Below are 115,343 nucleotides of genomic sequence, written 5' to 3'. Positions count from 1 at the left end.
TCAATCCGGCCTTCGGCAAAGCGCACTTGGGCTAGGCCCGCTTTTTTGAGGGTGATCGCGTGGGCGTTGGCCGGGTTTAGACCAACAGCCGCTTGTACCCACAGGCTCAGATCCGGCTGGTGACCGACCAGAGCCAAAGACGCCAGAGGTTCCCGCTCTGCTTGCCAGCGCACCAGGTCAGCAAAACTGCCCCCCGGAGCCAGCGGCTCAAACACCTCCACAGCTTCGGCCAGGTTCTCGTCCAAAAAGATCTCAGCGGTCTGTCGAGCCCTCACCAAGGGACTGGTGAGCAGGAGATCCCACCTCCAGCCCATGTTCTTGAGCTGGCGGGCAACCTTGCGGCAACGCTTGCGACCTTCGTCTGTAAGGGCCCGAAAGGCATCCTCGACTTCTGGCCGGGGTTCCTCGGCTATGCCATGGCGAATAAAATCCACGGCCAATTCCTGTCGGGCAGTCTGCTTTTCTGCCGCCCCCTGATGGTGCTCCGCGCTGCTAACGCAAACGCCCTCCTGTTGTTCAAACCCAGAGACCATAGAACTCCAAAACTCTGTCCTGCCGGCGCGAACGGCACTGTTAAGTAAACCTTGGAATCACTGTAACTCTCACAGAATACTGTGCTCTGTCGGGGGAAAAGCCCGCTCCCTCTACGGCAGCACTCCCGCGACAAAACCGGAAGTCATGAAGAAGACGAGGGGTTATGCAGTCGCTGGCTGACCAGAGTGCGCCCCTCCTGGGTGTAGAGCTGCCAGTAGTTCCAGTAGTTGCCAAACACGGACTTCACATAGCCCCGGGTTTCGGGGAAGGGGATCTGCTCCACAAACACGTCCGGATCCTCGAAGCCAAAGCGGTTCAGCCATCTGGCCACGTTGCCGGGGCCACCGTTGTAGCTGGCCAGGGCCAGCAAGGTGTTGTCTTGGTAAGTGCGGTGGGTGTAGTCGAAGTACCAGGATCCCAGGTAGAGATTGTCGGCGGGGTTGGTGAGGCTGTACTGGGCCAGGCCGATCTGCTGGGCAATCCAGCGGCCAGTAGCGGGCATCACCTGCATCAAGCCCAAAGCCCCCGAGGCCGAGACGATCTCTGGCTCAAAGCGGGATTCCTGCCGGATCAAAGCCGCCACCATCAAGGGATTGAGGTTAAATTGCCGTGACCAGTGGGCCAAGCCGGGTTGGGCGTAGGGATCCCCGCTCCAGGAATTGTCGGGGCCCGCATAGTAGTGCAGCGGATAGATGGCCTGCCAGAAATCTTGGCGCTGCCTCAACGTCTCCAGCAGGGGATCCGGCTCTTCGCTGAAGCGCAAAGCAGCCACCTGGTTAATGCCCCGCAGGTGATCTCCGGCGCTGTTGCGCAAAATGCCCGTGACAAAGCGCTCGGCAACGCTCATCTGGCCGGGATCCCGCTGCACGGGAGTTTCGCCCTGCCAGCGTTCCCAGGCCAGTTGGCTGGCTCCCATCAAATGCAGGGTTTGCGTAACTGCAGAGACCCCCGGCAACGGTTGGCGCACCGGCTGAAAATCCACCTCAACCCTTTTGCGCCCGCTGTAGAAATCCCCCACCGGCCAGCCCAGTTGCACTGCCGACCGCCAGCCGTAGTAGGTGTGGGGAAACTGACGCAGTACCTGCCGATAGGTCTGCCGAGCTGCAGCGACATCCCCCTGCTGTTCCCGCCATTTGCCCGCCCAGTAGAGCAGTTGTGCCCCCATTTCCGTGTCCCGCTGAGCAGATCCGATCTGTTGGGCCAGGGCGATGGCTTGGCTGAGATTGCCTGCTTGTGCTTGGCTCCAGGCCACCGTCCAGGCGGCGTTGGCCGCAGCTTCGCTGGCCGGAAAGCGATCCCAAAGGGCTTGCCGAGTAGCCTGGGCCGATTGGGGGCTGGCGTTGCGATCATAGAGCTGGCTGAGGCTAAGCAACGCCTCTGGAGCTTCTTTATCTGAGCCGGATCCCACCTGTCGAAGCAAGTCGATCGCCGTCGGCAGGTCGCTCAGTTCCGCCAAACGGCGGCGGGTGAGAGAAGCCTCTGGCCCATCGGGAAACTGTGCCAGCAGCGCTTGGTAAGCCGCTTTGGCCTGGGGAAACTCCCGCGAGATCTGGTGGCTGCGGCCCCAGCGGTAGAGGTTCTGAGAGGTGGCGGGGGCACGTCCATAGGCCCGGGCAGCTTTGCCGTACTCCCGTTGCTCCCAGTAGGCATCGGCGAGGATCTGCCAGTCGGAAGCCGTGAGGGATCCCTCCTGAGCCTGCCGCCAGCGATCCAGCAACGGCGTTAGCCCAGGGGTTTGCGGGTGATGTTGGGCCAAATCCCGCAGCAGGTCATAGCGGTCGGGGTTCAGCTCTAGCAAATGCTTGAGGGCACGTCCGGTCAGCGGGTGGGTGGGAAATTGCTGCCGCAGCCGATCCACCTGGCCCATCCCCCAGAGGGCGTAGGCGGCCACAGGACTGTGGGGATATTCCTGCAAAATCTGGGGCCACCAGATCCCTTGGGCTGTTTCCTTATCCTGCAACTGTTCATAGGCTTGGGCCCTGAGCTTCCAAATCTCTTCCCTCAAAACCGGCAGGCTCTCTTCCAGCCCTTGCAAATCCTTCAAGGCAGATTGCGCTTGGCCGGCTTGCAGCGCTGCGTAGGCCCGCAGAAAGGCCGTTGTGGAAGTTTGGGGCAGTTGCGTCGGATCCCTGCCTTCTCGTGCAGAGGCCACTTCTACGGTTTCTGCCCAGGATGAGGTGTAGAAGCCCCAGACAGCTCCACCCAGAGCCGCTCCTGCTGCCAGCACACCGGCAGCCCATCTTGTCCAGCGTCGTTGGCTGCTTGTCAGAATCCCCATGCTTTACCTCCCCACCACCTCTGACCTACGATACTCAACCTGACTGCGTTGAGTCACCAGACAACTCGATACTTGCGAAACGGCTGGAAAGCTCACCTGGCAAGCGGTCACCGAGCATTGGGGCCAGACGATAAGCAGGGAGAGGAGCAGTTCTTTCCTCAAATCTTCAAATTTCAGACAGCAGTGAAACAGCTCATTTCCCCAATTGCGGGATCCCTGTCGGGCTTTCGCTGCGGTACACCTTGGCCCCGACACTGCGCAGCTTTTCATCAATGGCTTCGTAGCCCCGGTCGATGTAGTGCAATCCGTGGATCGTGGAGCAGCCTTCAGCCGCCAGACCGGCCAACACCAGGGCCGCACCCGCCCGCAGGTCGGTAGCCACCACCGGAGCGCCGGAAAGGGACGGCACCCCTCGGATCAGGGCCACTCGGTTCTTCAGGCGAATATCGGCTCCCATGCGATTCAGCTCGGGAATGTGGTGCATGCGGTTTTCAAACACTGTCTCCTCAATGGTGCAACTGCCCTCGCTCAAGGCGGCCAAAGCCATGATCGGCGCCTGCACATCGGTGGGGAAACCGGGATAGGGCAGCGTTTGAATATCGGTTGCCTGACAGAGCCAGCCTGAGCTCAGTTGAGCTGGGGCAATGCGCAACCGGTTTGGGCCCTCTTCTTCCACCCGCAGACCCATGGCTTGCAACTTGGCGATCACCGCCCGCAGATGATCGGGAATAACAGGGCCAACCGTGAGGTGAGAGCGGGTAATGGCCCCGGCAATGAGATAGGTGCTGGCCTCGATGCGGTCGGGAATGACCGTGTACTCTGTTCCATGCAAGCGGGGCACCCCTACCACCACAACCGTATTGGTGCCGACACCGCGAATGCGGGCCCCCATGGCTTGACAAAAACGGGCTAGATCCGCCACCTCCGGCTCTTGGGCGGCGTTCTCGATCACCGTTTCTCCATCCGCCAGCGTAGCGGCCATCATCAAGGTCTCGGTGGCACCGACGCTGGGATAGTCCAGGTAAATACGGGTTCCCAACAGTTTACGGGCATAGGCATGAACCACCCCATGCTCGATTTGGACCGTTGCCCCCAAGGCTTGTAGACCCCGCACATGCAGATCCACAGGACGAGACCCGATCGCACAGCCACCGGGCAGGGGAACTCTGGCCACCCCCAGCCGCGCCAACAGAGGCCCTATGATGAAAAAGCTGGCCCGCAACTGGCTGACCAATTCATAAGGGGCTTGAGAGGTTTTGAGGGAGCTGGCATCCAGGTCCAGGGTATTGCCAACATGGGAAACCTTAACTCCCAGCGTGGCCAGGATCTGCCCCATGCGTTCAATGTCCAGCAGACGCGGCACGTTGTGAATTCGACAGGCCTCAGGAGCCAAGATGGCCCCGGCCATCAGCGCCAAGGCAGAGTTTTTTGCCCCGCCAATAGGGATGTGGCCACTCAGGGTCTGCTTGCCAATGATTTTCAGCACTGGCCCCATCATCTCTGGCGCGGTTGCCATGCCGGTCTGGGGCGGCGTCAGGCCAGGCTCTAGGGGATCCGCCCCGCTGACGCGATTGTCAAAACCTTTCAATCTCCCTCCTCACCCACAAAAAATAGGCGAACCCTTCTCAGAGAATACTCTGGGGATCACAGCAGCGGCTAAACTCGCAAGCCAAATTGGGTGTGAGGAAGAAGTTCCCATGGCTGTGCTTCTATCCTGCAGCAGCGGACAGGGGAGCGGCTAGGCCAGTTCACCAGATGCAGGCTCTCAGCGAAGGCAACTGGGGGGCAGCCCAACAGCAGGGGGCGGTATGATGGATGCTCAGGGGAAGTGCTTGCAAGGAAAACAGGAAGGAGACAGCCGATGATCGCCACTCAAGTCTCTGCCCAAGAGTTGTTTCGGGCCGCCTATGAAAACCGCTACACCTGGGATCCCGCTTTCCCGGGCTACAGCGCCGAGGTCACCTATTGGGATGGGGAGCGCACATTCGTTGGGCAGGTGCGAGTGGGGGCAGACCTAAAGGCCACCGTTACGGGCGTAGAAGATGAGGAAGCTCGAAAAGCCATTCACAACCAACTCTGGGAGATTGCCATTCACCGGGTGCGCCGCAGCTTCGACGAGACCCATGGGAACAACACCTTCCGTTACGGCCAAACCCTGCCCGATGGCACAGTAGAGATCCTGGTGGGGGGCAAAGCCGAAGGGGATCGCTACCACGTGCGCGATAACCAGGTTACCATGGTGCATCGGCATATCCACGGAGTGGTGGTTACCATCCACACCTTCAGCAGCCACGATACCGGCGAAGGCTATCTTTCCCACCGCTACGATTCCGTCTATCACGATCCCCAAACGGGCGAGCAAAAAGGCGGGCGCAGCCAATTCGAGGATCTGTATACAAAAGTGGGCAAGTATTACATCCTCTCGGAGCGGCGTATCCAGACGGAGACGGAAACCGGCCCTGTGGAGAAGCGCTTCACCTTCAGCAACTTGACCTTGCTGGACACTGGGGCGTGAGCGACCCGGCATTGACCCCAGCAGGGTAGGGGGCCAGCTCTCCCGTTCGTCACTGTTGGGCAGCTACCGGGAGGCTGAGTTCACGCCCTTCTTGGCGGCCAAGCCTTTCTCGATAACGGGAAAGCCAGTCTGTAGGCTTTCAAGCTTTGTTGCAGAACGATCCTCCCGGTTAGAAAAAGCAAGAGAGCCTGAGCTATGCTTTGAATATTCTCCCGCCTGCGATTGGCATGGACAACACCACAGCAAAACCTGACCCGGATGCCGAAGCCCCCATTGGTGCCCCTGACCTGATCATTCGCCCCGCCCAACTGGGGGATCTGGAGGCTGTGGAAGAGATTTTGGCGCAAGCCTTTGATGAAGAGTACAGCAGCCGCTCGGTGGATATTCGTCGCCAAGTGCGGCGGTTGCGCCAGTGGTATGGGCCCCTGAAAACCCTGACCCTGTTTCCCAATCGCTTTCAGCACATGTTTACAGTGCATGTGGCGGAGCTGGAGGGCAAGATTCAGGGAGTGATTCAGGTTTCTCCCTTCAACCATTCCCGCAGCACCTGGCGGGTCGATCATATCGCAGTGGCGCCCTCTGCCCAGCGACAGGGGGTGGGATCCCGGCTGCTCAAGCACTGCATGGAGCACTTTCGGGAAGCTCGCACCTGGATCCTGGAGGTGAACATCCACAACAAAGGGGCAATGGCGCTCTACCGGCGCAACGGCTTCCAACCCTTGGCTCAGATCACCTACTGGTCGATTCCAGCCGATATTCTGGCAGCTCTCAGCCAGCACGAGCCCAAATTGCCCAACCTGGTGCCGGTGACCAACCGGGATGCCTATGCCATCTACCAACTGGATACGGGATCCATGCCGGCCACTGTGCGCCAGGTGTACGACCGTGAGGTGAACGATTTTCGCACTAGCCCACTGGATTGGCTTTTGGAGCAGGCCAAATGCGCCATTAGCCAGACGGAGCGGGTGGAAGTGTGTGTTTACGAGCCCGAACGCAAAACCGCCATCGGCTACTTCAACTTGAAGTTGGATCGCACCGGGCAGCAACCTCATGTGGCCAAGCTTACGGTTCACCCTGCCTACACTTGGCTTTACCCCGAACTCATGGCCAAGATGGCCCAGCTTACTCAGGCTCATCCGCCGCAATCTCTGGCCTTGGCCTCCACCGATTACCAGCCGGAACGGGAGGAGTTCTTGCTGAAGCTGGGAGCCCAGGATGTAGAGCGGACGTTGCTGATGTCGCGTTCGGTGTGGCACAAAATCCGCGAAAGCCGCCTCTTTACCTGGGATAGTGCTTATCTCAACGCGATGCTGCGGGGATTACAGGTGAAGCAGCCAGTGCCGGAGCGGTTTGAGGGGCCGCCGGAGGGCTGGGTAGAGCACCACTTTCATCCCATCAGCCCAACCGAGCCGGATCCCAGCTCTGGTCGCATCAGCGGTGTGGAGTCTTCACCAGGGCTCTCCAGAGACTCCCAATCTGAGGCTTCTCCACCCCCTAGCTGATCGCGTCAGGGAGAGAAAACCCCAATCCCGGCTTGCTTGCACCTTGCGAAAAACGGATGAAAGACCCGAAGGGCAATTCTACTGCGGATCCCTCTTGGCGGGCGCTGATTCAGGCGGCACTGCACCGTAACCGTAGCGATCCCAGTGTGCGGTATTTGCAATTGGCCACGGTGGATCCCCAGGGGCATCCGCGCAACCGCACGGTCGTTTTCCGGGGGTTTTTGGGCGATACCGACCGCATTCAATTGGCGGTGGATAGTCGCAGCGAGAAGATCCGACAAATTGCCCACTGCCCCCAAGCCCAGATCTGCTGGTATTTCTGCAAAACCCGCGAGCAATTCCGCATCGCTGGCACCCTTGAGGCCATCGCCGCGGATCATCCGGATCCCCAAGCCCAGCGCCAGCGGCAGCAGTTGTGGCAACAGATATCGGAAAAAGGACGGCTCCTCTGGTTTTGGCCGGAACCCAAAGGGCCGCTCGCCCCGCCAGAGGCTTTTATCCAGGAGTTGCCCAAAGAGAAAGATCTGCTGCCTCCGCAGACCTTTGTGGCTTTACTGCTGGAGCCAACGGAGGTGGATCACCTACAGCTTAAGGGGGATCAGATCTATCCCCAATTGCGGACGGTGTACGAGCGCACTTCCAAAGGGTGGCAGCGTCGGGCCGTGAATCCCTGAAGGCGATCCAAACTTGCTTAGCCTGGTCTGGAGTGGGGGATCCCTTATTCCTTGTTCCTCCAAAGCACAGGGAATAGAGGAATGGACGTGTTAACGTAGCTGAACGATCGTGTTCTGCACGGTGGGGGCGTTATCCTCTGATGGAACTCTGTACGCGTATGGCTGGTCTATCAGGGGTAGGGCAGCAGTTGATGCCTTTTGTCTAACTCGACACGTATCACTTTGGCTTGCAGTGGTCTCGATGTGCGTCTTGATCTGCTCATTCGCTCAGGCTGTTGCCTCTTTTTTCGCCGGCGGCCCATTGCTGAACAGAGCTTTGAGGGGCAAGGGATCCCTAGTGTTGTCTGTCGCTTTGGTTGGGGTAGGGGTTCTTGTGCAGGGATTGAGAGCACAAACTCTGGAGAAACCGATGCTGGAAGCCTTGGAAGATTCTGTTGAGGGGAATGTTGTCCCTGTTCTGCACTCAGAACCTGCCTTGCCCCCCCAGGCTGTCCCCACCTCCGCCCGTACGGGACCCTTTCGGGTCGGCAATCGCACGCCCCATCCGGTTCGGCTGGTGATCTTGATGCGCAGCGGCGAACGGATGATCAATCCGGAAACGGCCCACTGGGACTTTGCCCCTGGAGAGGGGGGGAGCGAGGGATTGCTGCTGAGCTTGGGAGAGGAACCGCTGCAAATCGGCCCCGGAGACATTGTGGTGGCTTTCGCCCTGGATGGAACCCGCCGCTATTGGGGGCCCAATGTGGTGGGAGAGTCTCTGGCCCCGTTTTGGGATGGGGAGAGCGGCTCCTGGTCGATGATCTTGCAGCCTTAGGGTGCTCCCCCTTTGGCCCAGAAGAGTGAGGAATGGAGAAGTTGCCCCAGAGGAGTTTGAGGTGACCGCTGCAAATGTCCAAGCTGCGCGCGGAGCATGACTCTAGTCAATAATAAGCTCAACTATACTGAAAATAATGTATAATATGTTCAGTACGGATTACTACCAGTTGATCTTTCTGTTTACTTTCGAGTCTGCCAACATGGTAGCCAAAGCAAAGCAGAAAATTGGTAGTAAGACGACACGGAAACTGCGCTTTGGGTATTCTACTCAAAGCTTTGCGGGATACCGCCATTCTGTTTGGAAACAAACAGAATGCTATCGCTGCATAGTTGAACAGTGATGTTCAGCAGTGTTCAGCGTAAATGTATCAGGATCCAAGCAACAGAACATTTTGAGAACAGTCTCCAAACCATAGTCATTTCAAGCTAGATTGAGACACTCCCCAAGCGCTCTGTGCCGCTGCCGCGACCAACCCCAGCTCTTCTCCCAGAGAGAGAGGGAAGTTAGGGAACAATGCAACAGAAATGTTTCATTCCTGTTTAATAATGACTACACAAGTGGCTGCGCAGTTTATAGCTCTGTAGGGTGTTGGCCAGCAGCATCGTTACCGTCATCGGCCCTACGCCTCCCGGTACGGGCGTGATGGCAGCGGCCAACTCTTTGACCGCTTCATAGTCCACATCTCCCACCAATTGCTCGGCTCCGGTGGGGGTCTCGATGCGGTTGATGCCAACGTCGATGACCACCGCGCCGGGTTTCACCATGTCTGCCCTCAATAGGCGGGGGCGGCCCACGGCCATCACCACAATGTCGGCGGCGCGGGTCACTTCTGCCAAGTCGGGGGTGCGGGAGTGGGCTAGGGTGACCGTCGCATCGGCGGCCAACAACATCAAGCTCAAGGGCTTGCCCACCAAGATGCTGCGACCAACCACCACTGCCTTTCGGCCTGCAATCGGGATCCCTTCTGCTTGCAACAGGCGCATCACGCCCAAGGGGGTACAACTGCGTAGGCCGGGCTCGCCGCGCAACAGCCGGCCCAGGTTGAGGGGATGGAGTCCATCCACATCTTTGTCGGGATTGATGGCCAGAAGGGGGGGGATGGGATCCCAGCCGGGGGGCAGGGGCAGTTGGACGAGGATGCCATCCACCCGCTCGTCCTGATTGAGTTGGTCGATGGTGTCGAGCAAATGGGCAGGGGAGTCTTGGGCGGAAAAATGTCGGCCAAAAGAAGCAATGCCCAACCGCTCACAGGCCCGCTCTTTGCCACGCACGTAAGCCGCACTGGCGGGATCCTCTCCAACCCGCAGCACTGCCAATCCCGGTGGCCGCCCCACCTGGGGTATCCAAGCTTGCACTTGGGCGGCCATCTCCGCTTGCAAGCGGGCGGCTAAGGCTTTGCCATCGAGGATCTTTGCGGGCATGGGGGCGCAAGGATAAAGACAACCATCCAACGACCATCCATAGTGAAGCAGAATGGCGACAGCAGTGCAGGGGGAATGATCAGGTGGGATCCCTATGATTCGGGCAGGTCTTCTTCCTCTTGGCCCAATTGCTCGATGATGATCTCCACCTGCTGCCGCTTTTGCTCTAAAAAGTCCGCGCAGGTTTTCAGGGTTTGGGCGGCCTGTTGAAAGCGCTCCACCACTTCTGCCAGATCCAGTTCCCCCGATTCAATCTGGGCAATCAAAGTTTCCACCTCGGCAATGGCTGCTTCATAGCGCCACGGCTCCTCACGTTTGCGGCGGCTCATGGCTCTCCTCTACTCGTACCCATAGGCTTCCCGAGGCCAGTTGTATCATCAGGCGGGTTTGGGGAGGCAGGCGATGGGTGCGGATCAGGGATCCCTCTTCATCTCGCACCAAGGCATAGCCCCGTTTCAGAATGGCTTCGGGATCGAGCGCTTGGAGGCGATCTTGCAGGGCCTGTTGGTGCTGTTGGCGTTGCTGGAAGCGATGGCGCACGGCTTGGAGCAGGCGATGTTGGTGTTGGGTCAAGCGATCCTGAGCCTGTTGCAACAGCCGCTCTGGATGCACGTAAGCCAGGTGGTGTTGGGCCTGCTGCAAACGCTGCTGGGCCCTTTCCAAAGCTTGGCGAGTGCGTTCGATCAACTTCTGGCGCAACTGGGATCCCTGACGCTGCAATTCCCCCAGATCCGGCACGATCCGCTCGGCAGCTGCCGTTGGGGTATGGGCGGCGTAGTCGGCAGCGTAGTCAGCCAGGGTTTCATCCCGCTGGTGGCCAATCCCGGTGACCACCGGGATCCGACATTCGGCAATGGCTCGCACCACCCGCTCATCGTTAAAACAGGCCAAATCTTCGCTGGCTCCACCGCCCCGCGCCAAAAGAAGCACTTCCGCCCGCCCATCCTGTTCCACCCGGCGAATGGCCCGCACAATTGATTCCGGGGCCGCCTCCCCTTGCACTTGAGCTGGGGAGAACAGCACCCGTAGCCCGGGGTAGCGCTGGTTGAGGGTGCGCCGAATATCTCCCCAGCCGGCAGCGTGGGGGGAACTGACGACGGCAATGCACTGGGGATGAACAGGCAGAGGTCGTTGGTTGTCGAACAAGCCCTCGGCACTGAGGCGGGCCTTGAGCTGTTGAAATCGCAACGCCAACAGCCCTTCCCCGGCAGGCAGCAATTGCCAGATGACGAGGCGATAATGGCTGCCGCCGCTATAGATGCCAAGTTGCCCAAGGGCAAGCACCTGTTGCCCCACTTCCGGCCAGAAACTGAGCCGGGAAGTTTGGCTCTGCCAGACCACCCCCTTGAGAACGTCGCCGGTTTCCGGATCGGTCAGGGTCAAGAACAGGTGGCCATTGCGGTTGCGCTGGCAACTGGATACTTCCCCGCTCACCCACAGCCTGGCCAAGTAGGGATCCCCGGCCAGCAGCGATTTCAAATAACGGGACACTCCCCCCACCGAGAGCAGGGGAGCTTCATCCGTGAGCAAAAACTCCATCCCACTGCTGCGGGCGGCTAAAGTCACTTGTAAACTACCCGACCCTGACTACTTCGCAGTACAGGGCGGGCTTTCGGTAGCCCTGCAGTTGGCAAGCCAACCACGGACCTCTAGGCCGGTTTACGGCAGCCCCAAGTTTAGCAATCATGTTGGCTCCATTCCAGTCCGCATCCCCTTCCCATCCACAGTGCCCACACTTAAACTGCTTCCCACTGCGATAGGATTGCGTAGGATCGGGATGGATGTGCAAACACCGGTGGCAGGTCTGCGACGTGTAGGCAGGCGGGACCAGTACTACAGACACTCCGGCGATGGCAGCCTTGTAGACCACAAACATCCTAAGCTGGTAGAACGCCCAGTTATTGGTTCTGCGGCGCTCAGCTTTGCTGCGTGGCTGTTGATTGACCCTTTCCCGGATCCCTGTCAGGTCTTCCAGGGCAATAGCGCTGTTTGTGGTCTTTGCCCTAGAGACAATAGCTTTAGAGATGCGATGATTGACCCACGTTTGAAAGCGTCTTTCCTTGCCAGACAGCCGTTGCAGCAGTTGACGGCATCTGCGCCGCGAACTGCGTGTGCCCTTACTGGCTTTGCGTTGGAGTACCGCCCTCAACCGGGAGTAGTGGTCTCGTACCTTGTTTAACTGCTGTCCATTCCAGTTCTTCCCCTCTGAGGTATGAGCAATATCTATTCTTCCCAAATCCACCCCGATCACCTTGTCGGTATCTTGTTGCTTGGGTGGTTTTTTCTCTACGCAAATCTGGATGTAGTAGGAGCCATCTTTGCGCTTGACCAGGGTGGCAGATTTGGGGTTGGAACCAGCCAGCATCCCACGCTGGTAGTTGCCAATGGCCAGTTCAAAGCGTTCTCTCCCTTCCACCGTGGTCAGCGACACCGTCCAGTCTTTTTGACGGAACGAAAAGATGCGAGCGTCGTAGGTAACAAAGCCGCTCTTAAACTCCTTGACGGGACGCTTTTTCTGCTTAGCCACTTTGCGGGAACCCGCTACCCGTCTGCACACCTGTTGGTCGCGTAAGCGGGACGTAGTCCTTGCCAAGTTACTGGACAAGCCAAACCGGGCTCGAATCTCGTAGTAGCAAAGGGATTGGAGTTTGACTGCGTTGACTACTTTTTCTGGTGTGTTTTGGTTGACCCAGTTCAATGCCTGTACAAAGGCATCCATCGTCGCGTCCAATTTGGCGGCTTGCGACGGGGACACCTTGAGCTTACAGGATATGGTCAGGACTTGGCTCATAAGTTCATTGTACTTCATCAAAGCGCATTCCTCCCGACACCGACCCTACGGGTACAGTGCGGGGCTCCTGCGATTTCTAGCTGAAGGGACAGGATCGCGCATCCAGGGTTCTCGAATAGCGATGGGACTTGTCGGGATCCCATCTAGAATAGGCGACAACCGGGCGAGAGAGGAGGTGAGCTGGCGGGTGACCTTCGCCCAGTGGCTGGGGCTAGGGGCGCTGTTGGGCCTGCTAGTTCTGCTTTGGCAGATCCGGCAGATCCTGCTGTTGGTGTTCGCGGCCATTGTGTTGGCAGTAGCATTGGATACCTTGGCCCAGATCCCACAGCGCTACGGCTTTCGGCGTGGCCCCTCAATTGTCATCACCAGTTTGACGGTTTTGGTGGCCGCGATCTTGGTGGGGCTAATCGTGGTGCCCCCCCTGGCGGAGCAGTTGCGGTGGCTGTTTACCGATGGGGTGCCCGCCGGGATCGTGCAAGCGCAGCGGCTGTTCGAGAGCTTGATTCTCTCTTTGCCGACGGATATTGAGCTGCCGACGCTGCGGGAATTGGCCAATAGCTTGGTGCCCCAGGCCACCGAGTTGGTGCGACAGGTGCGCGACTTTTTCTCCGAGTCCTTCACTGCCTTTTTTGGCACCCTGCTCAACCTATTGTTTGTAATCATCCTCACCATTTTGTTGTTGGCGGATCCCCAAGCCTACAGTCGCGCTTTTGTCTCGGTTTTCCCGGCCTTTTACCGTCCCCGCATTCGCTACATCCTCAAGCGCTGTGAGCTGGCGCTGCGAGGGTGGCTGATGGGGATCCTCTTCACCAGCACCTTGGTGATGCTGCTGAGTGGGATCGGGCTGTGGATTTTGGGGGTGCCCCTGATCTTGGCCAATGCGGTGCTGGCGGGATTGTTCAACTTCATCCCCAATATCGGCCCCACCTTAAGCGTGGTAGCCCCCATGCTGGTAGCCCTCACGGATGCCCCTTGGAAGTCCTTGGCAGTGCTGGGGCTGTATATCCTGATCCAGCAGTTGGAAAGCAGCGTCTTCACCCCCATCGTTATGTCCCGACAGGTGTCGCTCCTGCCCGCCCTAACCCTAGTAGCTCAAGTTACTTCAGCCTTTTTCTTTGGGGTGCTGGGCCTGTTCCTGGCCGTGCCTTTGGCGGCAATCCTGCAGGTGTGGATTCAGGAGGTGCTAATTCGGGATGTCCTGGATCCCTGGCAGGGATCCCGATTGCGGCCCTTGCTCAGGTTGGAAAGTGGAGAGAATGGGATCCAGAGCTCCACCCAGGATCCCATCCCGCCGCCGCAATCGGTGCGAGATGGTTAAGGGAGCAATGCTCCTGACTTGGCTCAGCCACACCAGCCTAGCTACGCGACCAAGAGAGCAGAAAGCGGTTCTTGCCCTGAAGGACTTGACCGGTATAAAGGCCCCGCACCGCTATCGCGAGCGAGAATCCAACAAGCGGCAACCGTGCGCCCAGGCAGAGGGGCATTGGGAGAACAGTGAGACCTACGGCCCGCTGCGCGAAGGGCATTCTATCAACTTTCTATCAACTCAAGGACTCCGTCCCGCTATTGCTCACCTGGCAAGGCCGGACTGTGGAGTCCCGGCGGGAAAAGCCGCAACCCCTGCTGGCGCACTCGCCGCTCCTGGAAAGGGATAGGGGTCACGCGCGGCAAAGGCGTAGCCACAGGCTGGGGAGTTGAAGTGGGCACAGCTTGCGGAGAGGGCTCTGGGCTGGGCTCAGGCGTAAGCTCAGGTTCGGGAGTGGCTACTACGGGCGGTGGCGTTGGAACAGCCGGGATCCCCTCTGGTGTCGGACGGGGGCGGCCCAGTTGAAAGCGCGGCTGGCGACGAGGTGCAAGCGTGGGCGTCGCCTCTGGCGTTGGAGTCGGAGTGGGTGTGGGCGTGGGCGTCGGGCTGGGTGTTGGCGTCGGAGTAGGAGTGGGCGTGGGCGTCGGGCTGGGTGTTGGCGTCGGAGTAGGAGTGGGTGTGGGCGTCGGGCTGGGTGTTGGCGTCGGAGTAGGAGCGGGCGTGGGTGTCGGAGTTGGCGTTGGCGTCGGAGTAGGAGTGGGCGTCGGAGTAGGAGTGGGCGTGGGTTCTGGAGTCGGGGTGGGCTCCGGTGTCGGAGTTGGGGTAGGGGTGGGCTGGGGCTGGACGATGGCCAGGGCCTCTTCGGCTTTTAGCTCCCCCCGAACCAGCTTGGAGAGGGTGTCTTGGCCGCCAGGGGTGTAGGTGATCTCGCGGGCGGCGCTGTTGAACACATTGCGGATGGGATCCCCTTTGCTGTCCACCAGTTCCAGCACCATCACATTGCGACCGGGCCTGAAGCCCTTCAGATAAAAAGACTCCCAGCGATCCAGCAGGCCAGATTGGCCGTTGAGGGTGTAGCGGATCCGCCAGTCCCGTGGCAAGTCACTCAACAGGCTCTCCCGCACTGGGGCATTGGCCAGCCAGAAATCCACCAAGATTGGCTCGGCCCCGTAGCTGCCTGTGGGGCGGTTGTAGGTGAGCAGGGGCAGTTGCGGCTGTGGCACGTACTCGGGGGTGGGAGCTAGCACGTGGAAGCTAACCTGGGCATAGGCTTCAGAGTTTTTGAAGCTCTCGTGCCAGGGTTTGCCGGCAAACACCCGCAGAGTATGGGATCCCGGCTCCAAATCCTTGAAAACGAGGGGAGCATCGGCATCGTAATGGGCGATGTAGGGCCGGTTGTCCAGCACCACGTGCAGATGAGGGCCAAGACCCAATTGCGGATCTTTGAAAAGTGGGTACCCTTGCACCGCGAAGCGAACGGTTACCTGCCGCTCTGGCAACACCTCACCTGGCTTGGGGCTGAGGATCTGAACTTGCGGGCGACAATACTGCAAATGGGCATCCAGCTTGGCAATCTCCGGGGGAACCGGCACGCGCTCTAGCTGGGGAAGCTGTTCCTGCGGGGGTTTAGGCGGGGATCCCCCACAAGAGGCCAAAACGAGGGCGGTCAACAGACAGATCCACCATCTCAACAACCCCCACCTTCTCAACCTGGCATTTCCCGCGTGTTCTTGCATGAGCCTTACATCCCAATGCTCTTTGTATCCTGCCGAGCCGCAGACAAGCCATCCCCACATTACCAGCATGTGTCCTTTGGGGAAGATCCCTTCCCCCGCCCTAGAATGGGATCAACTGGCCTGGCTCAAGCCGGGTCGGAGACACTTTTGAGGTCGTGTATGGCTCTGTTGGCGATAACAGCTCTTGCGGGCATGGATCTGGCCCAGTGGCAAGCTCTGCTCAACAACGTGGCGTTTGCCATTTCTCTGGGGGCCATGCTGTTCTACTGGGGTGGGGCAGCTTTTCCCCAGATGCAGCTTTTGGCCGAATTGGGCCTAGCGGGGATGATCGGGGCAAACTTGACGATGGCCGCCCTGTTGACGGCCCGCTGGATCGATGCAGGCTACTTCCCCTTGAGTAATCTGTACGAGTCTTTGTTTTTCCTGGCCTGGGGGATCACCGCTTTGCACCTGCTGGCCCTCCACTGGAGCCGCAGCCGCTGGGTGGGGGTCATGACTGCCCCAGTTGTAACCGGGATCGTAGCCTTTGCTGCCTTGGTGCTGCCGGAAGATATGCAGGTAGCCCAGCCCCTCGTGCCGGCTTTGCAATCCAACTGGCTGATGATGCACGTGACTGTGATGTTGCTGGCCTACGCGGCGCTGCTGGTGGGATCCCTTCTCTCCATCAGCTTTCTCATCGTCACTCGCGGTCAGGAAGTGCATCTCAAGGGCAACTCCCTCGGCCTGCAATTTCGCCCTCCCCAACCCCAAACCCATCCCGAATGGGCGGAAGCCACCCTGCCTTCCCCGGCTTCAGAACTGGCCTACGCCGGCCTCCGCTCCCCCCGTCCTGCCCCCTCGTCGGCTGAACTCCCCCCCCAACCGGCCCCCGAAGGGATCCCCTGGCAACGGCTGAGCCTGGCAGAAATCTTGGACAACACCAGCTACCGGCTGATCGGGCTGGGGTTCCCCCTGCTCACCATCGGCATTATTGCCGGCGCCGTTTGGGCCAACGAAGCCTGGGGTACCTACTGGAGCTGGGATCCGAAAGAAACCTGGGCTTTAATTACCTGGTTGGTCTTTGCCGCCTATTTGCACGCCCGCATCACCAAAGGCTGGCAAGGCAGACGCCCCGCCCTCTTGGCCAGCTTGGGTTTTGGAGTGGTTTGGGTATGTTACCTGGGGGTCAACTTTCTGGGCAAAGGCTTACACAGTTATGGCTGGTTTTTCTGAGGGAATTTTTCTCAAAAACCGGCCCGAGTTTATGGGTATTCTGGTGCTGGCAAGCCGTAGTGGATCCCTTCGAGGAGAAAAACGATGCGACTGTTCAACTACCTGATCTTGTTTTCAGCCCTCCTGGCCATTGCCCTCTTTGCCATGCAAAACGCCACCCCGGTCACGGTTACTTTTGCCCCCGGCGTCAGCGTTGAAAGCCCTCTGGTGATGGAACTTCTGGCATCTGCCGGGATTGGGGCCGCCCTCGCCTGGCTGTATAGCCTCTGGATGCGCGTACAGTTCAGCATCGAAGCCCGGGAAAAAAATCGGCAACTGCAGGAGAAGGAGGTCACCATCACCGAACTCAAGGAAATGGTGGTGGAGCTGGAAGCCAAAGTGAAGCAACTGCCCCCCAGCAAGCGCGCCGAACCCCAAGAAGACATCCAGGACGTAAAAGAAGTGGCCACTGAGGGATCCCCTGCCTAGAATCTCCAGGTTGACCCACAGGCCGTTGAGGTAGAATTGAACTTCTGCTTGCCCACTAGCTCATACTTCCTATGCAGGTCACACAAGAAAAACGCCCTGGCAGCCGGGTTGGCCTCAAAATCGTGGTAGAAGCCGACCGGGTGAAGCGCTCCTACGAAAAAACCTTGCGTCAACTGGAGCAGAATATCCAAATTCCGGGATTCCGCAAGGGCAAGGCCCCCCGCAATCTTGTTGTGCGGCAGGTGGGCCGCGAGCGCATCCTGGCCAGTGCTGTCGATGACCTAATCAACGAGGCCATTCAACAGGCTTTCAAGGAAGCTCAGCTCACCCCCATCAGTCGGTTCGAGCTGGATGACGAGGTGGGGCAGCTCTTGGCTCAGTTCAACCCCGAAGCAGACTTCAGCTTCTCAGGATATGTTGAGGTGTACCCCGAAGCCCGCGTTGGCCAATACAAAGGGCTGACCGTTACGGCAACCCGTGTTGACGTCAAGCCTGAGCAAATTGACCAGCTCATCGACCGATGGCGGGATCAGCGGGCCACCCTCTTGCCGGTAGAAGATCGGCCTGCTCAGTTGGGGGATGTGGTGGTGATCGATTTTGCAGCCCGCGATGCAGAAGGCAATCCCCTCGACGAGATGACCACCCAGGACTTCCAGCTGGAACTCAAGGAAGACAACTTCATCCCCGGTTTTGTGGCGGGCATCGTGGGCATGCAGCTCGACGAAACCAAGGAGATCGCAGCCACCTTCCCCGACGACTACTTCAGAAAAGAGTTGGCCGGGAAAACGGTTACCTTCATCGTCTGCCTGAGGGAGATCAAGGCCAAAGAGCTGCCCGAATTGGATGATGCCTTTGTGCAAGAGATCAGCAGCTTCCAAACGGTAGCCGAGTTGCGGGAACACCTGCAAAAGCGCCTCGAACAGGATGCCCTGAGACAATCCGAGGAGAACCTGGAAACCGCCATCCTCAACGCCATCTTGGAGACTACTGAGGTGGATTTGCCGGAAACCCTCATCGAACAAGAAACGACACAACTGCTGGCCCAGAGTCTCCAGGCCCTGCGGCAGGAAGGCATCAAGCCGGGGGAGCTCCGTAAGTTCTTGTCCGAGTTGCCTCCCGAAACCCTCAACCAGTTGAAAGAGCGCCACCGACCCGAAGCCATCGACCGGCTGCGGCGCACCTTGGCCCTGAGCGCCATCGTTCGGCAAGAGCAAATTGCCGTAGGTTCCACGGAGTTGGACGTGGAGGTGGAAGAGGTGATGGCGGCCTATGCCCAGCAAGGCCAAAAGCTGGATCGGGAACGAGTACGCCAAGCCGTCTATGAAAGCTTGCTGACCAACAAGGTGATGGCTTGGCTGAAGTCTCAGACCACAGTCAACTGGGTCGATAGCGAGGGGAATCCAACCCAGGCGCCCACTTCTTTGGCAGGCTCGGAGGAGAAGGTTGAAGTGCCAGAGGCCGAGTTTGAGGCCGATGAGCCAGAAGCAGAGGTATCTGGGATCCCTGAGGCAGTTGAATCCTCATCAGAGACGGCTACGGGGGCGGAAACGGATGGAGAAGCTGCAGCTGCGGAAGCCGAGCCAGCTACAGAAAAGGCTGTAGAAGCATCCCCTGCTGAAACCGTCTCAGCCTCTGCGGCAGAGGCAACGCTCCCAGTTGAGGAGAAAGCGGCAGAGACCGCTACAGAGATCCCGGCAGCAGAAAAGCCCAAGCCAAGCAAAAAGGACAAAAAAGGCAAGTAAACTACCCGACACCCGCGCTACGCGCAGGGTGCGGGCTTTATCCCAATCCCCAGCGGCCCCAGAGGACAGCTAAGTTTCGGAATTTCAGGCGAGTTTACAGTCGCCCCAAGGAGAGAGATTACTTGAGCAGCGTTATGGTCAGCATCCCCTTCCCACCCGCAGTGTCCACACTTGAACGACTTACCATTGCGGTAGGACTTACCCCGCTCAGGGTGGATGTGCAGGCATTTGTGGCAGGTCTGACTGGTGTAGGCAGGCGGCACCAGCACCACAGGTACTCCAGCAATGGCAGCCTTGTAGGCTACAAACATCCTGAGCTGGTAGAACGCCCAGTTGTTAGTCCTGCGCCGCTCAGCCTTACTTCGAGACTTCTGATTCAGGCAATCTCTGATGCCTGTCAAGTCTTCAAAAGCCAGTGCCGCACCAATAGCCTGGGCATCCCTGACCAAGGTTTTGCTGATGTTATGGTTCAGCCATGTCTGGTAGCGCCGTTCTCTCCCAGAGAGCCTTCTCAGCAGCCTCCTAGAGCTGCGAGTGCGTTTGGATTGAACCTTGGCGCGTACACGGCTGAACCGGTCACGGACGGCCTGGATGTGTTCTCCACTCCAAGAGCGTCCATTGCTAGCGGTGGCGATATCTCGCCTGCCCAAGTCAACTCCGATTACCTTGGGAGTTTTGCCGGTTAGGGGAGTATCCAGCTCAACAGCAATGTTGATGTAGTAGTCCCCTTGCTTGGTCTTGGACAGAGTAGCGCTGGTGGGCGTTTGCCCCCGCAGCAAAGCGATTTGATAACCGCCAATCTTGAGCTTGAGCCAAACCCGTCCGCTCATCAGGGTCACGCCCACGGCCTGGTCGGACTCTCGGTACTTAAAAGTACGAGCGTCCAAAGTCAGACTGGTGGGGCGGAACTTGTGGACTTGCTTCACCGCCTTGGCATTGCTAATCACCCGACGGAGCGCCTGACAGACGTGGTTGGCTTTCAGCCCCGTTGCTGCCCTTACCGGTCGATAGACCAAGTGGTGCAGCTTAGCGGTGTTCCAGCAGTTCTTTTGTTTGGCGGTGTCGAGAATCTGGTTGCAAGCATTCGCAAAGCCCTGCAAAGTGCGGTCAATTTCTTGACGCAACTCTTGTGGGACTATCAGCTTGCAACGTACAGAGATAGTCTGGCTCATGGGATTATTGTAGTTTATCCAGACTTTTGACCGGCAAACCTATATAGAGGAGGGCTTTCCTCCCGACACCAAGCCTGCGGCTATGGTGCGGGCCTCCAGCCCGAAAATTTGGTGAATGCGCTGGGGATTTTCTGGCTGAGGGCATTTCCTTCAAAAGCAAGGGGGCGCAGCCCCTAGTGTTCCAAGTCGCAAAAAATAGATATCTACCACTGCTGGCAGTGGCAAAGGGGAGCGTTTAGGGTTTATCCTATTCGCAACATCTGCGAGAGGGCAGGCTGCCATGAAGGGATTTGCGCGCGTACTTGGGGCTTGGGGGATCCTCACCCTGATCGCCGGGATCTCGCCCGGCAGCGCTGTGGGCCAATCGGCCTTGCCTCCTGTGCCCATCATGCCCTCGGATCCCCAAGGTTCGTTTCCCGATCCAGGGATCCCGGCAGCCCCTTCCCCTCCCCGTGAGCCGGTCGGGCTGGATCTCCGCCATCTAGTGGGATTGTTCATCAACGAGTCCTTGGGTGCAGGCAACCAAGCTGCCGCAGTCAGTTACAACGACCTCTACACCCGCCTGTTGGCCCGAAGCTACGGGGATCCCCGCCCCCCCATTGAGGTGGAGTACGAGTTCATTCAAGAGATCCTGCGGGAGTATGGGGATCCCGCCGATCGTTTCTGGGATCCGCAAGCTTTTAAGGACTTGCTCAACCGTCCTCGTCCTCCCGTACAAGCCCGCGGGATCGGCCCGCGCCAGGTTTACTTGGCTGTGCCGGATCTCACCCCGGCCACAGCTCAGCAAATCCGCCAAACCCTCTACACCCAAGACTACAGCCAGGGCATTGTCCTCGACCTGCGCGGCTCGGTGGGCTACAACCCCCAAGTGGTGGCCGATGTGGCGCGCCTATTTCTGCCCCGCTCCGTCCAGCCGCTGCTGATTACCGAAGACCGATTCGGGCAGCCCACCCTCTGGAACAGCGAAAATCTGCCCATTGCCGCCGGGATCCCGTTGGCCGTTCTCGTGGATGGTAACACCCGCCAGGGGGCCACCCTCTTGGCTGCCCAGTTGGGATCCAGCGGTAGCACCCTTATCTTGGGACAGCCCACCCAAGGCAGCGAGCGACAAACCCGCTTCTTTGCTCTCCCCTCCGGCGCGGCGGTGGAACTGGCCGTGGCCACCTGGAAGACAGGAGATGGTCGCTCTTTGGAGCGGGGTCTGGTGCCCTTGCAGACCGTGGAAGGAGATGACAATGCTTGGCTGAATGCCGGCCTGCAAGCGCTGGCCTTGCCCCCCCGGCGACCCACCCTGCCCCCACGGCCTACAGTGCTGGTGCAAGAGGGTCGAGTCGGTCGCTTTGAGCTGGGCATGGATACCCGCAACGTGGATACCCACCTGCTGGGCAATGTCGATCAGATCCCAGCGGCCTCCGGAGCTAATGTGTTTCAGCCCAACAGCGACTTGAAGATCTTTTACCTGCAGGACTACATCCTCTTCACCTACCGTCATCCGGGCATTGTGGATAGCTTTTTCGCCAACCGCATCTACACCACCCACCCGGAAGCCATGACCGGCGAAGGGATCCGCATCGGCTCCACCTACTCGGAAGTGATCGCCGTTTACGGTGGGCCCGGCGAGAACGGCTACAACGAGGTGGTGCCCTATCCCAAGGGGAGCCGAGAGTATCTGCGCGACGACCGCTACTACGTCAACTACGATGCCCTGGGCCTGGCCTTTGCCTTTGAGGTGGGATCCAACCAGGTCACGGCCATTGGCCTGTTCAAGCCGGGGAGCTGAAGGCGAGGGCAACTGGGGAATCTCTGTTGGCTTGCCAGAGGGTTCGGGGATCCCGCCCATCTCCACGTTGTCCCCTGCCGGAGAAAAGTTAATCGATTGTTAATCTTTTTGTCCTGATCTCTCAACATCGCCCGGAGCGATGCGGTAGATTAGTGCAGCAACCCCCGCAAAGGGGATTTTTTGTGCCATCTACGGACTGTAGGAGAAGCTCTTGGCAAACGTCGTGGTTGTCGGTGCCCAGTGGGGCGATGAAGGAAAAGGGAAGATCACCGACCTCCTCAGTGAAAAGGCCCATGTGGTCGTCCGCTATCAAGGTGGGGTGAATGCAGGGCATACCCTGGTGGTGGGGGGCCAAACCTTCAAGCTACACTTGATCCCCTCTGGCATTCTCTACCCCGACAAACGCTGCATCATCGCCAGCGGCACGGTGATCGATCCCGAGGTTCTGCTGGCCGAGATCGACCAACTGCATCAATTGGGCATTTCCACCGACAACCTGTTCATTGCCGAAACGGCCCACGTTACCCTGCCCTACCACCGGGTCATTGACATCGCAGAAGAGGAGCGGCGTGGCATTTACCGGCTGGGCACCACCGGTCGGGGCATTGGCCCCACCTATGCCGACAAGGCCGAGCGCATGGGCATTCGCGTCGTGGACTTGATGTACCCTGACCAGCTGCGGGAGCGCCTCAGTTGGGCCATTCCCTACAAAAATGTCTTGCTGGAAAAGATCTATAACTTGCCGCCCTTGGATCCCGAGCCAATTATCGAGCAATACCTGGCCTATGCCGAGCGGCTGCGCCCCTATGTTACCGACGCTGCTCTGCTTCTCACCCAAGCCATCGAAGATCGGGAGAACATCCTGTTTGAAGGGGCTCAAGGCACCCTGTTGGATCTCGACTACGGCACCTACCCCTACGTCACCTCCTCCCATCCCATTGCCGGTGGCGCTTGTATTGGCGCTGGGATCGGCCCCACCAGCATTGACCGGGTGATCGGGGTGGCCAAAGCCTACACCACCCGCGTTGGCGAAGGCCCTTTCCCCACCGAGCTCAAAGATGAGATCGGGGCGTACCTGGGGGCAACCGGTGCTGAATTTGGCACCACCACAGGGCGACAACGGCGCTGCGGCTGGTTTGACGGGGTAATTGGGCGCTACGCGGTGCGAATCAATGGCCTAGACTGCCTGGCCATCACCAAACTGGATGTGCTGGATGGCTTGGATGAGATCAAGGTGTGCGTGGCCTACGAGTACCAGGGGCGGGAAATTCGTCACTTTCCCAGCGATGCCCGGGTTTTCGCCCAGTGCAAACCCATCTACGAAACCCTGCCGGGCTGGAAATGTTCCACCAAAGATTGCCGCTCCATCCAAGACTTGCCCCCCGAAGCCCATGATTACCTGAAGTTTTTGGCACAGTTGATGCAGGTGCCGATTGCCATTGTTTCTCTGGGGGCCAGCCGCGACCAGACGATCATTGTCGAAGATCCCATCCACGGCCCCAAGCGGGCCCTTCTCTACCCCAATGGTGGCAAGCGCGCCCACGCCCTCATGCCCGACTGAGTGGGCTCAAGAACAATTGGGAACAAGGGCAATCATAGGGCAATCATTAACAATGTAGTGATCAAATGCTCAGTAATGATCAATGTGAGTTAAGTTATGGTCATTTCAGGTTAGGGTGAAACGCCTAAGCTACGGAGAAAAGCCTTCCGGCCCTGTGCGTTCAACGTCTTAGGTGTGGATGCAGTGTCCTAGTTTATAGTCATTTAAGAGGGAATAAAACTGTTCCGTTGTCTTGCTTCCCAGCTCCTCACTGCCGAGCGAATAGGAAGCGTCTTAATCTAACTTGAAATGACTCTAATGGTTTGAGAAAAACAATATTGCCGCAGTTGGGCCAGTTCTACCTCACTGAGATCTTGCCACTGGCCAGGAGCAAGCCCCGCCAGAGAGAGGGGCCCCAGTCCAACCCGAACCAACCGCAAAGTTGGGATCCCAACAGCGGCAGTCATGCGGCGCACCTGGCGATTGCGACCCTCCCGCAGCGTCAGTTCCAGCCAGGTGGTGGGGATGGAGCGGCGAAAGCGGATGGGGGGATCCCGTGGCGGCAGGGTGGGTTCCTCAGCCAAGACTTTGACCTGGGCCGGGCGCGTTTTTCGCCCTTGGATGATCAGCCCCTGTTGCAGCTGTTGCAGGGCTTGGGGGGTGGGGATCCCTTCCACCTGAACCCAGTAGATGCGCTCATGGCCGAACTTGGGGTCGATCAAGCGGGCATTGAGGCGACCATCATCGGTCAGCAGGAGCAGCCCTTCGCTGTCGCGATCCAGTCGCCCCACCGGATAAACCCTGGGCACCGGGATAAAAGACTGGAGGGTGGGCCGTCCCTCTCGATCGGTGAATTGGGTGAGCACGCCATAGGGCTTGTAGAACTTGAGATAGCGCATGACACACAAAACAACAAAACTGTGAACCCAACCTTTCCAATCTTTAAGATTTGGCAGAAAGATTTGGCAGAGCGGCTTCAACGGTAAGATCAAGCCTTAAGGAGCAATATCCCTCCATCGCCAGCAGCGTTTGACGGAGCTCAACCCATGACCATAGACAACAACTTACTCTGGGTTTTGGTTGGAACAGCAGGGCTCTCTCTCCTCAGCCTGGTGTACGTGCTGGTGGATGAGGGCAACAAACGTCGCCGCTACGAACAGCAAAAGGAAAAAGAAGCTGCTCAGCCACCTGCGGTTGTTCCTGCAGAAGAAGCCGGGATCCCAGCTGCACCTCCTCCTTCTGCTCCTGAACCTGTTGCTGCTCAGCCCGCTTCAGCGCCACACACTGCTGACGGGTTCCCAGAAGCGTCGCGTAGCGATGACGAGGAGCCAGAAACCTCCCCGGAAGCGGTTCGCGCCAGCAGGACAGAGTCCTTGCCCAGCCCTGAGGACTCTGCTCTCCCCAAGGAGCCGGATACAGGGCCTGACCCCGCAGAGGAAATGCCGAAAGATACCCCATAACAGTTTTTTTCGGTTCTGGGGAAGTTCTGGGGATAGATGGGATCCCCATCCCGCAAGAGGGGAGCTTCATGCCCTCATCAGGGTTTGCTCTCCGTAGCGCAGCATCATCTCCAAAGCCGCGAGACGGTTGCCCCAAACTTGAACTCGATAGGGGTTGCGCAGAGATTCCAGCCGCATCCAAGTGGCAAGATTGGTTTTCAAGTTGCCCAGTTGCTGACGGGCTTGTTCCAGGGCTTCCGGGGTGGGATCCGCTGCCAAGGCCGCCAGGGATCCCTGCACCCGCTCTATTTGCTCCATCCATTGGCTGTGCTCCCACAACCCCAACCGTTTCTGCTCGAGCAAAAACATCCACTCCTGCCGCAGCGCCTGGAAGCGATCCCGAACAGCCCCAAAGGGATCCCGATAGGGAATGCGAGTCGAGGCAATGGCGGAGGACCTGAGGATGGCTTCCAGCTCTGGGGTAAGCTGCCGCACCGAGAATAAAGCAAACCCCCCGGTGGGCAAATCCCGCACCACCTGCAGTTGATCCAAGAACTCGACGGGCGGCAAGTTCAACAAATTAAGGCTGGGGACGAAGAGGGTGGAGAAGCGGCTGACAATTTCCAAATTGGGCTGCACCAGTTGCGCCAAACGCCGTGTATTGCCCGCATAGGTGAGGGGGATCAACAAATCCAGCTCCCCTGCCTGGATCCACTCTTCCCAGTTCTGCTGCAGCCTTTGCAGGCGCTCCTGCTTGGGCAGAGCATAGACAGCTGCCGAGAGGATCACGCGCGGGTTGAGGGAGCGGGCGGTGCGGGCAATGGCCTCCACCACCTCGTTCACCTGCTGGGTGCGGTAGCGGGTCCACAACTGCCAGAGGGAGCGATCCCTCAAGGGATCCAACTCCAGCGGATCGACGCCGGACAACTGCTGAAACCCCTGACGAGCGGCCCGACCGAAGCCAAACACCTGGCGGCTGGCAGCGTTTTGGAAGGGATAGCGGATGTAGTCCAGGTGGATCCCGTCTACCTGGTAGTCTTGCACTAGCTCGCGGGTAAGAGCCAGGAGATAGCTGCGCACCTGCGGATTGGCTGGGTCTAGCCAGGTTTCCGGCTGCCCGCGCGGGAACAGACGGCCACGATTGTCCAGATTGGCCCAATCGGGGTGAGCCGTCAGCACCGGGCCGATGTAGTCTTGGGGCAAGTTGATCTCCGGCAGCAGATTGTGGCGGGTGTTGCCCACCGCAAGAGTCCAAATCCAAGCGTGCAATTCGAGGCCCCGCTCATGAGCCAAGCGCACCGCCGCCCGCAAGGGATCCCGGCCACGGGTGAGGGGGTTCTGTTGGGGGGCGACGCGGCTGGGATGAATGGCAAAGCCAGCATTCATCGTCTCGAAAAAGACGGTGTTGAGGCCAGCCTGAGCCAGGCGATCGAAAATCTGAGCCAGCCCTGCCTCAGAGCCTGCCTCGACAATGGTGCTCCGATCCAGCCAAATGGCCCGTACCTCAGACAAAGCCGTCAACCGATCCACCGGGTAGTGGGCCCACAGATCCGCCCGTGCCTGTTCAAAAGCCTGCCGCGCCTGCTCGTATTGCCCTGCCTCCACCCAGGCCGGTAGCTGTTGCAACACGCTGCGGGCTTGCTCCAAAATGGGCTTGTACTCGGCTGCTTCTACCCCCCCTTGAGTGGCCCGAGCCAGCAACAGGGATCCCTCTACCCGACCCAGCAAGCTCCCCAGCTCTTGGCGCATGGCCAGCAACTCCAGGGTGTTGATGGTGCTCCGCACCGCTGGCAAAGGGGATGGGGTGGCAGCAGCCTGTCTGAGGGCAGCGAAACGGCCTTGGGCCCGGCGCAGAGCCGCTTGCAACCACTCCCGATCCAACTGCGCCGTCTCCTCGGGAAACTCCCCCCAACGCCAACCCAGGTACACACTCTGGCGGCTGGCAATCACCGCATAGGCATTGTCCCCCATGTCCACCTCTTCCCAGACGGCCACCAGACGACTTTCCGGGCCGGTGGGCAAGAGGGCTCCCCCGGCAACCACAAAGTGCTCCGCACCGCTGGCGCGATCGGCCGCCTGAACGCTGCGGGCCCATGCTTCAGCAAACTCTGTCAGGCGCACCGTACTGGCCAGAGGAATATCTCCGCTCCAGTAGGCGCCAATCAGGCTGCGTAAGGGATCCCGTGCCTCAGCAGGGATTTCCAGCGGGCCGCTGACGATCAACTGACCCCCTTCCTGTTGCATCCATTCGGCGAGAGCATGGGCTTGAGCAACGGTTAGGCGATTCACGTTTGGCAAAAAGACTGTGCTGCGCCCCCGCAAACCTGCTGGCTCGATCCCGTCGATCACCTGGTAGCTGAGGCCGCTCTGCTGCAGTTGCCGCTCGATATTGGCCCAGTTCTGCCCTGGCAAGCGTACCACCGTCAGAAAGTGCTCCGCAGCGGGGACAGCGCTTTGGCCGTGGGCAACCGGGGATCCCGTCCAAACCAGCAGACCCACCCAGAGGAAACCCAGACAAACTGCCAGGGGCTTGAAGGATCTTAAGATGAAGCCCCAGAAACGATCCCTCACCATCCCAGACCAGCCTGCTTGAGGACTCCGTCCCGCCAAAGGACTGGGGAACCGAACCGCCAACAGCATTGGATCTCCTTTCTTTGAAGACCATCCGTCAGGAGCGCGGATATGAACCTGCACCCGCCCAGACCATTCAACATTATTCAATTCAACAATGATGTTGGTGAGGATCCCTGCCAGTGGAAGGGGGAAATCCCCAGGCGGCGCTAGGGCAGGCGAGGGATCCCGTTGCTTGTCCAGGTTGAGAAATAGGGCTTATTTTGGAGTGTGACATACTCCCGCACTCATGCTGACGCAAAGCGCTCCGCGCCGCTAACGCGAAAAGGACGTTTCCTGCGCTTGAGGACTACGTCCCGCTGACGCGAAAAGAACGGGATGCCCCACCGCCCTGTGCTTGATGTTGATGGCCGCATGGTGGTCGCGCTCTAGTTCTAGCCCACAATGGGAACAAGAATGCCACCTGTCTTGAACCGCTTTCGGTACTCTTTGACCGCACCGAGAGCAGTTTTGACTGCTGCCGTTGGGGTTCACTGCAATCGCCCTCAGCCCAGCTCTTTCAGCCTTGACTGCCAGCATTTGCAGAAATTGTCCCCACCCAGCATCATAGGTGGATTTTGCTAGCTTCGTCCTCGCAATACCTTTGATATTCAGGGCTTCGTACCCAATATGCTTGCCCTTGCTTACCAGCCAGTTCGCTGTTTTGTCATGAAAATCTTTGCGCTGAGATAGTGGTTAGTGGATAGTCACTATTCACTATCCACTGGTCACTATCTACTGGTCACTATCCACTAGTCACTAGCCATAGGCGGTTTGACCCCTTCTTCTCGCGAGACAAGGCTCGCTGCAACCTCTTGAGCCTGAGCTCTGCCTTGCGATAGTACTGGGGAACTGGAACAGACTCCCCCGCATCGGTCACCAAAAAGGAGTCCAGCCCCACGTCGATCCCCATCGTGTTCTCCAGTGTTGGCGGGTCAGGGGTAAATACGGGGACAGATGAATCTTGCAGGCTCAAGGTCACATACCACCCGTCTGCCTTGCGGCTGATGGCAGCGGTCTTAATCACAAAGCCCTCAGGCAAAGGACGGTGCTGAATTATCCGAACAGCACCGATTTTGGGCAGATGGATAAACTGCCCGCAAATGCAGTCTTGTTTCATCTGGGGGAAACTGAAGGAGCGATACCGCCCAACTCCCTTGAATCTGGGTTTCCCTGCCCGCTTGCCGCTACCGTCACCCTTCAGCCAGCGGTCGAATGCTTTGTGCACTCGCTCTATGCAGTTCTGGAGGACTTGCGAATGGACTGCTCTGTACTGCGGAAACAGGGCTTTCATCTTCACCAAATCCCGTTTCTGGGAGTAGAAATCGGGATTGTCTTTTAACTCAGGCAAGTGACAGATTAAGGGACAAGCATTGCTATCACAGCGATTGTGTTGCCACCACGCAAAGCGCTCTGCCAAGCGGTAGTTGTACTGCTTGCGTAACAAGTCTAGCCATTGGTCCATCAGAGCAACTTGGCTAGAAGTAGGGCGTAAGCGATACTGGTAAGCAGTTCTCATGATGAGGGTATAAAATCCTGCTACGCCGGTCATAGCACCAGTAAGGACGAAGCATCGTGTCCTCGCCTTTTATCCCGACCCTCACCCTGGATAGTGGTGAGTGGATAGTGACTAGCCACTAGTCACTAACAGAGGGTGGGGCTTCCCGGCGGTCTAGCTAACTGCGACCAGGGCTTGATTAGCGCTCCTCCGCCAACCGCACCTGTACCGACTGGCCGTGGGCGGGCAACCCTTCCGCTTGTGTGAGAGCCTGAATGGCGCTGGCCACCTCCCGCAAAGCCGCTGAGCTGTATTGAATCAGACTGGAATGCTTTAGGAAAGTTTCCACCCCCAAAGCCGAGGCATAGCGGGCCGCACCGGCGGTGGGCAAGGTATGGTTGGGGCCGGCCAGGTAATCTCCTACCGCCTCCGGAGTATGGTGGCCCAAGAAAATGGCCCCCGCATGGCGAATGGGATCCAGCAAAGCCCAGGGATCTGCCACCTGCAGTTCCAAATGCTCTGGCGCAAACAGGTTGGACAAAGCCACCGCCGCCGTCAGATCCGGCACCACCGCAATCAGCCCGTAATTCACCACCGACTTTTCCACCATCAGACGGTTGGGATGGGCCTCCATCTGGGTGGCCACCGCCTGCTGCACCTGCTGGGCCAGCTGGAGATCGGTGGTCAGAAGGATGGCCGCCGCCAAGGGATCGTGCTCGGCTTGGGCCAGCAAATCGGCAGCCACATAAAGGGGGTTGGCGCTCTCGTCGGCGATGATCAACACCTCCGATGGCCCGGCCAGCGAGTCGATCCCCACCGTGCCGTACACCAGCTTTTTGGCCAAAGTTACGTAGATGTTGCCGGGGCCGGTGATCACGTCCACCTTGGGGATGGTCTCGGTGCCGTAGGCCAAAGCCCCTATTGCCTGAGCCCCCCCAACGCGATAGATGGTGTGGATGCCTACTTCTTGGGCGGCCACCAAAATGGCCGGGCTAATCCCCTTGCCCCCCAACCCGTCAGATCCCGGTGGCGTCACCATCACAATCTCGGGCACCCCTGCCACCTGGGCCGGGATGGCGTTCATCAACACCGTGCTGGGATAGGCGGCTCGCCCTCCCGGAATGTAGAGGCCGGCGCGATCCACAGGGCGGTATTGCTTGCCCAAGACGATCTCAGGGCCGGGAAAGCTTACCCAACTGCTGGGCACCCGCTGCCGGTGAAAAGCTTCAATGCGCTGCTTGGCCAGCCGTAGGGCTGAAAGCAATTGCGGAGATACCGCCTGGTAAGCTGCCTCTAGCTCGGCCCCAGACACCTTCAGCTCGGCAACGCTCAGCTCCACCTGGTCGAACTCAGCCGTATAGGTCAGCAGGGCCCGATCCCCCTGACGGCGTACCGCTTGCAGGATCTCCCGCACAGTTGCTTCGCGGTGCAGGTTCTGGTCAGCCTGAGTGCGCTCCGAGATCCGTCTGAGCTCGGCTTCAGCCTCGGCTAGCTGGGTGACGATTCTCAGCATAGCGACTCCTTCGCGTAGAGTGCCGCAACCCCATAGTAACGAGGGATCCGGCGGCATCGCGGTAGCAAAGCGGATCTTTCGCTGGGTCGGCTTGCGGCGACAAGAAGGGACATCCCCAGGCAGGGATCTTGTCTGCACCTGGCGCGATCCGGGTTGATCATGGTCATAGCTTAGCCTGGATTTTCCTCGACCAAGAGCCGGGTAGAGTTCGCCGATAGCCCTACTTAGGAAAAAGCCTGCCCCTTTTTCATAGGCCCAGTTCTGTCGATTTGATCAAGTTGCGAAAATCGTGGATTACCTCTTCACAGCGACGGAAAAAAGCCAGCACCCAATCCCGTAGCACCCTTTGCTGAGATTCGTCCAGTTCCTTGAGGGATCCCCGGTAGTGGATCTGGCCACTGCGCTCGATCTCGAACTGGTTCAGCCATTCTGCTTTGGATCCCTGGCGTTCCACCACTTCCTGCCGTGCTGCCTTCCAATAGTTGACGATCACCGCCTTGCCCAAATAGCCGGTTGTAATCTGGCAGAGACGGTTCAGAGATTGCACGAAGACATCCATCTCCATGCGCGGGCCCGCCGCAGGAGCGGAACTGGGCTGGGTAGCGTTCCGGCCTGCCTCCGCCTGGCTGGTAAATAGACGAAAGGTGGCCAAGCCCTTTGGCGTATCCTGCTGCAGCTCGGCTCGCAGGCGGTTCACGGCCAAGGTGTAAACCGGCATCACCAGCTCGTCATTCACCGCCACCAGCAACGCCCATTCCGGCCCGAGGGGGTAAACGAAGACCCGCTGCTCGGCAAACTGAAAATCAAAATAGTCAAGTCCTGGGGGCATGGTCTGCAAAACTTGAAACAGCCCTTCGGTGAGGGCCTGTTGCTGTCGGCTATCCAAATCCTGAAAAGAGCGGTAGAAGAAAGGGCGACCTGCCCGACTCAAGAGCGCCACCCCCATCACCCCACGGATGGACAAAAAACTGTCGAGCGTTTCCTTCTCCATGCCCACTCAACTTGGATAACACTCTTACTCTTATCCTGACTTAGATTGCCCGACGGTGGGCGAGCACAACCAACCGAGAGCTGGATGCTCGATGTTTGGGATTGATGTTTGGGATTTAGGAAATGCACCGGGACAAAAACGCCTCGATCCGTCCCACCGCCTCCTCCAGACGGGATCCCTCGACCACCAAAGCAAAGCGGACATAGCCTTCCCCACTGGGGCCAAAGCCAGAACCCGGAGACAGGGCAACCCCTGTGGCTCTCACCAAGTCCAAACAAAACTGGGCAGAAGAGCCGCGATAAAACTCCGGCAAAGGCGCCCACAGATACATGGTGGCCTCCGGCAAAGGCACAGGCCAACCCATGCGGTGCAGAGCCGCCACGGCTATATCCCGTCGCTCGCGGTACACCTGCCGCCAGCGCTGCAAAAAGCTATCGGGAACTGTCAAAGCTGCTGCTGCCCCCCGCAGAATGCCCTGGTATTGGTGGAAGTCGATGGTGGATTTCACCCATCGCAGGGCTCGGATCAGCTCTCGGCTGCCAATGGCGTAGGCCACCCGGAACCCTCCCATGTGATAGGACTTGGAAAGAGAAAAAAACTCGATGGTGCGGGTTTTATCGGGATCCGCCTGCAGCGCGGAAGGGGCTACCTGGCCGTCGAAACGCCAGTCCACATAGGGAAAATCGTGGGCCAGAACGATGTCGTACTGCTGACAAAACTGCAGGGTTTCTTGCCAAAACTCCGGGGTGACGGTGGCAGTGGTGGGGTTGTGGGGGTAGTTCAACACCAGCAGCCGCGCCTGCCGGCAGATTGCCTCCGGGATCCGATCCCACTGGGGCAAGAAGCGGTTTTCCGCCCGCAGGGGCAGGTAGTAGGGGATCCCGCCCGCCAGATGGATCCCGCCCACGTGAGAGGGATAGGCCGGATCCGCAACCAAAGCAACATCGCCGGGGTTGAGCAGGGCCAGGGGCAAGAGGGCCGTTCCCTGCTGGGATCCGATCAACGGCAGCACCTCTGTTTCCGGATCGATCTCCAGGCCGAACTTGCCCCTGTACCACTTGGCGCAGGCAGAGCGAAAGTCCGCCGTGTCGTGAAACAGCGTGTAGCCATAGGTAGAGGGATCCGACAGAGCCGATTGGATGGCCGCCAAGGAGTCTGAAGGTGGGGGCAGATCGGAGGATCCCAGAGACAGATCGATCACATCCAGGCCAGAGCGACGAGCCTCTCGCTTGGCTTGATCCATTTGGTCAAACACATTGCCGCCGAGGGGCTGAAGTCGCTGGGCGAGGGGAATCGACATGCAACAACTCTTGCAAAGCAGGGGGGTCTATCCTAGCTTGAGGATCCCCTCAGGGATTGTCGCCAGAAGTGGGGGAAGAGAGTGAGGTTGGGCGCGTGCTGGCTGCCGGCCCCCGGTCGAAAATCTCGATGTGCCACTGCCCTTGGCCGTTGCTCTCGAAGGCGATAAACCGGCCATCGCCGCTGATGGTGGGGTTGCGCACATCTCCCGGCACCCGGCTGCTGATGTTTTCTATCCTGCGGGTTTCGCGGTCGTAGAGAAAAATCTCAGACTTGCCCAGAGCATTGGACACGTAGACGATGTAGCGACCATCGGCGCTGATGTCGGGCGAGGTGGCCGCCACGTCGCTGGAGTTGAGGCCGGGCAGATCCACCAAGCGACGTTCCACCGTGTCGTAGAGAAAAATATCCTGGCTGCCGCTGCGGGCCGAGGAAAACACCAGGTAGCGGCCATCTCCGTTGAAAGCAGGCTCCCCATCGGGGAAGATGCTGTTGAGGCCACTGTTGGTCAGGCTGGGACGCGGGGTGCGAAAACCTGCGGGGCTGCAGCCCAACAGCACCAAGCTCAATCCGGCCAGGCCCAGCTTTCTCGCCCACCGGGCCGCGCCAAACAGGATCCGGCCATTGGTCAGCATGGCATCGCCTCTCCAACCCACTCTTCCCATCATACCCGGTTGACAAACTCGGCTCCGGCTAGGGCTCCACCTTGACACCCTTCCAGAAGGCCACATAGCCCCGGATGTTGGCCGCAGCGGGTTTGGGATCCGGGTAGTACCAGGCGGCATCTTTGTTCTCCTGGCCGTTGACCACGAGGGTGTAGTAGCTGGCCTCCCCCTTCCAGGGGCAGGTGGTGTGGGTAGAGCTGGGCTGGAAGTATTCCCGGCGCAGAGATTCCGGCGGAAAATAGATGTTGCCTTCTACGGTTTCGTAGCGCTCTGTCTCCGCCACCACTACCCCATTCCAGATAGCCCTGGGCATGGAAAACCTCCTCTTGCCAAGTTTTGGATATCGGATTTTTGAGTTGCGGATCCCGGCGGCTGAGGCCGCCTTGCTTTGAGCTTAACTCTTCCCTTCCTCTTATGATCGTCTTGTATTGTCCCTTGTATTGTCCGATGAGAAGCTCTCTGTCCGGTGGGGAAGCCTGCCGATCCCGAGAGCAAAGTGGAGTCTTTTAAGGGCTGCTTCCTACCGCTATTGAGCGCTACGGCTATGGCTCGCCGCAACACCCTACAAGATGACCTCAACTACCAACAAGCCAAGCGCAGCCTGCGCCAGTGGGTGGCCCAACTGGATCTGCGCCCCCAAGAGGTCGCGGGCTTAGAAGGGGAGTTGGAGAGCTTGCAAGCGCTCTTGGACAAGCTGGAAACCGAGGTCATCCACATCGCCGCCTTTGGTCTGGTGGGGCGAGGCAAGTCTTCCCTGCTCAATGCCCTGCTGGGCGAGCCAGTCTTTGAGACGGGGCCCACCCATGGCATCACCCGTACCCAGCAAGCGGCAACTTGGAACATCAGCTGGGAAACCCGCCCCCAGTCCTCCTTCTCTGGCACATCCCTGAAGGGATCCCGCCTCCCCCCTTCCTCGGTGCAGTCGGTACAGGTCGCCCATTGGCAGGGATCCCGTCTGGAGCTGATCGACACTCCCGGCCTGGATGAAGTAGACGGCGAAGAGCGGGCGCGGCTGGCCCGAGAAGTGGCCCAGCGAGCGGATCTGATCCTGTTTGTCGTCTGCGGGGATCTGACGCGGGTGGAGTTTGAGGCTCTGGCCACCCTGCGGGAGGCGGGCAAGCCTATGCTGCTGGTGTTCAACAAGATCGACCAGTACCCAGAGGCAGATCGCCAGGCCATCTACGACAAGATCCGCAACGAACGGGTGCGGCAGCTCCTTTCTCCCAACGAGATCGTCATGGTGGCGGCCTCCCCTCGCGTGCCCCGCCTGGTGCAAAGGCCGGATGGGAGCTTTGCTGCCCAGATGGAAGTGGGATCCCCGCAGGTGGATGAGCTGCGCCTGAAAATCCTGGAAGTCCTGCATCGGGAGGGGCGTTCGCTGCTGGCCTTGAATGCCCTCCTGTTTGCCGATCGGGTTAACCAGCAGGTAATTGAGCGCAAGCTGCAAACCCGTGCCCAGCAAGCCCAAGATCTGATCGCCTCAGCCGCCCGCACTAAAGCGCTGGCGGTTGCCCTCAACCCCATCACCCTGCTCGATACCTTGGGAGGGCTGGCCATCGATGTCACCCTGATCCTGCGCCTGGCCCGCCTGTACGGCTGGCCCATGAGCACTGCGGGAGCCACACAACTGCTGCAGAAGATCATCCTCAGCATGCTCAGCCTGGGCGCCGGCGAGTGGGTGGCGCTGTTGGGCCTGGGATCCCTGAAAACCTTGCTGGGGGGATTCTCTCTGGGAGCCTACGGTTCCGTGGCCCTGACGCAGGCGGTGTTGGCCGGGTTTTCCTGCTATGCCATCGGCGAGTCCGCCCGCCGCTACCTGGCCCAGGGAGCCAGTTGGGGGCCAGAGGGCCCCAAAGCCGCCATAGCCCAGATTTTGGCCGATTTGGACGAAGCCTCGATCACCGCCCGCCTGCGGGAGGAAATCCGCCACAAAATCGGATTTGCTTTCCCCTGAACCTCTACAATCGCCTCTACAATCAGAGAGCCGAGCCGCATCGTTCGCATGACCTACTGCCTTGGCATCATCACCCGCTTTGGCTTGGTGATGGCGGCAGATTCCCGCACCAACGCCGGGGTGGACTACGTCTCCACCTACCAAAAGCTGTTCGATTTTTCCGTGCCCGAAGAGCGGGTGATCTTGATCTGCACCTCCGGCAACCTGTCCATCACCCAGGGCGTTTTGACCGAAGTGCAGCGGGATCTGCGCCAACAGGAAAGTTCCAATCTCCACACCTTTCCCCACCTCTACGACGTGGCCCGCTACCTGGGATCCAAAATTCGTTACATCCAGGAGCAAGACCGACCCTGGCTGGAAAAGGACGGTATCGACGCCCAGTGCAGCCTGTTGTTGGGGGGACAGATCCGAGGCGAGGAGCCGGCCCTCTTTTTGATCTACAGCCAGGGCAACTGCATCCAGGCCACCCCGGAAACCCCTTTTTTGCAGGTGGGGGAAACCAAATACGGCAAGCCAATCTTGGATCGCACCCTCTCCTACGAAACCTCGCTAGCAGATGCGGCCAAATGCGCTCTCCTCTCCATTGACTCCACCATGAAATCCAACATCTCCGTCGGCCCCCCCATCGATTTGGTGATGGTGCAAGCGGATCAGTTCAAGGTCACCCACCGTCTGCGCCTGCGCACCGGGGATCCCTACCTGGCCAAGATGCGCAAACTGTGGGAGAGCGCCCTCAAACAAGCCTTCGACCAAATGCCCCCCATCGAGTGGGACTACTCGGATCCAGCTGATCGGGAAGAGCTGCTCGACTGAGAGGAGGAGATTGGTAGGATAGGGGTTAATCCATCTCTGCCCAACCCCTGCCATGTCAGCCCACACCTTTCAAGACTTGATCTTTCGCCTGCAACAGTTTTGGGGGGAGCAGGGCTGCTTGATCCTACAACCCTACGACCTGGAAAAAGGCGCCGGCACCATGAGCCCCCACACGTTTTTGCGCGCCTTAGGGCCGGATCCCTGGCGAGTAGCCTATGTCGAACCCTGTCGCCGCCCCACCGATGGACGCTACGGTCAAAACCCCAATCGCCTGCAGCACTATTTTCAATACCAAGTGTTGATCAAGCCCTCCCCCGATGACATTCAAGATGTCTACCTGGATAGCCTGCAAGCTTTGGGCGTGAACCCGGCAGAACACGATGTTCGCTTTGTGGAAGATGACTGGGAATCTCCCACCTTGGGGGCTTGGGGCGTGGGCTGGGAAGTGTGGCTGGACGGCATGGAAGTAACCCAGTTCACCTACTTTCAGCAGGTGGGCGGACAAGATTGTCGCCCGGTTTCTGTAGAAATTACCTATGGGCTAGAGCGCCTGGCCATGTATCTGCAGGGGGTGGATTCGGTTTTCGATCTCTGCTGGAATGAGCATCCTTCTCTGGGACGGATTACCTATGGACAAATCTATTTCCAAAATGAGGTCGAGCAATCTTATTACAACTTCGAGTATTCCGATCCGGAGATGCTACTGGAATTGTTCCGGCTCTACGAAGCCGAGGCCAAGCGTTTGATCGAAACCACCCAACAGAAACTGCAGAAACAGGTGTTGCCGGATCGGTTGGCCGTGTCTCTGCTCCTGCCCGCCTACGACTATGTGCTCAAGTGCTCCCACACCTTTAACCTGCTCGACGCTCGTGGTGTCATTGCTGTAGCCGAGCGCACCCTCTACATTGGGCGCATCCGTAACCTGGCTCGACAATTGGCGGAGCTGTACGTTAGCCAAGCCGATCGACCGGGATCCAGCTATGCCCTGCGGCAACCGGAACCCGCTTTGGTTTACAGGGGTGCCTCTCCCCAGAGTTAATTCTTGAGAAAGGGATCCCACCTTTGGCTATGATGAGAGATTGGTGTCAGCAAGGTGCTGGCTGCCCAAATGGCTCTTGTGGAAAGTCAGTGACCTCGTTTTCATCCTCTTTTTCTGACCAGTTCACCTTACTTTTTTCGGAAAAGCTTTATGTTTTACCATCATCCCGTCACTCGGGTTTCCATCTTTATTGATGGCAATAATATGTTTTATGCTCAACAGAAAAATGGCTGGTTTTTTGACCCACGCCGGGTGCTGGATTATTTTGTTAGATCACAGCCAAATGTTGAATTGGTCAACGCCTTTTGGTACACCGGCATCAAGGATCCCCATGATCAGAGGGCCTTTCGAGACGCTCTGATCAGCATGGGCTTCACTGTGCGCACCAAGATCCTCAAAGAATATCGAGATGAAGACTCCGGTCGGTACTCCCAAAAAGCAAATCTGGATATCGAAATAGTAATCGATATGTTCAACACCGTTGGGCAGTACGATAGGATCATTTTGTTTAGCGGTGATGGAGATTTTGAGCGGGCTGTCGAGTTGTTGCGTTCCAAAAACACGCTGATTACAGTTGTCTCCACCGAAGGGATGATCGCCCGCGAGCTGCGCAACGCCACCGACCGCTACATCGACCTCAATGACATTCGCCCCTACATTGAGAAGTTAGACAAGTAGTGCTTTGGGCAGGGTTCTGGACTGCTTCCTCTGCCGTCGGGTCAGACCCATAGCCTCCTGGCGAGCTGGCGACAACACCGCCCGAGTTCGTTCTGGCTTTTTCCATCTTCACGGATCCCATCCCTGCCACACAAGCGGCACGTCTGTTGTACCGGCTCTAGTCAGCGCTGCCGGAAAGGAGCTGTCCCGGCCAATTCCAGTAGGGTGCTCTGGTGTCCGGCAGAAGGGCTGTGTCTTCTCCCCTTGGCAGCCAACTTCTGGGCAACCTCAGTTCAGGCAGGGGAGCAGAGAGGCTAGCATTGTAAAAAATCTTTGCCCTGATCAGGTTTTTATGACCGGCGTTCCTGTCTCCCGTATTCGCAACTTTTCCATCATCGCCCACATCGACCACGGCAAATCCACCCTCGCCGATCGCCTCCTGCAGGAAACGGGCACCGTTTCAGCCCGCGAGATGAGGCCACAACTGCTGGACAGCATGGAACTGGAGCGGGAACGGGGCATTACCATCAAGCTGCAAGCGGCCCGCATGAACTACCGTGCCCAAGACGGCCAAGACTATGTTTTGAACCTGATCGACACGCCGGGGCATGTGGACTTCACCTACGAAGTCTCCCGCTCCCTGGCCGCCTGTGAAGGGGCGCTGCTGGTGGTGGATGCCTCTCAAGGGGTGGAGGCCCAAACCCTGGCCAACGTCTACCTGGCCCTGGAGAACAACCTGGAAATTATTCCGGTGATCAACAAAATCGACCTGCCGGGCGCCGAGCCGGAGCGGGTCATTGCCGAGATTGAGCAGGTAATCGGCCTCGACTGCAGCGGGGCAATCCTCGCCTCTGCCAAGGTGGGTATTGGCATTCAAGAGATTCTGGAGGCCGTTGTCCAGCGGGTGCCGCCCCCACGGGATACGGTGGCGGAGCCCCTGCGGGCCTTGATTTTCGATAGCTACTACGACGCCTATCGCGGCGTGATCGTCTATGTGCGCATCATGGATGGGGAGGTGAAGACGGGGGACAAGATCTGCTTTATGGCCTCTGGCCGAGAATACGAGATTACCGAGCTGGGGGTGATGCGTCCCAACCAAGAGCCGGTGGATGCCCTACATGCGGGCGAGGTGGGCTACATGGCCGCCGCCATCAAGAGCGTGGAACACGCCCGTGTTGGGGATACCATCACACTGGTGAATCGCAAAGCTCCTGAGCCCCTGCCCGGCTACAAAGAAGCCAAGCCGATGGTGTTTTGTGGCCTGTTCCCCAGCAGCTCCGATCAGTACGCCGAACTCAAAGAGGCTCTGGAAAAGCTCAAGCTCAACGATGCTGCCCTGTACTTTGAGCCAGAAATTTCCAGCGCCATGGGCTTCGGCTTCCGCTGTGGTTTTCTGGGCCTGCTGCACATGGAGGTGGTGCAGGAACGCCTAGAGCGGGAGTACAATCTCGATCTGGTGATCACAGCTCCGACGGTGGTGTACCAAGTTACCCTCAACAACGGCTCTGTGATTCGGGTGGACAATCCCAGCAAGCTGCCTCCCCCCAACGAGCGCACCAGCATTGAGGAGCCGATTGTCAGGGTAGAGGTGATTCTTCCTGAGGAATTTGTCGGTACCGTGATGGAGCTGTGTGAGACCAAACGCGGCACTTTTAAAGACATGAAATATCTGGCGCAGGGTCGGACTACGCTGGTGTATGAGCTGCCCCTGGCGGAAGTGGTCACCGACTTTTTCGACCAATTGAAATCACGCACCCGCGGTTATGCCAGCATGGACTACCAAATGATTGGCTATCGCGCCGATGATTTGGTGCGTTTGGACATTTTGATCAACGGCGATGTGGTGGATTCTCTATCCACAATTGTGCATCGGGACAAAGCTTTTTATGTAGGCCGTTCCCTAGTTGCCAAGTTACGAGAGCTGATCCCACGCCATCAATTTGAAGTGCCCATTCAGGCGGCAATTGGCTCTAAGGTGATTGCTCGTGAAACCATACCAGCCCTGCGCAAAAACGTCTTGGCCAAATGCTACGGAGGAGATGTGACCCGCAAACGCAAGCTTTTGGAAAAACAAAAAGAGGGGAAAAAACGCATGAAGGCGGTGGGAACGGTGGATGTGCCCCAAGAAGCGTTTATGGCCGTGCTGAAGCTGCAGAATGACTAGGGCGATGGGCACTCAACTGGGGCGGGAAGAGGTGTTGGCCTGGCTACAGGAGCGGGTGTCTCCTCCTCGCCTCCGCCATATCTTGGGGGTAGAGGGGATGGCCCGACAGCTGGCGGCCCACTACGGGCTGGATGAGCAGAAAGCTGCTTGGGCAGGGCTGATGCACGACTTGGCCAAGGCTTTCCCGCCGGAGCAACTGTTGCAAAGGGTGGCTCAGGAACGGGAGCTGGATGAAATTGAGCGGGCCGAACCTCACATCCTGCACGCTGAGGTGGGATCCCTGGTGGCGCGGGAGCAGTTTCAGGTACAGGATCCGGAGATTTTGGCGGCCATTGCCAACCACACGCTAGGGCAGCCCGGCATGGATCCCCTCAGTTGCGTGGTTTTCGTGGCCGATGCCCTGGAGCCGAATCGGGGCAGCAACCCAGAATTGGAGCGGTTGCGGCAGATGGCTTTTGTAGATTTGTCTAAAACCGTAGTGGGAGTATGTGACTTGAGCCTAAAATTTTTGCTAGACCGGAATCAGGTGGTTCATCCGCGCACGCTCATGACTCGGAATCATTTTTTGTTACATCCTTTAGAAAAAGCGGTGTCCTAGGTTAGCTCAGTCGTTTCAGGAGGGTTTTAGTTGCTACATCTCATGCCTGCCCCTGCTGGGGATCCCATCTATTGCATGGCGCTGAGTGCAGCTCGCGCGGCAGAAGAGAAAAAAGGTGGCGATATCGTTCTGCTGGATGTATCCCAAGTCTCCACTTTGGCAGATTACTTTCTTCTGGTCAGCGGCTACTCGCTTACGCAAGTCCGCGCCATTGCCCGAGCAATTGAGGAAAAGGTTTGGGACGAGTGGAAACAAACTCCGCGCCGCATCGAAGGGCAGGAATCGGCCTCTTGGATACTGATCGACTATGCCGATCTCATTGTCCATGTGATTATGCAACAGGAAAGGGACTACTATGACCTAGAGTCTTTCTGGATCCAGGCTCAGCGAGTCGATCTGCCCATAGCAGGCTAAATCTATTTGTTTTGGATCCCTGGATTTGGCAGTTCTTCAGGTCTTGGAGCCAAGGGAAGAGTTGCTCTTTACAACTCTTTAACTGCCTTCCAGGGCCTCCTTGACAGACAGAAGTTTTAGTCAATTGTCAAGAAATATGTAAGTTTCTTAATATTCCCGCAATTTCTTACACAGTCACGTGTTAGGGTAGTGAATGACAAATAGCTGAGTAAGATCTTCCTGCCTTTTGCAGTCGAGTTTCTATAGTCTTTGTTAAACGCTCTACCTTGTTTCTCTTGAACGCTGATAATTCTTCGTTGGTACTGAATACCAGCAAAAAGATTTTCCAGCTGCTGATGGCTCCTATTGGCTGCTTTCAGCGGCAAGTGGAAAGGCAAACGAGGCGAATAGAGGAGGCAAGGATTGGCTGCACAAGAGGATCTTACGAACGAAACCGCAACTTCTTCCCGACGGCAGACTTAACTGCAACCGGCTTAAATGGTCGGCCTGTAGGCAAAATCCGGTGCCAAAAGCAGCGGAGGAAGATGGGGAAGCAGCGTTTTTTGTTTAATGTCTGTTTTTAAGAGCGACAGGGATTTTTAGGAGGGACATTCATCATGGAAAAGATGTTGGTTAATATCGTCGAGTACCTGGCATTGGGAGAACTGGAAACTATCCTCTCCACTGAGCACCCCCATCAACAGGTGTTTTATGACGCTAGGGAGCGGGAAGCGATGATGCAGCAGATCCTAAACCGGGTCCCCGCCATCTACATGTGGCTGGCTGCCGATGAGTGTCCCAGCCGCGATCAACTCAATTCCTCTGAGCTGGAATTGCTGCGGTCGGTAGTGCGGGATGTGGTCAATCAAAAACTCCAACAAGCCTCTTTTGGCCTTGACCCCTATGCGGGATCCATGTCAGAGGTCTTCTACGGATAGAGGGGGCGGGCTTAAGCTACACTGCAAAGGCGTTGCCTTAGCTTGTTGCCTCTGCCCATGTTGCCTGTTTACTATTCCGATATTTTCCTCAGCCACGATACTGGGCCATTTCACCCCGAGCGTCCGGCTCGCTTGCAGTCCATTGTTAAGGCGCTGCGTGGTGCCCCTTTTGCCAACCAGTTGGAATGGCGGGATCCCCCCTTGGCGGAGCTGGCAGAGCTGGAGCGAGTACACTCGCGTCAGCACATCCAACAGGTGGCTGAGTTGGCAACAGCAGGTGGGGGACACATTGATGCCGACACTGCTCTCTCGGAGAGAAGTTTTGAAGCGGCGCGCCTGGCTGTGGGGGCTTGGGTGGCCGGCTCTGCCTCGGTTTTGACCACCGCTCAGCCGGCTTTGGTGCTGTGCCGTCCACCTGGGCATCACGCAGAGCCAGAACGGGCAATGGGGTTTTGTTTATTCAGCAACGCAGCCATTGCGGCGCTGTGGGCGCTGGATCAGCCGGGGGTGAAGCGGGTGGCGATTTTCGATTGGGATGTTCACCACGGCAACGGCACGCAGGCGGTGGTGGAGCGCTATCCCCAACTGGCCTATGCCTCCATCCATCAGTTTCCCCTCTACCCCGGCACCGGCTCCGCTCGCGAAACCGGGATCCACGGCAACCTCTGCAACGTGCCTTTGCCTGCCGGCTCGGATTGGTTGGCCTACAAAAAGGCCCTCGACGAGAAGATCTTGCCGTTCTTGCAAGCGTTCCAGCCCGATTTGCTGCTGGTGAGCGCCGGCTTCGACTGTGCCAAAGGGGATCCCTTGGCCGGTATGCAGCTAGAGCCGGAAGCCTTTGGCCGCATGGCCCGCCTTTGCCTGGAGCAGGTGACCCGCAAAACCCTCTTCGGCTTGGAAGGCGGCTATAACCTGGACAACCTGGCGCGCGGCTGGCTGAGCCTGGCCCAAGCTTGCCTGGAGAGTTAACCTTTCCACTTCACCTTGGGTAAAATCTGCCGCACATCCACCCGATCCTTGTACTTGAGAGCAAAGTTGAGCAGCGAATCCAAGAGGGAATCGGACAGATAGTGGGGCTGGAGGCCCAGGTCTAGGAGCTTAGTGTTTTTGGCGTTGTAGTAGTGCTCTTCCAGCTCGACGCGGGGGTTCTCCAGGTGGTTGATTTCCACCTTCAGGCCCATGGTGGCTCCCGCCTTTTGCACCAGCAACGCCAGTTGCTCAACACTAAATTGCTCGGTGAACTGGTTCATCACCCGGAATTGGCCCGGCTCGGCAGGGTGAGCAATGGCCAGCTCCACGCAGCGCACCGTGTCGCGGATATCCAGGAAACCGCGGGTCTGGCCGCCCTTGCCATACACCGTCAGCGGATGGCCCACGGCAGCCTGAATGCAGAAGCGGTTTAGAGCCGTGCCGAATACACCATCGTAGTCAAGGCGGTTGATCAGCACCTCGTCCATGCCGGTTTCTTCTGTGAGCACGCCGTATACCACCCCTTGGTTGAGGTCGGTGGCCCGCAGGCCCCAGACGCGGCAGGCGAAGTGGATGTTGTGGCTGTCGTGTACTTTGGAGAGGTGATACATGGATCCCGGCTGCTTGGGGTAGGGCAGGGTATCCTTGCGGCCATTGTGCTCGATGGTGATGTACCCCTCCTCGATGTCGATGTTGGGGGTGCCGTACTCGCCCATGGTGCCCAGCTTCACCAGGTGGCAATCGGGAAATTCCTCCTTGATGGCGTAGAGGATGTTCAAGGTGCCCACCACGTTGTTCACCTGGGTCATCACCGCATGCTCGCGGCTGATCATCGAGTAAGGGGCAGAGCGCTGCTCGCCAAAGTGAACAATGGCCTCCGGCGGGAAGCGGCGCATGCAGGAGATCAGGGCTTCGTAGTTGGTAACGTCGCAGACAAAGATGGGAATGTCCTTGCCGGTTAGCCCCTTCCAGCGATCCACCCGTTGCTCTAGCTGGGCAATGGGGGTCAGGGTAGAAACCCCCAGTTGCAGATCCCAGAGGCGGCGGACGTAGGAATCGAGAATGGCCACCTCATAACCCCTGTTGGATAGGTGCAGGGCTGTCGCCCAGCCACAGTATCCGTCACCACCAATAACCAGGACTTTCATCAGGGAAGCAAAATTCGGCTGCTCACGAATCTACCAAGTTATGGCACCAAAGACAAACTCTCCTGGGATCCCTTTGAGCGCTGCATGGCTCCTCATTCAATGCGAGGCGGGTTATCCAGGGTATAAACCACAGTCTCGGCGGCAATGGCACGGCGCAGGTGAGCTGGGACTTGGTAGAGGCCCAGAAGGGTGATGCCATCGATGAATTGCAGTGCCCCTCGCTCGGGATCCAACTGTTGGCTCAGAATCTGGTCGATCTGCTCCGGTTCTGGCCTGGGGGAGATGGGATCCTGAGCTGCCAGGGCAAAACCCAGTGGGCCACCGTAGGTGGGGGCATAGATGGCGTAGGGCTGCACGGCGGCAAACACCGTTTTCAGGGTGCGAACAATGCGGGTGTGTTGATGAAGCTCAACCGGCCCCGTCGGCCCGGCTTGGATGGTGAAAGCCCCATCTGGCTGCAACTTGGAGCGGATCTGGCGGAAAAACTCCTGGGTGAAGAGGCGGTAGGCAGGGCCGGACTCAATGGGATCGGAGAGATCGGAAAGGATCACATCCCAAATGGGGCCTGTTTCTTGGAGAAAATCCAAGGCATCGGCAATCACCACCTCCACCCGCGGATCTTCAAAGGATCCCTGGTGCATTTCCGGCAGGTGCTCTCGACAGGCGGCCACCACCTCCCCATCGATATCCACCATCACCACCTGCTCCACCGAGCGCCAACGCAGCACCTCCCGCAGCGTTGCCCCTTCTGCCCCCCCCAACACCAGTACCCGCCGGGGGATCCCGCCCGCTTGGACAACCTGCACCATAGCCGGATGAACCAAAGCCTCGTGGTACAGAAATTCATCCACCGTAGTGGACTGCCAATGCCCATCCAGCATCAGACCCTTGCCGAAGGCCCCCGTCTCGGCGATCAGCATCTCCTGGAAAGGGGTTTTTCGGTAGGCCAAGATGCGCGTGACGGCACGGGCGGTGTAGTCCCAAGGGGTAAAGTACTCCTGAACCCAGAAGAAACTTCTCGGGCTGCTCATAAGCACCTCGCTACAGCTTTTTCCAGCAACATAGACTGACCTCTGGGGTGAATCGGATCCCACCCAGCCTACAGATGGCCCCCATGACAGTTTGGAAAAAGCTGCGATTGGCGAAGATCTCAGCGCCTTCGTCGGGTCGCTTCACAGGTGAGCACCTCAGCCGAGTCTGGGGCCTCTTCCAGGAGTGTCGGTTGCGCGGTGCGGCGGGGCACCTTGCGCAGGGAATATCGTCGCGCTTGAAACACGTCGATCAGATATTCACAGGCCGCTTCCGGTCGGGTGTGGCGACCACAGGTGAACACATCCACCGCCGCGTAGCCCGCTTCGGGCCAGGTGTGAATGGAGATGTGGGATTCCCCCAAAAGAGCGAGGGCTGTAATCCCCTGTGGCTCAAATCGATGGCACAGCTCTCCCAAAAAGGTGGAGTTGGAGCGTCTGGCTGCCTCTCGCAAAGCCTGTTGCACCAGAGAGGCATCATCCAAAAGTTTGGCCGGGCAGTCGTAAAGCTCCAGGATACAGTGGATCCCGATCAGAGCTGGAGACCTATCCCCTAATTGGCCAGATAGTGTGTGCAGCATACTATCCCCTAATTGGCCAGATAGAACTGATTAGAACCAGAGGCTGCACAGAAAGCGCAGCTTTACCATTGTCTCACAATTGTCATACTCCCCTGCCTAAAGGCAGGGGATTCTGGTTCCTGGTTCTGCGACAGCACTTACCGTGTCAGGTTGCCCCTCCACGGCAGCGGCGCTCATCGCGGCAGCGGGCCGTAGGCCCTAGGGCGGAGCTTCAGACCCAGTTTTTTGGTAAAGCCAAACTACCCTCCCCAGCAGCTTTTTTCTTAACCGAAAGTTAACCCTAGGCCCAATCTGGAGCCACTGCACCACCGACACCAGCGTTCCGGGAAGGGGCTGGAGAAGCTAGGGCTGCTGCTCCTTTGAAGAGGGAGAGGGGGGATAGAGCAGGGCTTCCAGCTCCTGCAGCGCTTGCTCCAGGTTGTCGTTGACAATCACGTAGTCAAATTCGTCTTGGGCATCCAATTCCTTGCGGGCCTGCTCCAGGCGGCGCTCGATGCTGGCCTCTGAGTCTTGTCCGCGCTCGCGGATGCGACGTTCCAGCTCTTCCAGAGAAGGGGGACAAAGAAAGATGCGAATGGCATCTGGGTACTGCTGCCTCACCTGACGGGCCCCCGCCAGCTCAATTTCCAGCAGCACATCCTGACCCTGGTTAAGTTTTTGGAACACGATCTCGCGGGGAGTGCCGTAAAAGTTGCCCGCATACTGTGCCCATTCCAACAGCTCGTTGGCTTCAATCAAGTTGAGAAATTCCTCCCGGCTGCGAAAGTAGTAGTTGACACCTTCCTGTTCGCTGGGGCGGGGGGGGCGGGTGGTGACCGAAACCGAGAGATACAGCTCGGGGTGGCGCTGGCGCAACTGGTTGACCAGCGTACCCTTACCCACTCCGCTGGGCCCTGTCAAAACCACCAAGCGACCGCGCGGGGTAGGAGCCGGAAGGGATCCCTGCTGCTGCGTACACTCAGAGGAAACCGGGGTAGGAGAGGTTGGCATAGACAGAGACCGACGCAAGACGGCTGGGCAATTGACTTGTTTGGGTTGGTTTTAGGATATCTCACTTCTGGTTTCTCAAACGGCTCACAGCGATGGGCTTTCACTCGGTCTCCTCTGACAAACCGGGCTTGGCCGTGAGGAAGCGGTTGGCAACGGTTTCGGGTTGGATGGCGGAGAGGATAACGTGCCCGGAATCGGTGATAATGACAGCGCGGGTACGACGACCATAGGTGGCATCTATCAACTGGCCCCTCTCGCGGGCATCGCTGATGATGCGTTTGATGGGAGCTGACTCGGGACTGACAATGGCGACCACACGCCCAGCGGCGACGATGTTGCCAAAGCCAATGTTGATTAGGCGGGTATCCATGGGGTGATGAGGGAACCTAACGGTTGTCCGGCCAGCAACCTTCATTAAGGTAGCAAATGGGGCTCTTTCGCGGGTTTGCCACAACGACACCTGAGTTCTCGGCCAATTGGGCAGTGAGTTCTGGCGACAAGTCCCGTTCGGGTGAGCCGCAAAAAGGCTGTGGTTGCATAACAAGCTGCACCCTCCCAAACAACTTGCCCTGTTTATCGAGGACGGTAAAATCGTCAACATGAAGCCACTTCAATAGAACTTGAACTGTAAGCCTCAAAGGCCGCCGCTGTGGTAAGCAGTTTGAGGCAGCTCTGAAAACGAAAAGATCGACCCAGCACCCCAAGCTTGAATAGATTTCTTCCTTGCCTATGCTTGACCTGACTTGGCTGGATCCCCTTGTCCAGCACTTTCAACTGGGGGATCCAGAGCCACCCGAAGCCATCCGAGTGGGCCTCATTCACCAAACTTGGAAACTCAACACCTCTGAGGGATCCTTCATCGTCCAGCGCCTTCACCCCCGATTTGATCCTGCTGTCACTGAAGATGGTCAAGCCATCGGCCAATGGCTGAGACAACACGGCTTCCCCGTCCCCCAATTCCGCCGCGCTCGCGATGGATCCCTGCACTTGTCCTGGGCAGAAGGGCTGTGGCGGGTCATGGATTGTCTGCCGGGATCCTGTCACCCAACTCCTCCCAATTGGGGCTATCTGGAAGAGGCGGGGGCAGCCGTTGGACGCCTGCATCGACTCTTGGCCCAGATGGACTATCGTTTTCGCTTCCAGATCCCGCATTTTCACGATACGGCTCACCTTTGGCAACAGCTACGCCAGTATGAGCCGGCCCCAGAAGTGCAGGCAGAATGGCAGTTTTTAATCGAAACTGTGCCCAATCTTCTGCTGCCCTCGGGGATCCCAACTCAAATCATCCACGCCGATCTCAAGTTCAACAACTTTTTGTTCGATGAGCAGGGGCGATTTGTGGGCCTGGTGGATCTGGACACCTTCATGTATCACAATCTCTATGTTGAATTGGGGGATGCCCTGCGCTCCTGGGGCAAACGAGGAAATACCCTTCAGCCAGAGGCGATCCTGGCCGGGTTGCGGGGCTATGCCCAAACCGGGAACTTGCACGCCCTACAACCGGAACTCCTTCTCCAAGGGATCCAACTGATTACCCTGGAATTGGGGATGCGCTTTTTGCAGGATTGGTTTGAAGACGCCTACTGGAATTGGGATCCCCAGCGCTACCCCAGCCGCAAAGCCCATAACCTGGCCCGCTGCCAACAGCAAATTTGCCTCTATCAAGACCTCACCCAGAGGGCACCCCAACTGTTGGAGTCCATGCGCGCCCTTTTGTCTTGTGAGCAGCGGAAAGAGGGAAGGTAGCCAACAGGTTTGCCCAGCTTTTGACAGCTCGTTTTGGGATCTGCTACCGCGGCATAGGAATGAAACATTTCTAAATATTTCTGTGGCATTGCTTCCCGACTCTCCTCCCCCAGAGGGAGAGGGGCTGGGGGCGGTCGCGAAACGCCTAGGAAGTGTCTCAATCTAGGTCGTGTTGATCTTATGTTAGGATAGAGAGAATGATTTATAGAGGAAAGAGGATGAAGTTGGTTTTTTTAGATGAAAACAAATGGCAGAAGATATTGGCTTTTTTACAGACAGAAGAGAGAGTTAACATTGGGAAAGAAGCAAACTGCAAACAGTTTATTGAAGCAGTTCTTTGGATAGCCCGTTCCGGTGCTCCTTGGCGCTACCTCCCAGAAGGATATGGCAAATGGTACACCATCTATCAAAGATTCCACCGGTGGAGTCGTTTTGGAGTGTGGGAACGGATGTTCAAGTATTTTATTGACGACCCTGATTTAGAGCATCTCATTATTGATTCAACCATGGTTCGAGCGCACTCCTGTGCTGCCGGAAAAAAGGGGAGCAAGCTTTGGGGAGAAGCCGAGGGGGATACAGCACCAAGATTCATGTGAGTGTAGATGGGTTGGGAAATCCGCTGGAATTGAGAATAACTGGCGGAGAAAAGAGCGATATTACTCAAGGGGAAGAATTGATAGAGGGCTGGCAGAGAAAGGATACCAAAGTAATTGGGGATAAAGGATATGATGCGGATAAGTTGATTGAGAAGATAGGGGAAGCTCAAGCGGTTATTCCGCCTAAAAGGAATAGAAAGACGCAGCGGCATTATGACAAGCATCTGTATCAAGAGAGGCATTTAATCGAATGCTTTTTTCATAAGTTAAAGCAGTACCGGCATCTATGTTCTCGTTTTGACAAATTGGCCAGGAACTTCTTGAGTTTTCTCTATCTCGTCAGTGCTCTCTTTTGGCTCAAATGAAAGATCAACACAACCTAGTTTCAAATGACGATAACGCTCAATCTCGACTTTGACTTGGATCGCAATGGTCGGGAACACGCTCCAAGCTCCCCTAGGCGGTTTGCACTTGGCGCACCAACCCAGTCGTTTTCAGAGCAGCCAAAGCGCGATCCCGGTAACGGCCATAGCGCTCCTGCTTGTTGCGAAGCTTGCGCCCCTCCAAATCCGGCAACAGCCCAAAATTGGCCGGCATCGGCTGAAAGTGCCTGGGATCCGCGCTGCTGATGAACTGAAACAGGGATCCCATCATCGTTTCGGGGGGCAGCGTGATCAAGGGCAACCCCAGAGCCAGGCGGGCGGCGTTCTGTCCGGCCAACCATCCCCCTGCCACCGCGCAGGCATAGCCCTCGGTGCCCACCAACTGGCCGGCGGCAAACAGCGTGGGTCGGCGACGGAATTGCAAGGTCGGCCACAGAAGCTGGGGCGAATTCAAAAATGTATTGCGGTGCATCACCCCAAAGCGGACAAACTCCGCCTGTTCCAGGCCGGGGATGAGGCGAAAGACCCGCTGCTGTTCTCCCCATTTCAAGTTGGTTTGAAAGCCCACCAAGTTCCACAGCTGCCCTGCTTTGTCCTCTTGCCGCAACTGCACCACCGCGTAAGGACGGGATCCCGTGCGCGGATCCACCAGCCCCACCGGCTTCAAGGGGCCGAAACAGAGGGTGTCTTTGCCCCGGCGCGCCATTTCTTCAATCGGCAAGCAGCCCTCGAAAAACTTGCGCTCCTCCCGTTCAAAATCCTTGAGGGGCGCCTGCTCTGCCTCCACCAGCGCCCGCCAAAACCGTTCGTACTCCGCTTCCGTCATGGGGCAGTTGAGATAGGCTGCTTCCCCCTTGTCGTAGCGGGAAGCCTGAAACACCACCGCTCGGTTCAACGAATCCCCGGTAACAATGGGGCTAGAAGCATCGAAAAAGCTCAGGTACTCCAGGCCCGTAAAGGCTTGCAGTGCCTTGGCCAGGGGATCGCTGGTCAGAGGGCCGGTACAGAGGACGGCAATGCCCTCCGGGATCTCCGTCACCTCCTCCCGACGCAGGGTGATGCGGGGATGGTTTTGAATGGCTTCCGTGAGAGCCTGGCTGAAGCGGGCCCGATCCACTGCCAATGCCCCTCCTGCCGGCACTGCATGGCAATCCGCCGTCGCGATCACCAGGGATCCCAGTTGTCGCAGTTCTTCCTTGAGTAGCCCTGCCGCCCGATCGCTGGCTGCAGCCCCAAAGGAGTTGCTGCACACCAGCTCCCCCAACTGATCGGTGTGATGGGCCGGGCTCTGACGCACGGGGCGCATCTCCGAAAGGATGACAGGCAACCCTGCCTGGGCAATTTGCCAAGCAGCTTCTGTCCCCGCCAACCCCCCGCCCACAACATGGATGGGGGCAAAGGATCCCGCTCGTGCAAGCGGGCTGCAAGCCCTTGGGTTAGTTGGAGGGTTCATCACAACCTCCGGGAGGGAAGAGAAGAATAGAACGCACCCTGCCGAGGCCGGAAACGGCCCAGGTCAGACCCACTATACCAACCATCAGCATGGCCCGACCTGCACGAGGCAAGTGACCCAGAGGCGGGATACGCTACTAGATACGCTACTATAAGTACCCGCTGACACCCAGGATCCCGACCCATGACGGAAACGGCTGACCTTTGGCCACAGCTTTTGGGGCAGTTGCTGGATCGGCAATCTCTCAGCGAAGCCCAAGCTGAACAGTTGATGAACGGTTGGCTCCAGAACCAAGTGCCAGATGTGGTGTCGGGGGCGATTCTGGCGGCCCTGCAAGCCAAGGGTGTGAGCGCCGGTGAACTGGCCGGCATGGCACGAGTGCTACAGCGGGCTTCGCTGGGATCCCCGCTGGACTTGTCTCTCCTGGTGGATACCTGTGGCACCGGCGGCGATGGGGCCGGCACTTTTAACATTTCCACGGCGGTGGCCTTTGTGGTCAGTGCAGCCGGGATCCCGGTGGTCAAACATGGCAACCGTTCCGCCTCTGGCAAGGTCGGCTCGGCGGATGTGCTGGAGGCCCTGGGGGTGAACTTGGGGGCTGAGCCAGAGCGGGTGCGGGCGGCTGTGGCGGAAGTGGGCATCACCTTTTTGTTTGCTCCCCAGTGGCACCCGGCCATGCGGGCGGTGATCCCCTATCGGCGGGCCCTCAAGGTTCGCACCATTTTCAACCTGTTGGGGCCCTTGGTCAACCCCCTCTATCCCAACCGCCAGGTGATCGGGGTTTACGCCCAGGAGCTGGTGCCGGTAATGGCAGAGGCCCTGCGCCTGTTGGGACGGGAAGGGGCCATTGTGTTGCACAGCCGCGAAGGTCTCGACGAGGCCGGTCTGGATCAACCCACCGATCTGGGCATCCTGTCCGGTGGGCTGGTACGGACGGAAGTCTTGAACCCTGCAGATTACGAGCTAACCCTGGCACCCACCCAAGCTCTCAAGGGGGGGGATGTGGCGGAAAATGCCGCCATCCTCACCCAAGTTCTCCAGGGATCCGGGACGCCTGCCCAGCAGGATGTGGTGGCCTTGAATGCTGCTTTGGCCCTGCAGGTGGCCGGAGTGGCCCCCGATTGGAGAGCCGGGATCGCCCAAGCTCGCGAGATTCTCGCCAGGGGTGCCGCTTGGGATCGCTTGCAACAGCTGGTTCATTTTCTCAAGGCTTGATGCCGGTAGGAGCCCAGGAGAGGGCGACAGGGATCCCACCTGAGCCTAGGGCTAAAACTCCCGCCCTCGCCCAAAGGCCAGAACTTCATCCACCCCCAAGCGAGGCTTGCGCGGCAGGTTACCCGCTGCCGCATATCCAACCGCCAGCAGCATCACCGGCACGTAGCGGTCGGCAATGCCGAACTCCCGCTTTACCCCTTCCGGATCAAAGCCGATCATCGGCCCGCTCACCAAACCCTTGGCCTGAGCCGCGATCATCAGCGCCATGGCAGCCATCGCCCCAGAGCGAATCGCTTCATCCCGCGCCAAGGTGGGATTGTGGAGATAGGTTGCCTGGGCCATGTTCACCCAGCCTTCCGCTTTTTCGGGGGGGAGGATCCCGGCAGCAACGCTTCTTTGCACAATTTCAGGCAGTTTCTCATACCCCCGCAGATCCCCCAGGATGATAAACACCACCGATGCATCCGCCACCTTCTGTTGGTTGTAGGCCAGAGATTTGAGGCGCTCTTTGTCTTCCGGGTCGGTGACCGCAACAAACCGCCAGTGCTGAATGTTGAAGGAAGAAGGAGCTTCCGTAGCATAAGCCACCAGCTCTCGGATCTCCGCTTCCGATAAACGGCGGCTGGGATCCAATTTGTCGGCGGAAATGCGCTCTTTCAGGGCAGTTAGGGCGTCCATAGGGATCCTCAAGTGTCGGTAGAAAGGCTGCTCCCCCCAAAGGTAGGGGCAGGATTGGCAAATGGCTATACATTCCGTGTTCAAACGGTCTGTCTTCTTTGTTATCTCCCTTTTATCCAGCCTGTGGCAACCGGGTGAGGCACAAACTGGGCCTTGGCAGGGCAGGCAAGCGGGATCCCTAACGCAAAGGCAGGTATGATGGAAAAACAAACTGGTCTCATCTGGGTCGCCCGGTCGATTGTTGGATTGGTGTGGTTGATGGGGAGAAGCAATCGGTGAACTTCGGTCGAGTGCTGACGGCCATGGTTACCCCCTTTACTGATGAGGGGGAGCTTAACTACGATGAGGCCGCTCGTTTGGCCGATTACTTGGCAACCCACGGCAGTGACGGCTTGGTGGTCTGTGGCACCACAGGCGAATCTCCCACCCTAACCTGGCAAGAGGAGTATGAGCTGTTCCGCGTGGTGCGAGATGCCGTAGCCGGTCGGGCTAAGGTGATCGCCGGGACGGGATCCAACTCCACCCGTGAGGCCATTGAAGCCACAAAAAAGGCCGCTCAACTCGGTTTGGATGGCTCTCTGCAGGTGGTGCCCTACTACAACAAGCCTACCCAGGCCGGCCTTTATGAGCACTTCAAGGCCATCGCCCAAGCCAGTGACCTGCCCATCTTGCTCTACAACATTCCCAGTCGGACAGGGGCCAGTTTACAGCCGGAGACTGTAGCCCAATTAGCAGAATTGGAAACGGTTGTCGCCATCAAAGAAGCCAGTGGTATGATGGATGTAGCTTCGGAAATTCGGCGACTCACTCCCTCGCGTTTCGCCATCTATTCAGGGGATGACTCTCTGACGTTGCCGCTCCTATCTTTGGGGGGGAGCGGGGTGGTCAGTGTAGCCAGCCACCTGGTTGGGTTGCAGTTGCAGGAGCTGATCCAGAGCTACATCAGGGGGCAACACGATCAAGCTTTGGCCCACCACCTGCGCCTGTTTCCGTTGTTCAAGGTTTTATTCATCGAGACCAACCCAGTTCCGATTAAGGCCGCATTGGAGATGCAGGGTTGGCGAGTGGGTCGGGCGCGCCTTCCCCTAGCGCCTCTACAGCCCAGTTCTCTGCAGGTTTTGCGACAGGTGCTTGAAGAGATGGGCCTACTGGCTGAATCGAAGGGATCCGAACAAATGGCGACAAAAGTTTCATGATTGCATTTTTAGACTTTGCTTCTGCCATGACCACGGTTTTCAGGGGTTTGCAAGGGGCTCTTTTGTGGCGTTTGACCTGTGGGTAGGTAGCTTTTTCCCTGAAAAGCTCTTCCCCGGCCTGGGAAATGGATGAGTTGCGGCTTTCGCCCACAACTTTGTCGGGGATAGCTTGTGCCTATTTCTGTTTTTGTTTTTTTACTGTTGAGGATCTAAACCCATATGCCAACACCACGTTCTTCAGTTGCTTCTCGTTCTGTGATCCCACAATCCACCTCTTCCGTTCAGATGATTCCGCTGGGCGGCGAGCGGGAGATCGGCAAAAACACATGGGCCTTCCGCTACGAGGACGACATTATCCTCTTGGATGCCGGTTTGGCTTTTCCCGATGAGAGCATGCACGGCGTGAACATCGTGCTGCCGGACATGACCTACATCAAGCAAAACCGCGACAAAGTGCGGGGGATGGTGGTTACCCACGGCCACGAAGATCACATCGGTGGCATCCCGTATCACCTGCGGGAGTTCGATATTCCGGTCATCTACGGCCCCAGATTGGCGCTGGCGCTGCTGGAAGAGAAACTGCGGGAGGTGGGCCTGCTCAACCGCACAGAGCTGCGTCCTGTTGGCCCCCGTGAAATCGTTCCCTTGAGTAAGCACTTTTTTGCCGAATTCATTCGCAACACCCACTCTTTTGCCGATAGCTTTACGGTGGCTCTGCACACGCCTGTGGGCGTCATTATTCAGACCGGCGACTTTAAGATCGACCATACCCCCGTGGATGGGGAGTACTTCGACCTGCAGCGGTTGGCCGAACATGGGGAAAAGGGAGTGCTCTGCCTGATCAGCGACTCCACCAACGCTGAAGTGCCGGGGTTCACCCCCTCTGAAGCCTCAGTGGTGCCCGGTCTCACCAAGGCCATTGCCGGAGCCAAAGGGCGGGTGATCATCACTACCTTTGCTTCTTCGGTGCATCGTCTCAACTTGGTGCTGCAGATCGCCGAACAGCAGGGTCGGGTGGTGTCTCTGCTGGGCCGCTCCATGCTGAATGTGGTGGCTCACGCGCGGCGTTTGGGCTACATCCGCTGCAAGGACGAGACGCTGCAGCCGATGCATGTGATCAACAGCCTGCCGGATGACCGGGTGATCATCCTCACCACCGGATCCCAGGGAGAACCTCTAGCTGCTCTCACCCGCATTGCCAACGGCGAGCACCCGCAGTTGCAAATCAAGCCAGGCGACACGGTGGTGTGGTCGGCCAACCCGATCCCTGGCAACACCATCGCGGTCTCGCGGGTCATCGACAAGCTGATGGAGCTGGGAGCCAATGTCATTTACGGCAAAGACAAGGGCCTGCACGTTTCCGGCCACGGCTGCCAGGAAGACCAGAAGCTGATGATTGCCCTGACCCGCCCCAAGTTCTTCGTTCCCACCCACGGGGAATACCGCATGCTGGTCAAGCACGCCGAAACCGCCATGAGCATGGGGATCCCGCGGGAAAACATTGTAATCATCGACAACGGCGATGTGGTGGAGGTGAACCGGGAGCGCATTGCCATCACGGGCCGCGTCCCCTCTGGCCTGCAGATGATCGCCGCTTCCCACGATGGAGTGGTGATGGATGAGATGCTGCAGGAGCGGCAGCAGATCGCCAAAGATGGCATGGTGACGGTGGTGATCAGCCTGGACGGCAGCGGCCAGTTGCTCTGCACCCCGCAGGTGCAAACCTTTGGCTTGGCGGGGGAAGGGAACCAACTCAAGGGATCCGACCTGAAACCCCTTCTGGAGAACACCCTTCGGCAAGCGTGGCCCCAATTTGCTCGCTCGCTGGAGCGGGGCAGCCTGGACATCGACTGGGCCGGCCTTAAGGGCGAAGTGGAGCGGGTGGTGCGCCGTTTCTTGCGAGAACAATTGCCCGGCAGGCCCACGGTGGCGGTTTTTGTGCAATCCCCTGAAGAGGAGTCTGTGTCTTCTTTGGGTGTGGAAACCCAACCGGAGCCGGTAGCGGGTGCTCTGGGCCGGCGGCGGCGTTCCTCGGCAGCGGTAGCTGCTTCCTAAAACTGGCCCGTTCTCCGTGGCTGGATCGTCTAAGCGCCTTTGGGATCCCTTGCCGAGCGCAGGGATCCTTCCCATTGTGCCGGCTTGTATTCATCCGTGAGAAAACTGCGGAGGGCGGACTCTGCCGCCGCATCCCATTGCAGGGATCCCACCTCGCTAAAGGGAGGGCAGCGGGTTTGGGGAGGGATCGGTTGCCGAAAGGCGCTTAAGAAGGCATCGGCCAAATCGGCGTAGCCCCGGTCGTTGGGGTGAAACCCGTCGGCCAGCGGGCCGGGAAAGAAGGACTCGCGCCGGTAGGAGCGGGGATCGCAGAGCAAGTCCACCACTGGGATCCCCTGTTGGCTTAAGGGGTTGATGGCCCGTTGCGTGAGGCCAACCGAGATCAGGGAGAGCAGTTGGCGCACGCTGCTGGGTTGCTGCTGACCCAGAGGAATCAGGGCGAAGTTGGGCAGGTTAGCCACCGCCAGGCGAGCTTGAGGGGCGCGGGCACGCACCGCCTGCAGCAGGGTTTGGTAATCGGCGGCGAATTGTCGGATCTGTTGATCGACGAAGGGCAAGGGATCCTCACCTCGGAGAGCCCGTTGAGCCGCCGCCAGAGCGATGGCGTTGGTATCGTTTCCGCCCACCCAAATGGTGATCAGGGTGGCATCGGGGGGAAGGCGCGGCACTTGATCCTGCAGCAAATTGGCCGGGATCCCCTGCCTCAGGGCTTGCATGGCGGGGCTGAGCACCGCTCCCGAACGGCCCAGGTTGATAAGCTCCACTGGGCCGGGCAGCAAGCGAGCCAGGCGGGGCACATAGCCCGTTCCATTGGGGCAGTCCAGGGGCTCTGAGCGCTGGGGTCGAGTGCCGGCGGCGTTGGCTGGGCCATCACAGGAAATGGAGGCGTTGTAGCCAACGGCATCGCTGGCTCCCAGGGCAACGTAGCGGGTGAGGGTGGGTGGGCTGGGCACAACAGGGGATCCAGAACTGGCAGAGCAGGCGGTTAGCCCCAAACTGAGTATCAAAATCAGCAGGGAGAGGAGGAACACCCAGCTGTCTTGTTGTCTTGGAGTCGAGTTTTCTGGGGTTCGGGTGCTGGCATCCTTTGCAGAGAGAGGCATGGGAAAGCGGGCATAGATAGGGCGAGGCGGGAAGCACCCCCAGACAGGCTAGCCAAGGATCCCAAAATTGGCGAGGTATGGTGGGAGTATGCCGCTACGGTTTTGCAAGTCCCGCACCTACCACGATCCCCTGCATGGCGCCATCAGCCTGAATGGAGGGGACGCGGTTGAGGCTCTGCTCATTCGCCTGATCGATACGCCGGCCTTTCAGCGGCTGCGCCGCATCCGCCAGTTGGACACGGCCTTTTTTACCTTCCATGGGGCAGAGGGATCCCGCTTTACCCATTCGGTGGGGGTGCTGCAGGTAACGCGGCGGCTGTTCGACAAATTGGCCCATCGTCACCCGGAGCTGCGTCCCTATCGGGCGGTAACCTTGGCCTCGGCTCTGCTGCACGACATTGGCCATGCCCCTTTTAGCCATGCCGGGGAAGAGATCTTCGGCTGCCGGCACGAGGTTTGGACGGCCCGCATTCTCCGGGAGGATCCCCAGGTGAGGACGCTGCTGGCGGAGTTTGATTCCCAACTGCCGGCCCAGATGCAGCAAGTGCTGCAGAAGCAGTTTCCCCTGCCGCTGGTGGGGCAACTCATCTCCAGCCAACTGGACTGCGACCGCTTCGATTACCTGATGCGGGATAGCCTGCTCACGGGTGCCCAATACGGCCACCTGGACTTGGATCGCATCCTAACGGTGCTGGATTATGACCCGGAGACGGGATCCCTGTCCATCCCCGCCCGCAAAGGCCTGGGGGCCATCGAGCACTACCTGGTGGTGCGCTATTTCATGTACACCCAGGTGTACCAACATCCCAAAAGCTTGTGCGCCCGCTTCATCTTGGATCGGCTGTTCAAACGGGCGCAGGTTCTCTTGCAAAGGGGGGAGATTGAGCTGGATCCCATCCTCAGCGCTTGGTGCTGGGCCTCGCTGGCGGCTCAAAAAGGGGATCCCTTCGAGTTGCCGCTCCCCCTCTACTTGGCTGCCGACGATATCATCTTCAGCTACCCCATGCGCCTCTGGGCCATGTCGGGGAAGGATCCCATCTTGGCGGATCTGTCGCGGCGCTACTTGGAGCGGGATTTGTTCAAGGCCCGCAACATTACCCAGTTGTCTGAGGAACAACGCCAAACCCTGGTGGCTGCTGTGCAGGCCAAAATGCTGCGGGATGGGCTGGATCCTGAAAGCTATTTGGGCATCCGCTCTGCCCATGTCCAGGGCTATAGCTTTTATGACCAAGGGATCCAGCTCAAAACCGAGCGTGGCTATGAAGAAATTGCCCATCTTTCCCCTTTGGTGCGTGCCTTGGTGGAAACCCAGCGCCAGGTCTGGCTAATCTTTCCCCGGCCCTATGGCGATATCGTAGAAGGGGTTTTGTCTGCCTAGAAAATCATTGGGCCATCCCAGAGCTAGAGCATTAGAGGTGGGAATCTGTTCCTGAGCACATCTAAACAACGAGGGAAGCAGGAGTGGGGATCCGAGAAATCCTAACGGGGGTATTGTCCTTAACAGCTTTGGCGATTGCCCTGGTGGCTCTGCAACTGAGGCGAGCGTTGCGGGCTTCCCCCTGGCTGAGGGATCCCCCGGCGGAACAGGCAGGGGAAATCGCGGCCGGGATGGAGCGGCTGGCGGTGATCGTGCCCGCCTACAACGAGGCCGAGAACGTGGTGGGCTGCCTGAGCAGCATTCTGGACAGCACCTCTGCCCCTTTACAGGTGTGGTTGGTGGACGATGAATCCACGGATGCCACCTGGGAGCTGGCCCAAGCCCTGGCTGCCGAACGGCAAGATCCGCGCCTACACCTGCTCAAGGGGGATCCCCGTCCCAAAGGCCAAAGGTGGGTGGGCAAAAACTGGGCCTGTGCCCAAGCCGTCGCCCGCGTAGAAGCCGACTACTTGCTGTTTCTGGATTGCGACGTGCGGCTGGGATCCGGTGCCATTGAAGCGGCCTTAGGACATTTGCTGGCAAGCGGCAGCGGCTTGGTGAGTGTAGGGCCGCAATTGGTGTGCGGTTGCCTGGCGGAGTGGCTGGTGCAACCCATCATGATGACCATCCTGGCGGTGGGTTACAACTTTGCCGCCGTCAACGATCCCGACAACCCCAAAGCCTTTGCCTTTGGTCCCTTCCTGCTGTTTCGCCGCTCTGCCTACGAGCAAGTTGGCGGGCATGCCGGAGTGGCCGATGTGGTGATCGAGGATGTGGCCCTGGGGCAACGGATCAAAGCCCAGGGGTTGGGCCTGCAAATTTGCCTGGGAGGGCCGCGGGTGCGCAGCCGCATGTATGCCAACGGGGCTGCCCTTTGGGAAGGGTGGACCAAAAACTGGTTCCTGGGCCTGGAGCGCAACTGGGCCTTGGCGGTGTTGGCAATGGGTACGGTCTTGGGGATCTGCAGCTTGCCCTGGTTGGGGCTGATCCTGGCTGGGGCTACGGGATCCCTGGAGGTGCTGTTGGCCAGCTTTGCAGGGATCCTGGCCCAATTGGCCATCCGGCTTCTGCTCCGGCATTGGGCGCATCTGCCCCTCTGCTACTGGTGGCTAACGGCAGTGGGGGGTTGGGCGACAGCGGCCATCATCTTGGCTTCGGCCATCCGCACCACCACCGGCCGCAACTGGACTTGGCGGGGCCGTTCTCTCGCCGTCCACTGACCGGAGTGCGCCAACACCCCAGAAATGGTACAAGAACATGGTCTAATGGGGGATGTTCGGAAAACAGGCAAGCTGGGTTTAGAAACAGCGGAATAGCACACCATGCAGGCTCTGGTCATCGGATCTGGGGGGCGAGAACACGCTCTGGCCTGGAAGCTGTTGCAGTCTCCCCAGGTTACTCGGATCTACTGTGCCCCCGGCAACGGCGGCATGCAGCAGCTGCCCCGCTGTCAATCCGTGGCTTTGGCGGCTACCGACATTGAAGGCCTGGTGCGGTTTGCTACCGTACAAGGGATCCGCCTGACGGTGGTAGGGCCAGAGCTGCCCTTGGTGCAGGGGATCGTGGACGCCTTCCAGGCAGCAGGGTTGCCCATTTTCGGGCCTAGCCGCGCCGCTGCCCAACTGGAAGGAAGCAAACTCTGGGCTAAGCAATTGATGCAAGAGGCGGGGATCCCGACTGCTCGCGCTACCGGCTTTGCTGAGCTATCTGCCGCTGTGGCCTATCTCGACTCCCAGAGTTTCCCAGTGGTCATCAAAAAAGATGGACTGGCTGCCGGCAAGGGGGTAACCGTTGCCCAAAACCGGGAAGAAGCCGTGCAAGCCCTGGAAGCAGCCCTGGCCAAGCCGGGCGATCAGGTGCTGATCGAGGAGTTTATCCCCGGCCAGGAGGTGTCGGTTTTGGCTCTAACCGATGGCCAGATCTGTGTGCCGCTGCCACCTGCCCAGGACTACAAGCGCCTTGGCGAGGGCGATACTGGCCCCAACACCGGCGGTATGGGAGCTCATGCCCCTGCGGATCACCTGGTAACTCCAGAACTGTTGGCCCGCATCCAAGCCCAGATCCTGGATCCCACCCTGGAGGCTTTGCAACGGCGGGGCATCCGCTACCAGGGGGTGATCTATGCCGGTTTGATGATCACGCCCAGTGGGGATCCCTACGTGTTGGAGTACAACTGCCGCTTTGGGGATCCAGAGGCTCAAGTCCTCCTGCCCTTGCTGGAAAACCCTTTGGACGAGGTGCTGCTGGCCTGTATAGAAGGACGGCTGGCCCAAATCCAGCTCAAATGGAAACCCGGCTATGCCGCCTGCGTGGTGATGGCAGCCCCAGGCTATCCCGATGCCTACGAGCGAGGGATCCCCGTCTCCGGCTTGGATGCAGCTGCCACCACGGGGGCGTTGGTGTTTCATGCGGGTACCCGCCAGGCAGGCAAGCAGCTCCTGAGCGATGGCGGGCGCGTTCTCTGTCTTACCGGCCAAGGGGCAACCCTATCCGAGGCCCTGCGCCAAGCCTACGCAGCTGTGGAGCAAGTGCAGTTTCCCAAGGCCTACTATCGTTCTGACATCGGCAGCCACGCCCTGGGGCCTGCCGTCCGCCGAGGAGTGATCCCTACCCCATAAAGCCATCCCTTGCCCTCTCAGCTGCAGCCGGATGGAAGAAGCCCCAGAGGGGTCGCTCCTCCAGGGCCCATAAAGCAGCTTTGAAAAAAGCTTTGATGCTTAGACGATAGCGCTTTCGGTAACAAGACGGCAACAGTGATATCAAAAGCTCAACTTTACTTTAGATTCCTTAACAATAGCCCTCTGCTTTGACTAGGCACGGATATTGCTGAGCTGAGTCTCTCCCCTCTCGAGGGGGATCCCCCATTAGCCCACTTGAACTGTTGCGGACCCGGATCCCCTAGAGCAGGCATTTCCTCTCCCAGGGTGGAAGAGGGGTTGGGGGTGTTCGTCTGGGGCAGCGCATGGCAGAGAAGACTATCTCTCTCAAATAGATTCAGCTAGAAATCGCAGGAGCCCCGCACTGTACCCGTAGGGTCGGTGTCGGGAGGAATGCGCTTTGATGAAGTACAATGAACTTATGAGCCAAGTCCTGACCATATCCTGTAAGCTCAAGGTAGCCCAGTCGCAAGCCGCCAAATTGGACGCGACGATGGAGGCTTTTGGCCAAGCCTTGAACTGGGTCAACCAGAACACGCCGGAGAAGATCGTCAACGCGGTCAAACTGCAATCCCTTTGCTACTACGAGATTCGAGCCCGGTTCGGCTTGTCCAGTAACTTGGCTCAACAGGTGTGCAGACGGGTAGCGGGTTCCCGCAAAGTGGCTAAGCAGAAAAAGCGTCCCGTCAAGGAGTTTAAGAGCGGCTTTGTTACCTACGACGCACGCATCTTCTCGTTCCGTCAAAAAGACTGGACGGTGTCGCTGACCACGGTGGAAGGGAGAGAACGCTTTGAACTGGCCATTGGCAACTACCAGCGTGGGATGCTGGCTGGTTCCAACCCCAAATCTGCCACCCTGGTCCAGCGGAAGGATGGCTCCTACTACATCCAGATTTGCGTAGAGAAAAAACCACCCAAGCAACAAGATACCGACAAGGTGATCGGGGTGGACTTGGGAAGGACGGATATTGCTCATACGTCAGAGGGGGACAACTGGAATGGACAGCAGTTGAACAGAGTCCGCGACCACTACTCCAAGCTGAGGGCGGCACTCCAACGCAAAGCCAGTAAGGGCACACGCAGTTCGCGGCGCAGATGCAGAGAACTGTTGCAACGGCTGTCTGGCAAGGAGAGACGCTTTCAGTCGCGTCAGCGTTGCGTAGCAAAAACGTGGGTCAATCATCGCATCTCCAAAGCTATTGTCTCTAGGGCAAAAGCTACCAACAGCGCTATCGCTCTGGAAGACCTGACAGGGATCCGGGAAAGGGTCAATCAACAGCCACGCAGCAAAACCGAAAGGCGCAGGGCCAACAGTTGGGCGTTCTACCAACTGAGGCAGTTTCTGGAATACAAGGCTCTGCGTGCGGGGGTTGCTCTGATTCTTGTTCCGCCTGCCTACACGTCGCAGACCTGCCACCGGTGTTTGCACATCCATCCCGACCCTGCGCAATCCTATCGCAGTGGTAAGTCGTTCAAGTGTGGGCACTGTGGATGGGAAGGGGATGCGGATTTGAATGGTGCAAACGTAATTGCGCTCTTGGGGGCTGTCGTAAACCAGCCTAGAGGTCCGGGCTTGTTTTGTTCTCTGGTAGAGCAGAACAGGCTCAGGGCTACTGAAAGCCCGCTCCGTATCGCTTAGCGGTCGGAGCCGGGTAGTTTACAGTAACTGCAATCACCATCCCTCGCCATCTTCAGGCCAAACTCTCGCAGAGCGGGCAAGAAATTTTTGTTTTCGTGATGGGATCGGCTCAACTTCAGCAAGGCAAATCTCTGGATATCGTGCAAGTTTCTCCAGAAATCGAGGGCAAGCCGGATCCCCAGGTCTTGAGCTTTTTGTTGGACAGCCATTGGGATCTGGTTGGGATTTTGCCATTCAGGCTGGGGATCAATGGGAATCTCTTGCGCCTCTTCGTGGCAGATGGAGCGAACCAAATGGCGCAGATGGTTGCGGAGTTCTTCTAGATCCTGTGGAGATTCAGAGGGCCAATCAACACACTTCCGCCGCTCTTCTAAGGAAAACTTGGCCCATTGATGGAGCTTGAGCTTGATCCCGCACAAATCCAGCTTTAGGCGCAAGGTCATGGGGATGCATCGCAGAGAGTCGGCAAAATCTTGCTCAAACTGAAACAGAGTCATGGGAACCTCGATTAGGAACCAAATCTAGAGTTGAGGGGATTGCTTGAGCGGTGGGTCGGCTTTCTCAAGAGCAACGGCACAGGCTTTTAATTCCGGCTGGCCGGAATCGGGACAACTGATGTCATGGGTAAGGGCATTACACTCGGCTTGTTCTGCCCAGAGGGATCCCCAGTGCATGGGCACAAACACTGTTCCAGGGGCGATGTTGGCAGTTATCTTGGCCGGGAAATAGGCCCGCCCGCGGGCAGAACGCACTTGAACCCAATCTCCATCTTGGATGCCCAGCTTTTCCGCATCGCGAGGATGGATTTCAATAAAGGGTTGGGGGTGCATTTGCTTGATTTTTTCAATCCTGCCGGTGCGGGTTTGGGTGTGCCAATGGCCGTAAAGCCTGCCCGTGGTTAATACGTAGGGAAACTGGGGATCCGGCGGCTCTGCTAGGCCACGGGAATGGTGGGGGATAAAGCGGGCGCGGCCATCGGGGGTCGGGAAACGCCAATCTGTGTAGAGGCGAGTGGACTTAGGGGCCGAGGTTCTTTCTTTGGGATAAGGCCATTGCTGAGGGCCTCGTTCTGCCAAAAGGGCATGGCTGAGGCCGGAGTGATCGCAGAGGCGATTTGCGGTAAGGGCGGCAAATTCTGCATAAACCTCTGCCGCGGTTTGGAAGGAAAATTGCGCTTCAAAGCCCAACCTGCGCCCCACTTCAGCAAAGATCTCCCAATCGGGTCGGGCTTCGCCAGGGGGATCTCGAAAGGCTTGACAAAGGGTAACCCTGCGCTCGGAGTTGGTCATCACCCCGGTTTTCTCGCTCCACTGACAGGCAGGCAAAAGCAAATGGGCATATTCTGCCGTTTCTGTAGGGTAATAAGCCTCTTGATAAACAGTAAAGGGAGACTTTTTCAGGGCTTTTTTGACCCGTTCCAGATCCGGAAAGCTCACCAAAGGATTAGTGGCCACAATCCAGAAGAACTGCAGGGATCCCGTCTCCAGAGCGGCAATCATCTCGGTGGCCCTCAGTCCTGGGTGGGGGGAGATGGAGCCGCCGGGCAAACCCCAAGCCTGCTCCACCTCTGCCCGATGCTGGGGCTGGCTCACCAGCCGATATCCCGGCAGCAGATGGGATAACCCCCCTGCCTCTCGACCGCCCATGGCATTGGGCTGGCCGGTCAAGGAAAAGGGGCCCGTCCCCGGTCGGCCAATTTGCCCGGTCAGGAGATGCAGGTTGATTAAGCTGGTGATCTTGGCGGTGCCCTCACTGGACTGGTTTAGGCCCATCGACCAAAGGGAGAGAACCCTTTGGGATCCCTGCCAAAGCTTGGCTGCTTCGATCAAATCCTCGGTGGCAATTCCGCAGCGCTGGGCCACAATCTGCGGTTCATAATCGGCCAGCAAAGCTGCATATTCAGCAAAACCTTGGGTGCAGCCCTCGATAAAATCAGCAGCAATGGATCCCCACTTTAACAACAAATGGGCAATCCCATTGAAAAGATCGATATCCGTACCGGGGCGAATTTTTAAGTGGAGATCGGCAGCTTCTGCTGTCTGAGTGCGCCGGGGATCCACGACCACCATTTTGAGGGGGGATCCGGGCTTGTGCCGCTTCTTCAAGCGATTAAAAAGAATGGGATGGCACTCGGCGGTGTTGGTGCCCACCAGAAAAGCCAGATTGCAGAGATCGAGATCCTCGTAGCAGCAGGGGGGGCCATCGGATCCCAGGGATTGGGTGTAGGCCGAGACGGCTGAGGACATGCACAGGCGCGAGTTGGTGTCGAAATTGTTGGTGCCCAGGCAGCCCTTAATGAGCTTTTGAGCAACGTAATAGTCTTCAGTGAGCAACTGCCCCGATCCATACATAGCCATGGAGTGAGGGTTGTCTTTGAGGCAGCGCAGCCGAGAAACCATCTCCTCAAAAGCCTGATCCCAAGAAATGCGACGAAAGGGCTGGCCCAAGCTCTCCCGAAACAGGGGATAGAGCAGCCGATCTCGACCAACTGCCTCCAGAACCGTAGCCCCCTTTACACAGACCATCCCCAAGCTGGAAGGATGCTCCCGGTCGCCTCTTATTTTCCAGCCACCTGAGGCTGTCGAAACCGCTTCCAATCCACACCCTACGCCGCAGTAGGGACATAGGGTTTTGATGACGGCTTTTTCCGGCTCCATCGCGGTCACCATGAGTGGGGATCCCTGTCAGGATGGATAAGTGTCTTGCATTTTGGATCCCGATAGGCCATCAGGTTAAGGATCTCTCAGCCGAGGAGATCGGCCACTTGGATCTCAAATCCGGGCAATACAACCTGGCTTTTGGCAGTCTCTTGTTCGGTTAGCCAAAGGTGGCGATCCTGAGTCTGGATAAAAATAAATTTGCTTTTGGGAAAAACCAGCCAGACTTCCAGCGCACCGGAGCTGAGATACTCCTGGGCTTTCAAGAAAATGTCCTCTCCAGAGTCGGTTGGGGAGAGGATCTCTCCGGTGAGGGGATAGCTCTGCGGCAAAGTGGCAATATCCTCTCCAAATTGCTGGATTAAATCTGGAGACAGGTAGGCAACATCAGGTCTTCTGACTTTGCCTGTCGTTTGGCAGGGAGCCTTCACCAAAACCATACCCCCCAATGGCAGACATTCAACATAACCGAGCCAACGGAAGAGAAGTCGGGTTTGGATCTTTGCATGCCCTAAGGTTTGCCCCACTTTCTCCACAATGTAGCCATCTACCCATTTGGTTGGAGCAACTGGGTTGGCCAGACAGTCGGCAAGGGTTTTGGGCAGGGCAAGACCCGCTCCTCCATTGGGAGATCGGTTGGAACTACCTGAACCGGAGCAGCGGCCATCAACTTCCCTCTCCAAGTATTTTGAACCCTAGCTCAATCCCCTCCATGGGCAAAGCGGCGATAGAGGAAGTCAAGGGCGCGGTTACGCAATTCGTAGAACTCAGGCATTTCCATAATGCGGGAGCGGATGCGCGGTCGCTCAAAGGGAATGGTCAAGATCTCACCAATATGGGCAGCGGGGCCGTTGGTCATCATCACCACACGGTCTGACAAGTAGAGAGCCTCGTCGATGTCGTGGGTAATCATCAAAACTGTGCAGCGGTGATCCCGCCAAATGGCCAGCAGCTCATCTTGTAGATCTTCCTTGGTAATGGCATCCAAGGCCCCAAAAGGCTCATCCAAGAGCAAAACTTGCGGACGAACGGCAAGAGCACGGGCAATGGCTACCCTTTGCTTCATGCCTCCAGAAAGCTGCTTGGGCCGCTTGTGGGCTGCCTCTGCTAAACCTACCAATTCTAGGTGTTCTTCAACGATTTCCCTTTTCTCCCGCCGGGATTTGTTTGGGTAAACCTGATCCACCACCAGATAAATATTTTCAAAGGCAGTCAGCCAGGGCAAAAGGGAATAATGTTGAAACACCATCATCCGATCTGGCCCTGGGGAGGTGATGGGCTGGCCCTTGAGGGCGATGGATCCCGAAGTGGGAGTCGAAAAACCCGCCACCATGTTGATCAAGGTGGATTTGCCACAACCCGAGTGGCCGATAATGCAAACAAACTCACCGGCGGCCACTTCCAGATTGATATTTTCCAGCGCAACGAAGGGCCCTGCTGAGGTGAAGTAGGTCTTGCCCACATTCTGAAGACAAAGAAGGGGCAGTCCTGCAACCGGAGATGCAGAAGATAGCGGTGAGGAAGATAGGCGAGAACTGGTCATCATGGTGTTTTCCAATCGAGAGTTTAAGGTAACAAAAGCTAAACTTCGCTGAGCTGGTACTCCTGCAGCTTCAGATCCTGCCGGATGGCCACCGACTCCAGGTAAGCAACGGGATCCTCTCCGTCAAAGCGGGATCCATCGCCAAAGAGTAAAGCTCCGCGGTCGTGGGCCCGATCCGGAAGGCCCAGTTCTCTGGCGGCTAGGGCGTAGGTTTCGCTGTCCAGAACTTGGTCGAGAACCGAAACCCAATTGCGGGGAAAAGCGCAGAGTCCCCAGCGAGCCATCTGCGTCAGGATCCAGAGGTGTTCCAATCTTTCCGGACAGGTGTTGCGCCCGTTGGCAAACTGGTGAAAACCGGTGAGGGCTTGGGATTCATCGGCAATTCCCCGCTGCAGAATACCCGTCCACCCCGGCTGCAGATCCTCCAGGGCCACGCCCACATACTGGGGCTGAGCCAGCCACTCCAAGATCTCAGAACGGTGCTGCGGCTGATCGCAGTAGTGACAAGCCTCCAGTAGTGCCTTGACCAGAGCTACATGGGTACGGGGGTAGTTTTGCGCCCAATCCTGGCGCACTGTCAGCACTTTTTCAATGTGGCTGGGCAAGATTTCGAGAGTGGTGGTGACGATAAATCCCAACTGTTCCCGCACGGCGCGGGAGTTCCAGGGCTCGCCCACGCAGTAGCCATCGATGTTGCCGGCCTTGAGGTGGGCCACCATCTGCGGGGGTGGGATCACCGTCAACGTAACGTCCCGATCCGGATCCACCCCCCCACCGGCCAGCCAGTGCCGCAACAGGAAGTTTTGCATGGAAGCCGGATGAACCACTCCCAGGGTGTGGACTGTGTCGGGGGTGTGGTTGAGGTATTGGCGAAAATCCGCCAGGCTTTGAACGCCTCGCTCCAAAAGTCTGCGCCCAAAGGTAATGGCGTTGCCGCCACGGGAGAGGGTTAAGGCGGTTACCAAAGGCACCGGAACTCCCCCTACTCCCAAGGTGGAAGCCAACGGGATCCCGGCCACCACCATGGCCGCATCCAGCCGACCGGAGCGGATCCCTTCCCAGATGGTCTTCCAGCCTGGCTCCCGCACCAGGGTGACCTGCTCCAGGCCATGCTTTTGAAACAGGCCTTTTTCCTGCGCCACCACCAGAGGCGCGCAGTCGTTGAGGGGCACAAAGCCAATCTCCAAATTGACCTTCTCCAGGCCGTGTTTGGCAATGGCCACGCGAACAGGCGTTTTTTGGCGAGCCCGCTTTTGCTGGTTGAGAAAGTAGATCATCTCTCCCCGCAGGCTGTAGTAGTCGGGGTGACGCACCACTTCCAAACGATGGCGGGGTCGAGGAAAAGGGATCCGCAAAATCTGGCCAATGCGGGCCTCCGGGCCATTGGTCATCATTACCACCCGATCCGAAAGCAGCAGCGCCTCATCCACATCGTGGGTAACCATGACACAGGTGAGCTGCTCCGCCTGGGCAATCTCCATCAGTTGCTCCTGCAGGTTGCCGCGCGTCAAGGCATCCAGAGCGCCAAAGGGCTCATCCAACAGCAGCACCCGCGGACGGATGGCCAAAGCCCGGGCAATGGCTACCCGCTGTTTCATCCCTCCTGACAGATGGGCCGGTCGCTTGTCGGCTGCCCCCTGCAACCCCACCTGGCGGATGTGCTCTTCCACAATCCGGCTTCGCTCTGCTTTGGGAAGGGATCCCAGCACCTCGTCCACAGCCAGGGCAACGTTCTCCCGCACGGTCAGCCAGGGCAGCAGGGAATAGTTCTGAAACACCACCATGCGATCTGGGCCGGGATCTGTAACCTGTCGGCCCTCCAGGAGAATGCCTCCGCGGGAAGGCTTTTCCAGGCCGGCGATGATGTTGAGCAGGGTCGATTTGCCACAGCCGGAGTGGCCGATCAACGAGACAAATTCCCCCTTTTGGATCTCCAGGTGGATGTCTTTCAGGACAGGATAGACCTCTCCGTTGTCGAGGAGAAATTCCTTGTCGACATGATCCACTTCAATGTAAGGCTGAGTCTTCATGATTCCCCTGAGATGATTTCTGAGAGCATGGAGAAATTGTCAGCAACCAATCTAAAACTCGGCCAAGCTCATTTAGCGATCCTCAGCCACCACCAGCGAGCCAATCCAAGCCGTGATCCGATCCAGCAGAAGACCCACCATCCCGACATAGATCAAAGCCAGAATGATTTCGCTGATGCGGGAGCTATTCCAGGCATCCCAGATGAAGAACCCGATGCCCACACCGCCAATCAACATTTCCGCTGCCACAATGGCCAGCCAAGACAAGCCCACCCCAATGCGCAAGCCGGTAAAAATATAGGGCACAGTTGCCGGGAAAACGATTTTGAAAAAGTACTTCCAGCCGGACATGCGCACAATTCTGGCCACGTTGCGGTAGTCCTGTGGGATCTGCTGTACGCCGACAACGGTGTTGATCAAAATGGGCCAGAGGGCCGTAATGAAGATTACGAAAATGGCGGAAGGGTTGGCATCTCGAAAGGCAGCCAAAGAAATCGGCAGCCAGGCCAAAGGCGGCACCGTGCGCAGCACCTGAAAAATGGGATCCAAAGCCTCGTACAGCCAGCGATTGACCCCGATGATCATGCCGCCCACAACCCCCACCAAGCCGGCCAGGGCAAACCCAATGAACACCCGCCGCAAGCTGGCCCAAATTTGCCAGAACAGCCCTTTGGCATTGCCGCCATAGTCAAAAAAGGGATCTTTAATGAGGGGATCCCAGGTGTCCTGCCAAACCTGGAGAGGGGTGGGCAAGTTGGCTCCGGGGCGGCTGTAAATGATTTGCCAGAGAATCAGGACGAGCAAAATGGCCGTAGCGGGCAACAGAATGCGACGCAGCGCTTTGTGGATTTGGACTCTTTGCCGCCAAGCAGAAGAAGGTGCAGAACTGGCGGGGGAACCGATTCCGGTACTGGACTGAAGAACAGAACCTTGGCCGGTTTTCAGCAGCCAGTGGCCTAGGCCAACCAGTAGGGGAAGCAGGATCCGAAAGAGGTGGTAGCCCAACTGTAGGGCAGAGTGGAAAATCCTCATGGCTTGCTGGGAGTAAGGTTGAAGTCAACTTAAGAGGATCCCAAGAGAGAAGGGGTTTCAGTTGAACACTCTTTGTGGGGATTCGGGGATCCCTTCTCTCCTGGACAGAGGGTTTGCAGCTAACTTGCTGGGGAAAGTTGGGAAATTAGGCCAGCTTCTTAATCGCCAATTTCTCCAGGTAGGCGGCAGGATTTTCGGGATCGAACTGCACCCCGTCGAAGAAGGTTTCCACTCCTCGGGAAGGGCTGGGGGGAATGGCCGCCTCCTGGCCAATGGCTTTGGCAGCTTCCCGCCAGAGTTCTTCCCGATTCACCCGCTCCACCAAGGCTTTGGTATCGGTGTCGGCAGGTAGGTAACCCCAGCGAATGTTTTCGGTCAAGAACCAGAGATCGTGGCTCTTGAAGGGGTAGGAAGCGTAGTTCTGCCAGAACTTCATCAGGTGGGGGCTGTTTTCAACGACCTTGCCGGTGCCGTAGTCAAAAGTGCCCCGAGAACGGCCCAAGATATCGGTCACGGGAACCCCCAGCCAGCGGCGGTCGCCGATGATGCGACACATCTCCTCTTTGTTTTCCATCTGGTCGCACCAGATCTGGGCTTCCAGCACCGCTTTCAACAGGGCAAGGGTGGCTTTCGGGTGCGCATCCACCCAGTCGGCCCGCAGGGCAAAGGCCTTTTCCGGGTGGCCGTTCCACAGCTCGCCGGTGGTGAGGGCACTATACCCCTCTTTTTGGTTCACCAGCTGGGCATTCCAAGGCTCGCCCACACAGAAGGCTTCCATGGTTCTGGATTTCATATTGGCCACCATCTGCGGCGGCGGCACCACAATGATGGAGACGTCGCTAGTGGGATCGATCCCGCCTGCGGCCAGCCAGTAGCGCATCCACACGTCGTGGGTGCCACCAGGGAAGGTCATTGCACATTTGGGATCCCCGCCGGCAGCTCGGACCTCGGCAAACTTGGCCTTGAGGGGGGAACTATCCAGGCCGATTTGCAAATCCCGATATTGGTTGGAAATGCTAATGCCCTGACCGTCCAGATTGAGACGGGCCAAAATGTACATAGGCACCGGCTTGCCATCGGTAACTTTGCCGGTGGTGATGAGGTAGGGCATGGGGGTGAGGATGTGTGCCCCATCGATGCCGCCGGCGGCGGATCCCAGCACCAAGTTGTCGCGGGTGGTGCCCCAAGAGGCCTGCTTGACCACCTCCACATCTTTCATGCCGTACTTGTCGAAAAACCCCTTCTCTTTGGCGATGATCAGGGGGGCCGCGTCGGTTAGAGCGATGAACCCCAGCTTGGCGCTGGTGGTTTCGGGAGTATCGGCCTGCGCCACCCAGTAGCCTTTGCCCAAGGATTGCGATTGGGCGCGCGGGATCCCAGCCGTGGCCGCCCCAGCCGTGAGAGCAGCCACCCCGGCCAAAAATTGCCGACGGGAGACGGGAGAGGAAGTGCTGAACAGCTTAGACATCGAAACCTCCAAGATTTACAACGACGAAGAAAGAAAAACTTTCAGGACGGCAACAGAACCGCTAGCGGGTTACCAAAACAGAAGCCTGGGCGGCGGACGGATGCTGACGCGGCCTGGCCCCAAAGTGCTCCCTGAGCAACTCCACCAAGACCGGCTTGAGGTCTTCGCAAGGGATCCCTTTGCGCACGCATTCGCCCAGCTTGGCGTCTTTGCCCACCTCTCCCCCCATGTAGATGTCCACGGCCTCCACCACCCTGCCGTCCTTGCGAGCAGTGGTGCCCATAAGGCCGATATCGGCTACTTGGGGTTGGCCGCAGGAGTTGGGGCAGCCCGTCCAGTGGATGCGCACCGTTTGGGGGATCTCCAGCTCCGCCTCCAGCTCCTCCATCAAGGCCACAGCCCGGTTTTTGGTCTCGATAAGGGCAAAGTTGCAGAACTGGTTGCCCGTACAGGACACCAACCCCCGCTGCAAGGGCCCTGGGTTGGGGGAGAACTTCTTCAAGAGCGGCTCTTTGAGGAGCGGGGCCACTCGGGAGTCGGGCACATTGGGGATGAGCACGTTCTGCTCCACCGTCAGCCGCAGCTCCCCGGAGCCGTACACCTCCGCCAAGCGGGCCAGCTCCATCATCTCCAGGGCGTTGAGCCGCCCCACAGGCACGTGCAGGCCGACAAAGTTGAGGCCCGGCTGCTTCTGGGCATGCACCCCCAGCAGATCCCGCTTGTGCCAGACCACCTCATCTTTTTCCGCTGCCCTGAGCAGAGGGTGGCCAGTCTGGCGCTCCACAGCCGCCCGGAACTTCTCTAGGCCCCACTCGTCAATGAGCCACATCAACCGCGCCTTTTGCCGGTTGGCCCGCAGGCCGTGATCCCGGTAGACCAGCAGCACCGCCTCGCACAGAGGAACCACATCGCGGGGATCCACCCAGACATCTAGGCCAATTGCCTCGGCGCAGCGGCGAGCCGAGAAAAAGCCGCCCACCAGGACGTTGAAGCCCAGGCGGCCATTTTTGAAGGCGGGCACAAAGGCCAGGTCGTTGATCTCCGCATGCACGGAGTTGTCGCGACAACCGCAGATGGCGATGTTGAACTTGCGCGGCAGGTTGCTGAAGGAAGGGTTGCCCTCGCCGTTGTTGGTGATCATGTCCTGCACCTTGCGGGTGAGACCGCGCACATCGATCAGCTCGTCCGGGTCAATACCGGCCAGAGGGGATCCCGTGATGTTGCGCACGTTGTCCATGCCCGACTGGATGCTGGTCAGGCCTACCTCTTTCAGGTAGCCCAGGATCTGGGGCATTTCCTCGATGGGGATGCCCCGCAGTTGCAGGTTCTGCCGGGTGGTGATGTCGGCTACGCCCTGTTCTCCATAGGGGTGGATGATTGCGCCCAACATCCGCATTTGGCCGCTGGTTAGGATCCCATTGGGCAGGCGCAGCCGCAGCATGAACTGACCTGGGGTGCGCTTGCGAAAGAAGATCCCCAGCCACTTGAGGCGGTGATCCCGGTCGTCTTCAGGAATGTTCTCCCAACCCATCCGGGCAAACGCCTCCAGCTCGGCCTTGACCGCCAGCCCATCCTTTTCGCTTTTGAGGCGTTCAAATTGGTTCGCCATGATCGCTGCTGTGGGGTGAACACTGGCTACTCTAGCGATGACGAACTGTTAACTTTGGTATTGGCAGTTACACTCTGTAACAGGTTATGCAGTTTTGTCATTCTCGAATTGCGCTTTATGCATAAAGTCAAGCTTCCAGGAGCAGCAGACTCCTCTCTCCCCTTTGGGAAAGGGGCTGGGGGTGAGGAAAAGCTAGTTGAGAGGGTTGAAAGAGTTGAAAGGCTCCCTCTGCCAGAGCAGACGGGGCGGGATCCCCAGCCCTTCGGTGAGGGGTGCGGGCCGTTGGGAAGTTTGGGGATCGCAGTCGTAGAGAGCGGTGGTGTAGCGGTAACTGCGGGGGGGGCCACCGTTGAGGCGAATGCCGCTAATTTCAAAGGTGTAGTTGCGATTGGGCTGGATCGAACCCACGGAGTAGGTCAAAGTTTCCAGGCCAAAGGCGGGATCCCCCACGCGGAGATCTCCAACAGGCACCGGCTCGCCGCTGAGGGCATCGGTGATGCGGACTTGGGCTTGGCTGAGATCAGCCTTGCCGCCACGGCTGGGCACCGAGAAAGACCAGCGGTAGGCAGACAGGGGCTGGCCGGAAAACCCTTCTAGGCGGTAGAGGTAGCCGTCTTTCTCCGGGAAGGCGATGAACTCTGGATCTGGCACCGACTCGTCAAAACCGAAGATCCAGTTGGCGTTGGCCTGGGTCACCCGTCCAGCCCGTGGGTCAAAGACAATGCCGTAGGCCCCCTGGGCGTACTGAGGATACAGGTTCCAGCGGCGATGCCCCACATCCACAAAGTTTTCTCGACCTGGCTCGGCAAAATAGATGTCCACCTGCCGCGCCAACACCCGGCCTGGATCGGGGCCGTTCAGCTCTAGGATGGGCCCAACCGCCAGGTTGCTGAAGCGGGATCCCGCCTCCCCAGCAGGGGTAAAGCAGCGCCAAGAAGGGGGCGGCTGGTGGCTGAGAGTACCATTGGCTACCTGCATCAAGGCCGCTTGCTGGGCGGCTTCTAGGAACTGAGGATTGAGCTTCACCGGCGGTAACTGGTGCAACAGCCGTAGAAAATTCAGCCGATCCATCATCTTTTGGGCTGCTGCAGGCGTAAGGCGACCGGGGTTGCAGGTGGCAACCTGGGGCTGTTCGGCGTAAATAGGCCCCGTGAAGCTGCGGGTCTGGCGATCCAACCGGCACAGGAAGCTGGCAATCGGCACTTCCCCTGCCCGCGGTGGCTCCATCGAGGTAGGGGATCCTCCACAGGCCGCCAGCAGACAAAGACAAAAGATCCCCACGATCCTCAAAGCCCAAAGCTGAACCAACTTGGGCAACCGCTGCAAGGGCATGCAAAAACCAGCCGAATTATGAGCCGGTGGGGGTGGGGGTGATGCTGGGGGGGCTGACGGTGCTGCTGCTGCTCTCGCCACAAGCAGGCAACAAGCCCAGACAGGCAAACAGGGCTAAGGCCGCCAAAAGCTGGTGGGTCACTTTGGGTTGCAACGTAGCCATGACAACAAACCTCCCAAATGCTGCTGGGTTTGATCCTGTTCTATCACCTGGCCAGGTGGGTTACAGCACCAAGATCCATGGCGACAAGGGTATAACTTAAGCCCAAGTCAAGGAACGCTCACCCAAGTCGGCTACATCCACTAGGACTGGGATCCAAGCCCACTTTTTCTCTCCACCCATAGTGGAGTACGGATCCCCACAACTGATACATTCACGCTGAACTCTCCTGAACATGGTTCAGGAAAGAAGCGATCGCATCCTGCCTATCTCTGTTCGCGTCAGCGGGACGGAGTCCAAACAGGAAGGCGGTATCCCGCAAAGCCCTGAGGAATACCCCCCGAGCGCTTTCCCCCTTCACTTCCCGGCAACCGTTGCGGTGGACTCAAGGATCAGGGGGAAACTTGGTCTACTATATCCCTCTCAATGACTTTTGCCAAACCGCCTAAAGCTCAGTAAATTCAGCAAAGTTCAGGGTTTTGGGGGTTAGAGGCATGCTCTTCTTGCGCTCAAGCGAAAGATTGCTGTGATCAATGCTGCTTTTTGCCCGATTGATAAGGGATCCCCAAAAGCTTGTCAGGGGGTGATCTGGAACTCCAGGTTGTAGGTTTGGAGTAAGTTTATGGTTTCGTGATCGGTGATGTTGGTGTCGGCCAGCTCCAAGTTGTAGAAATCGATGAACTCTTCGTGGTCAAAATAGGGGCCGGCATGCCAGGTACCCATCTCCAGTTTGATAAAGCGATCCCCAGGCACCCGAAAGGCTTGAATCTGATCCACGTGCAGCTCATCGGCAGGGGGTGCAACACCAATAAACCACTCCTTGCCATTGAGGGATCCCAGGCACTGGGTGCAGCGGATGTGGTGGGTGATCTGAGTAAACTTGAGGCCGCGGCGAGGCAAGCGCATGATGTAAAAGCGGGGCTGCCCTTGATTCAAGAACAACTGAGCATCTTGACTGTCGAAGGGTTTGTGATCGGGAGTGGGGCAAATGACCTGTCCGTAGGGGGCAAAGTTTTCCGGTTCAGCGAGATGGGCCTTCAGTTGGCGCAATTGGCTGGTCACCCTGCTCTTCTCCTTTGCGTTTGACGAGCTGTCTTGTGTCTCACTGTTGCCCTACAACGTGAGCACGAGGGCGTGAAGACGCAAACAGCCCAGCGAACCCCATTCTATCGAGACTTGGCCAGGCAGCTTCCCTTCTGGAAGGGATCCCTGAGCAAGCCCAAGCTGCTCAAGGTCGCAAGTACAATGGGAAAACTTCCCAGCCTCAGCAGAGCAAATGGCGATGCAGCGGGACTTACAAGAGCTGATCATCTCCCCAGCTCAAGTTCAAAGCCTCTCTCAAGTGCCGGTGGCTTGGTTGTATCGGCCTCGGCCCGTTCGTCGTTTTAAAGACCGTCTGCGCCAGTTCTCCGCTTTCTGGGATCTCCTACGCTTGCTGGTGACGCTGGACTTGTTCTTGCGTTTCTTGACCTTCTGGACAGGGGGATCCCTACTTACCCTGGTGGGGCGGATTTGGATCCCTGGCCTACAGGCCACTTGGGGCACTTGGCTGGTGGAATGGGGGATCCTGGCGGCTATTGCCGCTCTGGGCCAAGCCTATTGGATTTTCCGCAGCCGTCGCATGCCGCTGCTGTTGAACTTGCTGGGGGAAGTGGATCGCTACAACCGAATCATCCAGGCCATCCACGTCAACGACCAGTTGGTGGAAGCGGGCAACCCCGAGGTGAAGCTGGCCCAGAGGGCTGAGGTGATCGAAGCCCTGAAGCTGACCCGGGCCGATCTCATTCGCGCCTTGAAAACCGAACGGATCTTGCGGCAAAACGAAGACCTGATCGAGCAGCAGAGCGAGTTCTTCGGCGATAACTTGGCAGCTTTGACAGCTCTGCAGGTGAGCGAGCAGGCCAGCGAACAGGGGCGAATCCTGGAGGCTGCTTTACAGATTGCTCTGCAGGTGCGCTCCCAAATCCGCCGTTTGCAAGAGCGAGAAGCCAACCACCCCCCAAACAGGGATCCAGACAAGATTGAGAAAGATCAGCAGGATAGAGATGGCAACTCAGATGGGCAGTGAAACAGATGGTTATTTTTGTCGGCAGGCGGCGCTGTGGGTTCTAATCCTTGGGAGAAAGTTGAGGTTGATTGCACCGCGTTAGCAGGTCGGAGACCGAAATTGGAGTGACCCCATCTCCCTGATTGGTGCTAAATCCCCGCTCTGCACTATTCCGCACTGTCAAGATCGCCTGCCGGCGCTACACTGGGGCTTGTCTTGGATCCCTCGGTCATCTGCGCACCTTTGATGAGCCTTTTGGCCCGCTCCCTGGCCTACGCCCAGAACCACAGCGACATGCTGTTTCAAGCTTTCGTCCAACACCTGCAACTGGTGGCGGTGCCTTTGGGAATGGGGCTGCTGTTGGGTTTGCCGCTGGGCTTTTTCAGCTCCCGCTCCCAGATGCTTTCTCTGGTGGTGATCAATGCGTTCAGCAGCCTGCGGGTGATCCCCAGTTTGGCCATTTTGTTTTTGGCCATCCCCTATTTCGGCCTCAGCTTCCGTTCGGCAGTCGTCGCGCTAACCCTCCTGGCTTTGCCCCCCATTCTGATCAGCACGGATGTGGCCTTCCGCAGCCTTGAGCCGGCCCTACGGGAAGCTGCCCTGAGCATGGGCATGACTCCTGGCCAGGTACTGCGGCACGTGGAGATCCCTTTGGCCTTGCCGGTGATCTTGGCCGGTGTTAAAACGGCTACCATTGAGGTGATTGCCAGTGCTACTCTGGCAGCGTTTATCGGCGCAGGAGGGCTGGGTACTTTCATTACCCTAGGGTTTGCCCTCTACGACAACGCCATCTTGCTGGTGGGGGCGGTTCCAGTGGCCCTTCTGGCTATTGCGGCCGAGATCGGCCTTGGCACTCTGCAGCGGGCTTTGGAACCTCCCCAAGCCTGAGGTTCTGTGAGGGATCCCATGCTGTTTTTCTCTGGTTCTTCTGAAGTGCGATCCCGTTGGCCTTTCCGCTCCATTCCTTTGCGGGTGGCGTTGCTGCTGCCCCTAGTGCTCTCAGTAGCAGGGGGAGTGGGGGGAGTGGCCTATCTCTCCTGGCAGGGCGGGCGACACCTGGCGCTGCGCTTGACGGAGCAACTGAGGCGGGAAGTTACCGACCGCACCGAAGAGCACCTCGCCAGATATTTGCAAATTCCCCTTCAGATCAATGCCCTCAATCAAGGGGCAGTGAGGGGGGGGCTGCTGCCCGATTTGACGACCCCCAGCCCAGCCGATCTAGAGGTGCTGGAAGCTCACTTTGCCCGCCAGTTGCAGCCATTTCCTGAGCTCAGCTATATCGGCTTTGTCTCTGCTCAGGGGGGATTTGTTACCGCCCGCCGTCACGCCGATGGGTCGATTTGGACTTACCACACCCCCAGCCTGCTGCCAGGATCCGTCCAGGGCTGCCAACGGGATCCAGAGACAGGGGATCCCACTGGCCTGAGGAGGCAGTTAGGCTTTGTGGATTTGAGGCGGTTGTTCTGGTTTCCCCAGCTCCTGCAGTCGGAAGGGATCCGCGACACTTGGGTGGTAACCCGATTTTTTGCGGAGCTTCCTGCCCAGGATCCAGAGCGGCTGATCCTGACGTCCCTATCCCTGACCGACTCGGGGGGGCGGGTTTACGGCAGCTTATTGGCTTCCCTGTCCATTCAGCAGCTTCAGGCTTTTCTGGAACGAGTACAAGGCAGCTCTGCTGTGGGGGTGAGCTTTCTGCTGGACGAAGAGGGGCAAGTGGTGGCCAGTACGGCGGGGCCTGCTCCCCACCCGCTGCTGGTGGCCGTGCAAGAGCAGGTGGGCTCCTGGGGGACGGCCTCTTCCCAAGATTCGCTGCGCCTCAAGGTCGGAGGGATCCCTTACTGGGTGGAGGTGGAGTCCGTTCAGAGTGAAGGGAGGCTGGGCTTTTATTTTGTGCATGGGATCCCAGAGGCAACCCTTCTGGCCGAAGTCCGTCGGAGCGCCCAACAGGCTGCGCTGCTGGGGGGTGGGCTATTGCTGAGCATGCTGGGGACAGGGATCCTCCTCGGCGAAGCCCTCTTGCGTCCCCTGCGCCGCCTCACCCAAGTAGCCGAGCAATTTATACACAGCGGTTTCCAGCCCTGGCCTCCTTTGGATCCCGGCCCCATCCAGGAGGTGCAGACGCTAACCAAAGCCTGGCAGCAGGCGGCAGCAGCTCAGCAGGCCCTGCTGGATCGTCTCTGGCAGCAGCAGCAAGAATACCGCGCCGTGGTGGAACAGCAGACGGAGCTCATTTGTCGCTTTCGGCCCGATACCTGCATCACCTATGTCAATCCTGCCTATTTGCGCTTCTTCGGTCGGCGGGCAGAGGAGGTGGTGGGCCAACCTTGGCGGGATCGGCTGCCGGAAGAAGAGCAGGCTAAGGTGTTGCAAGCTTTTGCTGCTCTCACGCCTGAGCATCCTTTCTACTGCAGCGAGCGGGAGTATCCCGGAGAAAACGGCCAGTCCCGCTGGATTAGCTGGGTGGATCGGGGCATTTTCGACAGCCAAGGCCGCTTGGTGGAGATCCTGTCGGTGGGGCGGGAGATCACCGAGCAAAAGCGGGCAGAACAACAGTTGCAAGCCCTCAACCGGGAGCTGGAAGCCCAGGTGGAGCTGCGCACGGCCAAGCTGCAGCAGGCCTTGCATTTTGAGGGGGTGCTGCGCGCCATCAGCAGCCGGATGGTGGTCAGCCTAAACGAGGGGGAAATTCTTGAAGAAGTGGTCAGAGCCCTTGCCGAGGCACTAGGCCTAACCTGCTGCCAAGTCCTGCTGCTTTTAGAAGATGGGTCAACCTGGATCCCTGGCTACTGCTACTCCCCCTCTCTCTCTTCTGACGTGGCTCAAGATGGCGGGGCGGATCCCTTGCATGGGCCAGACTACGCCAGCGACCCGGAGTTCTTGCGCCTGCTGCAGTCCCATTCTTCCTCACAGCAGAAATGGAAAATCCACTGCTGTTGTCGGAAGGAAGGACGCTGGGTGCGGCTGCTGGTCTGCACCCTTTGGGACAAAGAGAAGCGGCTGGGAGCTTTGCTGTTGGAGCGGCTGCCGGAGCAAGAGTTTTCCGAAGACGAGATTCAACTGGCCTATCAGGTGGCCAACTTGTGTGCCCTGGCCATTCGCCAAGCCCGTCTGTACCAAGCAGCCCAAGCGCAGGTGAAGGAATTGGAGCGGCTGAATTTGCTGAAGGATGATTTCCTCAGCACCGTCTCGCACGAGCTGCGCACCCCCATGACCAATGTGCGCATGGCCTTGCAAATGCTGCAAATGACCCGCGATAACCCCGAGAAACAGCGGCACTACTTCACCATTGCCCTGAAAGAGTGCAACCGGCAAATCGAGCTCATCAACGACCTGCTGGATATGCGACGGCTGGGAGCCGGGACGTATCTGCTGCAACCAGAGAATATTTTTCTGCCGCGGTATTTACAAGATTTGCTGGCCGGGGCTCAGCCTTTGGCCCAAGCCAAACATCAACACCTGCAACTGCACCTGGAGGCAGGGATCCCCTCGCTTTGGGCCGACCCCACCTGCTTGGGGCGCATTCTGCGCGAGCTGCTGCACAACGCCATCAAGTACACGGCCCCCGAGGGATCCATCCACCTGCGGGCTGTCTCAGAAGGAGAGGGGATCCTCTTCGTCTGCAGCAACAGCAGCGAGATCCCAACAGCAGAGCTGCCCCGCATCTTTGAAAAGTTTTACCGGATCCCGCAATCGGATCGCTGGAAGCACGGCGGCACCGGCCTGGGGCTGGCTTTGGTGAAGCAACTGGTGGAGCATATGGGGGGGAATATCTCCGTCAACAGCTCGGATGGATGGACGCATTTCCAAGTTTGGTTGCCCCAAGGTGAGGATCCTGCTCCGCCATTGCCCGGCCCACCCCCAATGTCAGAAGACCTCCCCTTTTGGAAAGAGGCTGGGGGTGAGGGGCATACCTGACCCCTATCCCGGCAAGACTTGTTGCTGCCAGAGGGCCTCCAGTTGCACCGTGTATTCGGAGTTCACGATGGGCACTGCCCCGGCAATGGCCTCTTGAATGGGGATCCCGGCAGCAGCCTCCAGCTGGGCAAAAGCTGTTTGGTAGTCGGCAGACAACCGGCTGACATCGATGAGCGGCAGATCCCCCCAGACCTCCGGCTTGAACTTTTCCAGCTGCCCCTCCGGGCTGGCCAAGACCTCTGCCAGGACCATTGCCCCCCAAGGATTGGCCGCATTGATGGGAATGGCCGTGAACGAGGGATCGATCAAGCTGGTGCCCGGGATCCCATAGGGGGTGGTGCTGGGGGGAAATTGGCCGTTGCCCTTGCGCAAGATCACCTGATCGATAAAGGTGGGGATGAGCCACACTTCGCCGTTGGCAAAAAGCTCCGCCAGGCGGGCAAAGGTGGGCGGGTAGGTTTGGCCCTGTCTCCACAGGAAGGGATCCAGCTTTCTCAGGTATTCCACCAGGGCAGGGGATTGTCGCGCCCAGAGATCGGCATCGAAGTCCGGCCCGCTGTATTGAGCATAGCCCCCGGTCACGCCGTAGAAGGCGCTCAACAAAAAGCGGCTGCCATGAAAATCCGGCGGGGCCACGTAGGTAAATCGCCCTGGATTGGCCTCTGCCCAAGCCAACAGTTCGGCGTGGCTCTGGGGGGGATTGGGTACCCGTTCGGCATCATAGGCCATTAAAAAGTAGTTGCCGGTGTAGGGTGCAGAATAGCCCTCGGTGGGCAGGCCAAAATCCGTTGCAATATCGGCGGGATCATAGAAGGTCAAGCTGGGCAATTTCTCAGCAAAGGGGCCGTAGAGCAAATTCCCCTGCTTGAGGGTGCGGAAGTTGTTGCCATTGATCCAGATGAGATCGATGCTGCCGCCGCTGCGCAGCCCGGCCTGTACCTCCCCAATCACCTTGTTGACTGCTTCAACGGTATCCGTGAGCGGGATCCGGTTCAAGCGAATGCCATAACGCTCCTGCAACTGGCTTCTCACCCAGCCATCCACGAAGCCATTGATGGCCTCGCTGCCGCTCCACATGGCCCAGTTGACAGAGCTGCCCCGCGCCCGCTCCAGAATATCCGCCCAGCTCAAGGATCCCAGATCCACCATGTTCTGGGAGGTGTTCTGGGCAAACGGAGAGCCTTGACTCAACGCCCAAGCCCCCAGGGATCCCAGACCAGCCAACACCTGCCGCCGCTTCCAGAAAACGCTTTTGGGTTGCATAGCCTTGCCACCATCCCCATCAAACTTTCAGGTTCCAGATTCAACTTAAACTGATACATTTACGCTGAACACTGCTGAGCATTACTGCTCAACGGTGAAGCGATAGCATTCTGTCCATTTCCGAACAGAAAGGCGGTATCCCGCAAAGCTCTGAGCATAACACCCAGAGCGCCTTGCCAATCTCGTGGTAGCCTATGGCTGCACTTTGGGCATCTAAACACCTTTGCGCCACCCAACTTGGTGTGGATGTGCCCGCACTTGGTACAGGTTTTGCTGGTGTACGCTTCCGATACTTCCACGACGACCACGTTTTTCTTTTTGGCTTGAAACTTCAGGAACTGCTGGAACCGATAGTGCGCCCAGGTGAGCATCGCCCTTGCTGTCTTGCTACCAAACTTCCTCCCTGCCTTGGCAACCATCTTGGCTGACTCGAAAGTGGGGAGGAATATCAATCGGTAGTTATCCGTTAGGAACGCCGCTACCTTGCGATGGCACTCGTCCACCAAGTTCCTGATTCTCTCCCGCAGACGAAACGCCGCTTGCCGCATTCGCCTACGTTTGAGTCTCGGTGCTTTGCTCAGCCTAGATTGCAGATCGTCTAGGTGGTAGCACAGCCGAGCGATTCTACCAAAGTCCCCCTTGGCAATATTTACAAAACCTGCCCCATCAAACCCTGTAAGGAAGCTTCTTACCCCAGGGTCAAGCGCAACCACCCCCTTTGCTAACGAACACTGCTCGTTCACGGGCTCAGGAAAGATGGCATACCATCTGTCTTTCACCCGCATTAGCTCAGTTCCACGTGCCCATTCTCTGGGCATCTCCTCGGATGCACGGAACGCCAAACCTCGGGTGAGTTTCGGATACCACGTCCCATTGCGAAAGTTGCCGGCGTTGAATTGCAGCGTATGCGACCTGTCCCGCACACTGCGAAACCTCGCGTCTTTGCTTCGGCGAAACGCCAACCACGCCTCGACGACCGCGTTCTGCTTGATGTGGCAGGGGGCGTCCTTTACCCACTGGGGCAGGTCGGAGCGCAGGATGATGTCCCGCAGCTTTCTGGCCGTTCTTGGAACACCATGCTGACGCTGATAGGCAATCGCTTGGTTGTAGCAGTACCGGCACGCCGCTTGCCAACGCTTCCAAACCTTAGCCAGCGCTGGCTCCGGATAAATCCGTATCTTTCTCGATTGCAGCCCGGTATTTTCTGAGTCCGTAGAGCCGACTGCTGAAGCAGTGCAGGATGGTGAGGATATCCTCAACCAGTTCCTGTTGGGGAGAAAGGTGGTCGTCATCGAGAACCAAGATTTCGCAGCCGTATTGACGGCAGTACCACTCAACGAACTCAAATCCAAACCGGCAGAGTCGATCCCGATGAGCGACCACAATTGTTCCGACATCTCCCGCACGAACTCGTTCCAATAAGGCAAGGAACTTTGGTCTTTTGAAGTCGAGACCGCCGCCAACCTCTCCGACCACTTCGGCTCCAGGATAGAGGTTAACCAGTCTTGCAATCTGTCTCTCCAAGTCTGGTTTCTGCCCTCGACTGCTGACTCGGGCGTACAAAACGACTCGTTTGACTTTTCTTGGCGTTTTGATGTAGCTGTCGAGGTCATACCTTCTCGCCCTACCGGATGGTGTGCGTATTGCCTTGATCCAACCTTTCTGTTCCCATCGCCTCAAAGTGTGGAGACATACCCCGAAATAGTCCGCCGCTTCTCTCGGTTTCACATACCTAGCCATACTAAGCAGCCACGCTGAACATACTATACGTTATTTCCAGTATAGTCCAGCATATCATTGACTAGAGTCATGCTCTCCCCTCTTCCTTTGGGAAAAGGGCTGGGGGTGAGGGATCCCCGCCAACCCCCACAGGCCACAGAGCCTCTGGCGGCAAATGGATCCACACCGTCTGCCCCGGCGCAAACACTTGGTGGGGAGCCACCCAAGCCTGCAGACTGCCCCAAGGGGCTTGCAAGGTCAGCCGTCGCTGGGTGCCCGCAAAGCGTTCCGCCATCACCTGGGCCAAGAAAACATTGTCGGCCAAGCCGGGCGGCTGGGGAAGCACCTGCACCTGTTCCGGGCGCACCGTCAGCCGCACCTGACCTTGGAGTGGCGCGTCGCTTTTCAAGAGGATCCCGTCGTTGAGGCGAAGTTGGTGACCCTCCGCCTGCGCATCGAAAAAATTGACCCCGCCAAAAAAGCGGGCAATGCGCTCGGAGCGCGGCTGCTGATAGAACTCCACAGGGGATCCCACCTGGTGTAGCTGCCCCTCAAACATCAGGCCGATGCGTTGGGCCATGGCTGTGGCTTCTGCTTGATCGTGGGTAACCAGCACCGTCGTCACCCCTGTTTCCGCCTGCAGCTCCAGGATGAGAGCCTGCATCTCTTGGCGCAGGTTGGCATCCAGGGCCGATAAAGGTTCATCCAACAGCAGCACCTTGGGCCGAATCACCAAAGCCCGCGCCAGGGCCACCCGCTGCGCTTGTCCGCCAGAAAGCTGACTGGGCCGACGCTGAGCAAACCCGGCCAATTGTACCCGCTCCAGCATGCGCAAGGCGGCAGCCTCCCGCTCTGTCCGGGGAATGCCCCGCATTTTCAGGCCAAAAGCGACATTCTCCCCCACGCTCAGGTGGGGAAACAGGCGGCTGTGTTGGGACAGCAAAGTCACGCCGCGCCGTTCCGGCGGCAGAGGGTTGAGGGGGATCCCGTCCAGCCAGATTTCCCCCGGATAGGGCAAGGGATCCGGCTCCAGCAGGCCGGCGATGAGATTGAGGGTGGTGGACTTGCCGCAGCCCGACGGCCCCAGCAGGGCGAAGATCTCCCCTGCCTCCACACTCAAAGACAAATCCCTGAGGACAGGGATCCCTCCCTTGTGGAAGCGCTTGCTGAGGTGGCGGAGAACAAGGTGGCCCATGCTTGGGTTACCGATCAAACGCTCAATAGAGCTCTCAAACTCTCCCAAATTAGAACACCCAAATTAGAACAGAAAATACCGCTGCGCCATGGGCAGCACCTCTGCCGGCTCGCAGGTGAGCAATTCTCCATCGGCCCGCACTTCATAGGTCTCCGGGTTCACCTCAATGTGGGGAGTGGCGGTATTGAGTTTCAAATCCGCTTTGCCGATCTCGCGGCAATTTTTCACCGCTACGGCCCGGCGCTGGATCCCCAGTTTTTCCGGGATCCCCAGGTCTAGGGCAGCCTGGGAGACAAAGAGGAGGCTGGTCTCGGTCAAGGCGCGGCCAAAGCTGCCGAACATGGGGCGAGGGTACACCGGCTGCGGGGTCGGAATGGAAGCATTGGGATCCCCCATCTGGGCGTAGGCAATCAGGCCCCCCTTCAGGACGATTTCCGGCTTAACCCCAAAAAAGGCCGGCTTCCATAGACACAGATCCGCCAGCTTTCCCACCTCCACCGACCCGATGACGTGGCTGAGTCCTTGGGCGATGGCAGGGCAGATGGTGTACTTGGCTACGTAACGCTTGGCCCGGAAGTTGTCGTTGCGGCTGCTGTCTTGTGGCAAAGGCCCCCGCTGCACCTTCATCTTGTGAGCCGTCTGCCAAGTGCGGATGATCACCTCCCCCACCCGGCCCATGGCCTGCGAGTCGGAAGAGATGATGCTGAACACCCCCATGTCATGCAAGATGTCTTCGGCGGCGATGGTTTGGGGACGAATGCGGCTTTCGGCAAAAGCAATATCCTCCGGCACATTCTTGCTCAGGTGGTGACACACCATCAGCATGTCCAGATGCTCTTCGATGGTGTTGCGGGTAAAGGGGCGGGTGGGATTGGTGGAGCTGGGCAGCACGTTGGGCTCAGAGGCAATGCGAATGATATCGGGGGCATGCCCACCCCCGGCCCCTTCGGTGTGGAAGGTGTGAATGGTGCGGCCATTGATGGCAGCGATAGTGTCCTCCACGAAAGCGGACTCATTTAAGGTATCGGTGTGGATGAGGGTTTGGATGTCGTACTCATCCGCGACCTGCAAACAGCTGTCGATCACCGCCGGCGTGGATCCCCAATCTTCGTGGATCTTGAGGCCGCAGGCCCCCGCTTCCACCTGTTCCCGCAAAGCTGCGGGAAAAGCCGCGTTTCCCTTGCCAAAAAAGCCCAAATTGACGGGGAACCCCTCCGCCGCCTGCAACATCTTGCCCAAGTTCCAAGCTCCAGGGGTGCAGGTGGTGGCGTTGCTGCCTGTGGCCGGCCCAGTTCCGCCCCCCAAAAGGGTGGTCACTCCCGAGGCGATGGCAAACTCGCACAGCTGCGGACAGATGAAATGCACATGGGCATCGATCCCGCCCGCTGTCAGGATCAGGTTTTCCCCGGCAATCACCTCAGTGCTGGGGCCAACCACCATGCCCGGCGTCACCCCCGCTTGGATGTTGGGGTTGCCGGCTTTGCCAATGCCGACAATGTAGCCATCGCGAATGCCCACATCCGCCTTGACAATGCCCCACCAGTCCAGGATCAGGGCGTTGGTGATCACCAGATCCAAGGCCCCGTTGGCGCGGGTGGCCGTCGGCGATTGCCCCATGCCATCGCGGATGGTTTTGCCGCCCCCAAACTTAATCTCCTCGCCGTAGGTGGTGAAATCCTCCTCCACCTCGATGATCAGTTCGGTATCCGCCAGGCGCACCCGATCCCCTACGGTGGGGCCGTAGTTGCTGACGTATTGGCGACGGGGAATCTCTAGGGTCATAGGGTGGTATCTGCAAAAGGGCTGCCAGGGTTTTACCACACATCCCCACCCAGGGGATCCCTTGCTGCTTGTTGTCTGGTTTCAACCCTTCATTAGAACCCATTGGGTCGACTGAAAATTCGTTACATATATTTACATCTATGATCGAAAAAACAATTGCCAATCGACTCCGACCTCGATGGGACAAGGGATCCCTCGTTTAATTATTGTGAAGCAACTGAGGGCTCACAAACCCTGACCTATAATGCCAGGTAAGTCCTGCCCTGGGGGAATCTTCTGCCAAGGGGTAGGGATGCTTCGTTCCTTGTCGCAAGAGAGGAGTTCTTGATGACAACTACGCCAAAGGAGCGAGAGCCGAAGGTCAAGGTGTCGGTTGATGTGGATCCGGTTCCCACCTCATTTGAGAAATGGGCTAAGCCGGGCCACTTCGATCGCAGCCTATCCCGTGGCCCCAAGACCACGACCTGGATCTGGAACCTCCATGCTCTTGCTCATGACTTCGACAGTCACACCAGCGACTTAGAAGACGTCTCTCGTAAGATCTTTTCCGCTCACTTCGGCCACTTGGCAGTGGTTTTCGTCTGGCTGAGCGGCATGTACTACCACGGAGCTCAGTTCTCCAACTATTCCGCTTGGCTGGCGGATCCGATCAACATCAAGCCCAGCGCCCAAGTGGTCTGGCCCATCTTCGGCCAAGAGATCCTGAATGGGGATGTGGGCGGCGGCTTCGAAGGGATCCGCATTACTTCCGGTCTGTTTCACCTCTGGCGAGCTGCCGGCATCACCAATGAGTTTCAACTCCTCTGCACCGCCATCGGTGGCTTGGTGATGGCCGGGTTGTGCCTGTTTGCCGGCTGGTTCCACTACCACAAGCGGGCTCCCAAGCTGGAGTGGTTCCAAAATGTGGAATCGATGCTCAACCACCACCTGGCGGGCCTGCTGGGGCTGGGTTCTTTGGCCTGGGCCGGTCACCAAATCCACGTGGCCATTCCCATCAACAAGATGTTGGATGCGGGCGTGCCGGCTGACCAGGTGCCTTTGCCCCACGAGTTCATCCTCAAGCCCGCCTTGATGAAGGAGATGTTCCCCAGCGTGGATTGGGGCATCTTCAGCGGGGTGGTGCCCTTCTTTACCTTGGATTGGGGCAAGTACGCGGAGTTTCTCACCTTCAAGGGTGGCCTGGATCCGCAGAACGGTGCCCTCTGGCTGACCGACCAAGCCCACCACCACTTGGCCATTGCCGTGCTCTTCATCGTGGCCGGGCACATGTACCGCACCAACTGGGGCATTGGCCACTCCATTAAAGAGATCCTGGAAGCCCACAAGGGCCCCTTCACCGGCGAAGGCCACAAGGGCCTCTACGAAGTGCTCACCACCTCTTGGCATGCCCAGCTGGCCATCAACCTGGCCATGGTGGGATCCCTGAGCATCATCGTGGCGCAGCACATGTACGCCATGAACCCCTACCCCTACATGGGCATCGACTACGCCACCCAGATCTCCCTGTTTACCCACCACATGTGGATAGGCGGCTTCTTCGTGGTGGGGGGTGCTGCCCACGGGGCCATTTACATGGTGCGGGACTACGACCCGGCGGTGAACCGCAACAACGTGTTGGATCGGGTATTGCGCCACCGCGACGCCATCATCAGCCACCTCAACTGGGTGTGTCTGTTCTTGGGCTTCCACGCCTTTGGCTTCTACGTCCACAACGACACCATGCAGGCCCTGGGTCGTCCGCAGGACATGTTCTCGGACACCGGCATCCAACTGCAGCCCATCTTTGCCCAGTGGATCCAGTCGCTGCACACTTCGGCCATTGCCAGCACCGCTCCCTATGTGGGCGCCTCGGTTAGCCCCATCTTTGGTGGCGACGTGGTGGCTGTGGGTGGCAAGGTGTCCATGATGCCCATGGTGCTGGGCACGGCGGACTTCATGGTGCACCACATCCACGCCATGACCATCCACATTACGGTGCTGATCCTGCTCAAGGGGGTGTTGTTTGCCCGCTCTTCCCGGTTGATCCCGGACAAAGGCAAATTGGGCTTCCGCTTCCCCTGCGATGGCCCGGGCCGCGGCGGCACCTGCCAGGTCTCCGGCTGGGATCACGTGTTCCTGGGGCTGTTCTGGATGTACAACTGCATCTCCATCGTGATCTTCCACTTCAGTTGGAAGATGCAGAGCGACATCTGGGGCACCGTCAACGCCGATGGCACGATTGAGCACATCACCGGCGGCAACTTTGCGGCCAGCGCCATTAACATCAACGGCTGGTTGCGGGACTTCCTGTGGGCGCAATCGGTGCAGGTGATCAACTCCTACGGCTCGGCTCTGTCGGCTTATGGGCTGCTCTTCTTGGGCGCTCACTTTGTCTGGGCCTTCAGCCTGATGTTCCTGTTCAGCGGTCGCGGCTACTGGCAGGAGCTGATTGAGTCCATCGTTTGGGCCCACAACAAGCTAAAAGTCGCTCCGGCCATTCAACCCCGCGCTCTGAGCATCATTCAGGGTCGGGCGGTCGGTGTGGCCCACTACCTGTTGGGAGGGATCGTCACCACCTGGGCGTTCTTCCTGGCACGGTTCGGCGCACTCGGCTAAGGCAAGGAGGAAGAGAGAATCATGACAACTGCAACTCGTTTTCCCCAATTCAGCCAAGACCTGGCCAGCGATCCCACCACGCGTCGGCTGTGGTATGGCATTGCCACCGCCCACGACTTCGAGACCCACGATGGCATGACGGAGGAGCGGCTTTACCAAAAGCTGTTCGCCACCCACTTTGGCCATCTGGCAATCATCTTCCTGTGGGCCTCCGGCAACGTCTTCCACATTGCTTGGCAAGGCAACTATGAGCAATGGGTAGCCAACCCCACGGGTGTCACCCCCATCGCCCACGCCATCTGGGATCCCCACTTTGGCAAGGCAGCGGTGGAAGCCTTTACCCAACCGGGGGGCGGCGGCCCCGTCAACGCGGCCTACTCTGGCCTGTACTACTGGTTCAACACCATTGGCCTGCGCACCAACGGCGATCTCTACGCCGGTGCCATTGGCCTGTTGTTGTTGGCGGCGGTGTTTCTGTTTGCCGGCTGGCTGCACCTGCAGCCCCGCTTCCGGCCTAGCCTGAGCTGGTTCAAGAACGCTGAAGCCCGTCTCAACCACCACCTGGCCGGCTTGTTTGGGGTCAGTTCCCTGGCTTGGACTGGTCACCTGGTACACGTCGCCATCCCCGAGTCCCGCGGGCAGCACGTAGGCTGGGACAACTTCCTTACCACTCTGCCCCACCCGGCAGGTCTGAAGCCCTTCTTTACCCTCAACTGGGGGGTCTACGCCCAAAACCCGGACACGGCCAACCATGTCTGGGGCACGGCAGAAGGGGCGGGCACGGCCATCCTCACTTTCTTGGGTGGCTTTAACCCCAACACCCAGTCTCTGTGGCTGACGGACATGGCCCACCACCACCTGGCCATCGCGGTGATCTTCATCGTGGCCGGCCACATGTACCGCACCAACTGGGGCATTGGCCATAGCATCCGGGAGATCCTTGGCGCCCACAACCCCCCCAAGGGCACTCCCTTCGGAGGCCTGCTGGGAGAAGGCCACAAAGGTCTCTACGACACGGTCAACAACTCCCTGCACTTCCAGTTGGCTCTGGCCTTGGCCTGTCTGGGGGTGGTGACCTCGCTGGTGGCGCAGCACATGTACGCCCTTAACCCCTACGTGTTCATGTCCATGGATCACACCACGGAGGCGGCTCTCTACACCCATCACCAGTACATTGCTGGCTTCTTGATGGTGGGGGCGTTTGCCCACGGGGCCATCTTCCTGGTGCGGGACTACGATCCTGAGGCCAACAAGAACAACGTGCTGGCGCGGGTGCTGGATCACAAAGAAGCGATCATCTCCCACCTCAGTTGGGTATCGCTGTTCTTGGGCTTCCACACGCTGGGGCTGTACGTCCACAACGACGTCATGCAGGCCTTTGGCACGCCCGAGAAGCAGATCTTGATCGAGCCGGTGTTCGCCCAGTTCATCCAGGCCTCTCACGGCAAGATGATCTACGGCATGGATGTGTTGTTGTCCAACCCCGACAGCCTTGCTTCTACCGCTTGGCCCAACTACGGCAACGTGTGGCTGCCGGGCTGGCTGCAGGCCATCAACGATCCCAATGGATCCCTGTTCCTGCCCATTGGCCCGGGTGACTTCCTGGTGCACCACGCCATTGCGCTGGGCTTGCACACCACCACCTTGATCTTGGTCAAGGGGGCGTTGGATGCCCGCGGCTCTAAGCTGATGCCGGACAAGAAGGACTTTGGCTACAGCTTCCCCTGCGACGGCCCGGGTCGAGGCGGCACCTGCGACATCTCCGCCTGGGATGCCTTCTACCTGGCCATGTTCTGGATGCTGAACACCATCGGCTGGGTTACCTTCTACTGGCACTGGAAGCAGCTTGGGGTTTGGAGCGGCAACACTGCCCAGTTCAACGAGAACTCCACTTACCTGATGGGCTGGCTGCGGGATTACCTCTGGGCCAACTCTGCTCAGTTGATCAACGGCTACAACCCCTACGGGATGAATAACCTGGCGGTTTGGGCCTGGATGTTCCTGTTTGGCCACTTGGTCTGGGCGACGGGGTTCATGTTCTTGATCTCCTGGCGCGGCTACTGGCAAGAGCTGATCGAGACCTTGGTGTGGGCGCATGAGCGCACTCCCTTGGCCAAGCTGATCCGCTGGAAAGACAAGCCGGTGGCCATGTCGATTGTCCAAGGTCGTCTGGTGGGTCTGGCTCACTTCACGGTGGGTTACGTGTTGACCTATGCGGCCTTTGTTATCGCCTCGACAGCCTCTCAGTCGGGGTAGCAAGCCCATAACCTGCTGAATAGGGATCCCTCGGCTGGTCCAGGGATCCCTTTTTTGTGAGTTGGTAGAGTGGTGATATGAAGTTTAGGGTCTGATGAGTTTGGTCGATGACTCTAGCCGCCCGATTGGATCCCTATATCAGGCGATATACCTTTGAGGAGTTTCATCGGCTGATTGAGTCTGGACAGATTGAAGAGCCCAATCAGTTGGAGCTGATTGACGGGCTCCTGGTTCAAAAGATGACGAAAGGGGAGAGGCACGCCGCCTACTGTAGCCGCCTGTACCGACTGTTGGTGGGCCTTGTGCAGGAGCAAGCTATTGTGCGCACCCAGGATCCGGTGCAACTGCCCCCCAATCACGAGCCAGAGCCCGACTTTGCCATTGTGCGCTTTCAGCAGGATGAGTACCGCTCTCGGCATCCTCAGCCCGAAGACATCTATCTCATCATCGAAGTGGCTGATTCTTCCCTTACCTATGATCGGGAAGTCAAACTCGGACTCTACGCCAAAGCCGGGATCCCCAACTACTGGATCTTGAACTTGCAAGAGAACTGCCTAGAGACGTACAGCTTGCCAACAGGGTCGGGAGTTTACCAGAAAAGAGAGGCTTACACCCCCGAGGAGAAAGTTGGGATCCCAGGGATCCGGGCTGGAGAGTTGAGTCTGGATCAGGTTTTTTCCATCGGTTAAGGCAGGGATCCCTTGCCGGCAGATCGAATCTTGGCTGGCAGGAGCATGACTCTATTCAATGATACGCTGGACTATACTGAAAATAATGTACAGTATGTTCAGTATGGCTGCTTGGTATGGCTAGGTATGTGAAACCGAGAGAGGCGGCGGATTATTTTGGGGTGTGTCTCCACACTTTGAGGCGATGGGAACAGAAAGGTTGGATCAATGCAGTACGTACGCCGTCTGGTAGAGCGAGAAGGTATGACCTCGACAGCTACATCAAAGCGCCCAGAAAGGCCAAGCGAGTCGTTTTGTATGCCCGAGTCAGCAGTCGAGGGCAGAAGTCAGACTTGGAGCGACAGATTGCAAGACTGGTTAACCTCTATCCTGGAGCCGAAGTGGTCGGAGAGGTTGGCGGCGGTCTCAACTTCAAAAGACCAAAGTTCCTTGCCTTATTGGAACGAGTTCGTGCGGGAGATGTCGGAACAATTGTGGTCGCTCACCGGGATCGACTCTGCCGGTTTGGATTTGAGTTCGTTGAGTGGTACTGCCGCCAATACGGGTGCGAAATCTTGGTTCTCGATGACGATCACTTTTCTCCCCAACAGGAACTGGTTGAGGATATCCTCGCCATCCTGCACTGCTTCAGCAATCGGCTCTACGGACTCAGAAAATATCGGGCTGCAATCGAGAAAGATACGGATTTATCCGGAGCCAGCGCTGGCTAAAGTTTGGAAGCGGTGGCAAGCGGCGTGCCGGTACTGCTACAACCAAGCGATTGCCTATCAGCGTCAGCATGGCACTACTAAAACCCCAGAAAAGCTGCGGAATATTATCCTGCAATCGGACTTGCCGCAGTGGGTGAAGGAAGCCCCCTGCCACATTAAGCAGAACGCCGTCATGGAGGCATGGCAAGCGTTTCGCCAAAGCAAGGAAGCTCGGTTTCGCAGTGTGAGGGATAAGACCCACACCTTGCAGTTCAACAACAGTAATTTCAGTCAGGGCAGGTGGTATCCGAAGCTCACGAAGGGTTTGTCGTTTACGGCGTCAGAAGCGGTGCCGCAAAAGTGTGCCTATGGGACTAAGCTAATGCGGGTGAAAGATAGATGGTATGCCATCTTCCCCGAGCCCGTGAACGAGCAGTGTTCGTTAGCAAGGGGGGTGATCGCACTTGATCCTGGAGTAAGAAGCTTCCTTACAGGGTTTGATGGGGCGGGCTTTGTAGATATCGCCAAGGGAGACTTTGGCAGAATCGTTCGGCTGTGCTACCACCTAGACGATCTGCAGTCTAGGCTGAGTAAAGCACCGAGACCCAAGCGTAGGCGAATGCGGCAAGCGGCATTTCGTCTGCGGGAGAGAATCAGGAACTTGGTGGACGAGTGCCATCGCAAGGTAGCGGCGTTCCTAACGGATAACTACCGATTGATATTCCTCCCCACTTTCGAGTCAGCCAAGATGGTTGCCAAGGCGGGGAGGAAGTTTGGTAGCAAGACGGCGGGGGCGATGCTCACCTGGGCGCACTATCGGTTCAAGCAGTTCCTGAAGTTCCAAGCCAAAAAGAAAAACGTGGTCGTCGTGGAAGTATCGGAGGCGTACACCAGTAAAACCTGTACTAAGTGCGGGCACATCCACACCAAGTTGGGTGGCGCAAAGGTGTTTAGATGCCCAAAGTGCAACCATAGGCTACCACGAGATTGGCAAGGCGCTCTGGGTGTTATGCTCAGAGCTTTGCGGGATACCGCCTTTCTGTTCGGACTCCGTCCCGCTGACGCGGTCGCGTTAGCGTCGCGTAGCGACAACGGAAACGGGCAGAATGCTATCGCTTCACCGTTGAGCAGTAATGCTCAGCAGTGTTCAGCGTAAATGTATCAGTATTGTGGGTGGGGAAGCATTTGCAAAAGGATTGTCGATGAGCTACGACGCGGTGGTGATTGGGGCCGGGCATAACGGGCTGGTGAGCGCTTGCTATTTGGCCAAAGCGGGGCAAAAAGTGATGGTGCTGGAGCGCTATCACACCGTTGGTGGTGCTGCCATTACAGAAGAAATTCACCCGGGCTTTCGCGTGTCGGTGGCTTCCTATTCCTGTAGTTTGCTGCGACCGGAGATCATTCGCGATTTGCGCCTGCCGGACTATGGCTTTGAGGTCTATGCCAAGCAACCTTCCTACTTCATGCCTTTCCCGGATGGGCAGCACCTCTTCCTGTATGCCGATAACCGCGCCAAGAGCAAAGCGGAAATTGCCAAGTTTTCCCGCAAAGATGCGGAAGCCTACGACCGCTGGGAGGAGTTTTGGGATCGGGTGAACGAGGTGGTGGAGCCAACCTTAATGCAGCCGCCGATTTCACTGGGCCAACTGGCGGATCGCTTTGCAGCTGCTGGCTATGAAGACGATTTCCGCCGCATCATGCTCCTCTCGACCACTGATCTCCTGGATGAATTCTTCGAGTCGGAGCAAGTCAAGGCGGCGATGGCTCCTCAATCTTTGATCGGCACCTCTGCCGGGCCGATGACTCCGGGTACGCCCTACATCTGGCTGGTCCATGCGGTAGGTCGGGCCATTGGCTCGCGTGGGGTCTGGGGCTATGTGCGCGGTGGGATGGGATCCATTACCCAAGCGATGGCCAAGGCAGCTCTGGACTTAGGGGTGGAGATCCGCACGTCTGCTCCAGTGGCGGAGATCTTGATGGAGAGTGGGCAGGCCACTGGAGTCGTCCTCGAATCGGGGGAAACCGTGCGGGCGCGGGCGGTTCTCTCCAATGCCCATCCCCAAATCACCTTTTTGCGACTCTGCTCCTCTTTGCCCCCAGACTTGCGCGACCGACTAGAACGGCACTACCGCACCTCAGGCCCGGTGTACAAGCTCAACTTGGCCTTGGAAGAATTGCCTCGCTACACAGCAGCCCCTGCTGAAGTGCCCCCAGAAGTTGTCAGTTCCGCCACGGTAGACATTGCTCCCTCGGTGGCCTATCTGGAGCGGGCTTGGGATGATTGCAAATACGGGATCCCTTCCCGGGATCCGTTTATCGAGATCTACAGCCAATCCCCCACCGACCCGACGATGGCTCCCCCAGGCAAGCACATTCTCTCCTGCTTCTGCCAGTTTGTGCCTTACCAACCCAAAGGGCGAGACTGGAACGATGGCCTACGGGAGGAATTTGCCGATCGGGTAATCGACAAAATTGCCCAATTTGCCCCCAACATTAAAAACGCCGTGATCGCACGGCAGATGTTGTCGCCCGTGGATCTGGAGGCCCGCTTCGGCCTTGTGGGGGGCAGCATTTTTCACGGGGAAATGACGCCGGATCAAAGCTACAACCTGCGGCCCATCTCCGGCCTAGCCGACTATCGATCCCCCATCCCCGGCCTTTACCTCTGCGGCTCAGGGGCGCACCCAGGAGGCGGAGTGACCGGGATCCCTGGCCACAACTGCGCACAGGTGGTGCTCAGCGATCTACCCAAGCTCTGACCGACGAAAAGGCCAAGCCAGAGCGGATCCCTGCTCTGGGATCAGACGGTTTGCCTGGGCTACAGGCGTACCTCAGTTCCCTCAAAGAACCCACGGATGATTAAGATAGTTCCAGTTGGGTCTGGAGTAAGAGTGTTAGTAGGGAATTGCTGTTCCAAAAACCACTGGCCGGAAATGCGCTCAGCAGAGGTCGTTGAATCGAAGACAAGGTTCAGATTTCCTCTTTGTGTTCCCCCACCAATATCAAGCCGGTTAAACGGCCCTGATAACTGTGCTCCGGCCAAGGTGCGGAAGAGGAAATCCCCCGTTGCAGGCACGATGCCCTGCAAAACAACTGGAGTACCCCCGCCTTCTTCCCTTTCAGTTCGTAATGAGAAAAAGTAATCAAAGGCTGTAGGAGCATTTGGCGGCGGGCTGACCTGCACAAAGTTGAGGACTGTGCTGACGTTGGCCGGATCAAACTCCGCTTGAACACGACCGTTCAACAGGCGGCGGATGCGAACCAACTGATTGGGCAAGATGTTCGGTCGAGTCGGATCCGGAGCGAACAGTACCGACTGCGTACCCACCTGGGCAGGGCGATAGACAATCTCCGCCTGGTTGGGCCGGAAGTTCAGGCGGGCAAAGAGAGCCAAGGCATCCTCAGGAGTGCCATCGCCCGCAACCCCCCGCTGCCGCACCACAAAGCTCGCGGAGAAACTGCCTGTTTGGAGAATAGCGACTACAGGACCTTGGGGTGGAGGAGGGTTGACAAAGGAGCCAGGCGCCAAAATCTCACCACCGGGGCCAGGGCCACCGTTTTCAAACAATACACCCACAGTGGGGACAATCAGGGAAGAATCTCCCTCCAGGACGACTTGATTACCATTTCTACTCACCAAAATGCGGCGCACGGTGAGCGTTAAAACAGTGCGGTCATCTCGGATAGCCCTGAAGGTGGTGTTCACCCGAATGCGCTGGTCGTTGGGGAGGGTCGAAATTGCAACCAGCCCGGCGATATTGAATTGCGTAGATAGCCTGCCGTCGTTGGGTCCAAAGGCAGTGATATTCACCAGCGGTGTGGTTCGCCCAATTTGGATGGCCAGGGTGCTGGAGCGAAGAGTTGAGTCAATCGTCAGCTCAGTGGCTGGGATCTCGTTCACAGGCAAGATGCGGGCTTCAACATTGGCGATGCGAGCTTCACCGCTGCCTTGGAGGGGGTTGGTGCGCACAGGGATCCCGTTGTCAAACCTCGGATTGACATAGTCCAGCCGCAGGCTGGTGGTCTCCAGCACCGAGCCGGGGGTAAAGCGATACTCTTGGGCCGAGACAAAGGCAGCCGGATCCACCTGGACGGGCCCAGGCAAGGTCGGAGACTCATTAACTTCTCCGCAGCCGCCTAGCAGCAAGACTCCACACAAAACCGCCAACGAGCGACCTTTGAAGTTCATATGGCACTTCCTCACACACCTTAAATCTGGGCAAATCCACACACAAAATGGGGAGAAGGCACCCAACCCCTAACGCTACAGGTAAGCTGGCCGCCCCTGCTCGAGGCTATGATACCCCATATCTAGGGGATGGGCCATTTCCAGAACAATTTCTTGCATTTGCTCTGCCGCTCGCTTGACAACGCTCTAGGATGCAGTAGAACTAACAGCAGGCATCCCCCTTGAAATTGTGCAGATGCATAAGACTTGAGCAAGCTCCGTGGATCCCCGCTGGACGCTGCCTAAGACGTTTGCTGTGGTGTGAGTGAGTGGAGATTTTTCGATGAGACGACGTTTTGGCTCAGCCCTTGGCCGTGGCGGCCTCTCTCTTTGGGCAACCTGTGCTTCGGTTGCGCTGATTACCGGCTGCAGTAGCGAGACCACCAGCGGGGTGCCGCCTCTACTGGCTTCTAGCGGTGCCACGCCTCCTCCTGTGGCCGTTGCCCCTACGATTGCCCCCATCACCCCACCGCCCATCCAGCTCGACCTACCGGATCCGCCTAGTCTGTTGCCAGATGGGGAGTTCAATCTTTCATCAGTGGAATCCGCTTTCGTAACCATCACTCTGAGAGGCTTACTTGCTCCAGGAGTGATCAGGAGCGTAGAGGTTCAGTTTTTTAACATCAGTCGCGGCACGGATATTACCAGCATCTTTTTGCCGACGGCAATCGAGCAGTTTAGAAATACGCTGATAGGCAGAGGCAATAGCTACGACGACCGAATCAACGGGATCACGCTTACCAACGGCTTCACCTTCCCGGCGGATCTAGCCGCCTACAACACCAACGTTGCTGCGGGAGAAAGGGTTTTGGTAATCGTGGTCATTCGAGATTCATTTGGTCAAGCTCTGAGGCTGGAAGCGGACGCCCAAGCCACCCAAGCTGGAGCTGAGTAAGGCTGTTTGGGTTTGTGCCACGAGAGAGTTGAATGGCAGGAGGATGAGGGAATGAAAACGGGAAAAGTAGCTGGGGTTTTGGCTTGCTTGTGCTTGGGCTTGCTAACAGCTTGTCAACAAACTAAAGAGAGGAATCCAATCAGCTCGCTGCCAGGGCCAATCATCCCTGTGCAAAACCCAAACACAGAACCCGGAGGAACGGGGGTAGGGCTGCCATCCACCCCGCCCCTGCCCACTCCCAATCCCTCTCCTAGCATTATTGGCTTGCCCCCAGGCCCCTTGGCTGCTCCAACGTTCACTAAGCAGTTTGTTCCTAACCCGACTACAAACGGCAACGTCGTAACTGTTGTCTTCACAATTACGAACACTGCAACTGTTCCCATAACCGGCCTCAGTTTCATCGACATTTTGCCCAACGTTCCGGCTTCAGGGTTACAAATTACGACTCCAGCAGTTACCTCAAACACCTGCGGTGGCACGCTGACAGCAACTGCTGGTACGACCGCGATTTCTCTCACGGGCGGAAGCCTAGCCGCAGGCGCCTCCTGCGTGGTTTCTGTATCGGTCAAGCAAGCAGCTATGATGCCCACGCCTGGAACCTACACCAATCCACCTGTTACTCTCTTGAGCAATGGCGCGCCGCCAGCGACTTCTGGTACAGTTATGGTAACTTTTACACCGTAACTTTTAAGTAGAGTTCTTACCCTTGACCCAAGTAAAAGTGAGGCAGATGGGTCAAGCTGTGAGCATTCCTATGCTGCTCAGCAGAGCTTGGGGGGAGAGGCCAACCCTGTAGGCTGCCGCAGTTTGGCAGCCTCTCAGTCTCTGCACTCAAGAGTCAAAGGGATCCAGCTTTGCGCAAAAGATTATCTGGGATATTAAGCTGTTGTGCTGTTCAAGCCGGCTGCCCAATCCAGCAGGCGATTCACTTCTTCCGGGGTTTTGGCTTCCGAGTACAGCCGCAGCAAAGGCTCGGTGCCGCTGCCGCGAATCATCACCCAACTGCCGTCGGCGAGGGTGAATTTGTGGCCATCTTTGTCGAAATGTTTGATCACCTTCTGCCCCAAAATCTCAGCCGGGGGATCCATCTGTAGCCGTTTGAATAACTCAGTTTGTTGATTTTGATCGGCGAGGTGGAGATCGCGGCGCAGGTAAACAGAGGTGAACCCTTCCCGTTCCTGCAAAGCCCGGTAGATGGTGCTGAGATCTTGGCCGGTTTCCGTAACCGCTTCGATGAGATACAGGGCCGAAAGCAGGGCATCCCGCTCGGGAATGTGGCCCAAGTAGCCGATGCCGCCCGATTCCTCTCCACCCAAGAGCACCTCTGTGCTCATCATGCGCTCGGCGATGTACTTAAAGCCCACCGGCATTTCCGTAACCGGTAGGCCATAGTGCTGTGCAACTTTAACAAACAGTTCGGAGCCGCTGATGGTTTTGACAATCTCGCCCCGCAAGCCGCGTCGCCCGGCCAGGTGGTCGATCAAGATGGGGATCAGGATCTGCGGGCTGAGGAAATGGCCCTGCCCATCCAGGGCGGCAATGCGGTCGGCATCTCCATCAAAGACCAAACCCATTTTCAAGGGGGCGGGATCCGCCGCGATGATCTGAGCAGAAGCCTGCAGGTTTTGGGGCAAGGGCTCGGGGGGAAATCCCCCAAACAAGGGATCCCGATGCGCCTGCAATTCAATCACCTTCTCCCCCAAGAGGCGCTTGAGGCCGCCAGCGCCAGAGCCAAACATGACATCCACCCAAATCTTGGCCGGGGATCCTTTGAGCTTTTCCAGATCCACAAAGCGGCTGAGCTGGGCCAGGTAGCCAGGCCAGGGATCCCAGGCGTGAATGGGGGCCTTGTGGGATCCCAGAGGTTGCAGGTGGCGCATATCCTGCTCGATGGCGGCAGTGACTTCCGGTGGCACGGATCCGCCAAATCCCCCCTTGACCTTGAGGCCGGAATAGTGGGGGGGGTTGTGGCTGGCGGTGATCACCAAAGCGCCGTGGCAGCCCCGCTCCTTGGCACCCCAGCTAAAGGCCGGCGTTGGGGCCACACAGGTGGAGAGGTAAACTGGGATCCCCAGGCGGGCCACCACCTCAGCAACGTGGGCGGCAAAGCGTTCCGAAAGAAAGCGGTTGTCGTAGCCGACCAGGATCCCTTCGCCGGGGTAGGTGCGGGCCAACACTTGGGCGCTGGCCTGGGCGGCAAGGGCCAAGTTTTGGAAAGTAAAGGCATCGGCAATCACGGCTCGCCAGCCGTCGGTGCCAAAGTGAATAGGGGGGGTGGGCATGGCTTGATGTATCGGATCCCGTCGCATCAACTCATAGCATGATGCCAAGGTCAATGGTTTCAAGGAGGACGAAAAAGCGGTTGATCTGCGGTTTCTCAGCCCACTCTCAGGCAAAATGGGCTGCATTCTCAGCTGGAGCGGGGGTAATAAGAGAGGAGTTTCTCTTGCAGGGTTCATCAATCCAGCTCCCAGCCTGACGGCCCAAGGTATCTGCGAGGGAGTTCCTCCGCGTATTTACGTGGGTACAGTTCTGCAAGTTGTGGTGCCAAGATGTTCAGCCTACTCCTTCTGCTGACCTTGATTGGGGTGATCTTCTTCACCCGGCGGCTACAGCAACTCCTGCACAACATTCCGCAGCGCTACTGGCTCTCTCTGGGTGGAGGGATTTCTCTGGCCTATGTGTTCACGGCTTTTTTGGCGGAAGTGACGGAGCTGCAACAACACTTGATGCCCCTAGAAGTGCCTGTGTTGGGCTATTTGATTGAACACATTCATCTGCTCATGTTGCTGGGCATTGTTACGGTATATGGGTTGGAGGGGCTGGCCCAATCTTCCAAGCAAGAGGCATTGCTGCATCCAAGGATATTTTCCGTTCACATTGGTTTCTTTACGCTCTACAGCGTAATTCTGGGTTATTTGCTAAGACACACGGTGCAAGAATGGCTCAGTTGCCTGTTGCTGACCATCGCTTTGGCTATCCACCTCAGCATCGTCTGTAAAGATCTATTTGAGCATCATCCCCACTTATTTCAGCACCAAGGGCGTTGGCTGTTGATCGGATCCCTTTTTGTCGGTTGGCTGATGGGGCAAAGGGCCATTTTGCCGGAGATAGCCTTAGCCGCCAGCATTGCCTTTGTAGCGGGGGTTTTAATCTTTCAAGTGCTGAAGCACGAGCTACCCGAAACCGAAGGGCACTTTGGGGCATTTTTGGCGGGTGTTGTCGGTTTTGGTAGCTTGCTGGTGGCCATTTCGGCCATTCGGGCCTGGGAGTGAGTTCTACGGGTAAACCCAGCGTATCAGTAGCAATCACTGGGATCCCTCTCTGAAATTCTGCGGATTTTGAGTGGAGATTACCTTTTCTGAATCTTCGCTTAACAAAAAGTTAACTCTAGCCTGCTATTTTCTATCTGTTCCTTGAAGAAACACTGAGCCCTCATTGAGGAGTCAATAGACACTATGATGAAAACTTTCTTGGCAGGCCGTCGCTCTTTGCTCGTGGGGCTAGTTGCCACCGTGGCCGGTGCTTCTGTAGCCCTGTCTGGACTGGTGCATGCCCAGGCCAAAGATTGCCCCCGTCCGCCGGAGATGGATGTGCGCTTCTGCGACCGCGATGGCGATTTGATTGCCGATGTGCCGGAAGATCCGAACGAGTGGATCAATCCGGATACCCTGATCTTTGCCTACACCCCCGTTGAGGATCCCTCAGTTTACAAGAACGTTTGGGCTGAGTTTCTCGATCACTTGGCAGAGTTAACCGGCAAGAAGGTGGAATACTTCCCAGTGCAGTCCAATGCTGCTCAGTTGGAAGCGATGCGGGCGGGCCGTCTGCATGTGACCGGCTTTAACACCGGCTCTGTCCCTTTGGCGGTGAATGCGGTGGGCTTCCGTCCTTTTGCTATGATGGCCAGCTTGGATGGCAGCTTCGGCTACGAAATGGAGATCATCGTTCCTGCCGATAGCGATATCCAATCCATCGAAGATCTGCGCGGTCGGCAATTGGCTTTCACTAGCGAAACCTCCAACTCTGGCTTTAAGGCTCCTTCGGCGCTGCTGAAAGGGGAATTTGGCATGGAGCCCGGGGTTGACTACCAAACTGTCTTCTCAGGCAACCACGAGAACTCTATCTTGGGTGTGTTTAACGGTGACTACGAGGCGGCGGCTATTGCCAACTCCGTGATGACCCGCATGGCCAAGCGGGGCACGATTGATCCCAGCAAAATTCGCACCATCTACAAATCTCAAACTTTCCCCACCACAGCCTATGGAGTTGTCTACAACCTCCACCCAGAAGTGGCGGAAAAAGTGAAAGAGGCTTTCTTCACCTTTAAGTGGGAAGGCACCAAGCTAGCGGAAGAGTTTGGCAAGAGTGGTGGGGAGCAGTTCATTACCATCACTTACAAAGAGTATTGGGAAGTGATCCGCACTATTGATAAAGCCAGCGGCGTGGAGTACAAGCTCTAAATCCTCTCCAGCAGATCTTTCACTTATGGGATCCCTTCTCGATCGGGGATCCCTTTTTGTTGTCCTGCGACAGTCAGGATCGAGCCGGACAGTATCATCGTTGCAGACCTATCCTGCAGATCCCAGCATCCTGATCCCCCATGGCCCTGTTCACCCTCAACTCCGTTCGCAAAGATTTTGGCATCAAGGAACTCCTGAGGAATGCCAGTTTCAGCCTAGAAGAAGGCGATAAAGTCGGCATCATCGGCACCAACGGTTCCGGAAAATCCACACTGCTCAAGATGATCGCTGGCCTAGAACCCATCGATGGGGGCGACCTCTGGGTCAGTTCTGGGGCGAGGATAATCTACCTACCCCAACAGCCAGAGATGGATCCCGAGCATACGGTGCTGGAGCAGGTGTTTGCGGCTGCCGGAGAAAAAATGCGCCTGATCCGAGCCTACGAGGAGCTTTCCCATCGCTTGGCCCATCAAGGTGGGGATCCCAGTCTGTTATCCCAGTTGGCCAGTATTAGCGAGCGTATCGAGGTGGAATCCGCTTGGGATCTGGAAACCCAGGCCAAAACCATTCTCAGCCGTTTGGGCATTGCAGACTTTCAGGCCCGCGTTGGCGATTTGTCGGGGGGATACCGTAAGCGGATTGCCATTGCGTCAGCCCTCTTGGCAGAGCCAGATGCTCTACTGATGGATGAGCCCACCAACCACTTGGATGCCGAATCGGTGGAATGGTTGCAAGATTATTTGAATCGTTTTGCTGGGGCAGTGCTGCTGATCACCCACGACCGCTATTTTTTGGATCGGGTTACCCAGCGCATTCTGGAAATTGATCGCGGCGATCTGTATGCCTACAGCGGCAACTACTCTTACTACCTGGAGAAAAAAGCGGCTGCTGAAGCGGTCGAAAAGGGATCCCAACGCAAGTATGCCAATCTCTTACGGCGGGAATTGGAATGGCTCAAACGAGGCGCCAAAGCCCGCAGCACCAAGCAAAAAGCCCGCAAACAGCGCATCGAAGACCTACAAAATCAAGAATTCAAGCAAGCTCTGGGACAAGTGGATATTGCGACCGCCGGGCGTCGCATCGGCAAAAAGGTGATCGAGCTAGAAGGGATCCACAAATCCTACGGCGACCAACTCCTCATTCAAGACTTTACCTATACCTTTGCCCCCGATGATCGGGTGGGCATTATTGGCCCCAATGGGGCGGGAAAATCGACTTTGATGAATATCATCATCGGCAAATTGGCTCCAGATGCGGGCCGAGTGGAGATTGGCCCCACCATCCACATTGGCTACTTCGACCAACACTCTGACGATCTCAGCCTCAACCCCGACCAACGGGTGATCGAGTACCTCAAAGAAGTGGCAGAGCTGGTGAAAACTGCCGATGGGGAGACGATCACCGCATCGCAAATGTTGGAGCGCTTTCTCTTTCCCCCCAATCAACAATATGCCCCACTCCACAAACTTTCCGGTGGTGAGCGCCGCCGCTTGTTTTTGTTGAGGGTGTTGATGCAAGCGCCGAATGTGTTGATTTTGGATGAGCCCACCAATGATCTGGATGTGCAAACCTTGGCAGTATTGGAAGACTATCTGGAAGAATTCAATGGTTGTGTGATCGTGGTGTCTCATGACCGCTATTTTTTGGATCGCACCGTGAATCGCATCTTCGCCTTTGAGGGATCCGGCCGAATCCGGCAATATCCTGGCAACTATTCTGTTTATCTGGAGCATAAGCAGCGCCAAGAGAGTGAGATCAAATCCGCCCGCCCTGAGTCTGTCCCTCTCATTCCCCAGCCTGAAAAAGAGCTTGATAGGATCCCACAAAGCAGAAAACTCTCCTTCAAAGAAAAACGGGAATATGAGCAGCTTGAAAGCCAAATTCCGCAGATGGAGGCAGAAAAAGCTGAAATTGAGCAGATCCTTTATCGCAACCCTCCCAGCGGCTACAGCGAAGTGCAAAAGTTAGCCCAGAAACTGGCAGACTTAACCGCCGCCATCGACTCCGGGACCGCCCGTTGGCTAGAATTGGCCGAGCGCCACCTCAACTAGCGTCGAGCCTGCTTCCAGCATCTCTTCTGTCGAATTTGCAACAGCATCTGGGCAACAATCGTCAAAACTGGCAGCTCGATCAGGGGGCCGATCACCAAAGCCAGAAGGATCAACGGACGCTGCGGAAAAGCAGAAGCAGCAATGGCCAAAGCAAGCGGAGAATTGCGAGCCAAGGTTGTACAGGTCAAACAGACCCACTCCTCATAAGCCAAACCCAGCCAGCGGCTGACCTGGTAAGCCAAGAGGAAGTTGACGGCGAAAAAAACCAGAATGGGAGGCAGAAGCTTGAAAAGTAGGGCTGGATTCTCAGCGAGAATGCTTCCTTCAGTGGCAAAAATAAAAACTATCGCTAGATTCAAAGCCACAATCTGCATGATGCTAATCCGGTCTTGATAGCTTTCAAGGGATCCCCTCTCTCCACGTTCCGTTTTGATTTGCCGAATGGAGTATTGTGTGAGTGCTGCTGCCAGCAAAGGCAAGAAAAGGATCCAAAACAAGCCTGACAATAAAATTTCAACATTTAATTCGACTAAATCTCCTGCCAAAAGCAAAAGATAAACTGGCAAAAGCAAAACTTGCAGAACCAAATTAACAGGCAACAGGGCCGTTGCTAAAACCACATTTCCACCCGCTATCCCTGTAAAAACCAAATACCAATCCGTACAAGGAGTTACCATCAACATGAGCAGGCCAACCCACAAATCTGGCAGATCCGATAAAAAAACAGCCCCCAATCCCCAGGCAAAAATCGGAGTCCACAGAAAGTTGATCGACAAACTGGCCAACGCCACTGCCAATACAGCTTTAGAAGCGCGATTAACCTGCTCAAGTTTCTGAAAAAAACCTTTCCCCCAGATGCGAGTGGAATGCCCAGGAAAGTGAGATAAAGCAGCAAAGCCAACAGAGGTTGTACCCAGCCTCTTAAGATTTGGACAGAGTTTGGCCATCCTGTGAGGGCCAGACCCACGCCGATCGATACCACAACGAGCAAAGGTTGAGCTCTTTCAGAGAAACGCATGGATACAACTCGATGGATAGTGAGCAGCATTTCCAGTCTCTCAGCCCCTGTCAGTGTGGGATCCCACCTCGCAAGAACCAGAGAAACGGCTACAGTAACCTGGAAAGCGTTCCGCTCCTTTGTGCCATGACTCAGCAACTGACTCTCGACGGACTGGGATTTGGCTCGGGTGGGGGATCCCGTCTGGGTCGGGTGATTGTAACCGATTTGCAGGGGGAGATGCAGCGCTCCTACCTGGAATACGCCATGAGCGTGATCGTGGGGCGGGCCTTGCCGGATGTGCGGGATGGCCTCAAGCCGGTACACCGCCGCATCCTCTACGCCATGCACGAGCTGGGCCTGACGCCGGATCGCCCCTACCGCAAATGCGCACGGGTGGTGGGGGATGTGCTGGGGAAATATCACCCCCACGGGGATCAGGCAGTTTATGACGCGCTGGTGCGCATGGTGCAAGACTTTTCCAGCCGCTATCCCCTGGTGGCGGGACACGGCAACTTCGGCTCTGTGGATGATGACCCGCCGGCGGCTATGCGCTACACGGAGTGCCGGCTGGCGGAGCTGAGCCACACAGCGCTTCTGGAGCAGGTGTCGGAAGAGATCGTCGATTTCATGCCCAATTTCGACGGATCCCAGGCGGAGCCCACCGTTCTCCCGGCCCGATTGCCCATTTTGCTGCTCAACGGCTCTTCCGGCATTGCCGTGGGCATGGCCACCAATATCCCACCCCACAACCTGGGGGAAGTGGTGGATGGCCTGTTGGCTTTGATCGACCATCCCGACCTCAGCCCTGAGGAACTGTTGCGGTGGATCCCAGGGCCGGATTTTCCCACCGGCGGCCAAATCTTAGACACCCAAGGGATCCGCGCAGCCTACCTCACCGGGCGCGGTTCCATCACCCTGCGGGGGGTAGCCCGATTTGAGGAGATCCAGCCGGGCAAAGGACGCCACCGGCGGCCTGCTCTAGTCATCAGCGAGTTTCCCTATCAGGTGAACAAAGCCGCCTGGATCGAAAAAGTGGCCGAGCTGGCCAACCAAGACCGCATCAGCGGCATCGCCGATCTGCGGGATGAGTCGGATCGCAGCGGCATTCGCGTGGTGGTGGAGCTGAAGCGAGAGGCCAACCCACAGGCGGTTTTGCAGCAGTTGTATAAGCTCACCCCTTTGCAAAGCAACTTTGGAGCCATCCTGCTGGCTTTGGTGAACGGGGAACCGCGGCAGCTGAGCCTCAAAGAGATCCTGCAGCACTTTTTGCAATTTCGCGAGGCCACCCTCAACCGGATGTTCCGTGCCGAACTGCAGCAGGTGCAGCGCAAGGCGGAAGAGGTGGCAGGAATGTTGCTGGCGTTGGCGGATCTGGAGGGGGTGATCGAGCTGCTGCGGCAAGCGCCCGATGGCACCACGGCCAAAGCCCAATTGCAAACTCGCCTGGGCTGTACCCCCCAGCAGGCAGAGACGATTTTGGCCATGCCTCTGCGTCGCCTGACGGGATTGGAGCGGGAACGGCTGCACCAGGAACACGCCCAGTTGCAGACCCGCATCGAAGAACTGCAGGGGCTACTCAGCGACCGCCGCAAGCTCTTGAATTATTTGAAAAAAGAGCTGCGACACCTGAAAAAGACCTTCGGGGATCCCCGGCGCACCCAGATCCTCTCAGCCTCGGAGCTGGAAGCGGAAGTGGCCCAAATCCCCAGCGGCGAAGAGACGGAAGAGACCCACTTCTTGCTGCAATTCACCCGCAAGGGCTATGTGCGCCGCCTGCCTCTGCCTAGCCGTCGCTCCCGCAGCAACCCGGCGCAACGGGAACTGGGGGAAGATGTGCTGGTCGGCCTGGAATGCGTCACGCTGGAGCAGGAAATCTTGGTGCTCACCGCCGGCGGCAAAGCTTTCACCCTGCCCATCGCAGGGATCCCCCTCAGCACTGGGTCCTCACGGGGGGTGCCTCTGGTTACCCTTCTCCCCAACCCTGAGCCGATCGTCGCCACCTTCACGTTGGATCCGGATCCGGGCAAGGCAAGTTTGGTGGTGCTCAGCCGGCAGGGGCGGATCAAGCGGCTGGCCCTGGCAGAGCTAATGGGCCTCACCCAACGGGGATCCACCGTCCTCAAACTAAAGGAGGGAGATGAGCTGGGCTGGGCAGCCCTTTGGGATCCCGACCACCAAGGCTACAGCGTCGTCCTGGCTACTTCAGGGGGACGGGTGCTGCGGCTGGATGTCCAACAGATTCCCCTGATGGGTCGGGCGGCTATGGGATCGCCGGCCCTGCGCCTGGGGCGCACCGAGCGAATAGTTGGTATGGCGCTGGTGCCCTCCCAAGGGATCCTGGTTCTGGCCAGCCGGTTGGGCTATCTGAAGCGCTTGTCTCTGGAGGAGATCCCCATCTTGGAGCGGGGTCAAGTGGGCGCGCCGGCCTTTCACTTCTCCGACCGAGGGGATGTGCTGGTGGGCTTGGTGGGTCTCCCCCCCGAGCTGGAGAGGCCTTCCCATCTGCAACTGGATGTGATCACGGAGTCTGAACAGGTGTACTCCTTCTCTCCTGCCGAGATCCCGCTGCAAAGCCGCTCCGGGGGCGGATCCCTCCTGGTCAAAGGGGAGCGGGTCAGGGAGTTGCGCCTGTTCTGGCCGCAGTGGCTGCCGGAAGGCGATGTGGGATAGCTCTTGGGGGAGCAGAAGATCCCTAGGACGAAGAGCCTTCCCCAGGCGAGGCCGAATCGGTCGGCGGGGAGCCGGGATCCGTCTCCGGCACTTCGGGATGGCGAACGGGCTTGGGTAGGGTGCCACCTGACCTGATAACCAAACAGCGCACGGTTTGGTGCAGCTCCTCCAGCAAAATGCTGATGGCAGAGCGGAAGTCTCGGTGGTCATCTCGCATTTGCTCCAGCATGGCGCGGATGACTTCCTGACAATCCTTCAGGATGTGCTGCTGCTGGGCAACAATCTGCACCAGTTCGCTTTGTTCCTTGAGCAGCTCCCGCAGACAAGAGCGCAGCTCTTCCACATGGCTCTGCCAAAGGGCCTGTCCTTCCCGCAGCTCCATCACGCTGGTGCGCAAATCGGCGGTCGAGTCTCTTAGGGCTTCGCTGTGGCGGCGCTCGGCTTCCAGTTGCTTTTGCTGCTCCTGCTGCTGTTGGCGCAACTCAGAATTGGCCCGCAAGTTGGCTTCCGCTGCCCTGAGCAATTGAGCCAATCGAACCTCAGTAACAACCCAACGCTCTTCCGGGGAGAGAGATCGACCTCGGCCAACTCGCCTGCAGAAGTACTTCACAGTCGCTGCACCCTATACACAACTCTCTACTTTAAATCAAAGCACCATAGGACTTCAGCCCAAGCAGAGACCTGTCTATCGGGCTTTGTCCCGGCTGTTTTCTGGGTTTACCCAATGTAGCCATGATAGCGGATGCCGAATCCAGAAGTTCGGAAGACGGAGCTGCCCCTCTCCAGGGATCCCGGTCGTTCTTCTAGGATGGTGGAGAGTTTGGATAAAAGAAACCATGCCTTCACTTGCCAATCAAGTGGTGCTGATTACCGGCGCCTCTGCTGGAATTGGGGAAGCCGTCGCTCTGGAGGCGGCCAAACGAGGGGCTCGCTTGGTGCTGGCGGCCCGTCGGGAGGGGCTGCTGCGAAACGTCAAGGACTTGGTGGAAAGTCGGGGGGCGGAGGCGCTGGTGGTGCCCACCGACATGGCCGATACGGCCCAGGTGGAGGCGCTGGCCCAAAAGGCTCTGGATCATTTTGGCCGGGTGGATATCCTGGTGAACAACGCCGGCTATGGCCAGATGGGGCCGGTGGAAGAGGTGGATGTGGCGGCCATGCGGCGCCAGTTTGAGGTGAATGTATTTGGCTTGCACGCCCTCACCCGTGCCCTCTTGCCCCAAATGCGGGAACGGGGCAGTGGCCGCATCCTCAACCTCAGCTCGGTGGCCGGCCAGATGTCGATGCCTTTCAGCGGCGTTTACAACGCCACCAAGTTTGCTGTGGAGGCCCTCAGCGATGCGTTGCGGGTGGAGGTGGCCCCCTTCGGCATCAAGGTCATCTTGATCGAGCCGGGGCCGGTAGCCACCGAGTTTGGCCGCGTGGCGGAAGAAACCTTTGCCGCTGTTGTCAACCCCAATGGCCCCTACAAAGCGATCTTGGACAAGACTGCCGAGCTGGCCAGCTCGTTTAACAAAATGGCCTGGCCGGTGGAGAAGGTGGTGGAGCCGATCCTGAGGGCGATGACCGATCCTCACCCTTCCGACCGCTACACCGCTTTCACGGGGGGTAAGGTGGCGTTGGGGCTGATGCGGCTCATGCCCGCTGCTCTGGCTGACTCCATGTGGCGGCGCGTCTATGGGCTGGATGGTCTGGGATCCCCCGGCTCGGCCTAACTGCAGGCTTGTGGCGGGCATCGGATGGGGCAGGGATCCCTCAGGAGCTCATCCTTGCGGGGGTAGGGTTGTGCCTTCCAGGAGGGACAGGTTAAGTTTGTTAAAGGACTTTTAATAACCGAGCGTTCTCTTCCCTATGAACAAGCCTCTATCTCCCCAGCGCTGGCTGATCGCCCTCCTGCTGGGCTTTTGTCTCTGGCAGGGATCCGGCCTGGTGCTGCAGCCTGCACCCGCCCATGCAGCTTTGGCCTCGGCCCTCACCTACGATCGCTTTTTGCGCTACGTCGAGGAGGGGCGGGTTACGGATGTGCGCCTCACGGACAACAATCTGGTAGCTGAAGTTACGGCTGTGGATCCCCAGACCCAGCATTCCACCCGCTACCGAGTGAACCTGCTGCCCAACACCGTACCGCAACTGGTGGACCGCCTCACCGAGCAGGGGATCGAAGTGGCAGTGGTACCCACCCGCAATGGCAGCGCCTTTTGGGCGCTTCTGGGCAACCTGGTGATCCCGCTGTTGTTGTTGGGGGGGTTGTTCTTTTTCCTGCGGCGTGCCGGTGGCGGAGCGGGCGGCCCTGGGCAGGCGATGAACTTCGGCAAATCGCGGGCCCGCTTCCAGATGGAAGCCAAAACCGGCGTTAAGTTCGACGATGTGGCCGGCATCGAAGAAGCCAAAGAAGAATTGCAAGAGGTGGTTACCTTCTTGAAGAAGCCGGAGCGCTTCACCGCTGTTGGGGCCAAGATCCCCAAAGGCGTGTTGTTGGTGGGGCCGCCGGGGACGGGCAAAACCCTTCTGGCCAAGGCCATTGCCGGCGAGGCAGGAGTGCCTTTCTTTAGCCTGTCCGGCTCTGAGTTTGTGGAAATGTTTGTCGGGGTGGGTGCCTCTCGCGTACGGGATCTCTTCAAGAAGGCCAAGGAGAATGCGCCCTGCATCGTCTTCATCGACGAGATTGACGCGGTGGGCCGGCAGCGGGGGGCCGGCATTGGCGGTGGCAACGACGAACGCGAGCAAACCCTGAACCAGTTGCTCACGGAGATGGACGGCTTTGAGGGCAACACCGGCATTATCGTGATTGCCGCCACCAACCGCCCTGATGTGTTGGATGCGGCTCTCTTGCGTCCGGGCCGCTTCGACCGCCAGATTACGGTGGATCGGCCTAGCTTTAAGGGGCGCTACGAGATCTTGCGGGTGCATGCCCGCAACAAGAAGCTGGCGGAAGAGGTCAGCCTAGAGGCGATTGCCCGCCGTACCCCTGGCTTTGCCGGTGCGGATCTGGCCAACCTGCTCAATGAAGCGGCCATTTTGGCGGCCCGCCGTCAGCGCATGGCCATCACCAACCAAGACATTGAGGACGCCATTGACCGCATCACCATCGGCCTGACCAAGCCGCCGCTTCTGGACGGCAAGAGCAAGCGCCTGATCGCCTACCACGAGTGTGGCCATGCCCTGTTGATGACACTTTTGCCCCACGCGGATCCCTTGAACAAGGTGACCATCATCCCCCGTTCCGGCGGCGCAGGTGGCTTTGCCCAGCAACTGCCCAACGAGGAGCAGATCGACTCCGGCATGTACAGCCGCGCTTGGCTGCTGGATCGGGTGGTGGTGGGCTTTGGCGGTCGGGCGGCCGAAGAGATCGTCTTCGGCTACTCGGAAGTGACCACCGGAGCCAGCAACGACCTGCAGCAGAACACGAATCTGGTGCGGCAGATGGTGACCCGCTTTGGCATGTCTGAGCTGGGGCCCTTGATGCTGGATCCCCCCAACAACGAGGTATTCTTGGGCGGCGGCTGGATGAACCGCGTCGAGTACTCGGAGGATGTGGCCGCCAAGATCGACCGCCAGGTGCGGCAGATCCTGGAGAGCTGTTACCAGAAAGCCAAGCAGATTTTGCTGGAGCACCGCCCTCTGCTGGATCGATTGGCCGATACCTTGGTGGAACGGGAAACCCTGGATGGCGACGAATTCCGGGCGATTGTCTCAGAGTATGTGCCCATCCCGGAGAAGGTCGGCCTACCCAGTCCATTCCCGGAAGCGGGACGGAGTCCAAAGCTGGTCTAAGGGATCCCATCTCCATTGCCAGATAGACAACTGGGGGGGTTGTTGGGGCTGGATCCCGGCAGCTGCCCCCTTTTCCTCGCGAGTTTTGGGTTGCGTTGGGCTGTCGCATGCTCTCTTCGCTCTCTGCTTTGCCGGTTCACCTTTATCGCTGCCTGAGCTGCGGTCGGGAAGGGCTGACCCAAGCACCAGGGCGGGAGCAGGGATCCGTGGCAGATCGGGTTTATTGTCCCAGTTGTGGCCAAATTTACCCCATCACCGCTTCTGGGGCTGTGGATTTTATCGGCAGCTCATCGGACCTGCATCTCACGCCGGCCCAAGCCATTGCCCATCTGCCTGGGTTTGCCTGGGGCTACGATCGCCTCTGGCGGCCCTGGGCTCTGTCGCTGCTGACGGGAGAGAGCTTTGGCAGCGAGCGGGAGAGTCAACTGCTGGCCGAGTTGGTGGGGGAGGGGGATCCCATCTTGGATTTGGGCACTGCCGGGGGGTACTGGAGCCGCTTGATTCTGGCCAGGGATCCGCAGCGGACGGTGGTCGGCCTGGACAATGCGGCAGGGGTATTGGCGGAAGCCGCTCAACAGGCACAGCCCCACTGGCAGCACTACAGCCTGATGCGGGCCCGAGCCGAACAGCTTCCCCTCGCCTCTGGAACTTTTGGGGCGGTGATCAGTGGGGCGACCTTGAACGAAGTGCCTTTGGATCCCTGTTTGCGGGAAATTGCCCGCGTCTTGAAACCGGGAGGGGCCTTTGTCTCGATGCACAGCCAGCAGGTACAGGGATGGGGGCAGATGGTGCAGCAATGGCTGGAAGCCACCGGCCTTCATTTTTTCTCAGAAACCCAGTTGCGCGAGCACCTTCAACAGGTGGGGCTGCAGTTGGAGCGTTATCTCAGCTTGGGTTGGGTGGCCTTTGTGCGGGCGGTGCGCCTCTGATCTTGGCCGGGTTAAGTTGTGCAGTGGCCATCGAGTCGATGTCGGAGCCATTACCCCAATCCAAGTCATGCCGATCCCTGGCTCCCCTCTTCCACCAAGAGAGAGACTAGGAGTGAGGGGGCACTCTATGGGATCCACTCCAGCCCAACGCCAAAGCTAAACTCCCGATCCAGGGTCGAGTTGCGCAGGCTATAGCGAGCAGAAAGACGAAAGGAAGGGCTAATGGCGTAGGCAGCAGTGAGCTCCGCCAGGGTGGCCTGTCCTTCTTCCGGCTCCTGGGGGGCAACCCAACTGTAGCTGCCGGTCAAATCTACACCTCCCGGAGCCAAGGCCAAAACAGCAAAAGCCCCATAGCTAACTCCACTGAGGCTGCGGTTCTTTTGTTCCAAAGCCCGATACCCCAGTTGTGGCGCCAGATTAAAACGGGATCCCATGGGGGCCAGAAAGTAACGCATTTCCGACCCGTACTGGCGCACTTCGGGATGTTCGGAAGATTGGCGATAGTCACCGCTGAGGGTGAGGCGATCTCCCAGACGCAAGTCTTGTAGGCTGATTCGCCAGTGCGAAGAGGACTCAAAACCGGCCTGCAAGCGCGTGGGCAAGACAGGGGTGTTGCGGATTTCTTCCAGGAGATGGGGCGGGTTTTGCAGCCAGCGGCGCAACACGGGGCTGCCTTCCAAAAGTTGGCTATCCAAGCCCAAATCCAAAGCGGCTGAGAGCGTGGCCGGCGCCGGATCCTGAATGCTGGCTTGCGTGGAATTGGCCCAAACTGGCCACCCAGGCACCAGTCCAGCCCAGAGGAGCAGCATACCCAGGGGAAGCCCTTTGCCAGACTGTCTCACCGCCTGCAACCCCATGCATCGCGTCCCTACTGTAGCCGCTTTCCGAGGGATTCTCCACGCAGACGGGCAAGGCTGGAGGTGCTCCACAGCGCGGCAACAACACCTCAAAGACGGCCCAGCGACAACAGAAAGCCTAGCTGCTCCGGCTGTTGGCAACCACCCGCAAGCGCTCGACCAATTTTTGCAGTTGCCGTTCAAATTGCAGACTTTGCCGCTGTAGCTGACTGACCTTTTCACAGCTATAGAGGACGGTGGTGTGATCTTTTCCCCCAAAGTAGTCGCCAATTTTGGGCAGGCTGAGGTTGGTGTAGTGGCGCATCAAGAACATGGCAATTTGCCGTGCTTGGCTGATGTCGCGCTTGCGGGAGGATCCCAGTAAACTGTCTCGGTCGATGCCGAATTCTTCACAGACCACATCGGTAATCATGTCGGCGGTGATCTCTTTCGGCTCGCTGGGGGGATTGAGGATGGGCTGAATCGTCTCCACGCTCATCGGCAAGCCAGAAATGGAAACATAGGCGACGGCGCGGATCAGGGCACCTTCCAGCTCGCGGATGTTGCTGGTGTAGGTGGTGGCAATGTACTCGATCACGTCGGCGGGCAAGTTCATTCCCTCATACTCGGCTTTCTTCTTGAGAATGGCCATGCGGGTTTCGATATCCGGCGATTGAATTTCCGCAATCAAACCCATGGAGAAACGAGAACAAAGCCGCTCCTGCAGACGCGGGATCAGATGAGGAGATCGGTCGGCGGCCAGCACAATCTGCTTGCCGGACTCGTGCAGCGTATTAAAGGTGTGAAAAAACTCCTCTTGGGTGTACTCTTTGCCTTCGATAAATTGAACGTCATCCACCAATAAAATATCCACATCCCGATAGTGCTCCCGGAAAGACTGCATGCTGTCTCGCCGGATGGCATCGATTAAATCGTTGGTAAACCGTTCGGTGGACACGTAAAAGACTTTGGCCTGTGGATTTGCCTCTAGCTGGTAGTGGCCAATGGCCTGCATCAGGTGGGTTTTGCCTAGACCCACCCCACCGCAGAGAAACAGGGGGTTGTAGGCGCGCCCAGGCTTGTCGGCCACAGCCAGAGCTGCAGCGTGAGCCATGCGGTTGTTGGGGCCAACCACAAACCGCGAGAAGGAATACTTGGGGTTGAGATCCGGCGCCCGCATGGGCAGGCTGCCGCCGACTTCCAGTCCTAGGGTGGTGGAGGCAGGTAAGCTGCCGGCTCTGCCCGATGTTGGGGAAATCGCCCTTGAAGGGGGTTCTGCCTCGACAGAAGCGTGGGGGGAAACGGAAAACTCCACCTGCAAAGGGATCCCGGCTACCCGCTGCACCACCTCGGTGATGGTGGAGGCGTAGTGCTTTTGCAGCCAGCCCCGCGCCCATTCGCTGGGGGTACAGATGGTGAGGCGGTTGTCCACCAACGATTCAGCCCGCGCCGTTTTGATCCAAGCCTCAAAGGTTGGGCGGCTGAGCTGCACCTGCAGATGACACAGGGCTTCATCCCAGAGCTGATCCAGGGAAATATCCACACCACACACTCAGAGCGACACAGCAGAAGCCCAGAGGAAACAGCGGCGGCTTCCTCGACAGGA

General features: G+C 58.1%; 94 protein-coding genes (1 of these 94 running past the window's edge). 46 read left to right on the top strand and 48 right to left on the bottom strand.

Going from position 1 to position 115,343, the window contains the following annotated elements:
* The 3 genes from sixA to murA all read right to left on the bottom strand — a co-directional run.
* Positions 1-533, bottom strand: the 5' portion of a protein-coding gene (gene sixA / locus CYB_RS00455) for a phosphohistidine phosphatase SixA (RefSeq protein WP_011431769.1). The gene continues 55 nt to the left of window position 1, outside the view; 533 of the gene's 588 nt are visible here — the first part of the coding sequence; it begins with the start codon at positions 531-533; the stop codon falls past the left edge of the window.
* A 143-nt stretch (positions 534-676) separates the two neighbouring features.
* Positions 677-2,812, bottom strand: a complete 2,136-nt coding sequence (locus CYB_RS00450; RefSeq protein ID WP_011431768.1) for a transglycosylase SLT domain-containing protein — start codon at positions 2,810-2,812, stop codon at positions 677-679.
* A 193-nt stretch (positions 2,813-3,005) separates the two neighbouring features.
* On the bottom strand, positions 3,006-4,328 hold the full coding sequence (murA, locus tag CYB_RS00445) for a UDP-N-acetylglucosamine 1-carboxyvinyltransferase (protein WP_202943714.1): 1,323 nt from the start codon (positions 4,326-4,328) through the stop codon (positions 3,006-3,008).
* 345 nt (positions 4,329-4,673) lie between these two features.
* On the opposite strand from murA, the gene CYB_RS00440 reads away from it, so the two are divergent.
* From CYB_RS00440 to CYB_RS00425, 4 genes are all read left to right on the top strand, one after another.
* Positions 4,674-5,327: a DUF3386 domain-containing protein gene (locus CYB_RS00440; protein WP_011431766.1), complete on the top strand. Its 654-nt coding sequence runs from the start codon at positions 4,674-4,676 to the stop codon at positions 5,325-5,327.
* 227 nt (positions 5,328-5,554) lie between these two features.
* On the top strand, positions 5,555-6,829 hold the full coding sequence (locus CYB_RS00435; RefSeq protein ID WP_049749542.1) for a GNAT family N-acetyltransferase: 1,275 nt from the start codon (positions 5,555-5,557) through the stop codon (positions 6,827-6,829).
* A gap of 56 nt (positions 6,830-6,885) precedes the next feature.
* On the top strand, positions 6,886-7,503 hold the full coding sequence (locus CYB_RS00430; RefSeq protein WP_011431764.1) for an Npun_F5749 family FMN-dependent PPOX-type flavoprotein: 618 nt from the start codon (positions 6,886-6,888) through the stop codon (positions 7,501-7,503).
* Between the two features lie 340 nt (positions 7,504-7,843).
* Entirely contained in the window at positions 7,844-8,317 is a 474-nt protein-coding gene (locus tag CYB_RS00425) for a hypothetical protein (RefSeq protein WP_187147250.1), read from the top strand.
* Positions 8,318-8,859: 542 nt separating this feature from the next.
* On the opposite strand, the gene folD is transcribed toward CYB_RS00425, so the two are convergent.
* From folD to CYB_RS00405, 4 genes are all read right to left on the bottom strand, one after another.
* A complete protein-coding gene (folD, locus tag CYB_RS00420; RefSeq protein WP_011431762.1) occupies positions 8,860-9,741 on the bottom strand; it encodes a bifunctional methylenetetrahydrofolate dehydrogenase/methenyltetrahydrofolate cyclohydrolase FolD in 882 nt (293 codons plus the stop codon).
* A gap of 92 nt (positions 9,742-9,833) precedes the next feature.
* The gene (gene xseB / locus CYB_RS00415; protein WP_011431761.1) at positions 9,834-10,070 is read right to left on the bottom strand and encodes an exodeoxyribonuclease VII small subunit; all 237 of its coding nucleotides are present in this window, start codon (positions 10,068-10,070) and stop codon (positions 9,834-9,836) included.
* Positions 10,051-11,307 (bottom strand): exodeoxyribonuclease VII large subunit, encoded by a 1,257-nt coding sequence (gene xseA, locus CYB_RS00410; protein ID WP_238376834.1) that lies wholly within the window; start codon positions 11,305-11,307, stop codon positions 10,051-10,053. Before xseA ends, xseB begins: the two co-directional genes overlap by 20 nt.
* Positions 11,308-11,314: 7 nt before the next feature.
* Entirely contained in the window at positions 11,315-12,532 is a 1,218-nt protein-coding gene (locus CYB_RS00405; RefSeq protein ID WP_011431759.1) for an RNA-guided endonuclease InsQ/TnpB family protein, read from the bottom strand.
* A gap of 175 nt (positions 12,533-12,707) precedes the next feature.
* On the opposite strand from CYB_RS00405, the gene CYB_RS00400 reads away from it, so the two are divergent.
* The gene (locus CYB_RS00400; protein WP_238376832.1) at positions 12,708-13,850 is read left to right on the top strand and encodes an AI-2E family transporter; all 1,143 of its coding nucleotides are present in this window, start codon (positions 12,708-12,710) and stop codon (positions 13,848-13,850) included.
* 245 nt (positions 13,851-14,095) lie between these two features.
* Here CYB_RS00400 and CYB_RS15080 read toward each other — a convergent pair whose 3' ends face one another.
* A complete protein-coding gene (locus tag CYB_RS15080; RefSeq protein ID WP_187147249.1) occupies positions 14,096-15,508 on the bottom strand; it encodes a hypothetical protein in 1,413 nt (470 codons plus the stop codon).
* Positions 15,509-15,766: 258 nt separating this feature from the next.
* On the opposite strand from CYB_RS15080, the gene ccsB reads away from it, so the two are divergent.
* From ccsB to tig, 3 genes are all read left to right on the top strand, one after another.
* Positions 15,767-16,786: a c-type cytochrome biogenesis protein CcsB gene (ccsB, locus tag CYB_RS00390; protein WP_041436952.1), complete on the top strand. Its 1,020-nt coding sequence runs from the start codon at positions 15,767-15,769 to the stop codon at positions 16,784-16,786.
* A gap of 84 nt (positions 16,787-16,870) precedes the next feature.
* Entirely contained in the window at positions 16,871-17,254 is a 384-nt protein-coding gene (locus tag CYB_RS00385; protein ID WP_011431755.1) for a LapA family protein, read from the top strand.
* Positions 17,255-17,325: 71 nt separating this feature from the next.
* A complete protein-coding gene (gene tig, locus CYB_RS00380) occupies positions 17,326-18,996 on the top strand; it encodes a trigger factor (protein ID WP_011431754.1) in 1,671 nt (556 codons plus the stop codon).
* A gap of 17 nt (positions 18,997-19,013) precedes the next feature.
* Here tig and CYB_RS00375 read toward each other — a convergent pair whose 3' ends face one another.
* Complete coding sequence (locus CYB_RS00375) at positions 19,014-20,168, bottom strand: RNA-guided endonuclease InsQ/TnpB family protein (RefSeq protein ID WP_011431753.1); 1,155 nt, start codon at positions 20,166-20,168, stop codon at positions 19,014-19,016.
* 280 nt (positions 20,169-20,448) lie between these two features.
* Between CYB_RS00375 and CYB_RS00370 the strand changes: the two genes are divergently transcribed.
* Positions 20,449-21,948: a S41 family peptidase gene (locus CYB_RS00370; protein WP_011431752.1), complete on the top strand. Its 1,500-nt coding sequence runs from the start codon at positions 20,449-20,451 to the stop codon at positions 21,946-21,948.
* Positions 21,949-22,159: 211 nt separating this feature from the next.
* Entirely contained in the window at positions 22,160-23,509 is a 1,350-nt protein-coding gene (locus tag CYB_RS00365) for an adenylosuccinate synthase (protein WP_011431751.1), read from the top strand.
* 278 nt (positions 23,510-23,787) lie between these two features.
* Here the strand turns inward: CYB_RS00365 and CYB_RS00360 are convergent, their stop codons facing one another.
* Positions 23,788-24,387, bottom strand: coding sequence for a pseudouridine synthase (locus CYB_RS00360; RefSeq protein WP_041436950.1), 600 nt, complete (start codon positions 24,385-24,387; stop codon positions 23,788-23,790).
* Between the two features lie 147 nt (positions 24,388-24,534).
* Between CYB_RS00360 and CYB_RS00355 the strand changes: the two genes are divergently transcribed.
* Positions 24,535-24,948, top strand: coding sequence for a hypothetical protein (locus tag CYB_RS00355; RefSeq protein ID WP_011431749.1), 414 nt, complete (start codon positions 24,535-24,537; stop codon positions 24,946-24,948).
* 66 nt (positions 24,949-25,014) lie between these two features.
* Here CYB_RS00355 and CYB_RS00350 read toward each other — a convergent pair whose 3' ends face one another.
* The 8 genes from CYB_RS00350 to CYB_RS00320 form a co-directional block, all read right to left on the bottom strand.
* Positions 25,015-27,426 (bottom strand): glycoside hydrolase family 10 protein, encoded by a 2,412-nt coding sequence (locus CYB_RS00350; RefSeq protein WP_187147248.1) that lies wholly within the window; start codon positions 27,424-27,426, stop codon positions 25,015-25,017.
* Between the two features lie 387 nt (positions 27,427-27,813).
* The gene (locus CYB_RS15485) at positions 27,814-28,167 is read right to left on the bottom strand and encodes an RNA-guided endonuclease InsQ/TnpB family protein (protein ID WP_255344555.1); all 354 of its coding nucleotides are present in this window, start codon (positions 28,165-28,167) and stop codon (positions 27,814-27,816) included.
* Between the two features lie 115 nt (positions 28,168-28,282).
* Positions 28,283-29,056: an RNA-guided endonuclease InsQ/TnpB family protein gene (locus CYB_RS15480; RefSeq protein WP_011431746.1), complete on the bottom strand. Its 774-nt coding sequence runs from the start codon at positions 29,054-29,056 to the stop codon at positions 28,283-28,285.
* A 178-nt stretch (positions 29,057-29,234) separates the two neighbouring features.
* Positions 29,235-30,548, bottom strand: a complete 1,314-nt coding sequence (gene hisD / locus CYB_RS00340) for a histidinol dehydrogenase (RefSeq protein ID WP_011431745.1) — start codon at positions 30,546-30,548, stop codon at positions 29,235-29,237.
* Between the two features lie 247 nt (positions 30,549-30,795).
* Positions 30,796-31,539, bottom strand: coding sequence for a hypothetical protein (locus CYB_RS00335; RefSeq protein ID WP_238376831.1), 744 nt, complete (start codon positions 31,537-31,539; stop codon positions 30,796-30,798).
* 115 nt (positions 31,540-31,654) lie between these two features.
* A complete protein-coding gene (locus CYB_RS00330) occupies positions 31,655-32,839 on the bottom strand; it encodes an LL-diaminopimelate aminotransferase (protein WP_011431743.1) in 1,185 nt (394 codons plus the stop codon).
* Between the two features lie 49 nt (positions 32,840-32,888).
* Complete coding sequence (locus tag CYB_RS00325) at positions 32,889-33,473, bottom strand: TolB family protein (protein WP_011431742.1); 585 nt, start codon at positions 33,471-33,473, stop codon at positions 32,889-32,891.
* A 58-nt stretch (positions 33,474-33,531) separates the two neighbouring features.
* Positions 33,532-33,816 (bottom strand): DUF427 domain-containing protein, encoded by a 285-nt coding sequence (locus tag CYB_RS00320; protein ID WP_011431741.1) that lies wholly within the window; start codon positions 33,814-33,816, stop codon positions 33,532-33,534.
* A 231-nt stretch (positions 33,817-34,047) separates the two neighbouring features.
* On the opposite strand from CYB_RS00320, the gene CYB_RS00315 reads away from it, so the two are divergent.
* The 9 genes from CYB_RS00315 to CYB_RS00275 all read left to right on the top strand — a co-directional run bounded on the left by CYB_RS00315 (position 34,048) and on the right by CYB_RS00275 (position 43,028).
* Positions 34,048-35,457, top strand: coding sequence for a DUF697 domain-containing protein (locus CYB_RS00315; RefSeq protein WP_041436061.1), 1,410 nt, complete (start codon positions 34,048-34,050; stop codon positions 35,455-35,457).
* 48 nt (positions 35,458-35,505) lie between these two features.
* A complete protein-coding gene (locus CYB_RS00310) occupies positions 35,506-36,270 on the top strand; it encodes a proteasome-type protease (RefSeq protein ID WP_011431739.1) in 765 nt (254 codons plus the stop codon).
* A 52-nt stretch (positions 36,271-36,322) separates the two neighbouring features.
* A complete protein-coding gene (gene glyQ, locus CYB_RS00305) occupies positions 36,323-37,309 on the top strand; it encodes a glycine--tRNA ligase subunit alpha (RefSeq protein WP_011431738.1) in 987 nt (328 codons plus the stop codon).
* A 150-nt stretch (positions 37,310-37,459) separates the two neighbouring features.
* Positions 37,460-37,987, top strand: coding sequence for an NYN domain-containing protein (locus tag CYB_RS00300; RefSeq protein ID WP_011431737.1), 528 nt, complete (start codon positions 37,460-37,462; stop codon positions 37,985-37,987).
* 331 nt (positions 37,988-38,318) lie between these two features.
* A complete protein-coding gene (gene lepA, locus CYB_RS00295) occupies positions 38,319-40,130 on the top strand; it encodes a translation elongation factor 4 (protein WP_011431736.1) in 1,812 nt (603 codons plus the stop codon).
* Positions 40,123-40,728, top strand: a complete 606-nt coding sequence (yqeK, locus tag CYB_RS00290; RefSeq protein WP_238376830.1) for a bis(5'-nucleosyl)-tetraphosphatase (symmetrical) YqeK — start codon at positions 40,123-40,125, stop codon at positions 40,726-40,728. Before lepA ends, yqeK begins: the two co-directional genes overlap by 8 nt.
* A gap of 42 nt (positions 40,729-40,770) precedes the next feature.
* Positions 40,771-41,142 (top strand): ribosome silencing factor, encoded by a 372-nt coding sequence (rsfS, locus tag CYB_RS00285; RefSeq protein ID WP_011431734.1) that lies wholly within the window; start codon positions 40,771-40,773, stop codon positions 41,140-41,142.
* A 596-nt stretch (positions 41,143-41,738) separates the two neighbouring features.
* Positions 41,739-42,059, top strand: coding sequence for a hypothetical protein (locus CYB_RS00280; RefSeq protein ID WP_011431733.1), 321 nt, complete (start codon positions 41,739-41,741; stop codon positions 42,057-42,059).
* 57 nt (positions 42,060-42,116) lie between these two features.
* Complete coding sequence (locus tag CYB_RS00275) at positions 42,117-43,028, top strand: histone deacetylase family protein (RefSeq protein WP_011431732.1); 912 nt, start codon at positions 42,117-42,119, stop codon at positions 43,026-43,028.
* Here the strand turns inward: CYB_RS00275 and CYB_RS00270 are convergent.
* The 5 genes from CYB_RS00270 to remA all read right to left on the bottom strand — a co-directional run bounded on the left by CYB_RS00270 (position 43,025) and on the right by remA (position 47,145).
* On the bottom strand, positions 43,025-44,176 hold the full coding sequence (locus tag CYB_RS00270; RefSeq protein WP_011431731.1) for an NAD-dependent epimerase/dehydratase family protein: 1,152 nt from the start codon (positions 44,174-44,176) through the stop codon (positions 43,025-43,027). The genes CYB_RS00275 and CYB_RS00270 overlap by 4 nt on opposite strands.
* 92 nt (positions 44,177-44,268) lie before the next feature.
* A complete protein-coding gene (locus CYB_RS00265) occupies positions 44,269-45,207 on the bottom strand; it encodes a fused MFS/spermidine synthase (protein ID WP_011431730.1) in 939 nt (312 codons plus the stop codon).
* Between the two features lie 119 nt (positions 45,208-45,326).
* On the bottom strand, positions 45,327-45,785 hold the full coding sequence (speD, locus tag CYB_RS00260; protein ID WP_011431729.1) for an adenosylmethionine decarboxylase: 459 nt from the start codon (positions 45,783-45,785) through the stop codon (positions 45,327-45,329).
* A 342-nt stretch (positions 45,786-46,127) separates the two neighbouring features.
* Complete coding sequence (gmk, locus tag CYB_RS00255) at positions 46,128-46,775, bottom strand: guanylate kinase (protein WP_369791759.1); 648 nt, start codon at positions 46,773-46,775, stop codon at positions 46,128-46,130.
* Positions 46,776-46,875: 100 nt separating this feature from the next.
* A complete protein-coding gene (gene remA, locus CYB_RS00250; protein WP_011431727.1) occupies positions 46,876-47,145 on the bottom strand; it encodes an extracellular matrix/biofilm regulator RemA in 270 nt (89 codons plus the stop codon).
* Between the two features lie 359 nt (positions 47,146-47,504).
* On the opposite strand from remA, the gene CYB_RS00245 reads away from it, so the two are divergent.
* Together CYB_RS00245 and CYB_RS14455 are read left to right on the top strand one after the other, a co-directional pair.
* Positions 47,505-48,521 (top strand): phosphotransferase enzyme family protein, encoded by a 1,017-nt coding sequence (locus CYB_RS00245; RefSeq protein ID WP_187147247.1) that lies wholly within the window; start codon positions 47,505-47,507, stop codon positions 48,519-48,521.
* Positions 48,522-48,739: 218 nt separating this feature from the next.
* Positions 48,740-49,482 (top strand): IS5-like element ISSoc13 family transposase gene (locus tag CYB_RS14455; protein WP_148202668.1). Its coding sequence is split into 2 segments (ribosomal slippage): positions 48,740-49,058 and positions 49,058-49,482, totalling 744 coding nucleotides; the frame shifts between segments, so codons are not numbered across the junction.
* A 91-nt stretch (positions 49,483-49,573) separates the two neighbouring features.
* Here CYB_RS14455 and trmFO read toward each other — a convergent pair.
* Positions 49,574-50,953 (bottom strand): FADH(2)-oxidizing methylenetetrahydrofolate--tRNA-(uracil(54)-C(5))-methyltransferase TrmFO, encoded by a 1,380-nt coding sequence (gene trmFO, locus CYB_RS00230; RefSeq protein WP_011431723.1) that lies wholly within the window; start codon positions 50,951-50,953, stop codon positions 49,574-49,576.
* Positions 50,954-51,136: 183 nt separating this feature from the next.
* Here trmFO and trpD point away from each other — a divergent pair, with 183 nt between their 5' ends.
* Positions 51,137-52,168 carry an anthranilate phosphoribosyltransferase gene (gene trpD, locus CYB_RS00225; RefSeq protein ID WP_011431722.1) on the top strand — a complete coding sequence of 344 codons (1,032 nt, stop codon included), beginning with the start codon at positions 51,137-51,139 and terminating at the stop codon, positions 52,166-52,168.
* 51 nt (positions 52,169-52,219) lie between these two features.
* On the opposite strand, the gene CYB_RS00220 is transcribed toward trpD, so the two are convergent.
* Positions 52,220-52,846: a nitroreductase family protein gene (locus tag CYB_RS00220; RefSeq protein ID WP_011431721.1), complete on the bottom strand. Its 627-nt coding sequence runs from the start codon at positions 52,844-52,846 to the stop codon at positions 52,220-52,222.
* Positions 52,847-53,097: 251 nt separating this feature from the next.
* Here CYB_RS00220 and dapA point away from each other — a divergent pair, with 251 nt between their 5' ends.
* Together dapA and CYB_RS00210 are read left to right on the top strand one after the other, a co-directional pair.
* Positions 53,098-54,042 carry a 4-hydroxy-tetrahydrodipicolinate synthase gene (gene dapA / locus CYB_RS00215; protein ID WP_369791758.1) on the top strand — a complete coding sequence of 315 codons (945 nt, stop codon included), beginning with the start codon at positions 53,098-53,100 and terminating at the stop codon, positions 54,040-54,042.
* A gap of 219 nt (positions 54,043-54,261) precedes the next feature.
* The gene (locus CYB_RS00210; RefSeq protein WP_011431719.1) at positions 54,262-56,097 is read left to right on the top strand and encodes a ribonuclease J; all 1,836 of its coding nucleotides are present in this window, start codon (positions 54,262-54,264) and stop codon (positions 56,095-56,097) included.
* Positions 56,098-56,126: 29 nt separating this feature from the next.
* On the opposite strand, the gene CYB_RS00205 is transcribed toward CYB_RS00210, so the two are convergent.
* Positions 56,127-57,128, bottom strand: a complete 1,002-nt coding sequence (locus CYB_RS00205; protein WP_238376829.1) for an SGNH/GDSL hydrolase family protein — start codon at positions 57,126-57,128, stop codon at positions 56,127-56,129.
* A 160-nt stretch (positions 57,129-57,288) separates the two neighbouring features.
* Between CYB_RS00205 and CYB_RS00200 the strand changes: the two genes are divergently transcribed.
* The 4 genes from CYB_RS00200 to CYB_RS00185 all read left to right on the top strand — a co-directional run bounded on the left by CYB_RS00200 (position 57,289) and on the right by CYB_RS00185 (position 62,913).
* Complete coding sequence (locus CYB_RS00200; protein ID WP_011431717.1) at positions 57,289-58,578, top strand: HD domain-containing protein; 1,290 nt, start codon at positions 57,289-57,291, stop codon at positions 58,576-58,578.
* 83 nt (positions 58,579-58,661) lie between these two features.
* Positions 58,662-59,837: a glycosyltransferase gene (locus CYB_RS00195; RefSeq protein ID WP_238376828.1), complete on the top strand. Its 1,176-nt coding sequence runs from the start codon at positions 58,662-58,664 to the stop codon at positions 59,835-59,837.
* Between the two features lie 102 nt (positions 59,838-59,939).
* Positions 59,940-61,235 carry a phosphoribosylamine--glycine ligase gene (gene purD / locus CYB_RS00190; protein WP_011431715.1) on the top strand — a complete coding sequence of 432 codons (1,296 nt, stop codon included), beginning with the start codon at positions 59,940-59,942 and terminating at the stop codon, positions 61,233-61,235.
* Between the two features lie 460 nt (positions 61,236-61,695).
* Complete coding sequence (locus CYB_RS00185) at positions 61,696-62,913, top strand: RNA-guided endonuclease InsQ/TnpB family protein (protein WP_011431714.1); 1,218 nt, start codon at positions 61,696-61,698, stop codon at positions 62,911-62,913.
* On the opposite strand, the gene CYB_RS00180 is transcribed toward CYB_RS00185, so the two are convergent.
* The 11 genes from CYB_RS00180 to CYB_RS00135 all read right to left on the bottom strand — a co-directional run bounded on the left by CYB_RS00180 (position 62,910) and on the right by CYB_RS00135 (position 75,806).
* Positions 62,910-63,410, bottom strand: a complete 501-nt coding sequence (locus CYB_RS00180; RefSeq protein ID WP_011431713.1) for a nitrate reductase associated protein — start codon at positions 63,408-63,410, stop codon at positions 62,910-62,912. The two genes, CYB_RS00185 and CYB_RS00180, sit on opposite strands and share 4 nt — an antisense overlap.
* Before the next feature lie 24 nt (positions 63,411-63,434).
* Positions 63,435-65,570, bottom strand: coding sequence for a molybdopterin oxidoreductase family protein (locus CYB_RS00175; protein WP_011431712.1), 2,136 nt, complete (start codon positions 65,568-65,570; stop codon positions 63,435-63,437).
* A gap of 86 nt (positions 65,571-65,656) precedes the next feature.
* Positions 65,657-66,253 (bottom strand): Uma2 family endonuclease, encoded by a 597-nt coding sequence (locus CYB_RS00170; protein ID WP_011431711.1) that lies wholly within the window; start codon positions 66,251-66,253, stop codon positions 65,657-65,659.
* Between the two features lie 17 nt (positions 66,254-66,270).
* On the bottom strand, positions 66,271-67,113 hold the full coding sequence (locus tag CYB_RS00165) for an ABC transporter ATP-binding protein (protein WP_011431710.1): 843 nt from the start codon (positions 67,111-67,113) through the stop codon (positions 66,271-66,273).
* 38 nt (positions 67,114-67,151) lie between these two features.
* Positions 67,152-69,143 carry a nitrate ABC transporter ATP-binding protein gene (locus CYB_RS00160; protein ID WP_011431709.1) on the bottom strand — a complete coding sequence of 664 codons (1,992 nt, stop codon included), beginning with the start codon at positions 69,141-69,143 and terminating at the stop codon, positions 67,152-67,154.
* 72 nt (positions 69,144-69,215) lie between these two features.
* A complete protein-coding gene (ntrB, locus tag CYB_RS00155) occupies positions 69,216-70,175 on the bottom strand; it encodes a nitrate ABC transporter permease (protein ID WP_011431708.1) in 960 nt (319 codons plus the stop codon).
* 145 nt (positions 70,176-70,320) lie between these two features.
* Complete coding sequence (locus CYB_RS00150) at positions 70,321-71,643, bottom strand: CmpA/NrtA family ABC transporter substrate-binding protein (protein WP_011431707.1); 1,323 nt, start codon at positions 71,641-71,643, stop codon at positions 70,321-70,323.
* A gap of 61 nt (positions 71,644-71,704) precedes the next feature.
* On the bottom strand, positions 71,705-73,252 hold the full coding sequence (locus CYB_RS00145; protein ID WP_011431706.1) for a ferredoxin--nitrite reductase: 1,548 nt from the start codon (positions 73,250-73,252) through the stop codon (positions 71,705-71,707).
* 192 nt (positions 73,253-73,444) lie between these two features.
* Complete coding sequence (locus CYB_RS00140; protein WP_071818131.1) at positions 73,445-74,584, bottom strand: CAP domain-containing protein; 1,140 nt, start codon at positions 74,582-74,584, stop codon at positions 73,445-73,447.
* Between the two features lie 16 nt (positions 74,585-74,600).
* A complete protein-coding gene (locus CYB_RS15075; protein ID WP_187147246.1) occupies positions 74,601-74,747 on the bottom strand; it encodes a hypothetical protein in 147 nt (48 codons plus the stop codon).
* A gap of 573 nt (positions 74,748-75,320) precedes the next feature.
* Positions 75,321-75,806, bottom strand: a complete 486-nt coding sequence (locus tag CYB_RS00135; RefSeq protein WP_011431703.1) for an ureidoglycolate lyase — start codon at positions 75,804-75,806, stop codon at positions 75,321-75,323.
* 214 nt (positions 75,807-76,020) lie between these two features.
* On the opposite strand from CYB_RS00135, the gene CYB_RS00130 reads away from it, so the two are divergent.
* The 3 genes from CYB_RS00130 to CYB_RS00120 all read left to right on the top strand — a co-directional run bounded on the left by CYB_RS00130 (position 76,021) and on the right by CYB_RS00120 (position 80,706).
* Positions 76,021-76,812: a hypothetical protein gene (locus CYB_RS00130; RefSeq protein ID WP_011431702.1), complete on the top strand. Its 792-nt coding sequence runs from the start codon at positions 76,021-76,023 to the stop codon at positions 76,810-76,812.
* 225 nt (positions 76,813-77,037) lie between these two features.
* A complete protein-coding gene (locus CYB_RS00125; protein ID WP_011431701.1) occupies positions 77,038-77,679 on the top strand; it encodes an ABC transporter permease in 642 nt (213 codons plus the stop codon).
* Between the two features lie 18 nt (positions 77,680-77,697).
* On the top strand, positions 77,698-80,706 hold the full coding sequence (locus CYB_RS00120) for a sensor histidine kinase (protein WP_011431700.1): 3,009 nt from the start codon (positions 77,698-77,700) through the stop codon (positions 80,704-80,706).
* Between the two features lie 3 nt (positions 80,707-80,709).
* Here the strand turns inward: CYB_RS00120 and CYB_RS00115 are convergent, their stop codons facing one another.
* From CYB_RS00115 to ureC, 5 genes are all read right to left on the bottom strand, one after another.
* The gene (locus CYB_RS00115) at positions 80,710-81,969 is read right to left on the bottom strand and encodes an ABC transporter substrate-binding protein (RefSeq protein ID WP_011431699.1); all 1,260 of its coding nucleotides are present in this window, start codon (positions 81,967-81,969) and stop codon (positions 80,710-80,712) included.
* 59 nt (positions 81,970-82,028) lie between these two features.
* On the bottom strand, positions 82,029-83,228 hold the full coding sequence (locus tag CYB_RS14200; protein ID WP_238376996.1) for an RNA-guided endonuclease InsQ/TnpB family protein: 1,200 nt from the start codon (positions 83,226-83,228) through the stop codon (positions 82,029-82,031).
* Positions 83,116-83,709 carry an IS607 family transposase gene (locus tag CYB_RS15290; RefSeq protein ID WP_011431697.1) on the bottom strand — a complete coding sequence of 198 codons (594 nt, stop codon included), beginning with the start codon at positions 83,707-83,709 and terminating at the stop codon, positions 83,116-83,118. The genes CYB_RS14200 and CYB_RS15290 overlap by 113 nt, the downstream gene beginning before the upstream one ends.
* Before the next feature lie 67 nt (positions 83,710-83,776).
* On the bottom strand, positions 83,777-84,883 hold the full coding sequence (locus CYB_RS00105) for an ABC transporter ATP-binding protein (protein ID WP_011431696.1): 1,107 nt from the start codon (positions 84,881-84,883) through the stop codon (positions 83,777-83,779).
* A 63-nt stretch (positions 84,884-84,946) separates the two neighbouring features.
* On the bottom strand, positions 84,947-86,665 hold the full coding sequence (gene ureC, locus CYB_RS00100; RefSeq protein ID WP_011431695.1) for an urease subunit alpha: 1,719 nt from the start codon (positions 86,663-86,665) through the stop codon (positions 84,947-84,949).
* A 327-nt stretch (positions 86,666-86,992) separates the two neighbouring features.
* Between ureC and psaA the strand changes: the two genes are divergently transcribed.
* The 6 genes from psaA (at position 86,993) to CYB_RS00075 (ending at position 95,653) form a co-directional block, all read left to right on the top strand.
* Complete coding sequence (psaA, locus tag CYB_RS00095) at positions 86,993-89,260, top strand: photosystem I core protein PsaA (protein WP_011431694.1); 2,268 nt, start codon at positions 86,993-86,995, stop codon at positions 89,258-89,260.
* A gap of 21 nt (positions 89,261-89,281) precedes the next feature.
* Positions 89,282-91,516 carry a photosystem I core protein PsaB gene (gene psaB / locus CYB_RS00090; protein ID WP_011431693.1) on the top strand — a complete coding sequence of 745 codons (2,235 nt, stop codon included), beginning with the start codon at positions 89,282-89,284 and terminating at the stop codon, positions 91,514-91,516.
* A gap of 107 nt (positions 91,517-91,623) precedes the next feature.
* The gene (locus CYB_RS00085) at positions 91,624-92,205 is read left to right on the top strand and encodes a Uma2 family endonuclease (protein WP_011431692.1); all 582 of its coding nucleotides are present in this window, start codon (positions 91,624-91,626) and stop codon (positions 92,203-92,205) included.
* Positions 92,206-92,321: 116 nt separating this feature from the next.
* The gene (locus CYB_RS15285; RefSeq protein WP_011431691.1) at positions 92,322-92,915 is read left to right on the top strand and encodes an IS607 family transposase; all 594 of its coding nucleotides are present in this window, start codon (positions 92,322-92,324) and stop codon (positions 92,913-92,915) included.
* On the top strand, positions 92,803-94,050 hold the full coding sequence (locus tag CYB_RS00080) for an RNA-guided endonuclease InsQ/TnpB family protein (protein ID WP_238376995.1): 1,248 nt from the start codon (positions 92,803-92,805) through the stop codon (positions 94,048-94,050). Before CYB_RS15285 ends, CYB_RS00080 begins: the two co-directional genes overlap by 113 nt.
* 46 nt (positions 94,051-94,096) lie before the next feature.
* On the top strand, positions 94,097-95,653 hold the full coding sequence (locus CYB_RS00075) for a phytoene desaturase family protein (protein ID WP_011431689.1): 1,557 nt from the start codon (positions 94,097-94,099) through the stop codon (positions 95,651-95,653).
* A gap of 59 nt (positions 95,654-95,712) precedes the next feature.
* Here the strand turns inward: CYB_RS00075 and CYB_RS00070 are convergent, their stop codons facing one another.
* Positions 95,713-97,083 (bottom strand): hypothetical protein, encoded by a 1,371-nt coding sequence (locus CYB_RS00070; protein ID WP_238376827.1) that lies wholly within the window; start codon positions 97,081-97,083, stop codon positions 95,713-95,715.
* Between the two features lie 322 nt (positions 97,084-97,405).
* Here CYB_RS00070 and CYB_RS00065 point away from each other — a divergent pair, with 322 nt between their 5' ends.
* Positions 97,406-98,017, top strand: a complete 612-nt coding sequence (locus CYB_RS00065; RefSeq protein ID WP_011431687.1) for a hypothetical protein — start codon at positions 97,406-97,408, stop codon at positions 98,015-98,017.
* An 878-nt stretch (positions 98,018-98,895) separates the two neighbouring features.
* Here the strand turns inward: CYB_RS00065 and CYB_RS00060 are convergent.
* A complete protein-coding gene (locus CYB_RS00060) occupies positions 98,896-100,299 on the bottom strand; it encodes a phosphoglucomutase/phosphomannomutase family protein (RefSeq protein ID WP_011431685.1) in 1,404 nt (467 codons plus the stop codon).
* Positions 100,300-100,569: 270 nt separating this feature from the next.
* On the opposite strand from CYB_RS00060, the gene CYB_RS00055 reads away from it, so the two are divergent.
* The 3 genes from CYB_RS00055 to CYB_RS00045 all read left to right on the top strand — a co-directional run bounded on the left by CYB_RS00055 (position 100,570) and on the right by CYB_RS00045 (position 104,531).
* On the top strand, positions 100,570-101,292 hold the full coding sequence (locus CYB_RS00055; RefSeq protein WP_011431684.1) for a hypothetical protein: 723 nt from the start codon (positions 100,570-100,572) through the stop codon (positions 101,290-101,292).
* Between the two features lie 183 nt (positions 101,293-101,475).
* A complete protein-coding gene (phnD, locus tag CYB_RS00050) occupies positions 101,476-102,480 on the top strand; it encodes a phosphate/phosphite/phosphonate ABC transporter substrate-binding protein (protein WP_011431683.1) in 1,005 nt (334 codons plus the stop codon).
* A 140-nt stretch (positions 102,481-102,620) separates the two neighbouring features.
* Positions 102,621-104,531 (top strand): ABC-F family ATP-binding cassette domain-containing protein, encoded by a 1,911-nt coding sequence (locus tag CYB_RS00045; RefSeq protein WP_011431682.1) that lies wholly within the window; start codon positions 102,621-102,623, stop codon positions 104,529-104,531.
* On the opposite strand, the gene CYB_RS00040 is transcribed toward CYB_RS00045, so the two are convergent.
* Positions 104,528-105,478: an arsenic resistance protein gene (locus CYB_RS00040; protein WP_083757623.1), complete on the bottom strand. Its 951-nt coding sequence runs from the start codon at positions 105,476-105,478 to the stop codon at positions 104,528-104,530. The two genes, CYB_RS00045 and CYB_RS00040, sit on opposite strands and share 4 nt — an antisense overlap.
* A gap of 197 nt (positions 105,479-105,675) precedes the next feature.
* Between CYB_RS00040 and CYB_RS00035 the strand changes: the two genes are divergently transcribed.
* The gene (locus CYB_RS00035) at positions 105,676-108,201 is read left to right on the top strand and encodes a DNA gyrase/topoisomerase IV subunit A (RefSeq protein WP_049749540.1); all 2,526 of its coding nucleotides are present in this window, start codon (positions 105,676-105,678) and stop codon (positions 108,199-108,201) included.
* 22 nt (positions 108,202-108,223) lie between these two features.
* On the opposite strand, the gene CYB_RS00030 is transcribed toward CYB_RS00035, so the two are convergent.
* Positions 108,224-108,811: a hypothetical protein gene (locus tag CYB_RS00030; protein WP_011431680.1), complete on the bottom strand. Its 588-nt coding sequence runs from the start codon at positions 108,809-108,811 to the stop codon at positions 108,224-108,226.
* A 226-nt stretch (positions 108,812-109,037) separates the two neighbouring features.
* Between CYB_RS00030 and CYB_RS00025 the strand changes: the two genes are divergently transcribed.
* From CYB_RS00025 to CYB_RS00015, 3 genes are all read left to right on the top strand, one after another.
* Positions 109,038-109,913, top strand: a complete 876-nt coding sequence (locus tag CYB_RS00025) for an SDR family NAD(P)-dependent oxidoreductase (protein WP_011431678.1) — start codon at positions 109,038-109,040, stop codon at positions 109,911-109,913.
* A 136-nt stretch (positions 109,914-110,049) separates the two neighbouring features.
* Entirely contained in the window at positions 110,050-111,972 is a 1,923-nt protein-coding gene (ftsH, locus tag CYB_RS00020; RefSeq protein WP_011431677.1) for an ATP-dependent zinc metalloprotease FtsH, read from the top strand.
* A 107-nt stretch (positions 111,973-112,079) separates the two neighbouring features.
* Complete coding sequence (locus CYB_RS00015; RefSeq protein ID WP_011431676.1) at positions 112,080-112,901, top strand: class I SAM-dependent methyltransferase; 822 nt, start codon at positions 112,080-112,082, stop codon at positions 112,899-112,901.
* A 125-nt stretch (positions 112,902-113,026) separates the two neighbouring features.
* Here CYB_RS00015 and CYB_RS00010 read toward each other — a convergent pair whose 3' ends face one another.
* The gene (locus CYB_RS00010; RefSeq protein WP_148202667.1) at positions 113,027-113,710 is read right to left on the bottom strand and encodes a hypothetical protein; all 684 of its coding nucleotides are present in this window, start codon (positions 113,708-113,710) and stop codon (positions 113,027-113,029) included.
* A gap of 166 nt (positions 113,711-113,876) precedes the next feature.
* Positions 113,877-115,280 carry a chromosomal replication initiator protein DnaA gene (gene dnaA / locus CYB_RS00005; RefSeq protein ID WP_011431674.1) on the bottom strand — a complete coding sequence of 468 codons (1,404 nt, stop codon included), beginning with the start codon at positions 115,278-115,280 and terminating at the stop codon, positions 113,877-113,879.
* Positions 115,281-115,343: the final 63 nt, after the last annotated feature.

Origin of the sequence: Synechococcus sp. JA-2-3B'a(2-13) (genome assembly GCF_000013225.1) — a bacterium.
In the GTDB taxonomy this organism is placed as follows: Bacteria; Cyanobacteriota; Cyanobacteriia; order Thermostichales; family Thermostichaceae; genus Thermostichus.
This window is presented reverse-complemented; position numbering and strand designations above follow the sequence as displayed.

Coding starts and splice junctions, on each gene's coding strand:
- CYB_RS00450 (WP_011431768.1), bottom strand. CDS start 2,812: ATGGGGATTCTGACAAGCAGCCAACGACGCTGGACAAGATGGGCTGCC.
- murA (WP_202943714.1), bottom strand. CDS start 4,328: ATGGCAACCGCGCCAGAGATGATGGGGCCAGTGCTGAAAATCATTGGC.
- CYB_RS00440 (WP_011431766.1), top strand. CDS start 4,674: ATGATCGCCACTCAAGTCTCTGCCCAAGAGTTGTTTCGGGCCGCCTAT.
- CYB_RS00435 (WP_049749542.1), top strand. CDS start 5,555: ATGGACAACACCACAGCAAAACCTGACCCGGATGCCGAAGCCCCCATT.
- CYB_RS00430 (WP_011431764.1), top strand. CDS start 6,886: ATGAAAGACCCGAAGGGCAATTCTACTGCGGATCCCTCTTGGCGGGCG.
- folD (WP_011431762.1), bottom strand. CDS start 9,741: ATGCCCGCAAAGATCCTCGATGGCAAAGCCTTAGCCGCCCGCTTGCAA.
- xseB (WP_011431761.1), bottom strand. CDS start 10,070: ATGAGCCGCCGCAAACGTGAGGAGCCGTGGCGCTATGAAGCAGCCATT.
- CYB_RS00405 (WP_011431759.1), bottom strand. CDS start 12,532: ATGAGCCAAGTCCTGACCATATCCTGTAAGCTCAAGGTGTCCCCGTCG.
- ccsB (WP_041436952.1), top strand. CDS start 15,767: ATGGATCTGGCCCAGTGGCAAGCTCTGCTCAACAACGTGGCGTTTGCC.
- CYB_RS00385 (WP_011431755.1), top strand. CDS start 16,871: ATGCGACTGTTCAACTACCTGATCTTGTTTTCAGCCCTCCTGGCCATT.
- tig (WP_011431754.1), top strand. CDS start 17,326: ATGCAGGTCACACAAGAAAAACGCCCTGGCAGCCGGGTTGGCCTCAAA.
- CYB_RS00375 (WP_011431753.1), bottom strand. CDS start 20,168: ATGAGCCAGACTATCTCTGTACGTTGCAAGCTGATAGTCCCACAAGAG.
- CYB_RS00370 (WP_011431752.1), top strand. CDS start 20,449: ATGAAGGGATTTGCGCGCGTACTTGGGGCTTGGGGGATCCTCACCCTG.
- CYB_RS00360 (WP_041436950.1), bottom strand. CDS start 24,387: ATGCGCTATCTCAAGTTCTACAAGCCCTATGGCGTGCTCACCCAATTC.
- CYB_RS00355 (WP_011431749.1), top strand. CDS start 24,535: ATGACCATAGACAACAACTTACTCTGGGTTTTGGTTGGAACAGCAGGG.
- CYB_RS15480 (WP_011431746.1), bottom strand. CDS start 29,056: ATGAGAACTGCTTACCAGTATCGCTTACGCCCTACTTCTAGCCAAGTT.
- hisD (WP_011431745.1), bottom strand. CDS start 30,548: ATGCTGAGAATCGTCACCCAGCTAGCCGAGGCTGAAGCCGAGCTCAGA.
- CYB_RS00335 (WP_238376831.1), bottom strand. CDS start 31,539: ATGGAGAAGGAAACGCTCGACAGTTTTTTGTCCATCCGTGGGGTGATG.
- CYB_RS00330 (WP_011431743.1), bottom strand. CDS start 32,839: ATGTCGATTCCCCTCGCCCAGCGACTTCAGCCCCTCGGCGGCAATGTG.
- CYB_RS00325 (WP_011431742.1), bottom strand. CDS start 33,473: ATGCTGACCAATGGCCGGATCCTGTTTGGCGCGGCCCGGTGGGCGAGA.
- CYB_RS00320 (WP_011431741.1), bottom strand. CDS start 33,816: ATGCCCAGGGCTATCTGGAATGGGGTAGTGGTGGCGGAGACAGAGCGC.
- CYB_RS00315 (WP_041436061.1), top strand. CDS start 34,048: ATGGCTCGCCGCAACACCCTACAAGATGACCTCAACTACCAACAAGCC.
- CYB_RS00310 (WP_011431739.1), top strand. CDS start 35,506: ATGACCTACTGCCTTGGCATCATCACCCGCTTTGGCTTGGTGATGGCG.
- glyQ (WP_011431738.1), top strand. CDS start 36,323: ATGTCAGCCCACACCTTTCAAGACTTGATCTTTCGCCTGCAACAGTTT.
- CYB_RS00300 (WP_011431737.1), top strand. CDS start 37,460: ATGTTTTACCATCATCCCGTCACTCGGGTTTCCATCTTTATTGATGGC.
- lepA (WP_011431736.1), top strand. CDS start 38,319: ATGACCGGCGTTCCTGTCTCCCGTATTCGCAACTTTTCCATCATCGCC.
- yqeK (WP_238376830.1), top strand. CDS start 40,123: ATGACTAGGGCGATGGGCACTCAACTGGGGCGGGAAGAGGTGTTGGCC.
- rsfS (WP_011431734.1), top strand. CDS start 40,771: ATGCCTGCCCCTGCTGGGGATCCCATCTATTGCATGGCGCTGAGTGCA.
- CYB_RS00280 (WP_011431733.1), top strand. CDS start 41,739: ATGGAAAAGATGTTGGTTAATATCGTCGAGTACCTGGCATTGGGAGAA.
- CYB_RS00275 (WP_011431732.1), top strand. CDS start 42,117: ATGTTGCCTGTTTACTATTCCGATATTTTCCTCAGCCACGATACTGGG.
- CYB_RS00270 (WP_011431731.1), bottom strand. CDS start 44,176: ATGAAAGTCCTGGTTATTGGTGGTGACGGATACTGTGGCTGGGCGACA.
- CYB_RS00265 (WP_011431730.1), bottom strand. CDS start 45,207: ATGAGCAGCCCGAGAAGTTTCTTCTGGGTTCAGGAGTACTTTACCCCT.
- speD (WP_011431729.1), bottom strand. CDS start 45,785: ATGCTGCACACACTATCTGGCCAATTAGGGGATAGGTCTCCAGCTCTG.
- gmk (WP_369791759.1), bottom strand. CDS start 46,775: ATGCCAACCTCTCCTACCCCGGTTTCCTCTGAGTGTACGCAGCAGCAG.
- remA (WP_011431727.1), bottom strand. CDS start 47,145: ATGGATACCCGCCTAATCAACATTGGCTTTGGCAACATCGTCGCCGCT.
- CYB_RS00245 (WP_187147247.1), top strand. CDS start 47,505: ATGCTTGACCTGACTTGGCTGGATCCCCTTGTCCAGCACTTTCAACTG.
- trmFO (WP_011431723.1), bottom strand. CDS start 50,953: ATGAACCCTCCAACTAACCCAAGGGCTTGCAGCCCGCTTGCACGAGCG.
- trpD (WP_011431722.1), top strand. CDS start 51,137: ATGACGGAAACGGCTGACCTTTGGCCACAGCTTTTGGGGCAGTTGCTG.
- CYB_RS00220 (WP_011431721.1), bottom strand. CDS start 52,846: ATGGACGCCCTAACTGCCCTGAAAGAGCGCATTTCCGCCGACAAATTG.
- CYB_RS00210 (WP_011431719.1), top strand. CDS start 54,262: ATGCCAACACCACGTTCTTCAGTTGCTTCTCGTTCTGTGATCCCACAA.
- CYB_RS00200 (WP_011431717.1), top strand. CDS start 57,289: ATGCCGCTACGGTTTTGCAAGTCCCGCACCTACCACGATCCCCTGCAT.
- purD (WP_011431715.1), top strand. CDS start 59,940: ATGCAGGCTCTGGTCATCGGATCTGGGGGGCGAGAACACGCTCTGGCC.
- CYB_RS00185 (WP_011431714.1), top strand. CDS start 61,696: ATGAGCCAAGTCCTGACCATATCCTGTAAGCTCAAGGTAGCCCAGTCG.
- CYB_RS00180 (WP_011431713.1), bottom strand. CDS start 63,410: ATGACTCTGTTTCAGTTTGAGCAAGATTTTGCCGACTCTCTGCGATGC.
- CYB_RS00175 (WP_011431712.1), bottom strand. CDS start 65,570: ATGGAGCCGGAAAAAGCCGTCATCAAAACCCTATGTCCCTACTGCGGC.
- CYB_RS00165 (WP_011431710.1), bottom strand. CDS start 67,113: ATGACCAGTTCTCGCCTATCTTCCTCACCGCTATCTTCTGCATCTCCG.
- CYB_RS00160 (WP_011431709.1), bottom strand. CDS start 69,143: ATGAAGACTCAGCCTTACATTGAAGTGGATCATGTCGACAAGGAATTT.
- ntrB (WP_011431708.1), bottom strand. CDS start 70,175: ATGAGGATTTTCCACTCTGCCCTACAGTTGGGCTACCACCTCTTTCGG.
- CYB_RS00150 (WP_011431707.1), bottom strand. CDS start 71,643: ATGTCTAAGCTGTTCAGCACTTCCTCTCCCGTCTCCCGTCGGCAATTT.
- CYB_RS00145 (WP_011431706.1), bottom strand. CDS start 73,252: ATGGCGAACCAATTTGAACGCCTCAAAAGCGAAAAGGATGGGCTGGCG.
- CYB_RS00140 (WP_071818131.1), bottom strand. CDS start 74,584: ATGCCCTTGCAGCGGTTGCCCAAGTTGGTTCAGCTTTGGGCTTTGAGG.
- CYB_RS15075 (WP_187147246.1), bottom strand. CDS start 74,747: ATGGCTACGTTGCAACCCAAAGTGACCCACCAGCTTTTGGCGGCCTTA.
- CYB_RS00130 (WP_011431702.1), top strand. CDS start 76,021: ATGGCGATGCAGCGGGACTTACAAGAGCTGATCATCTCCCCAGCTCAA.
- CYB_RS00125 (WP_011431701.1), top strand. CDS start 77,038: ATGAGCCTTTTGGCCCGCTCCCTGGCCTACGCCCAGAACCACAGCGAC.
- CYB_RS00120 (WP_011431700.1), top strand. CDS start 77,698: ATGCTGTTTTTCTCTGGTTCTTCTGAAGTGCGATCCCGTTGGCCTTTC.
- CYB_RS00115 (WP_011431699.1), bottom strand. CDS start 81,969: ATGCAACCCAAAAGCGTTTTCTGGAAGCGGCGGCAGGTGTTGGCTGGT.
- CYB_RS15290 (WP_011431697.1), bottom strand. CDS start 83,709: ATGGCTAGGTATGTGAAACCGAGAGAAGCGGCGGACTATTTCGGGGTA.
- CYB_RS00105 (WP_011431696.1), bottom strand. CDS start 84,883: ATGGGCCACCTTGTTCTCCGCCACCTCAGCAAGCGCTTCCACAAGGGA.
- ureC (WP_011431695.1), bottom strand. CDS start 86,665: ATGACCCTAGAGATTCCCCGTCGCCAATACGTCAGCAACTACGGCCCC.
- psaA (WP_011431694.1), top strand. CDS start 86,993: ATGACAACTACGCCAAAGGAGCGAGAGCCGAAGGTCAAGGTGTCGGTT.
- psaB (WP_011431693.1), top strand. CDS start 89,282: ATGACAACTGCAACTCGTTTTCCCCAATTCAGCCAAGACCTGGCCAGC.
- CYB_RS00085 (WP_011431692.1), top strand. CDS start 91,624: ATGACTCTAGCCGCCCGATTGGATCCCTATATCAGGCGATATACCTTT.
- CYB_RS15285 (WP_011431691.1), top strand. CDS start 92,322: ATGGCTAGGTATGTGAAACCGAGAGAGGCGGCGGATTATTTTGGGGTG.
- CYB_RS00075 (WP_011431689.1), top strand. CDS start 94,097: ATGAGCTACGACGCGGTGGTGATTGGGGCCGGGCATAACGGGCTGGTG.
- CYB_RS00070 (WP_238376827.1), bottom strand. CDS start 97,083: ATGAACTTCAAAGGTCGCTCGTTGGCGGTTTTGTGTGGAGTCTTGCTG.
- CYB_RS00065 (WP_011431687.1), top strand. CDS start 97,406: ATGAGACGACGTTTTGGCTCAGCCCTTGGCCGTGGCGGCCTCTCTCTT.
- CYB_RS00060 (WP_011431685.1), bottom strand. CDS start 100,299: ATGCCCACCCCCCCTATTCACTTTGGCACCGACGGCTGGCGAGCCGTG.
- CYB_RS00055 (WP_011431684.1), top strand. CDS start 100,570: ATGTTCAGCCTACTCCTTCTGCTGACCTTGATTGGGGTGATCTTCTTC.
- phnD (WP_011431683.1), top strand. CDS start 101,476: ATGATGAAAACTTTCTTGGCAGGCCGTCGCTCTTTGCTCGTGGGGCTA.
- CYB_RS00045 (WP_011431682.1), top strand. CDS start 102,621: ATGGCCCTGTTCACCCTCAACTCCGTTCGCAAAGATTTTGGCATCAAG.
- CYB_RS00040 (WP_083757623.1), bottom strand. CDS start 105,478: ATGGCCAAACTCTGTCCAAATCTTAAGAGGCTGGGTACAACCTCTGTT.
- CYB_RS00035 (WP_049749540.1), top strand. CDS start 105,676: ATGACTCAGCAACTGACTCTCGACGGACTGGGATTTGGCTCGGGTGGG.
- CYB_RS00025 (WP_011431678.1), top strand. CDS start 109,038: ATGCCTTCACTTGCCAATCAAGTGGTGCTGATTACCGGCGCCTCTGCT.
- ftsH (WP_011431677.1), top strand. CDS start 110,050: ATGAACAAGCCTCTATCTCCCCAGCGCTGGCTGATCGCCCTCCTGCTG.
- CYB_RS00015 (WP_011431676.1), top strand. CDS start 112,080: ATGCTCTCTTCGCTCTCTGCTTTGCCGGTTCACCTTTATCGCTGCCTG.
- CYB_RS00010 (WP_148202667.1), bottom strand. CDS start 113,710: ATGCTGCTCCTCTGGGCTGGACTGGTGCCTGGGTGGCCAGTTTGGGCC.